This is a genomic window from Neobacillus canaveralius, assembly GCF_047237705.1.
GTDB classification, from domain to species: Bacteria; Bacillota; Bacilli; order Bacillales; family Cytobacillaceae; genus Neobacillus; species Neobacillus niacini_K.
In genome coordinates this window covers 173,015-288,357 of record NZ_JBDFLL010000001.1, presented here as the reverse complement: position 1 = coordinate 288,357, position 115,343 = coordinate 173,015, and the positions used below count along the sequence as shown (strand labels likewise).

The window sequence follows — 115,343 nt, the reverse complement described above, 5'->3', positions numbered from 1 at the left end:
GAATGGATTGCGGTTTTCATTACGCATACTATCGCATCCTCACCTTTAGAGAATACATCAAAAAACGAGGTTTATGTACGTATGAGAATGTGTCGAATTTTCGAGAATTTTGTGAAATTACATGAAAACCCTCTCATTTTACATCCTTTGTTAGCATACCTCAGCCATTTTCCAATGTCAATGGATTTACGTGAATTAATCCACAAACTATTCTGAGTAATTTCTTCCATTTGGAAGTTTTAGTTAACACTATAATTGTAGTGTAATTACGCTTTATTTTAGCAATGTAATTGTGACAATTCTGTGAACAAATTTGACAAGGAGTGGCTTCGTATGTCCACCCCTTTTTTCTTATCGAACCACTTCTCCGATTACGAGCATCGTTTCAATAAAGTCTTCCTTTCCAGCCTTTTTGGCAAATACCTTCGCAAGATAGACTCCATCTGGAGGTAGATTTTCTTCTGTTATTACCTTGCTCACCAATCCCTTCTTAACATTCTGATTCGTGTCTAAGAAGCCAACAAATCTGAAATCATCGGGATTGAAAAGAGCGATACCAAACTCCTCGGCCCCACCTGGCAGGTACACTTCATACCGGTAGGTTCCCTGCTGGTCGCCATCCTTAAAGTCAAACCCCATTACTCTCGGGTAGTTAGGTTCTTCAAGAACATAGATATAAGGAATTTGAATCGGATTTGCCCCGGCATGGATGGTTAGATAACCGTCATGAATTTTCCCCTTCAGCTCGACAGGATTCACTTCTAGTTCTAGTTTTACATCCCGTGTTTCTCCAGGCACTAGTGTGAAGGCCAACGGGAAACGCCATTTCAATCCATCTGCTTGTTTTGGTATGTCGAACGTATAACGCACAGGCTTATCACTTAGGTTCTCAACATGTAAAAAGGTTTTGTGATTGTCTCCTTCACTTTCAAATTTTCCAAATCGGAGTGAACTTGGACTGACAAGGGAAGTGGCTTTCACTGCTTCAATCACCTGAATTCTCCCTGCCCCCTGCTCATAGGTCCGATATAGTTTTCCGTTTTTCTCTAACGGTTTGGCCGTATTCATTAACGCCGCCTTAATTTGGTCCGGCGTCCACTCTGGGTGAGCCTGTTTAATCAGCGCACACGCCCCCGCCACATGCGGTGCAGCCATACTCGTGCCCTGCAGTGAAAGATAGCCGCCAGGAATGGTCGAGTTAATTGCCACACCAGGTGCCACAATATCAGGCTTCACCTCCCAAGTATCAGTTACCGGTCCCCTCGAACTGAAGTCTGCAAGGAGGTCTTTTTCCTCAGAGATATTTATTGTTGCCAAGGTGTTCGTTTTGCTTTTTAAAAGCTCCCCATCCTTCTTCGTGATTGAACCGACAGGTATGTCAATCTTCTCCTCGAGATTGCCCATAAAGCCGCCGCTTAAATTATTGTAAATAATCACTGCCTTAGCTCCAGCGTCACGGGCATTTTTCGCCTTCTCAGAAAACGTTATTTTCCCTCTTTTGATAAGAACAATTTTTCCCATAACATCTTTTAAATCTCCCACTGTACCAATACCGCCATCTACGATTGAATAAGAGCGGTCAAGATCCCAATTAGCCGACCCCTCCAGCGGTTGAATCCGTAATTTATCCCTCATTCCTTCTATTAATAAGTAAGGGACCTCGATCGTCGGGGTGGAAGCTCCAACCGATATCGCCTTTGAGGCTGTTCCAGGTGATCCCACTGTCCAAACATTTGGTCCAGAATTCCCCGAGGCTGCAATCGCAACGATTCCCCTATCAACAGCTCTGTTCAAAGCAAGGCTGATTGGCAGGTCGGGACCGTTGATATCATTTCCTAGCGAGAGGTTCATAATATCGACTTTATCCTTAATCGCCTGCTCGATGGCAGCAAGTACGTTTTCGGTTGTGCCACCGCCGCCAGGTCCAAGTGCACGGTAAGCAAGAATTTTCGCGTCAGGTGCCACTCCTTTTAATTTACCGTTCGCAGCAATAATTCCAGCAACGTGTGTGCCATGAACTGTCGCTCTTCCTAAGGTTTTTGTTTCCATTGGATCCGCATCATTATCGACGAGGTCACGCCCGCCGGCAAAATTTCTTTTGAGGTCAGGATGGGTGTAATCCACACCCGTATCGATCACTCCAACGGTTACACCTTTACCCGTTAAGCGCCGGTTTTGTTTATCAAAGAGACCGCGAATCTCTTCTCCACCGATAATCTTAACGCCTTCTTCGCCCTGTGCCTTATACTGGTTCACTGGAGATACACTAATAATTTGCTTGCTGTTTTGTTGCGCCAGTTTCTCGATTGATTCAGGATTCCCTTCTACGGAAAAACCATAAATTGCTTCTTGAAAAACATGCCTAAGATGAATGTCCTTATACGGTTTGATGAGCAGTTGGATATCCTGAGGGGATTGCGGGTTATCAAGAACCACAATGGCAATCCGTTCCTTTGGAATCGGAGGTGTTTCAAGTGAACGGGCTGAAGTCGTCGTTTGGAGGGAGAAAATAAGTACCAATAAAAGTGTCCATTTTTTCATGTGAAAAATTCCCCTTTTTTCATATCGTTTTCATTTAACGGGGAAAGTATGCAGTTTTTTGGAAGATAGTATTTGGTGCTGCGTTTTGTGCCGGTGGAGGGGAGTTTTAGGGACAGTAGCAAGTTTCTTGCTTTAATTAAATCAATATGAAGGTATTCGGCCAACTGTTTTCTCTTCAACGTCTGACTAATGATAAGGAAATAATCCTTAATAGCTGGTAGATGAGCCGTTTTAGAAGTGAACTTGCACCGGGAACAATACCAATTGGCAGATAGGTACTTCATATAAAAGACATCGCAATTTGGACATTGAACACCAGTCCTTATATCAGATTGGGAAATAGTATATTTTTGGAGAACATCGGGAAGGAAGATTTCATGTTCCTTTAGGAGGGTATCAGATAAATCCGATATAATCTTTTTGGTAATTCGGGGCTTCGTATACTTCATTTCTAATTCTTTAATCTTATCAATCAATGATTCAGCGTAAATCAGCTTTTCAAATATTTGTATGTTATCTGGAGTTGTTTCAATAATCGTTGACGTTTTACTAATTACAACTAGGTGCTCTACTGGTATCCCCTTAAATTGATGAACCTTTAGCCAATTATTGAATTGGAGATGATGGCGTTTAACCTGCTGGATTGGGTTATCCATTCCTTCTTCCACGTTATTTAATTCTCTAGTCATTAGGTCCGAACCTTTTTTAAAGATTAATTTACCCGATATATTCTTCACTTCAATGATTAAAGCAAATTTGGCTGATACCAGCAGTAAATCCATTTGGAATGCCATCTTGTCCTTCAATCTTAATCCATGGAATATGTAATATTCCTCTTCTGGTAAAAATGATAGATGGTAACCCACATTCAGTTCTCCATAATACCCTTTCAGCCAAATCCGTAAATCTTTTTCTACTATTGGTCTTACTGGGTGCCCTTTTGGCATCCTTTTCAACAAAGCTATACATTGTTCCGCCTGAACCGGAACGATTAGTTCTAATTTGATCACTTATTGTCACCTCTTTTTGGAATTTATTGTCTAAATTCTAGAAAGGTTATCAAAATCCTTTAATGATTATTAGAAGAAATGGTGAACATTATTGGAGGCTTTGAGTTTTGCACATTTCTCATGGGGTTTTGTACATATTAGAGAGGGTTTTGTACATTTTTTGGGGGCTTTTGTACACTTTTCAAGCCCTCTTGTACAATTAGACAATATCTGGAAAAAACACACAAAAAAAACTGAGCAGACACCCCGTCTACTCAGCTTCAAAAAACCCTTATTTCGTCCCAAACAACCGATCTCCAGCGTCACCTAATCCAGGTACGATGTAACCATGATCATTCAACTTCTCATCCAACGCAGCAATATAAATATCCACGTCTGGGTGTGCTGCCTTAACAGCATCCACGCCCTCAGGTGCTGCAATCAAACACATAAATTTAATATGTTTAGCGCCGCGCTTTTTCAAGCTATCGATTGCCACAATTGCCGAACCGCCAGTTGCGAGCATTGGGTCCACAACGATGAATTCACGCTCTTCCACGTCACTTGGCAGCTTGATGTAGTATTCCACAGGCATTAATGTTTCTGGATCGCGGTATAACCCGACATGTCCTACTTTCGCAGCCGGAATTAACTTCAGGATTCCATCAACCATACCGATTCCCGCGCGCAGAATCGGAACAACGCCCATTTTCTTTCCAGATAATACCTTAGATTTCGCCGGGCAGACTGGCGTTTCAATCTCGATATCTTCAAGGGACATATCCCTTGTGATTTCAAATGCCATGAGTGTTGCGACTTCGTCGACTAATTCGCGGAATTCCTTTGTTCCTGTATTTTTATCACGGATGTATGTAAGTTTATGCTGAATAAGTGGATGGTCGAAGACGTATACCTTTGCCACACTGATCGCCCCTCTTTATTTAAATTTAACTCCGTCTCATTCTACAGAAAAAAATCACAATGAGCAACTCAAGACAAAAAGAAATCGACCCAATTTGAGTCGATTTCACAGATGTTTAATATTCAGGATAAAGCGTGAATTTACCTGTTAAAGCTTCAACACGAGCTGCAGCCTCTTTAAGCTTCGCTTCGTCTTCATGATTTTTCAAGGTAAACGCAATGATAGACGCAATTTCGTCCATTTCTTCTAAACCGAATCCACGGCTCGTAACAGCAGCTGTACCAATACGGATACCACTCGTTACAAATGGGCTTTGTGGATCAAATGGAATCGTATTTTTGTTAACCGTAATTCCTACTTCATCAAGTACCTTTTCTGCTACTTTACCAGTTAAACCAAGTGTCTGCATGTCTAAAAGAAGCAAGTGGTTATCTGTTCCGCCAGAAACAAGTCTGATGCCCTCGTTTTGCAAACCTTCAGCTAAACGCTTTGCGTTTGCGATAATTTGACCAGCATATTCTTTAAAGCTGTCTTGAAGAACTTCTCCAAATGCTACCGCTTTTGCAGAAATCACGTGCATTAATGGACCACCTTGAATTCCTGGGAAGATTGATTTATCAATCTTTTTACCCCATTCTTCTTTAGTGAGGATCATTCCGCCGCGAGGTCCGCGAAGTGTTTTATGTGTAGTAGTTGTTACAAAATCAGCGTATGGAACCGGATTTTGGTGAAGTCCAGCTGCAACTAAACCGGCAATATGAGCCATATCAACCATTAAGTATGCGCCCACTTCATCAGCGATTTCACGGAACTTCGCAAAATCGATTTCACGTGGATAAGCACTCGCTCCAGCCACAATCATCTTTGGCTTGTGCTCGCGTGCTTTAGCTAATACATCATCATAATTAATGCGGTGAGTCGTTTCATCTACACCATACTCTACAAAGTTATATTGAACGCCACTAAAGTTTACTGGGCTGCCGTGTGTTAAGTGACCGCCATGTGAAAGGTTCATACCAAGCACTGTGTCGCCAGTCTCAAGGACCGTAAAGTAAACAGCCATGTTCGCCTGCGCGCCAGAGTGCGGCTGAACGTTTACATATTCCGCACCAAAAATCTCTTTCGCGCGCTCGCGAGCAAGATCTTCGACAATGTCCACATATTCACATCCGCCATAATAACGGCGGCCTGGATAGCCTTCTGCATATTTGTTGGTTAACACAGATCCCTGTGCTTCCATTACCGCTTCACTTACAAAGTTTTCTGAGGCAATTAATTCGATTTTTCCGCGCTGGCGTCCTAATTCCTGTTGAATCGCTTCAAATACCTGCTTGTCCTGATTAGACAAATGCTTCATGGTAATCCCCCCTGTATGTATGAACCTGAATTAATCTTTTGAAAATTCCCTCTATATAATAGCACGTTTCTCTCTAAAAGAGAAATGGGGATTCGTAAAATCCCCTCTTTTTTTATTTTACCCTATTAAATCAATTAAGAAAACACCCTAAACACGAACATTAAACAAAATATCAAACTAATCGTTCGCACCAATGACTCAACTGCAACTAGAATTGCCCGGTGTCTTTTCATACACCGCTCTAGCTCCGCCGATTAGTTTTGGTCTTGTCTTCGCCAACGTTACATGGGCATGTCCAATCGTTTTCTGCGTTACTCTAATGGGGACAGCAACATGTTTCAAATGCATGCCAATGAAGGTTTGGCCAATATCAATCCCTGCATCCGCCTTTAAAAATTCCACAACAACAGCTTCCGAAAATTTTTCAAACGCAAAGGTTGCCATTGCCCCGCCAGCGGTTCGAACAGGAACAACGGAGACTTCTTCCAATCCGCGTTTGAGCGCCTCCTCACGTTCAATCACAAGCGCACGGTTTAAATGTTCACAGCATTGGAACGCCAACGCAACACCGGTATCCTCAGCGAACACACTTAATTGACGAAAAATCATCTCAGCCACTTCACTTGTACCGGCTGTCCCAATTCTCTCACCAATTACCTCACTTGTGCTGCAACCGACAACAACCAGCTGCCCTGGCTTTAAATTAGCCTGGTTTTGAAAATCAAAAAGAATGGTTTCCAGCTCTTTTTCCCATACTTGAATCATCGTCTCATCCTACTTCTGCTCATATTCGCTGATTTTTCCAATTCGAGTAGCATGACGACCGCCTTCAAATTCTTCTGTCAGCCATATTTTTGCAATATCACGTGCAAGTCCCGGACCAATGACACGCTCACCCATGGTGATGATATTGGTATCATTGTGGGCACGTGTTGCCTTTGCACTAAATGTATCATGCACAAGTGCACAGCGAATTCCCTTTACCTTATTGGCGGCAATGCTCATCCCAATTCCGGTGCCACAAATTAAAATTCCTCTATCAAACTCACCGCTTGCCACTTTTTCAGCCACTGGAAGAGCATAATCCGGATAATCGACAGATCCTTCACAATCACAGCCGAAATCTCGGTACTCAATACCAAGCTCATCCATTAAACTAGCAATTTCTTTGCGGATATTAACCCCGCCATGATCAGACGCTAAAGCTACTCTCATATAAAAAACCTCCCTAATAATCCTTCCTTAATATTGACATACCGATAAAAAAATATAAAGCCCTCAACACCGAGGGCTTTACATTTTTTCGATTGCTTTTGTTATTAATTTTTCGAGCTCTTGATACGTTTCCTGATATATCGCTAAGGGACCGCCAAATGGATCGACCACATCTACATCATATGCCTCACCTGTAAACTCCTTTAATGTGAAAACTTTACCCGTTGATTCAGGATACTGTTGAAGGATCGCATTTTTGTGGGAAAACGTCATCGTTAAGATTAATTCTGCCCAATGAACAGATTCTAAAGTTAGCATATTGGATAAATGATTATGTTCGATATGATGATTTTCCAGGACTTTTTTGGCATGAGCAGATGCCTCACTTCCCGTTGCTGCATAAATCCCCGCAGACTTCACTTCAAGACCGTCAATCTTTTTACTTTTTAAAATTGCCTCTGCCATAGGGCTCCTGCAAGTATTACCTGTACAAACAAATAAAATGCGCTTCATGCGGCTTGCCCTCCTTTTCATTATGTATTTATACTATCATTTCTCCATCACCAATGAAAAAACCTTTCACTGCTATGCGGAAAGGTTTTATAAAAAAGGATAAAGTAATTTGATTCCAAAAGCGAGCAGGATACTTCCTCCAAGCGCTTCGCTATAGGAGCCAATCCAGCCTTGAGCTTTTCTCCCTAACAGCAAGCCAGCCCATGTTAATATCGTTGCAACGACCCCAAAGCAAATAATCACCAAAATCGTTTTTGCTCCATAGATCCCTAACGTAAGTCCAAGGGAAAAACTATCGAGGCTCACACTTGTTGCAAAAATTAATAAGCCAAATCCGACCGGTGTCATCACCGATTCCTCACTTTTCCTGAGGCTTGACCAAATCATTTGCACCCCGAGCACCATCAGCAATAACCCACCGACTATCGACGCAAAAGTCCCAAACTTATCGGATAAAAATTTTCCTGCAAGCATACCCACAAGCGGCATCCACACATGAAATAACCCAATCGTAATCCCAATTTTAAAAATTTGCCGGAGCTTTAACTTGAACATGCCCATTCCTAGACCAACAGAAAAGGCATCCATTCCTAGTGCAAACGCCATTAAAACAAGCGTCACTAACTCTCCAATCATTCCATACACGCTCTTCTACCCCCTCGGACTTGCCCTGATTAAACATATGCACGTCCAAAAGGATTTAGAATCCAAAAAAACAGGCCTCCATCTTAGGAGAACCTGCGCTTACTCATTAATAATTTTATTCCCCGCCGCCTTTTGCAATCGATTCATAATCGCATGCCCTACACCGGTATTCGGAAACATTTCACTATAGATAATATTCACTTTTTCCTGGTTAAACTTCCGTAACGTGTCATAAAGTGCCGTAGCCACACTTTCAAGCTCACTTCTTTTTCCACAAGCGATTGTGACATCACTCGGGTAGGCCTCGACAGTTTCCTCAGTTGCAAGCACACCGACACGCAGCCCTTCCTTCTGCTTTTCTGCTATTAGACGTCGCATAAAAGAGGGACTTCCATGTACTAAATAAAGTGGTGCGTTCGGAGCATAATGCTGATACTTCATTCCAGGAGCTTTCGGCTTAGAAGCTTCATCCACTAGCGCAGCGTCAAGATGCACCTCACCCACAACAGCTTCAAGCTGCTCCTTCGTCACCCCGCCAGGTCTTAAAATCACGGGAATTTCCTCCGTGCAGTCTAAAACCGTGGATTCTACCCCAACACCCGTCGAACCGCCATCAAGCACTCCGGCAATTTTCCCATTCAAATCCTCGATGACATGCTGTGCATTTGTAGGACTTGGTTTCCCAGAGCTATTCGCACTCGGAGCTGCAATTGGCAGCTGGCATTTTTTCAATAGTGCCAATGCTACAGGATGATCCGGCATTCTAACACCGACCGTTTCCAAGCCCGCCGTGGCTTTTTCTGACAAGACTCCATTCTTCTTTTTAAAAATAATCGTCAAGGGTCCCGGCCAAAACGCATCCATCAAAACAGCCGCTTTTTCCGGGATCTCCGTAACAAACGCGTTGAGTTGCTGTTTATCCGCAATGTGGATAATCAGTGGATTATCGCTTGGTCTGCCTTTCGCAGCAAAGATCTTTTCCACAGCCACATCACTTTCAGCATTTCCACCTAAACCATAAACCGTTTCCGTAGGCAGTGCAACCACTTCATTTTCTTGTAAAAATTGAGCGGCATCCACAACCTGTGGATTATTTTCGAGGTTATCCACATGTTTATCCACTTTCCAAACTTTTGTGTCCATAGTTATCCACCTTTATCAAAAGCGCAAATGATATCGAAATTTGCCGAATTTAGGCTCTTTGTCTCATATTCCATTTGAAAGTATAGTAGAAGGTGGGGATAAACACAACCCTTTGTCCACAATTTGTGTATAACTATTCCGAAATAGTGGATAACTTTGTGGATTAATCCACAATTATAGTGAAAATTTCAAAAATAACGAGTTATCCACATTAAATACATGTCGAATATGCTCTAAGCTATACATTTCCTCAGGTAAATGGTCCCGTGCCACCTTCTCAAACCCAAGCAACTCAAAAAATGGCAATGCCACTCCCTTATTAGTCGCCAAAAACAAATTTCTCAAACCTTTTTCCTTCGCTAATTGCATCATCTGCGTGATCAACAAAACAATATCCTTTTCAGCTTGTCCCGGTGAAACGACCAACGAACGCAATAATCCACACTCTGCGATTACTTCCATTCCAAGTGTACCCTTAATCGCCCCATCCTCATCCTCTAGCAATAAAAAGAACTCCACAGTTTCCTCCGTTAAACCTTCAGATCCAAGGTTCGCCCTCGTCAAAAACTCTCTTAACCCGTTCAAATCCTCTTTGTTCGCGCATCGAATAACTGCTTGCATCCCTACCACCTCTTTTAGTTGATACTCTATTACTATGAAAATTTAAGAGAGTTAGAACTAGAATTACTAGAAAAAAAATAGCCAGCCCCGCTTTCGGGCTGGCACTTTACTAGATATTACGTTACCTACGCTTATTTAAAAATACCCTCAAACAATTCTACAACAAAGAATTTTACTTTAACCGGTTCTTCATCTTCTGAAGTATAAACTGGAGCTTCCTTTACTGCTTTCTTCTTAACAGGTGTTTGTTTTTCCTCAACTACTTCTTTCTCAACTGTTTCTTTTACTTCAACTTGCTTTCCTTCAGCAACTTGCTTAACCTCTTTAACTTGCTTCTCTACGACAACTTGTTTTACCTCTTCCACTTCTTCTACTACTTGCTCTTCTACCTTAATCTGTTCTTTCTTAGCATTTACATTCTTAACGGTATTGGTCACTTTCTCTTCTACTTTTTCTAGTTCTTCCGAAGCTTCTACCACTTGTTCTTCCTTCTCAGCTGCATAGGCTTTATCTTCAAAACCATCACTTTGAACCGCTACCCCATTAGAAAAATCTAAGAAACATAATGGCGGGTAAAGCACGCACCACCAATTGGCACCTGTCCCTTCACCCAATGTAATCAGAATCGCTTGGTACTCGCCTGCTGGATATAAAAATTCACCATACAATTTAGTTGGAAACTGAACTTTTCCAAACTCAACATTCACACTTTGAGTCGACCCTTGCTCTGCGACAACCTTTTCTGCAATATCCTGAACTTCTGGGAGCTTTGAATTAATCACTGTTTTTGCTTTTTCTAAAGACGTTAAATCCTGAACCCATAACGTGATTTGTGCATTGACTGCGTCACGGACCTTGCGTTTAATTTCCTGATCCTGCGCACTATCACTATTTGCTAGAATTCGGAGACGAATCGCCTCAGCTGGAATCACTATCGAATCCTTCGCCACCGCTTCCGTTTTCGGCATATATAAGTTTAATATCGTTCCTAACGATAGAATGATTAAATAAGACCACACTAACACTTTACTGTTCATATTCTCGCACCGTCCCTTCACTATCCTCATTGTGGACAAATACCAAGAATCTTAAACTAGTAAATTAAAAAAAACTAGATTTCTTTTTAACAAAAAGTAAAAAAATAAAACCCGCACAAGCGTGCGGGTTCATTATGTGTATTAACGGAAAGATCCGCCTAAGTGTTGCTCAGCCATACTTACTAAACGCTTTGTAATTTCGCCACCAACAGATCCGTTAGCGCGTGAAGATGTATCGGCTCCAAGCTGTACCCCAAATTCTTGTGCAATTTCATACTTCATTTGTTCAAGTGCCTGTTCTACTCCTGGAACTAAAAGCTGATTGCTGTTGTTGCTTCTTGCCATTTTGTATCATCTCCTATAGTGTAATTGTTTTACACTTATAGTTTGGAATGAGATAGCTTAGGTTATTCGTAATACAACGTTGGTAACTTTTGGATTCATAGCCTTCCAAAAAGAACGCAAACTAACAGAGATGTTGGCATTTTTTTTGAGGGTGGTGAAAACATGTCTAAACAGAAGAATAAGAAAGTGCAGCATAATCCCGCAATGCCGAAAACGGATGTAGAATTTGCGCATACTGGACTTGAAAAAGTCGCATTAAAAGCCCAGGAAAAACACAATAAATAATTACATGATTAGGCGATGGTTCGGTCACGAAGCATCGCTTTTATTTCATAAAAAACAGAGCAATTCGGGCTAGAATCACTCTGCAATTTCCGCAAACACCATTCGGTCCTTGCCGTTTATATCATTAAGAACTTCAACCTTCACATTCACAAACGCTTTTTTAAAAAGGTCGGCTACCGCCTCCCCCTGACCGGCCCCAATTTCAAAGCCAACCAGCGCGCGCGAAACTATCACTTCCGGCAGCTCCACCATAAAACGGCGGTAAAAATCAAGTCCGTCCTCGCCCGCAAACAAGGCACGATGCGGTTCATGCTCTGTTACAACTACAGACATGGTTTCGATATCGCTTACAGGAATATACGGCGGATTCGAAATCACCACATCAAACTTTTGTCCGTGAAATGGCTGCAATAAATCCCCTTGAACAAATTCAACGTCAGCGCCAAGCAGTCGGGCATTTTCTCGAGCTACCTTCAATGACTCTTCCGCAATATCAGAGGCATATACACTTAACGACGGCTGTTCAAGCTTTAGGCTAATCGCAATCGCCCCGCTGCCAGTACCGATGTCGACCACCTTTAAGTCACGCTTATTGATACGTTTCAATGTTTCATATACGAGCTCTTCGGTTTCAGGGCGCGGAATCAATACCTCTTCATTAACGATAAACTTCCGGCCATAAAACTCCTCTGAGCCGATTATGTATTGCACCGGCGTTCCCTTTACATGTTCATGAACCGCTTTTTCAAACACTTCCCATTGGTCCTGCGGCAGGTCATCACGGACATTAGCAAACAGCTGTGCCCGCGTCATTCCTGTGAAATGCCGAAGCAGCAGCTCGCCTGCGTTTTCGTCCCGATTTGCTTTTTTTAAAAAAGAAGAAGCCCATTGCAGAGCTTCATAGACTTTTTTACTCATCTTGACCACTTTCAAGCTTGCTTGTTTGATCTTCTAGCGTTAGCGCATCGATGATTTCATCAAGCTTGCCTTCAATAATTTGATCAAGCTTCTGAAGTGTTAAGCCAATACGGTGGTCGGTCACACGGTTTTGTGGGAAGTTATAAGTCCGAATCCGTTCAGATCGGTCACCCGTACCAACCGCAGATTTACGAACCTGATCAAATTCAGCCTGCGCTTCCTGCTGGAACTTATCATAGACACGCGCGCGCAGTACCTTCATCGCTTTATCTTTGTTTTTGTGCTGCGATTTTTCATCCTGGATAGATACCACAATTCCAGTCGGAATATGAGTTAAACGAACCGCTGACATTGTTGTATTAACGGACTGACCGCCGGCGCCGCTTGAAGCAAACGCATCAAAACGGATATCTTTATCATGAATTTCAACCTCAAGTTCTTCCGCTTCTGGTAAGCAAACAACGGTAGCGGTTGAAGTATGAATCCGTCCGCCAGATTCCGTTTCCGGTACACGCTGCACACGGTGAGCACCATTTTCAAATTTTAATTTTGAATAGGCACCCTGTCCATTGATCATAAAACTAATTTCCTTGTAGCCGCCAAGACCTGTTGCGTTGGCATCAAGAAGTTCCGTTTTCCAGCCCTGTGCTTCCGCATAACGGCTGTACATCCGGTAAAGCGTACCTGCAAATAGAGCAGCTTCCTCACCGCCGGCAGCGCCGCGGATTTCAAAGATAACGTTCTTGTCATCATTTGGATCCTTCGGAATCATCAGGAACTTCATTCTTGCTTCTAGTTCCTCGATTTGCTTTTCAAGCTCATTTACTTCTTCTTTGACCATATCACGCATATCGTTGTCGAGCTTTTCCTCAAGCATTGCCTTGGCATCCTTAAGTTGTTCGCGGACGTCTTTATATTCACGATACGCTTGTACAGTCTCTTGTATATCAGATTGTTCTTTTGAATATTCACGAAGTTTCTTTGAATCATTAATAATGGTCGGATCGCTTAAAAGTTCATTTAATCTTTCGTAGCGATCTTCAACGGATTGAAGACGATCAAACACAGTTATTCACCTCTAGTTTTTGTCCATAACATTCTAATTATAGTATAGGTGAAAACCCCCGTCAAAACCAAATTCATCCGGAAAAATTTTTCGGGGGTTATTTGGGGGCGAACGCGCACCTAAAAACGGCACCTAAACGAAAAAAAAACATGCCCTGTAGCCAGAGCATGTTATTGTTCTCTTATTTTAAAGGAATAGCGTGGAAGTGCCTGTTCGAGTTTTGATCGAAGCTTGTCTATGGCGTCATCCCGTTCTTTGCCATTAAGATTGCCTTTTGTATCCACGGTAACGGTCATCCTGTCCCCTGCATTTGTAATCCAAATTGATTCTGATCTAAAATCATCAGTTCCATTCACAATATCTCTAGCGACGTCTATGTCTCTGCCGGTATTGTTTCTATTTGAAGCGTCATTCAAACTTGTCCCTCTCAAATTAAGGAAGTTAGGATTTTGGTCAGACATTTCTCCCATGTCGCTGTCCGGTTTATTATTAGCACGGTTGGACATATAGTTTGGGTTCATCGTGTCCTTTTTTAAATCGTAGGCGGTATTTTCAGTGTCGTTTCCTTTCATACAACCCGATAGCATTAGAACAGCAAAAAAAGTAAAAAACAACCACTTTTTCATCACTTACACCTCCTAGAACTATCTTTCCCAAGCAGTTGAAGGAACGTTCTAGTAAGATTATGCCAAAATAAAAGGCTGTGTTAAATAAGGCTGTTGATTTGCGTTCCAGGCGCTACGCTTTCCGCGGGCTCGCCCGTGAGCCTCCTCGGTCGTTCCGACCTGCGGGGTCTCACTCAGCTCGTGCATCCCGCAGGAGTCGAGCGCCTTACACTCCAATCAACAGGTTCTAAAAACACCAGTTTACATTAACACAGCCAAATAAAAAAGTGCAAGAAGGCGTCGCCTCTTACACTTTATTTCACCGCAGGTTCTTGTATACGGTAGGATGCTGTTTTAGGTACTTCATGATGGTGGCGGCAGCGGGGCTCGTAAGCTTCTGAAGCACCAACTAAGATCACAGGATCATGATAAGATGCTGGTCTTCCGTCGATTAAGCGCTGTGTCCGGCTTGATGGCGAACCACAAACACTGCAGACCGCCTGGAGTTTTGTTACCGTTTCAGCAACCGCCATTAAAGCTGGCATTTGCCCGAAAGGCTCGCCGCGGAAATCCATATCCAGCCCTGCTACAACAACGCGATGACCGCTGTCAGCAAGCTGCTGAACCACTCTTACAATTCCTTCATCGAAAAATTGCACTTCATCAATGGCGATAATGTCGATATCCGCCTCTACATGATGTAAAATTTCGATCGAATGGGAAATTGGCTTCGCATGAAAAGAGTTACCATTATGAGAAACGACAGATTGTTCGCTATAGCGATTGTCAATTTTCGGCTTAAAAACAGCTATTTTTTGTTTAGCAAATTGAGCCCGTCTCACTCGACGAATCAATTCCTCTGATTTTCCTGAAAACATACTGCCGCAGATAACCTCAATCCATCCGAGTTGCTTCATTAAATACATAAATCGGCGTCTCCTTCCTATGTACGAAACCTATTAAGTCTATATTTTTTAAAATTAACATGTTTTATTCAATTAAAAAACAGGCAAGTAAGTTTCTGCTTGCCTGTTTTGTGTAATTATTGTTGTTGCGCGTTTGGATCTTTAAGGCCGTATTTTTTGTTGAAACGGTCTACACGTCCACCAGCTTCAGCGAATTTTTGACGACCAGTATAGAATGGATGACATTCAGAACATGTCTCAACGCGAATTTCTTTTTTCACTGAACCAGTTTCAAAAGTATTTCCGCATGCACAAGTCACCTGTACCATTTTATAATTTGGATGAATTCCTGCTTTCATTCTTTTCATCTCCTTCCGCCCTGAATCATTCGAAACAGAGTTATATAAATGCCTGTCTTAAAGACAAGCACCAAATACTAAAAACACACTGTTCACATTATAACAAGGTGTATCAATTTTGGCAAGTTGGGTTTTTATGGATTTTAAATCGTAGCTGTGTTAATTTAGTCTGTTGATTTCCACTCCAGGCACTTCGCTTTCCGCTGGCGGTCCAGGGAGCCTCCTCGGCGCTAAAGCGCCTGTGGAGTCTCCCCAGACCCGTCCTCCCGCAGGAGTCTTCGTGCCTTCCGTTCCAATCAACGAGTTCTAAAATCAACAGTATCCATTTAACACAGCATAAGAATTAAACTTAAGATCTTCTACCCTTTAGTTCTTCCCCAATTTGGGCGAAGAACTCTTCGTTGGATTTGGTTTGCTTTAATTTTTTCATGAAGCGCTCGGCAAAGTCTGGTGAGTCGGACATTGATTTTCTGATCGCCCATAGTTTGTCCAATTGATCCTTCGGAAGAAGCAATTCTTCTTTTCGTGTGCCAGAGCGGCGAACATCAAGCGCTGGGAAGATACGGCGTTCTGCAAGCGAACGATCGAGATGTAGTTCCATATTACCTGTACCTTTAAATTCTTCATAAATGACATCGTCCATACGTGATCCTGTATCCACCAACGCAGTCGCAAGGATAGTTAAGCTTCCGCCTTCTTCAATGTTTCGGGCTGCCCCGAAGAAACGCTTAGGACGGTGGAACGCTGCTGGGTCAATACCTCCTGAAAGGGTTCTTCCACTTGGAGGAATGACTAAGTTATATGCACGAGCTAAACGTGTGATACTGTCCATCAAAATGACAACATCGCGTTTATGCTCAACAAGACGCATCGCACGGTCTAACACAAGCTCTGCGACTTTAATATGGTTTTCTGGCACCTCATCAAACGTGGAGCTGACAACATCACCAGCAACCGAGCGTTCGATGTCGGTAACCTCTTCAGGACGCTCATCGATTAAGAGCACGATTAATTCCACATCAGGGTGATTGGTCGTAATGCTGTTAGCAATTTCTTTTAACAGCATCGTTTTCCCTGCCTTTGGCGGCGCAACAATCAAGCCCCTTTGTCCAAAACCAACTGGAGCAACTACATCCATAATTCTTGTAGAGATATATTTTGGAGTGGTTTCGAGTTTCATATGTCTGTCTGGATAGAGTGGAGTTAATGCTGGGAAGTGAACGCGTTCTTTTGCTGATTCTGGGTCTTCACCGTTAACTGCTTCTACATGTAAAAGTCCGTAATAACGTTCATTTTCTTTTGGAGGTCGAACCTTACCGGATACTTTATCCCCATTTCTTAAATCGAAACGACGGATTTGCGATGCAGAGATATAAATGTCTTCAGAACTTGGAGAATAATTGATCGGGCGTAAAAATCCAAATCCTTCTGACTGGATAATTTCCAATACGCCTTCCATGAAAAAATAACCTTGTTGCTCCGCTCGTGATTTTAAAATGGCAAAAATAAGTTCCTTTTTCGATAACTTACTGTAATAAGTTACCTTAAATTCGCGCGCAAGCTCATAAAGCTCCTTCAGCTTCATGTTTTCTAAACTAGATATCGTTAATTCCATAGTACACCACACTTTAAAATTTTTACTCTATTCCGTTCCCGGATTTACATTAAGGATAATAGAGGGTTTTCATAACATTAATTAAATTTGAGGAAATAGTAGAAATGAATAGAATAGCAGAATCTCTTTTTAATAAAACACTATCTATTGTACCCTTTGTGTAAAAAAATAATCAACTGGAAAATTTCTATATGCGGGGGATAATAGATTTTCATGGAGATAAGAGACTAGAACTGAATCTAGTCTCTTAAATAAGTATTTGCTATTAAAAATTATCTAATCACTAAATTCGGATTCTTTTTGAAGGCTATGACGGCCTTTAACGAACCATTGAGAATTAGTATATGTTATTTACGTATTCTTTAGCTGTTCTACTTCTTCTTTTGTTAACGCTTCACGCCAAACGGTCGCTCCAAGCCCATTTAATTTTTCGACGAGCTGGCTATAACCACGGTCAATGTGCTCAAGCCCAGTGACTTCCGTGATTCCCTCAGCCATTAGACCGGCAATGAATAACGCAGCTCCTGCACGCAGGTCACTTGCCTTCACTTTAGCGCCTTGAAGCTTCACAGGTCCGCTAATAATCGCAGAGCGGCCTTCCACTTTTATGTTCGCATTCATCCTTCTTAATTCATCAATATGTTTAAAACGTGCTCCATATATTGTATCGGTTACCACGCTCGAGCCTGCTGCTCTCGTTAATAGGGTTGTAAACGGCTGCTGCAAATCAGTTGGGAAACCAGGATAAACGAGTGTTTTAATATCGACAGACTTCAGCTTGTCTGAACTATTGACAAACACCTGGTCACCACTTGTTTCGATTTGCACACCCATTTCTCGAAGCTTTGCAATCAACGATTCTAAATGCTGCGGAATGACATTATCTATTAATACACCTTCACCGACAGCTGCACCTAAAATCATATACGTTCCCGCTTCAATTCGGTCAGGAATAATCGTATGACGGCAACCGTGAAGACTATCAACACCATCAATCCGAATAACATCCGTTCCAGCGCCTTTTATTTTCGCACCCATATTGGTAAGCAGAGTTGCGACATCAATAATTTCAGGTTCTTTTGCAGCGTTTTCAATAATCGTCCGACCTTTTGCTCTAACAGCAGCTAACATGATATTAATAGTCGCCCCAACACTTACAACATCAAGATAAATACGTGCGCCGCGAAGCTCGTCCGCACGCAAATAAATAGCACCCTGCTCATTTGTTATTTGAGCACCAAGGGCTTCAAAACCCTTAATATGCTGATCAATTGGTCGTGGTCCAAGATGACATCCACCTGGTAAACCAATGACGGCCTTTTTAAACCGACCGAGCATTGCCCCCATGAGATAGTAAGATGCGCGAAGCTTCTTTACTTTTCCGTTTGGCAATGGCATTGAAATCATCGTCGATGGGTCAACCGTCATATCAAAATCATCCGAAAGCTCAACTTGCCCGCCAATTTCCTCGAGCAGGTCCTTCAAGATTTCCACATCAGAAATATCCGGCAGCCCTTCTATTGTTACCGGTGATTCTGCTAAAATGGTTGCTGGTATCAACGCAACTGCACTGTTTTTTGCACCACTTATTCTTACGGTTCCTTTAAGCGGATATCCGCCTGCAATTTTAAGTTTTTCCATTTTCGACTCCCTTCTATGCCATTGGGATGGAATGTGACCTTTTATTAAACAACTAAATTGATAATCCACTTGTCTTTAGGTAATTATTTCCAACAGCAAATTACATAATCCGACAGTTTGTCTATCATCTAGTTTACACCAATATTTAATTTTCATGTATCAATATGAAAAAAAGTTTTAAAAAAATGGTAAATTTTGCGTTGTAATAAATTTAGCGAATTTTCAGTTTTATTATTACATTTTGAAACCGCCCATTCATTAAAAGAGGCGGTTTCAGATTCACTACCAATATTTAACACATTAGATAGTTTTTAAAAAGAAATAAAGCTTTTTATTACGCTCTGCCTGATGAACCGAATTCGCGCATTTTGCCGATTACAGTTGCTTTGATCGCATCGCGAGCTGGGCCTAAGTATTTACGTGGATCATACTCTTCTGGCTTAGCTGCTAATGTTTCACGAACTGCTTTTGCAGATGCAATTTGGTTTTCAGTGTTAACGTTAATTTTTGCTGTTCCAAGAGAAACTGACTTTTGGATATCGTGTGTTGGAATACCAGTTCCACCATGAAGTACTAGTGGTAAACCAGTAGCTTTTCCGATTGCTTCCATTTCAGGGTAACCAAGCTTTGGCTCACCTTTGTAAGGTCCGTGTACAGAACCTAATGCAGGAGCAAGGCAGTCAATACCTGTGCGTTTAACAAGCTCTTCACACTCTTTAGGATCTGCGTAAATAACGCCTTCAGCAACAACATCGTCTTCTTGTCCGCCAACAGTACCCAATTCAGCTTCAACAGAAACACCTTTTGAATGAGCATATTCAACCACTTGTGATGTAGTTGCTACGTTTTCTTCAAACGGATGGTGAGAAGCGTCAATCATAACAGAAGTGAAGCCTGCATCGATTGCTTCTTTACACTTTTCAAAGCTTGAACCGTGGTCCAAGTGAATCGCAACAGGAACCGTGATTTTGTAATCTTCTAATAAACCTTCTACCATTTTTACAACTGTTTTAAAGCCGCCCATGTAACGAGCTGCCCCTTCAGAAACACCAAGAATTACAGGTGATTTTTCAGCTTCAGCTGCTTGTAAAATAGCTTGAGTAAACTCTAAGTTATTTAAGTTAAATTGACCAACAGCGTAGCCTTCCGCTTTCGCTTTGATGAGCATTTCTTTCATTGAAACTAAAGGCATTTTATTTCCTCCTTGGTATTGTTTATATCTCCTCGAAATATAGCTTTCCTATTAAGGATTTCCTACCATTTTACTGATTATGTATACTCGAGAAAGATAAAGTGACCAGTAAAAGTTCATAGTTATCATACCAAACAGAATCGTAAAATTCCATTAAAGAAACGCATTTTTATAAACGTTCACAATGAAAGCGGCAACAGTTTTCGACAATTATTCGTTATAAAAAATACCTAATTTGTTTTTTGAGGAATGTGTTTTCTTACCGCTGCACGAATATCATCAATATCAAACGGCTTCGCAAAATGGGTGATGGCACCTAAATTTCTCGCCTCTTGAATCATATCAAGTTCACCGTAAGCGGTCATAATAATAACGCGAATATCCGGGTCTATTACTTTCATTCTTTTTAAAATCTCAATACCATCCATACCTGGTATTTTCATATCCAATAGGACGAGATCTGGGTCATGCTTCGTAACAATATCAAGTGCCTGTATTCCATTTGCTGCCTGGAAGGTTTGATACCCTTCCTTTGAGAACACCTCATTTAATAAAATGCGAATCCCAAATTGGTCGTCAACAATTAAAATTTTCTCCTTCATAACTCCACCTCTTCCACCCTAATTTTTATCTATAATGATTCCTATTTCTTCCACTAGTTAATCTTCGACATTCTTGCTAAAAATCCTCTTTTTTGTTGAAGGTATTTTATGGTAATTGTCTTTTATTTTCAAAAGGCTATAATAACTTTGTGAAGGAGGGGTTTTACTTGTTAAAAATGTTTACAACCCAATTGACCGGATTATTTAAACGAATTGAAGAAAAAGAGGAATTTTCCTTTGAGGACGGCGCACGCCTGCTCGCACAGGGTCAGAAAATATATGTTGTAGGTTTCAAGGAAATGAAAGGTGTTGAATTTGAAGCTATAGAGGGTGCAGAACCATTAAAAGGCGCTTTAACAAATGTTGAGGCTGCGACCAGTGCTGACAGAGTGCTGCTATTCACACGTCATTCAGATGACCGAGAAGCTGTTGAATTGGCTGGATTGCTTCTTGAAAAAGAGATTCCGTTTGTAGCCGTGTCGACATCGGTCTCGGAGGACGGTAAACTTGAAGAGTTAGCAGATGTTTATATTAATTTACAGCTTAAAAAGGGACTATTGCCCGATGATTTCGGAAATCGTTATGGATATCCGTCTTCGATGGCCGCTTTGTATGTTTATTATGGCTTAAAATTTACAATTGATGAGATTTTAGCTGAATATGAGTGATGATGAACGACCTGGATTGGGTCGTTTTTTTGTTTTGTACATTTTCAGGGTGGTTTTGTACACTTTTTTGGGTGTTTTGTACATTTTTGAGAAGGTTTTGTACATTTTTCAATGCCTTTTGTACATTTAGACAATATATGGAAACTAACCCTATTAAAAAGCCAGTCCTCCAACATGGAGAACTGGCCCAATTATTTTATTTTTGCAAAGAAGCTTTAATAAAATCACGGAAAAGCGGCTGTGGACGTGTTGGTCTTGAAACGAATTCCGGATGGAACTGTGACGCAACAAACCATGGGTGATCTTGAAGCTCAATAATCTCCACAAGACGGCCATCTGGGCTTGTACCAGAGAAAATAAAGCCTGCTTCTTCCATTTCTTGACGGTAATGATTGTTAAATTCATAACGGTGGCGGTGACGCTCATACACCACTTCATCTTCATATGCGGCGAAGGCTTTTGTTCCCTCAACCACACGGCAAGGATAAAGACCAAGTCTTAATGTTCCGCCTAGATCCTCAACGTCCTTTTGTTCAGGAAGCAAATCAATAATTGGATGCTTGGTATCAGGTACGAACTCTGCAGAATGCGCATCTGAGTAACCAAGAACGTGGCGTGCATATTCAATCGTCGCCAGCTGCATTCCTAAGCAAATACCAAGGAAAGGCTTTTTCGTTTCACGGGCATAACGTGTTGCTTCGATTTTCCCTTCGATTCCACGGTCACCAAAGCCACCAGGAACAAGGATTCCATCCACGTCAGCCAAAAGTTCTGCAACATTTTCTGCTGTAACATCTTCCGAATTAATCCACTTAATTTCCACGTCGGCATCAAATGCATAGCCTGCATGCTTCATTGCTTCAACAACAGAAATATACGCATCCTGAAGCTCAACGTATTTTCCAACTAAACCAATACGCGTTTTACTTGAAAGATTAAGAACTTTGTCAACTAAAGCTGTCCATTCTGTCATTTCTGGTTCTGGTGTTGTTAGCTTCAAGTGATCACAAACAATCTGATCCATGTGCTGCTCTTGAAGAGCCAATGGAATGGAATAAAGCGTATCCGCGTCACGACATTCGATAACCGCTTTCGCATCAATATCACAGAACAAAGCTATTTTATCCTTCATATCCTGTGAAACCGGCATTTCCGTACGAACGACAATGATATTTGGCTGAATACCTAGACTGCGAAGCTCTTTTACACTATGTTGTGTCGGCTTCGTCTTCATTTCGCCTGCCGCTTTAATATAAGGAATTAATGTACAGTGAATGTACATCACATTAGAGCTGCCAATATCGCTCTTGATCTGACGGATGGCTTCAAGGAATGGAAGAGACTCGATATCCCCAACTGTTCCACCGATTTCTGTGATAACAACGTCTGCATTTGTTTCGTTACCAGCACGGAAAACTCGTTCTTTAATTTCATTCGTAATGTGAGGGATAACCTGTACCGTTCCACCTAAATAATCGCCGCGGCGTTCTTTACGCAAAACAGTAGAATAGATTTTTCCAGTCGTCACGTTGCTGTACTTATTTAAGTTAATATCGATAAAGCGTTCATAGTGACCTAAGTCTAGATCCGTTTCTGCGCCATCACCGGTTACAAATACTTCACCGTGCTGGTACGGACTCATTGTTCCTGGGTCCACGTTAATATAAGGATCAAATTTTTGAATCGTAACATTCAATCCACGATTTTTTAACAACCTTCCTAAAGAAGCTGCGGTAATTCCTTTTCCTAACGATGAAACGACACCGCCAGTTACAAATATATACTTCGTCATAAAATAAATCCTCCTCTAATTCAGTTTGCGCAATCTTCATGTTGTTTAAGGCTTCTTTTATAAAAATTTTTAAAGAAGTCTCGGTCAGTGCCGAAAGAGCTTTGTATCATTGACTGACAAAATAAAAAAGCACTCCGCTTACGCAATGTAAGGGAGCGCTTTATAAGCAAATTATGATCCGTTCCTTGTTAAAGGAGCCCAAAAAAGATTCTACAAGTGCGGAGATAAAAAGTCAAGCCTATAATAGGTCGTCGTCTTCATCCTCTACTTCATCTAAATCTTCTTCCTCTTCATCAAGGACCTCGTCAAGTTCTTCTTCTTCATCAAGATCGAATTCATCGTCATCCTCAATTACATCATCATCATCGTCTATCTCATCGACATCGTCGAGGTCATCAAGTAAATCGTCCTCATCCTCGTCAAGGAGATCATCTTCATCGGCAAAGTCATCGAGTTCATCGTAATCTTCGTCAATTTCATCGAAGTCCTCAAGCTCGTCTTCATCGACAACCTTTTTCGCCTTTTTCTTCTTAGGTTTAATAACGGTAACCACTTCTTCTTCTTGTGTATCGATTGGATACCATACGCGAAGACCCCAGCGATTATCACCTAATGATAGAAAACGACCATCAATATTTATGTCTGTATAGAATTGTGCAATTCTCGATCTAATTTGATCCTCTGTGATTTCTGTAGCTGCAGCAATTTCTTTTATTAAATCGTGGAAGGAAATAGGCTGTTTGCTGCCTTTTAGAAATTCATACGCCATCTCAATGAGGGATAACTCTTTTAATTGCTCTTTTGAGTAACCTTGTAAACTCAATATCGGCACTTCCTTTCTCTATTTAACACTCTATAAAATGAGTGATAACGGGCAAAAATTTTAGCACGAAGGTGCTAGTTTTTTGACATATTCTTCATTATAAACAATATTCTCCCGTTTATGCTAGTTCTATCTACTGTTTTGCTTGATTTTTTCCCGTTTAGGCTGGTTATCATCAGGTTTTTCCTCTTTTTTTATCATTTTCAACTCTTTCATTGCCTTTAAAAAGAAGAAAATAGCCAATACTAGAAAGGAAATTGCCCCTAACTGGTGTTGATAGAGATAGTATAATGGCCAGGCCGAAATTAGTAAAAACAAAAACGTATTGTTTATCTTCATATTCAACACCTGCCTCGGGATCAATGTTTGCTCATCTATTATATAAGAAAAGTAGTCAATATTAGTACTTGTTTAAAAATTAATTTGTTGGCTGTTTCAATCTGGGCTGTTGATTTGCGCTAACACAGTCTTATAAAAAAACAATGGCTTAAATGATTATAAGCCATTGCATTAAAATTACATATTTCTTCTATATTGCCCGCCTACTTCGTATAGTGCTTTTGTGATTTGTCCGAGGCTGGCTGCTTTTACGGTTTCCATTAGTTCGGCAAAAATGTTTTCGTTGTTTACTGCTGCTGCTTTTAACCGGTCTAGCGCTTTACCGGTTTCTGCTGAATGTGCTTGTTGGAAGGCACGTAAATTGTGAATTTGTAATTCCTTTTCTTCATAGGACGCTCGTGCCAGCTCCATGCTGTCGATGTCTTCTTCTGAAGGAGGATTTGGATTTAAATACGTGTTCACACCGATAATTGGCAGTTCACCCGTATGCTTCTTCATTTCATAGTACATCGATTCGTCTTGGATCTTTCCGCGTTGATACTGAGTTTCCATGGAACCAAGAACACCGCCACGATCGTTTAAGCGTTCAAATTCTTGAAGAACCGCTTCCTCGACAAGGTCCGTTAATTCTTCCACAATAAATGAACCCTGAAGTGGATTTTCATTTTTCGTTAAACCATGCTCTTTCGTAATAATCATTTGAATCGCCATCGCGCGGCGAACCGATTCTTCTGTTGGTGTTGTAATTGCTTCGTCATAAGCATTCGTATGCAGCGAATTACAGTTATCTTGCAACGCCATCAATGCCTGCAAAGTCGTGCGGATATCATTAAAGTCAATTTCTTGTGCGTGCAGCGAACGACCGGATGTTTGAACATGGTACTTCAGCTTTTGGCTGCGCTCAGCAGCACCATATTTATCACGCATGACCGTTGCCCAAATACGCCGCGCCACCCGACCAATAACCGTGTATTCCGGATCCAAGCCATTGGAGAAGAAGAACGACAAGTTTGGTGCAAAGTCATCAATTTTCATCCCACGGCTTAAATAATACTCGACATAGGTAAATCCGTTTGATAGTGTAAACGCCAGCTGAGAAATTGGGTTAGCCCCTGCCTCAGCAATATGATAGCCAGAAATCGAAACAGAATAATAGTTACGCACCTGCTGGTCGATGAAATATTGTTGAATATCGCCCATCATACGTAAGGCAAACTCCGTTGAAAAAATACATGTGTTTTGACCTTGATCTTCTTTTAAAATATCGGCTTGCACCGTACCACGGACAGTTTTTAACGTATAAGCCTTCACTTGAGCGAATTCCTCAACTGTCAACACACGGCCAAGCTCAGCCTCTTTCTTCTTCACTTGCTGATCAATCGCTGTATTCATGAACATCGCTAAAATAATCGGCGCCGGACCATTTATCGTCATCGATACCGATGTAGATGGATGACACAGGTCAAAGCCATCATAAAGCTTTTTCATATCATCAAGCGTACAAACATTCACGCCGCTCTCGCCAATTTTACCAAAAATATCCGGACGATAATCCGGGTCCTCACCATACAATGTCACCGAGTCAAATGCGGTACTTAACCGTTTCGCTGTATCATCTTTTGATAAATAGTGGAAGCGGCGATTCGTTCTCTCCGGCGTTCCTTCCCCAGCAAATTGACGTTTCGGATCTTCTCCCTCACGTTTGAACGGAAACACTCCAGCTGTAAACGGATAGGAACCTGGTACATTCTCACGATACACCCAGCGGAGGATTTCGCCGTAATCTTTATACCCCGGTAAAACGACCTTTGGAATGTCAATGCCAGAAAGGCTCTTTGTTTTTAAAACGGTAATGATTTCTTTGTCACGAATTCTTGTTACGAATTTATCCGCTTTATAAGCATCCTTTGTTTTTTCCCAGCCGTCGAGTATTTTTTTCGACTCTGGTGTTAATTTCTCCTCCGTTGCTTGCTTAATAGCTTCTAAAGAGGCAAGAACTTCTGTGTTCGCTTCTGTTTCCTTGACCGCAGCAATGGCGCCTTCAAGCTGAAATATTTTACGGGAAATATTTGCCTGCTCTTCAGCCTTTTGATGATAGCGTCGGACTGTTTCCGATATTTCCCGGAGGTAATAGCGACGGTCAGTAGGAATGATTACATTTTGCTTTTCAACTAACGCAAATTTTGTAAAAGAAGTAACCCAATTCGTACCCATTTTTTCATTTACTTTTTCAATTAGCGCCGCAAAAAGCGCATTAGTGCCTTGATCATTAAACTGGCTCGCAATCGTGCCATACACAGGCATGTCACTTGTATCTTTTTCAAACAACATATGACTGCGCTGGTACTGCTTTTGAACCTGGCGAAGTGCATCAAGAGAGCCCTTGCGCTCAAATTTATTAATGACAATTAAGTCAGCAAAATCAATCATATCAATCTTTTCAAGCTGTGAAGGTGCCCCAAATTCACTGGTCATGACGTAAAGGGAGACATCACAGATTTCCGTAATCTCTGCATCGCCCTGTCCGATACCGCTCGTTTCAACAATCACAAGGTCGAACCCAGCTGCCTTCACAACCGAAACCGCATCTTTAATCGCAAGCGAAAGCTCTGATTTTGAAGATCGGGTAGCCAGGCTTCGCATATAAACATTTGCATTGAAGATAGCATTCATCCGAATCCGGTCGCCTAAAAGGGCACCGCCCGTTTTTTGTTTAGTCGGGTCGACTGATAGAATTGCCACCTTTTTATCAGGCAATTCATTGATAAAACGGCGAATCAATTCATCGGTTAAAGAACTTTTACCAGCACCACCTGTACCGGTGATTCCGACAACAGGAATCTCCTTGGTTAACGATTTTACTTTTTCAAGAAGACTTTCCGCAGCAGCCGCTGCTTCTCGGTTGCTGTCAACATGAAGCTCGGCAAGGGTAATCAATTTTGAAATCGCATTAACATCACCAGTTGGCAGCTTTTCGATATGCTCTGCATGATCCGCCGTAACCGTTGGGAAATCACATTCCTCCAGCATTCGGTTAATCATTCCTTGAAGACCCAACGTCCGTCCGTCCTCAGGCGAGAAAATCCAAGCAATCCCGTAATCATGAAGCTCCTTAATCTCACGCGGAATAATAACACCACCGCCGCCGCCATAAATGCGGATGTTCGGCGCGCCCTTTTCCTTCAACAAATCGTACATATACTTAAAGTATTCCACATGACCGCCCTGATAAGAAGAGATGGCGATCCCCTGTGCATCCTCTTGAATCGCCGCGTTAACAACCTCTTCAACCGAACGGTTATGCCCAAGATGAATGACCTCAGCTCCGCTCGCTTGCAGAATTCTCCTCATAATATTAATTGAAGCGTCGTGACCATCAAACAAACTAGACGCTGTTACAAAACGAATATGATGCTTCGTCTGATAAACCTCCGTCGTACTCATTTGTCTCCCCCTTTGTCCTGAAAAGATTCACTTCGTGATTGTCCCTTTCACCTGTGACTGACTTACCCCGTTAATCCCCGAAAATAAATACTCCGTTTGCATTTCAATGTATTCTTCTAAGGTAAATAATTTTTGCAGTGCCCAGCGGCGGAAGCTCCACATTTGTCCCTCAACAATAATCGTGTGAGAAAGGATTTTGATCTGCTTTTCAGTTAGGCTCAATTCCCCATTTTCCACGCATAACGTGATCAGTTTTTCGAACATATCTGCCATTTCAATTTCCTTTTTCAACACATATGGAAGAGCTTCCTTGTTAAGCGATTTGGTCTCTTGATACATGACCAGGATTTCCTCCTGCATTTCATCGATAACCCGAAAATAATTGGCGATTCCATGCTTGAGGCTTTCTAAAGTGCCCTGTTTATGATCAAGGTCCTCCTGCAGCCGCTCGCTTACGTGGTCATAAATACTATCACAAACCAGATAAAGGACATCTTCCTTCGTCCGAATATACTCATATAAGGTCCCAATGCTAAAACCCGCGGCCTTCGCAATTTCCCTTGTTGTCGTCCGGTGGAACCCTTTTTCTTTAAAAAGTGATACGGCCCCTTTGATCATCTGATTCCGTCTTCTTTGTACAAGGCGTTCATCTTTCACTGAAGCCTGCACTTCCCGCTTTTTCATCCCCAATTCCACCTCTTGCTAGCTCCAGCGCCTAGGGGCTCTCAGGTCTAAGCCAATCCGTCAAGAAGGTTAAAGAACAACCTTCTCGCCGGCTCGTCTAGACTCACGCCCCTGTGCAAGGCGCTTCCGCTTTTATATTTACTTAGTTATCATTCTAGATATAACGAGGCGTTGGATTTCCTGTGTTCCCTCGTAGATTTGCGTGATTTTTGCATCGCGCATGAATCTCTCTACTGGATAATCCTTTGTATAACCGTACCCGCCAAATACCTGTACCGCTTCGGTCGTCACCTTCATCGCTGTGTCACCAGCAAATAATTTCGACATCGCGGATTCTTTACCGTACGGGAGTCCTTTTGACTCCAGCCATGCAGCTTGATAGGTTAATAGTCTTGCTGCCTCAATGTTTGTCGCCATATCCGCAAGCTTGAAGCCGATTCCTTGGTTAGCGGCAATTGGCTTGCCAAACTGCTGGCGCTCTTTTGAATAGTCGACCGCAGCGTCAAGTGCACCCTGCGCAATTCCAACAGCCTGTGCAGCAATCCCATTACGGCCGCCATCAAGTGTCATCATTGCAATTTTGAATCCTTCGCCTTCTTCACCCAATCTGTTGGTGACAGGCACCTTGCAATCTTCGAAAATAATTTCCGTTGTAGGTGAAGAACGAATGCCTAGTTTCTTTTCTTTTTTCCCTACTGAGAATCCTGGTGTGTCACTTTCGACAATGAATGCGGTCGTTCCTTTTTGTTTGCTGGATGGATCAGTTAATGCAAACACGACATAAATATCAGCTACTCCGCCGTTTGTAATGAAAATTTTCGAACCATTGAGCACGTAATGGTCGCCTTCACGTCTTGCTGTAGTTCTCATCCCGCCAGCGTCCGAGCCGCTGCCTGGTTCTGTTAACCCATACGCTCCGATTTTGGAGCCTTCCGCCATCGGGCGAAGGTATTGTTGTTTTTGTTCTTCAGAACCGAATTTGAAAATTGGCCAGCCTGCGAGTGAGGTGTGTGCGGATAATGTTACGCCTGTTGACGCGCAAACTCTTGAGAGCTCTTCAACGGCAATACAATACGCAAGGTAATCGCTGCCGATTCCGCCGTACTCTTCCGGCCACGGAATGCCTGTTAAGCCAAGCTCCGCCATCTTGTCAAAAATATCACGGTCAAAACGCTCATCTTCATCACGCTCAGCCGCTGTTGGCGCCACTTCATTTCTAGCAAAATCGCGAACCATTTTCCGAATCATCTCATGCTCTTCCGATAAGCGAAAATTCATTTTATACGTCCTCCCTTAGGGTAACTTCTCTCTAAACCGTACAGTTTTTACGAAAAAGTGTTCCTACAATTAGCCTGGATATCTACTCATTCCAGTCTGATATCTACACAAATCCGCAACTTATCTACAAACTAAAGATACTTACTAATCACAATCCGCTGTATCTCACTTGTTCCCTCATAAATCTCGGTCACTTTTGCATCCCGGAAGTAGCGCTCGACAGGATAGTCCTCTGTATAGCCATATCCGCCAAAGACTTGAATCGCTTCTATCGCGGTCTCGACAGCTGTTTTTGACGCAAATAACTTTGCAATCGAAGCTTCCATTCCGCACTTCATTCCCTGTCCACGTAAATCCGCAGCACGATAGAGTAATAGCCTAGCAGCTTCAACATTCGTCGCCATGTCGGCCAATTTAAAGCCAATTCCTTGTTGTGACGCAATCGGCTTTCCAAACTGTTGGCGTCCTTTTGCATACTCCACCGCTGCACCAAGTGCCGCTTCTGCAATCCCTAACGCCTGTGCCGCAATCCCGATTCGTCCGACATCCAGGTTAGCCATCGCAATTTTAAAGCCTTCACCTTCCTGACCTAAAAGGTTCGAAGCAGGTACAATCATGTCTTCAAAAGTAAGTTGTACCGTTCTTGAGCCATGAAGTCCCATTTTATGTTCATCCTTGCCAATCACAAAGCCAGGTGAATTTTTTTCTACAATAAACGCCGAAATTCCTTTACTGCCTAATTCAGGATTGGTAGAAGCAAAGACGATGTAAACATCCGCTTCCCCGCCATTGGTGATAAACATCTTCGAGCCGTTGATCACATAATGGTCATCCTTCTTCACTGCGCGGGATTTCATACTTTTAGCATCCGACCCTGAACCAGCTTCCGTCAAACAAAACGCCGCCAAATACTCCCCTGACGCCAATTTCGGCAGAAACCGCTGCTTTTGTTCATCCGAACCAAAATACAAGATTGGATTTGTTCCGACCGATGTATGGACAGAAAGGATGACTCCTACGGTCGCGCTGACCCGGGAAATCTCGTTAATTGCGATGATATAAGAGACAAAATCCATCTCTGCACCGCCGTATTTTTCAGGAACGGGAATCCCCATCAAACCCAGTTCACCCATTTTACGAAGAATTTCACGGGGAAATTCACCCTTTTCCATCCGCTCCACAAACGGGGCAATTTCCTTTTCTGCAAAATCACGAACCATTTTCCGCATCATTTCTTGCTCTTCTGAGAATCTTAGATTCATAGTAACACTCCCAACTATTCGTATGTGTAGAAGCCTCGACCTGATTTCTTGCCAAGCCAGCCAGCTTTCACATACTTACGCAGCAGCGGGCATGGACGGTATTTTGTATCTCCAAAGCCTTCATGCAGGGTTTCCATAATATAAAGGCATGTATCAAGTCCGATAAAATCAGCTAACGTCAACGGTCCCATTGGGTGATTCATGCCAAGCTTCATTACTTCATCGATCGCTTCCTTTGTTGCCACACCTTCATACAGCGTATAAATTGCTTCATTGATCATTGGCATGAGAATTCGGTTTGAAACAAATCCGGGGAAGTCATTTACCTCAACTGGAACCTTGCCGAGCGTCTTGGTCATATCCTCAATCACTTGGTAAACTTCATCTGCAGTAGCTAAGCCGCGAATGATTTCCACTAACTTCATAACCGGTACCGGATTCATAAAGTGCATTCCGATTACCTGTTCCGGACGTTTCGTCGCCGCCGCAATTTCGGTGATTGGCAGGGATGAAGTATTGCTCGCCAAAATTGCATGTGCTGGTGCAATTACATCTAGCTGCGCAAAGAGTTTGGTTTTGATTTCCATATTTTCAACCGCTGCTTCAATCACGAGGTCGACCGCACGTGCATCATTCAAATCAGTTGAAGCCGTAATAGATTTAAGGACCTCTTGTTTTTGCTCCTCTGTCATTCGTCCTTTATCCACATTGCGAGATAAATTTTTGTTGATGACCCCTAACCCTCGCTCCACGAATTCATGTCTTAAATCATTCAGATACACCGTGTAGCCAGCCTGAGCACAAACCTGAGCAATCCCAGACCCCATTTGACCCGCTCCGATTACCATTACCTTATCAACCTTCATTACTTCCCCTCCAATTGCCCTTTTTTAAAAAATAATCCCTAATGGGTTTTTATATATTTAAGTTTTGTACATTACTTTTTGTTTTTTGTACAAATTCTCTAGGGTTTTGTACATTTTTCTTGGAGTTTTGTACATTTTTCCTACCATTTTGTACATTTAGACAATTTCAGGAAACCCACTAACCTCTTGGAACCTCTATCATCACCGCATCACCCTGACCGCCGCCGCTGCAAATAGCTGCGATACCGATTCCGCCGCCACGGCGTTTCAATTCATGCATTAACGTGATAATAATCCGGGCACCACTAGCACCTATTGGATGACCCAATGCGACCGCACCGCCATTGACATTGACCTTTTCTGGATCAAGGCCGGCAATTTTTTCACTTGCTAAGACAACAGCCGCAAAGGCTTCATTAATTTCAAATAAGTCGATTTCTTCAACAGTTTTTCCGGTCTTTTTCAATAAACTGTTGATGACAAGTCCTGGAGTTTGTGGGAAATCCTTTGCGGGAGCGGCTACTGCTGCATGCCCTAAGATAACCGCTTCAGGCTTCCGTCCTTCGCGTAACGCTCTTTCTTCACTCATTAAAATAAGGGCTGCTGCACCGTCATTGATTCCTGGGGCATTTCCTGCTGTGATGGTACCGTCAGAGTTAAAGACGGGTGCTAATTTTGCAAGTCTTTCGATGGAGGTGTCTTTTCGTGGTGATTCGTCATGCTCTACAACAACCGGAGCTCCTTTACGCTGCGGGACGATGACAGGCACAATTTCCTCTGCAAAAATTCCGCCTTCAATTGCGGCAATCGCCCGCTCATGACTTCTTAAAGCCCACTCATCCTGCGCTTCGCGGCTGATTTCCAATTCTTTTGCAGTAGAATTTCCGTATGTCCCCATATGAACCCCTGTAAAGCTGCAGCTTAAGCCATCATGAATCATTAAATCCTTCACAGAGGAATCGCCCATTTTTAAGCCCCAGCGTGCTTTTGGTAAAATATATGGGGCGTTACTCATCGATTCCATACCACCCGCCACAATTAACTCTTCATCGCCTGCACGGATAATTTGATCTGCTAACGTGACACTGCGCATTCCAGAAGCGCAGACTTTATTGATTGTTTCTGTTTTGACTTCCCAAGAAAGTCCAGCCTCTCTTGCTGCTTGGCGTGAAGGAATTTGTCCTTGACCTCCTTGTAAAACTGTACCTAAAATAACCTCCTGCACATCCTCAGGATTCACTCCAGCGCGTGCGATTGCTTCTTTCACGGCAATACCGCCCAACTGTGAAGCAGTCAAACTGCTTAGTGCTCCGCCAAATTTCCCAAAAGGTGTTCTAACCCCACTCAAAATAACTGTTTTTCCCATTCAAAGCACTCTCCCTATTCTTTAATCCTTTAATTGACTGAACGCTCGCTCGATTCCAAATTAAAAAAATCCATAAATGTAAGCGTTTTAATACCCGCTATCTATTTTACATAAAAAAGAGCAGAAGTTGAAATATTTTACACAAAATTCCTAAGATTTTATGAATTCAAATAACAAATCAACTTCTGCTTTAAACTTTATTCTGTCTAGCTCCGGCACCTAGCCCATCGAGGTCACTTCGGTCCAACTGGTGAAGTCAAAGTGCACGACTTCACCCGCTGGCCCTCCAGTGCTTGTCGGGGCTGAACACTAAGGAAAGCTCCTAGGATAATCCTCGCAGGAACAAGCTGTGCTTGTTCCGAAGGCGCCTCCGCTTTTCTACGCTGCTTCCCCACAAACTGCTTTTTCAAGAAGCTCTGCCACATCATAGGTTGAAATCTTTTCTTCTACCTCTTTCGCCTTCGTACCGTCTGATAACATCGTTAAGCAGTACGGACATCCTGAACTAATCACAGAAGGATTAACGGCAAGTGCTTGCTCGGTTCTTGCTACGTTTATGCGGTGACCGGTTTCTTCCTCCATCCACATCAAGCCGCCTCCTGCACCACAGCACATTCCGGTTTCTTTGTTTCTTTCCATTTCCACAAGCTGCACACCTGGGATTGATCTTAAAATCTCACGCGGTGGGTCGTACACATCGTTGTAACGACCTAAGTAACAGGAATCATGGAAGGTAATTTTTTCGTTGACGGCATGCTTTGGAACAAGCTTTCCATCACGGACGAGTTGATATAGTACCTCTGTATGATGGTAAACCTCTGCCTCTAAACCGAAGTCAGGGTATTCATTTTTGAAAATATTATAGGCATGCGGGTCAATCGTCACAATCTTCTTAACCTCTGCCTTTTCGAATTCTTCTATATTTTTCGTCGCAAGCTCCTGGAACAAGAACTCATTGCCGAGGCGGCGCGGTGTATCACCTGAGTTTTTCTCTTTATTACCAAGAATTGCAAACTTCACCCCTGCTTCATTTAAAAGCTTTGCAAAGGAAAGAGCGATTTTCTGACTGCGGTTATCGTAAGATCCCATTGAACCCACCCAGAATAAGTATTCGAACTCTTCGCCTTTTTTGTTCATTTCTTTTACTGTAGGAATCTCCACATCCTCGCGAACTTCACGCCAGCTTTCACGCTCTTTTCGGTTTAAGCCCCATGGATTACCTTGACGCTCGATGTTTGTCATCGCGCGTTGAGCGTCTGCGTCTAACTTTCCTTCTGTTAAAACAAGATAACGGCGAAGGTCAATAATTTTATCAACGTGTTCGTTCATAACTGGACATTGGTCCTCACAGTTTCGGCAAGTCGTACAAGCCCAGATCTCCTCTTCGGTGATTACATCGCCAATCAAGCTTGGATTATAAGCAAGTGTGGCTGCTGACTCTTGTGCACCTTGACCACTTGCTGCAAGTGCGATTTGGTTACCCCGTGTGTTGCCAAACGCAAAGGTCGGCACCCACGGCTGTTTCGAGGTAACTGCTGCACCATGATTCGTTAAATGATCACGCATTTTCACAATTAAATCCATTGGCGACAGCATTTTTCCTGTTCCTGTTGCCGGACACATATTGGTACAGCGTCCACATTCTACACAAGCGTAAAAATCGATCATTTGGTGTTGTGTAAAATCCTCAATTTTTCCAACCCCGAAAGATTCTTGTGACTCGTCCTCAAAATCGACCTTCTTCAACTTCCCTGGTTTTTCTAAAGTGTTAAAATATACATTTGCCGGTCCGGCAATTAGGTGTGCATGTTTGGATTGCGGCACATACACTAAGAAGGTTAGTAGGAATAATAAATGAACCCACCAAGCAACATAAAAAATGGAAATTGAAGCGGTTTCACTAATTCCTGAAAAAATAAGCGCAATTAACGATGCAATTGGCTCTGTCCAAGTGGCTTCGTGACCGTGCCAGATGATGCCCATTCCGTTACCGACTAGAACAGACAGCATCAATCCTCCGATGAAAATCAACACAAGTCCTGATTTAAAATTGCGCTTCAAGCGGACAAGCTTTTCAACATAACGGCGGTAAAAAGCCCAAATAACGGCAACAAGAATCATCAGTGTGACGATTTCCTGGAAAAAGGTAAACCCTGCATATAGCGGTCCCAGAGGTAAATGAGAGCCAGGTGCTAATCCCTTCCAAATAAAATCAATTGCCCCAAATTGGACGAGAATAAAGCCATAAAAGAACATGACGTGCATGATTCCACTTTTTTTGTCCTTTAATAGCTTCTTTTGTCCAAAAACATTGACCCAAATCTTTTGCATTCGTTCTTTAACTTTGTTATCAAACTCGACTTTCTTTCCCAGCTTAATGAATTCGATCCTCGTTTTAACCACGTAAACGAATAGACTGATTGCGTAAGCGGTTACAACAAGGAAAGCAATGAGGTTCACCAATAAAAGCCCATTCATTCAATACGCCCCCTTTGTTTTTCTAATCACCAATTGTTTGTTTTCAGCAGAAAATTTCAAAACAATGAAATTTTCTGACTACTATTACAACCATTATATAATGAATGAGCATTCAGTCAAATGTTTTTAGCAAAAAATGATTCGACATTATTGAAATTCATACTATAGACTCTGTTTGGCAAACATAAAAGAAATGATTGGAGGAACGATACGAAAATGTTTTTACCATCCATAGTCATCGCTCTTATACTTCTTATCATTGTATGGTTCTATTTCGATTTTACTTTAGGAAGAAAAAAGCATCGTACATCTTTTAGTAAACGGGAAACACCTATCCTTTTCGGAAACTTTGATATTTTTCCACATGGAGAAGAATTGTTTGCTGATTACTTTCATGAACTAAAGATGGCAGTCAGCCATATTCATATCCTGTTTTATATCGTGAGGGATGATGAATTTAGCCAACAGTTTTTCGATATTTTAAAAGCAAAAGCAAAGCAAGGGGTGGAAGTCAGGCTGCTGGTTGACCGGATTGGCAGTCATAAGATGAAAAATCCTGTCATCAATGGGTTGCGTAATGCAGGTGTTCAATTTGCTTTTAGCAATCGAATACGGCTTCCATTCCTTTTCTATTCCTCCCAGGTGCGCAACCACCGTAAAATCTCCATTATTGATGGCAAAATTGGCTATCTTGGCGGCTTTAATATTGGTAAAGAGTATATTGGTCACGATCCAAAGCTAAGCCCCTGGCGAGATTACCATTTAAAAATCACCGGTGAAAGTGTGCCGTATCTGCAGCGTGAGTTTTTGATTGATTGGAATGAATACGCTACTGACCATGTGATTGTAAATTCTCGTTATGCTCCTGAGCAGCCCAAAGGGACGGTGCCACATCAATTTGTTCCGACGGAGGCAGGCTTCCTTGAAGAAAAGTATTACAATTTAATCCTAAACGCAAAAAAGTCTGTTATTATTGGTACTCCCTATTTTATTCCAACCAAAAAACTCCTCCATGAACTGATTCGTGCGGCAAAGCGAGGCATTAAAATTACCATCGTTGTTCCTTTTATAACTGATCATATGCTTGTACAAGAGGCATCGTACCGATATTTACGTAAAATGTTAGTTGAAGGAGCACAGGTTTTTCAATTTAAGAATGGTTTTTACCATGCAAAATCAATCATCATCGACGATGAGTTATGTGATATTGGTACGGCTAACTTTGATAAACGGAGTGTGTTTTTAAACAAAGAAATTAATTGTTATTTTTATGACCCAGCCTTTGTTAATCGTTTTATGGATATCGTTCATAAAGATATTCTTGATTCAAAACCATTGGAGTTGGATGACCTCAATAAGCCAAACTTACTCAGGTCCATAAAGGAAGGCATTGCCGGGGCTATATCATACTTTTTATAAGGCTTTCTTTTTAAAAATTGTTGTTAAAATCTTAAAGCCGATTTTAACGTGCTAATAATTATTTTGAGCTTTTGAATTTAGGTTGCAGGCTCTTTTCTTACTTCATTTATTCTATTGCCTGCGGTAACTTAGTACACTCATTAAACTTTATTCCAAAAATTAACAAAGGTTAAGAAAAGAGCCTTTTATAGTAAGGAGTTAGTGCGATGAAGATTCGTTTCGGCTATGTTTCAACAGCGATTACCTTGTGGGATGCTTCTCCATCGAAGACACTTACGTTCACTCGTTACCAGCAATTATCTGAAAAAGAGCGTAAAGATAAATTACTTGAGCTCACAAGGCTTAATTTAGCCCACACACTCCGAATGTTCTATTTCAATCTCGCCCATGAAATTGAATTGTACCGGCTTTCGAGTTCGATTGTTCCGTTAGCTACCCATCCAGATGTGTTATGGGATTTTGTTACACCCTTTAAGAAGCAGTGGAAGGAAATTGGACAGCTGATCAAAAAGAATCATCTGCGCGTTAGCTTTCATCCTAATCAATACACCTTATTTACCTCTCCACAGCAAAAAATTACCGATAATGCTATTATCGATCTGGAATATCATTATCGAATGTTTGAAGCCATGGGTGTAGAGGATAGAGGCATGATGAATATCCATATCGGCGGGGCCTATGGGGATAAGGTGGAAACAATTGTCCGTTTTCATGAGAATTTAAAAAGGCTTCCGGCGCATATTAAACGTGCGATGACCCTGGAGAATGATGACAAAACTTACAATACAGAGGAGACCTTGATTGCCTGCGAAAAAGAGACCATCCCCTTTGTGTTTGACTATCATCATCACATGGCCAACCTTTGCGAAACACCGCTATTGGATTTGCTGCCGCGTATTTTTAAAACATGGGATCAAGTAGATCTTTTACCCAAAATCCATATTTCTTCCCCAAAGGGTGAAAAAGAATTCCGGTCACATGCTGATTTTGTTGATCTCGAATTTATTATGCCGTTTTTAAAAATGCTAAAAGAAATCGGACAAGATGTCGACTTCATGATTGAGGCGAAAGCAAAGGATCAGGCCACATTGAAATTGGTCGAGGATATTAGTAAGGTTCGCGGCTTTAAGCGAATCAGTGGTGCCACCATTGAGGTGAAATAACTCCCAGCATTTTTACATGAGGAAATGGTTAAAGTAACAACAGATTCACACAAGGAGGGATTGTCGATGGAAAGCACCAGTCAATTCGTACAAAAATTAGCAGAGAATGAAAAGAAGCAGAAAAAAAATCAGAAGCATGGCAACAACGACCCAGAAAGCAAATTACCAAACCACAAGCACTCACAAGGTGTCTAAAAAAAAGAGTCTCCCTTCGCAGGAGACTCTTTTACTCTTCAATTAGATTCAAGACAGGAACTTCCAGTTCATTTTCAGGATCAGACTTCGAATAAACACGCGCCATCTTCGTATTGTCATCCACATGCTGAATAATCACAGGCGTTCCCTCATACGTAACATTAATCATATCCATCGAATCAGCAATTTCCTTCGCTCTTCCCACATTCATCAGGGCCACTCCTCATCATAAAATTACCTTCATAATATTTACCAAAAAACGGATAAATATTCAGTGATGAATAATTGGTGCCTGTCACCGCCCGTGGACACTTTCCACCCCAGATGGACACTCTTTACACGGGCTAGATACTAAAAATGGCCCCCTAAAAGGGAGCCAAACTATCTTTACATTTTTTCAGGTGCTGATACACCGATCAATGCGAGGGCATTGCGCAGTGTGATTTGAACGGTTTTGATTAACGCGAGGCGCGCCTTAGTCCGCTCCGGCTGCTCGCTGTCGAGCACTTTTTCCGCATTGTAAAAGCTGTGGAAGGTTGATGCTAATTCCATGATATAGTTTGTGACGCGGTGCGGTACGCGCTTCAATGCCGCCTCGCCTACAGCCTGCGGGAACTCTCCAAGCTTTTTCAATAACTCGATTTCCTTTTCTGCACCGATTAAGGAGAAATCAGCATTTTTATCGGCTTTAATCCCCTGCTCTTCTCCTGAGCGCAGGATGCTGCAAATCCTTGCGTGCGCATATTGCGCATAATACACAGGATTTTCATTTGATTCTGATACCGCTAAGTCCAGATCAAAGTCCATATGTGTATCAGAACTTCTCATCGCAAAGAAGTAACGAGTCGCATCGAGGCCTACCTCATCGACCAAATCACGCATCGTCACGGCCTTACCGGTACGCTTGCTCATCTTCATCTTCTCACCGTTTTTATAAAGGTGTACAAGCTGAATGATTTCCACCTCGAGGGCATCTGCAGCATAGCCAAGTGACTGAATCGCCGCCTTCATCCGTGGAATATAACCGTGGTGGTCCGCACCCCAAATATTAATCAGCTTTTCAAAGCCGCGGTCAAGCTTGTCCTTATGATAAGCGATATCCGGCGTCAAATACGTATACGAACCATCCTGTTTGATCAACACGCGGTTCTTATCATCACCGAAATCCATTGAACGCAGCCATGTCGCACCCTCTTCATCATAAATATAGCCGGTTTCACGAAGCACTTTTAATGCCTCATCGATTTTTCCATTTTTATAAAGAGACGTTTCTGAGTACCAAACATCAAACTTAACCCGGAAATCTTCAAGGTCCTTTTGCAATTTCGCCATTTCATATTTCAAGCCGTATTCACGGAAAAAGTCAAAACGCTCCTGCTCATCCACCTTCACAAACTTATCGCCAAACTCTTCGGCAAGCGTCTTCCCAATCCCAATGATATCTGCACCATGGTAGCCATCCTCAGGCATTGGCTTGTCTTGACCAAGGGCCTGGAAATAACGTGCCTCTACAGACAACGCAAGATTATTAATCTGATTACCGGCGTCATTAATATAATACTCACGAGAAACATCATAGCCTGCTTTTGCTAAAATATTGCAAAGCGAGTCACCGACAGCAGCACCACGAGCATGACCAAGGTGCAAATCGCCCGTTGGGTTCGCTGAAACAAACTCGACTTGAACCTTCTGTTTACCGCCAACTGTTGTTTCTCCGTACTTTTCCCCTGCATCCAGAACCGTCGGAATCAAATCTGTTAAGTAGGCATTATTCATATAAAAATTAATGAACCCTGGACCCGCTAATTCAATTTTTTCAATTGAAGCCTTTGAGCGGTCGAAATTTTCGATAAGTGCTTCTGCAATCATCCGTGGTGCCTTCTTGGCAACACGTGCAAGCTGCATCGCCATGTTGGTTGAATAATCACCGTGGCTCTTCTCCTTTGGAATCTCGAGAATTACATCAGGAATCTGCTCTTCCGTAGCAAGACTCGCCTTCACAACCGCAGCTCGGATTTCCTCTTTTAATCGACTTTGAACCTGTTCAACTATGTTCATTTTTTCTCCTCCTGAAACGCTATTTCTAACTCATATGTACTTGCCTGCGCACCCTCCATCGAAAAATCATAAACAACACCGAAGTGGCCTTTACCATTTTCATAGGAGTAATCTATTCTTTTTGCTTTTGTCACGGTAGCAAACTGTCCAAACGGCATTTCATAACTGCCATTTAACTTACGATTCAATTCAAACGGCAGGCGCATTTTAATGGCACCGCCACGTAAAATAAGGGCATTATTCTGTGCCATCTTCACAATTGTCCGGACACTTCCCTCTTCCACCGCTTCCTCATAACGAAGATAGGCAGAATTTCCTTTTTCAAAGTATGTACCAAATACCATCAATTCAAAAGTCTCATCGTGATCAATTGTGGTTTTCACGTTAATTTTTACAGGTACCTCAGGGATTGACAATGAAACGCACACCCTTTTTTAAAAATGAACCTTATCTAGATTCATGGAATTTTCCTAGTTAGCCGACATATGGCACTTTTTCTATTATAACCATATAAAAGCCACAATTCAAAACATGCCTGCCCCTCGATTGGGACAGGCACGAAGAAAATTTTTATTTCACCCAGCCAAGAAGCATTTCACGAATCAATTTGCTTGCTGTGTTTGCAGTTTGCTCAGATGGGTCGTAAATTGGAGCAACCTCAACAAGGTCACAGCCGACTACGTTCACACCAGAGCTGGCAATTTCATGAATAGATGCAAGCAGCTCACGAGAAGTAATTCCGCCGGCGTCAACCGTACCAGTACCTGGTGCATGTGCTGGGTCCAAAACATCGATATCAATTGTTACATAAACAGGACGACCGGCAAGATCCGGAAGGACCTCTTTTAACGGCTGATGAACTTCAAATTTTGAAATATGCATTCCGTTTTCTTTCGCCCATTGGAATTCTTCCTTCATCCCTGAGCGGATTCCAAAGGAATAAACGTTTTTCGGTCCGATATGTTCCGCAATTTTTCGGATCGGAGTAGAGTGGGATAATGGTTCGCCTTCATAGTCTTCCCTTAGGTCTGTATGAGCGTCCATATGAATAATAGCTAAATCAGGGTACTTCTTATAAACCGCCTTCATGACCGGCCAAGACACCAAGTGCTCGCCACCCATACCAAATGGAAACTTTCCAGCAGCTAGAACTTGATCCACGAAATCCTCAATTAAATCCAAGCTCTTTTGCGCATTTCCAAAAGGAAGCGGAATATCGCCAGCGTCAAAATATTTCACATCTTCTAGTTCACGATCAAGGTACGCGCTGTACTCTTCCAGACCAATCGATACCTCACGAATACGGGCCGGGCCAAAGCGCGATCCCGGACGATAGCTGACAGTCCAGTCCATCGGCATCCCATAAAGTACAACCCGACTCTCTTCAAAACTCGGATGACTCTTAATAAACACATTACCAGAATAACTCTCATCAAAACGCATGTTACTTCCCTCACTTCTATGTATTAAACAATCTAGATTTAGACTGGATTGGATCACTCTGAAGCCTTGCTAAGTGACCATGAATCCTTTTTTGCATGGATTTCGGTCACTATAGGGTCCCTATAGTGACCGTAAGTCCACTTTCAATTCCTTTTCGGTAACTATAAACCTTCTATAGTTACCGTAAACCCTCTTTTATTTCCTTTTCGGTCACTATAAACCATTTATAACGACCGTAATCAAGATTTCAACATCTCCTCGGTCACTAACTGTCCACCTGAGGTGGAAAGTGTCCACGGGCGGTGACAGGCACCGAAAAAGGCACCAAAATTACTTCAATAAATCCCCAACAAACTTAGGTAACACAAATGCTGCTTTGTGCAGTTCTTTGGTGTAGTATTTGGTTTCGATTTCATGGAAGCGGTCTTCGCTTACCTCCAGTGGATCATGCTTTTTAGATCCGATGGTGAATGCCCATAGTCCGCTTGGATATGTTGGGATGTTCGCTACGTACAAACGGGTAATCGAGAAGATTTCCCTAACGTCGCGTTGTACGCTTCGAATAAGATCTGCCTTAAACCAAGGGTTATCGGACTGTGCTACAAAAATACCATCTTCTTTTAACGCCTTAGAAATCCCAGCATAGAATCCTTTTGTAAATAGATTTACCGCAGGTCCTACTGGCTCAGTTGAGTCAACCATAATCACGTCATACTCATTTTCACTTTTTGCAATATGCATGAAGCCGTCATCGACCCGGACATCGACGCGAGGGTCATCCAGCATACCAGCGATTTCTGGTAAAAACTTTTTAGAATACTCGATTACCTTTCCATCAATGTCAACAAGCGTAGCTTTCTTCACACTTGGGTGCTTTAAAACTTCGCGAATAACGCCGCCATCGCCGCCGCCGACAACTAATACGTTCTCTGGGTTTGGATGTGTGAACAAAGGTACATGTGCCACCATTTCATGATAAACGAACTCATCTTTAACAGAAGTCATAACCATGTCATCTAATAGAAGCATATTGCCCCATTCTTCTGTTTCCACCATATCAAGCTTTTGAAATTCAGTTTGTTCGGTATGTAAAGTTTTATTTATTTTCATGGTGATGCCAAAGTTTTCAGTTTGCTTTTCTGTAAACCAAATTGCCATGTTCAACATCCTTCCAGGTTTTTAAGAATAGATAACTGTCTAGCTACAGGCGCCATCGGCTCGGGGGAAAAAGAAAACCCACTTTTTCCTCGGTCATAAGCCAATCCATCAGAAAGGTTAAAGAGCAATCTTCCCGCCGGCTCGTCTTATGCCTGTCGCCGATAAGCAGGCGCCTTCCGCTTTTCTTTTTATAGTACCCAAACTATTGAATTACAATCACAAAGAAAAGTCTAGCATATTCTATCAAATTTTCTAGAAATATTTTCTTTTTGCTAGTTTAAAAACAGTCTCTTCTTTCAATACTGTAACTATGGGTATTTTTACAAATTGGTGAAGGAGGGTATTGCTGTGGAAGTTATGACGAATCATGGATTTCGAAAAACAATAAAGTACTTGCGTGCGTTTATTATCATTAGTTTGATAGGCTTTGGCTGTATGATGATTGTTTTTCTTGGGATTCTTGGTTATGCCAAAATTCTTGGCGCACCGCCGTTAGCTGTCCCGCAATCTACTCTGTTCTTTGCCAGTGATGGGACGTTAATTGGTGAGAGCAATAGCGGTCAAAAGCGATACTGGGTTCCCCTAGAGGAAATCTCACCTGATTTAATCAATGCGACTGTCTCCATTGAAGATAAAAACTTTTATGAACATAGTGGCTTCGACTATAAACGAATTGTTGGCGCCATCCTTGCCGATGTAAAAGCAGGGGCGAAGGTTCAAGGCGCAAGTACGATCACCCAGCAATACGCACGAAATCTCTTCCTTGAGCACGACAAAACATGGTCACGGAAATTACATGAAGCTTTTTATGCGATCCGGATTGAAATGAATTATTCGAAAGAAGAAATCCTCGAAGGCTATTTAAACACCATTTATTATGGTAATGGTGCCTATGGCGTACAAGCGGCCAGCAAATATTATTATGGAAAAAATGCTTCTGAGCTATCCCTGGCTGAAAGCGCGATGTTAGCCGGTGTTCCTAAAGGTCCAAGTTACTATTCACCACTGGAATCATTAGAAAATGCTACAAAGCGCCAAGCGATTATTTTAAACGCAATGGCAGAAAACGGCTATATAAAAAAAGAAACAGCCCAAAAGGCTAAGGGAGCTCCACTTACATTTGTGGGTGAACATCCCCATAAGCGGGTGGAGGCAGCACCTTATTTTCAAGATGCTGTAAAAAATGCCTTAAAAAATCAACTCAAACTAGACGACCGCACAATTGCTCTTGGCGGTTTAAAAGTCTATACAACACTCGATCTAAAACAGCAGCAAGAGGCTGAAAAACAAATTCAAGAAACCATTGCAAGTGAATCTGAAATCCAAGTTGGTTTCATCGCTATGGACCCGAAAAACGGTTATGTAAAAGCGATGGTCGGCGGCCGCAATTATGAACAAAGTCCGTTTAATCGAGCCGTTCAAGCAGTTAGACAACCAGGCTCAACGATAAAGCCAATTTTGTATTATGGTGCGCTTAGTCAAGGCTTTACGCCATCGTCTACGATGCGAAGCGAACTAACCACCTTTAAATTGGATGATGGCCAAACAGAATACTCGCCGCATAACTTTAATAACAAGTATGCCGATGGAGAGATAACACTTGCTCAGGCCCTTGCCGTGTCTGATAACATTTATGCTGTCAAAACTCACCTTTTTATGGGCGCTGAAACACTTATTAATAATGTTAAAAAGTTTGGTATCTCAACAAAAATGGATAAAGTTCCTTCGCTAGCTCTTGGTACCTCAGGCGTTCGGGTCATTGACATGGCAAATGCCTACAGTCTATTTGCCAACGGCGGTAAAAAAGTAACACCTACACTGATTACAAGAGTTGAAGATTATAATGGGGATGTTATTTTTGAAAGTAACTATGAACCCGAAAAGGTACTGGATCCTGCTAAAGCCTTCGTCATGACACATATGATGACAGGAATGTTCGATAAAAAGCTAAACGGATATGCGAAAGTAACGGGTAACTCCCTGATTGATGAGATCACACGGCCATACGCTGGTAAATCTGGCTCTACCGAAACAGACAGCTGGATGATTGGTTATACACCGCAGTTGGTTACTGCTGTTTGGGCTGGTCATGATGTGGGGAAGCCGATAACCCTTACCGCTGAAAAAAGCTATGCCAAAAAGATCTGGGTAAACTTTATGGAGGAATCGTTAGAAGGTAAGCCAGTCAAGGCATTTACCCCGCCGAAAGAAGGAGTCGTAGGAGTTTACGTTAATCCTGAAAACGGCAAGCTCGCTTCAAAAGATTGCCCAGTCCGCCGGTTTACCTATTTTGTCGCTGGGACTGAACCGACAGAATACTGTACTGATCATTTAGATCATAAAGAAAATAAATCGAAAGAAAAGAAAGAGGAAATAAAGGATCCTTGGTATAAGAGGATTTTTAATTGGGGTGCTTAATTTAAAAAGCGGAAGCGCCTTGCACAGGGGCGACAGGCATAAGACAAGCTGGCGAGAAGGTTGTTCTTTAACCTTCTTGACAGATTGGCTTATGACCCCGAGCCCCTAGGCGCTGCAGCTGGATTAAATCGGAAAAGCTCCGGAGAATGGTCTCCGGAGCTTTTCTGCGTCCTAGTCTTACAGTGTTTACACACTGCATATATTTTACAACTTTTCGTCAAAAATTGCTATTGTAAAAAATTATTATTCGACAGCTAAGCCTTTTTTCAGCTCTTCTTCTGAATTATTCCACATATCTTGATTGTGATTTTGGAGAAAATCAGACAAGATTTTTTTCGATTTATCATCCATATGGTCGACGATAATATAACGTTTCAATGACTTATCCATTCTGTTTACGTGCTCAGGAAGTGATTTATAGCCTCGGCGAATTTCACGGTCTACCGTCATTTCACATGCCGTAACTCCAGCATAATAGGGACCCTCTTGCTTCCTGTCCACTGTCACCCATACCAGCCAGTATGGTTTCGCGTTGGGAACCTCTTCCTTGGTCTTAAGGAATTTAATTCCCTTTTCAACCACGCTGCGCGCGTGCATCGCTCCAACATCAATGACCGCGTCACCGGCTTCGACATCAATAATGACTGGAGAAACATTATCCAGGCTTAACGCTCCCTTGCCAAAGCCCTTATGTCCATCAGTCGGATCAGGTTTAATAATATTAAAGCCAATTGGTTTTTTCTTATTTTCTTCCATTAAGACTCGAAACCTCCTAGATTAAAAAAACAAATTATAAAAGAAATTATTTAAGCCTTCCCAAATTCCAGGGATAATGAATTGGAAAATCGGCTGTATGGTATAACGGTCAAGAGGAGTAATGACCAAAATCAGAAAGATCAATACGCCGTACTGTTCAAATTGAGTCATTTTCGCTCTAATATGGTTTGGAGCTAAATCCTCCACAATCCGATAGCCATCCAAAGGCGGGAACGGCAATAAATTAAACACAAACAGCACGAGATTGAGCCAGTTAAAGATCTCAAAAAATTCGAAAATACCTGGAAGATTTACAGCTAATTGTGTCCGGGCTAATCCGAATGCGAGAAAAAAACCAAGTGCAGCTAGAACAAGATTACTAAGAGGACCGGCTACAGAAACTAATATACCTGCAAGGCGCGGCTTTTTAAAGAAAAAACGATTAACTGGCACCGGACGAGCCCAGCCGAATCCAGCAATAAAAATTAGGATCGTACCAAATGGATCGAGGTGCTTCAGTGGATTTAACGTCAATCGTCCCTGTTTTTGAGCCGTATGGTCTCCAAATTTATAGGCCACATACGCGTGTGCAAATTCATGAAACGTGAACGCAATCATGAGCGTAATCGCGACATAGGGAATTTCCCTTAATGAATAAGCAAGAAATCCTTCCAAATTAGTTTCCCCATTTCTCCTCTTTTTTCCTATAAGTATACCTTAAACTGGATATAAAATGAAAATGTTTGCTAAACTATCCTTGTAGTTAGGAATAGGCTGTGCTAACTAGTCTGTTGATTTGCACTCCAGGCGCGAGCGGTTCGCGGGCGGTTCGGGGAGCCTCCTCGGCGCTGAAGCGCCTGTGGGGTCTCCCCTGTTCCGTACTCCCGCAGGAGTCTCGCGCCTTCCGCACAAATCAACAGTGTTCACAAACAACATTTTCCCTTGCACAGCCATAAAGGAGGAATACATCATGCCATATGTTACTGTAAAAATGCTTCCAGGACGTACAGATGATCAAAAAAGAGCGCTTGTTGAAAAAGTGACTTCTGCTGTTACTGAAACAACTGGAGCTCCAAAAGAAGCCGTTGTTGTTTTTATTGAAGAAATGCAGAAAGAACATTACGGCGTTGCCGGCGTTAGAGCTAGCGACAAGTAATCAAAAAGCGTCCCTGTCTTTGAAGGCAACTTCAAAAACACGGACGCTTTTTCTATTCGAGCTTAGCTTTTCCTTTTAATGCCTCAATATAGGCATAGGCTTGGTCAATTTCTTCTTCTGTATAGCGCTGGCTGCTTTTTAACGTAAATACTTTGTCAGTTACTTCTTCTTTCGATAGATTATCAAAATATAAAACCGTCGAAACTAGCTCGAGGAATCTAGCATTCTGATCGTTCATATCTTCAAGGCAATCTTGTAAAAAAGGCATCTCGACTTCATTTAAGCTCAAAAACTCTTTTCCTGTGTCTGTCAGGGTATAGCGATATTGAAAATAACCGCCTTTTTTCTCCTTGATTTCATTGAGAAATCCCATATTACAAAGCTCTTCGACTCTTAGTGTTAGCTCCTCAGAATATGGACCGTAAAAATGAAACTGAAACCGCTCATGGAACGGAAAGCTCACTTTTTTTGCAATATATATCATCTTCTGCAGCTTTTTTCTCCCGATGATTTCTCCGGATACTAAAACAGCCTGCATCAGCTTGGCATGATCTTTTAACAACGTTCGTCATCTCCTACTCCAGGGTTATATCTCTAATAGGGTACGTATTTGTTTTTTTATTTCTTTTTCCGAAGACTCGTCCTCTAAGAAATCACCAGGGTAATAAAGTTTATGGTCCGTTCTCCTCTTACCAGAGATTGCGTCCACAATCTCAGACTCCCGGGAAAGTTCCTTTAATTCCCCATTTTTCATTAACAGATGAATCGGCAGACGTTCCTCTTCTTCACCTGGGCGATAAAAATCGTATGGTAAGTCAGATGAAGAATCGACAACTAAATAATATTCCGGGTCAATTCCTGCTTTTTCAAATAGACGGGTCAGTTCAGCGAGCTTCTTATACTCCTTTGCAGGATCAAACTCGGCATATTTAAATAAGTTTCGATTCACAAATCGCCGGCAAAGATCGCTTATAATACCGTCGTCTTCTTCCTGCCAGATTTGAAAATAAAACATAATAATTGATTCATCTAACTTTAGATAGTCTTCTAACGTAACACTATCGGTAAAAAAAGAATAAAAGTGAATCGGATCATTTTTAAAAGAATAATTGTTTTCATAAAGCTGTTTGGCACGATGAAGGATTTTGGTCAAAATAACCTCTGCACTGCGGGATACAGGATGGAAATAGACCTGCCAATACATCTGATAGCGGCTCATAATATAATCTTCAACTGCATGCATACCGCTCTTTTTGATCACCACTTGGTCTTCCTTCGGTCTCATCACACGAAGAATTCGCTCCATATCAAATTGACCATAGCTCACTCCGGTAAAATAAGCATCCCGCTGCAAATAATCCATCCGATCAGCGTCTATTTGGCTGGAAATCAAGCTGACCACTAGTTTTTTCGCAGATGTTTTCGCAACCACTTCAGCAACTTGCTGGGGAAAATCAGGACTAACCTTTTTTAAAACGGCGTTAACCTCTGTATTTCCTAATACGATCTTCTGGGTAAAATCTTCATGGTCAAAATCGAACACTTTTTCAAACGAGTGGGAAAATGGGCCATGCCCCAAATCGTGGAGAAGTGCAGCACAAAGGGTTAGGAGACGATCGTCATCATTCCATTCGGGTCTGCCGTGAAACACATCATCGATGATGCGCCGGACAATTTCATATACTCCGAGAGAATGGTTAAAGCGGCTGTGCTCAGCACCATGAAAGGTTAAAAAGGTGGTTCCGAGCTGTTTGATACGGCGCAGGCGCTGAAACTCTTTTGTTCCGACTAAATCCCAGATGACACGGTCACGTACATGAACGTAGCGGTGAACAGGATCTTTAAACACTTTTTCTTCACTCAGTTTTTCCGCCGAATATACCATCGCTTTCCCTCTTCCTCTAAACTTTCTTCTATTATATCCCAAATTCCAGCAATTTCCCGCAGGATTTTTCGACAAAGGGATGAAAAGAAAAATCACCTAGGCTCGTGAAGATCATAGGTGATTATTTTAGCTTTTTATTAACCTTTTCCATTAATTCCTCTTCCGTTAGTGCCGCAACCGGACGGTTATTGACAAAGGCGAATGTTTTCTTCCGGCCGGGTCCACAATAAGATTGGCAGCCAATTGTAACGATGGCCTCGGGATCCAATTCTTTCAAACGAGGGATTAATGTCTTTAGATTCACGGCCTGACAATCATCACACACGCGGAATTCATTTGACATTACTTCCACCCTTTCTTATCTATTATTACACTATTTTAGCCAATTTAATTACGGTTTAACTCCTTAGATATATTACAATTTCTTTCAATTCATTGCAAGTTACTTTTCTTTAGCAAAGGCTCTTTTCTCATATGTGTTCCTATTGGAAGTAAGTAAGATTGATGGAGCATATTTTTATTGGAAAAAGCCTTAATTCTTTGAGAAAAGAGCCTGCAAACTAAGTTCGAATGCTCAAAATAGCTTATTTCGCGTTAAAATCGGCTTTAAGATTTTAACAGCTATGTTTAAGATACAGCCCTACCAATCGTTCTAACTCTTTCAGTTAAAAAAACTATTATCCTTGCAGACATTTTGGTATAAAGCTTGAAAAACTTGTCCAAGATAAGACTAGAACTTTTAAAAACTCATCTTGGGTTTATCGTAATTATTATTTAGGGAGTTGAAAAGATATGAAAGTACGGCAAGATGCATGGACAGATGAAAATGATCTTTTGTTAGCTGAAACCGTCCTTCGCCATGTACGTGAAGGCAGTACCCAGCTGAACGCTTTTGAAGAGGTAGGCGACAAGTTAAATCGGACTTCTGCAGCCTGTGGCTTCAGATGGAATGCGGTTGTACGCCATCGCTATGAAAAAGCATTGCAATTAGCAAAGAAACAGCGTAAACAAAGACAAAGAGTGTTAGGGAAAGACCAGGGAGGAAAGAAAAAGTTACTCTACAATCCTCCAGTACCGGCTGCTGATAACTATGAAACACTATCAACACCAGTGGAAGTGCCTATGGAAACTTCCTATGAAATGCCAGATTTAACAGCGGAAGTTGCAGCTGAAACGTTTGTTATGCCTGAAACCTATGTAAAGCCAACTGTTCAAACTTTTAGACCATCAGCACCTGCAACAGGATTATCACTTGATAGCGTAATTGATTACTTACAAAACTTTAATCATGCGAATCTGCAAAATGAAGCATTAAAAAGTGAGAATGAAAGATTGAAGCGCGAAATCGCAGAATTACGCAAGCAAAATGAAGAAATGACTGCAAAAATTGAAGGTCTCGAGCAAAATACCGAAACCATCCAAGAAGATTACGAGACACTCATGAAAATTATGAACCGCGCTCGTAAGCTTGTATTATTCGAAGAAGAAGAAAGACCAGCGACAAAATTCAAAATGGACCGTAACGGGAATTTAGAGAAGGTCGCTGAGTAAAAGAATTTTGGGAGACGACAATATCCTCTTAAAAGAGGCCGTAAATCCAGTTTGGGTTTACGGCTTTTTATATTTTTTCATTACGATCAATAATTCTTTGATAGTAGCCCGGAAGGAGTTCTAGTTCCAGCCCAGTTAATGACCCTGCGTACAGATTATCGCTATTCTTTTTTAACTGGTTTAACAGGCGCAGCATGACGTCAGAAATTGTTAACGGAGTTTCCAATAATTCAGAAAGAGAAGCCATCACTTTCGGTACAATCTCCGGATACGTGAATTTTGTGTGCTGTTCGTTTTTCGCAATCTCATAAAATTTCTTAATTAACTGTGCACGCTCACTGCCGCTGCCATTGACACATAAATAGATTTGAACAGCTACCCCTTTTTTGAGGCGGCGCTGCGAAATGCCGGCAAACTTTTTCCCATCAATACTTAGGTCATAGCTTCCCGGGCAATAGGAGCCGACGATTTCTCTCGCTTCAATATTCTTATTGTAATCAGCAAACATGTTTTGAATGAGCTGCCACATCGTATCGTACCCGCGGTTAATGTCGATCCCTTTTTCCTTTTCAGGTAAAATCAATGAGATATTTAAAACCCCTTCATCGAGCACCACCGCTAAACCGCCGGAGTTCCGGACAATAGTCTGATAGCCCTGCTCCTCGAGAAATTGCCTTCCTTCTTTTAAGAATGGCAGTTTGGTATCTTGTATCCCGAGAACGATGGTATTGTGATGGACCCAGGTTCTAGCTGTTGCTGGAGCCTGCCCAGAACCGACTGTGGCGCAAAGGGTATCGTCTGTGCCGAATGACTGTAATGCTTGAAAATGTCTGCCAGCCGTGGACTGATCGATGATTCTCCATTCTGGCTGATGTAATAAACCTTCCATATTGGTTTTCTCCTCAAAATGAATAATAAGCTTATTTTAGCAAAAAGAATTCTACTAAAACAGTTCAGTTTTTTCCAATTAATGTCTAATTGTACAAAACCTCTATAAAAATGTACAAAAGTCTCTCAAAAGTGTACAAAACAACAAAAAAAGTGTTCAAAACCCAAGAAACCCACCAACAATTTAAAAAGCCAGCCCCCAACCCAGGACTGGCATTAAAAACTATTTTATTCCTTGTGCTGCCGTAATTAACGCTAGCTTATAAACATCTTCTTCATTACAGCCGCGAGATAGGTCGTTTACTGGTTTATTTAATCCTTGAAGGATTGGTCCAACCGCTTCAAATCCACCTAGACGCTGAGCAATTTTATAGCCGATATTTCCTGCTTCAAGACTTGGGAAGATAAACACATTTGCATCCCCTTGAAGTGGTGAATCTGGTGCCTTACTTTTTGCCACAGACGGTACAAATGCAGCATCAAACTGGAATTCTCCATCAATGACTAAAGAAGGTTCACGGCGTTTTGCTTCTTCAACAGCCCCAGAGACTCTTGCTGTTTCAGGCGACTTCGCTGAACCCTTTGTTGAAAAGCTAAGCATTGCAATTCTTGGTTCAATATCAAACATATCAGCAGTCTTTGCACTTTCTACGGCAATTTCCGCTAAATCATTGCTGTCAGGCGCAATATTGATCGCACAATCAGCAAATACGTATTTTTCATCCTCACGAACCATGATGAAAACGCCAGACGTTTTCTTCACGCCTGCTTTTGTTTTAATAATTTGCAATGCAGGGCGAACCGTATCAGCTGTAGAATGTGCCGCACCGCTCACTAAACCGTCTGCTTTATTTAAATATACAAGCATCGTACCGAAATAATTTTCATCTAATAAAATTTTACGTGCATCCTCTTCGGTTGCTTTTCCTTTACGACGTTCAACAAACGCTGCCACTAGCTCGTCCATTGCCGCATAGCTTGCCGGGTCATAAATTTCTGCCGCATCTAATGAAACGCCAAGCTCCTGGGCCTTAGCCTGAACCTGTTCGATATTACCAATCAAAATAGGTGTTAATCGCTTTTCCTCTGCCAGCCTGCTTGCTGCCCTGACAATCCGCTCGTCCAAGCCTTCTGGAAAAACGATTCGCATATCACGACCGGATAATTTTTGTTTTAAACCTTCAAATAAATCAGCCACAATTAAATCCTCCTTAATTAAATCTACCTATTCTAGCATACTTTACCAGTTGAAAAATTCAACTTAGGTGGCGTTTTCATGACAAATGTTTTTTTATTCAAAAAACTTCACACTAATTTACTATTACCCTCTTTTTAAAAAAATATCCAAGGTGGTTTATTCAAGCGTGACTTGGTCAAACTATGTTATAGTAAAGATTGTAAATAAGAAGAATGATTATTTAGGAGTGATTTTAATGAGTGAAGCAGCTCAAACGCTTGATGGCTGGTATTGTTTGCATGATTTCCGTACGGTTGATTGGACGACTTGGAAAATGCTCACCAGTGATGAACGCCAGTCCGCGATTCACGAGTTTTTAAGTCTAGTTGAAAAATGGAATCACACACAAGAACGTAACGAAGGCAGCCATGCTTTATATACAATTGTTGGTCAAAAAGCAGATTTCATGATGATGATCTTACGCCCAACAATGGCAGATCTAAATGAAATTGAAACAGAATTTAATAAAACAAAATTAGCAGAATTCACCATTCCAGCTCATTCCTATGTGTCTGTAGTTGAATTAAGTAACTACTTGCCTGCTGGCGAGGATCCATACCAAAACCCACAAATTCTTGCTCGTCTATACCCTAAGCTTCCTAAAACATCTCATGTTTGTTTCTATCCAATGGATAAGCGCCGTCAGGGCAGTGACAACTGGTATATGCTTCCGATGGAAGATCGCCGCAATATGATGCGCAGCCACGGAATGATTGGTCGTACATATGCAGGAAAAGTGAAGCAAATCATTACCGGTTCTGTTGGCTTTGATGACTATGAATGGGGCGTAACGCTTTTTGCTGAAGATGTTCTTCAATTTAAAAAGCTTATCTATGAAATGCGTTTTGATGAAGTAAGTGCACGCTACGGTGAGTTTGGTGCCTTCTTTGTTGGCAACCTATTAGAGGAAGAAAGAGTTTCTCGTTTCTTACATGTTTAAGACTTAAGTCCTCAGCTCATGCTGAGGACTTTTTTTGTCATTTTCATAAGTCATATTTCCCTTTCCCTCCTCATACTAATAAAACAGCGAGTCTTAAGTTACAGCTGGCGAATCAGCTCAAATCGGGATCATCCCGATTGTCACCATTTAAGTGTTTATGGAGTATGAATAGACTGTTGGGCATTCGTTTAGTCATTTTTAGGAGGGAAAAAGATGAATCAATATTATAACCAACAAGGGTATCAGCCTTATCCCGTTAGACAGCAAGGCGGAAATCAGTATCAAGGCCAAGGAGGATTTTTTCCTGGTCAACAACAGCAAGGGTTTCCACAGTTTCCACAACAAGGAGCTCCTGCAGGCACGCCTGCAGCTTCACAGCAGCCGCAGGGAATGCTGCCAATTGAACAATCGTACATCGAAAATATTTTACGCTTAAACAAAGGGAAGTTAGCAACTGTTTATGCAACCTTTGAAGGCAACAACCAATGGAATGCCAAAAAATTTGTTGGAATTATTGAAGCAGCGGGACGCGATCATCTTATTTTAAGTGATCCACAAACAGGTCAGCGTACGCTCATCCCAATGGTAGCTTTCGATTATGCTACATTTGATGAAGAACTTGAATACGAATACCCTTTTGGGGCTTCACCTGGTTTAAGTACTTTCCCGCCAAGATAATAGAAAAAGGCATTGGAACTCAAGTCCAATGCCTTTTTCTATTTTATAAATCTTTTACAGTCCCAATAATCATTAGAATCCATCCTGCTAAGAAGCAAACTCCTCCAAGCGGTGTGATCGCGCCCAGCACTCCTACCTTCGTTAAGCTTAAGACATATAGACTTCCACTGAAAAGAATAATTCCTACTAGGAATAGCCAACCTGACCAAGTGAAGAATGTACTCGCCGCCACTTTACCTAACAGAATTCCAATCACCAATAGTGCAGTTGCATGAAACATTTGATAGGTAACACCTGTTTTCCATATATCTAGATAATAGGGGTCTAGTCTATCCTTAAGTCCATGGGCACCAAAGGCCCCAAGCGCCACCGCTAAAAAAGCGTTAATAGCTCCGATAATAATAAAAGTCTTCATGTTTTCCCCTTTCTTCTACTCATAGTTTAGCTGTGTTAAAGGGGTCTGTTGATTTCCGCTCCAGGCACTTCGCTTTCCGCGGGCGGTCCGGGGAGCCTCCTCGGCGCTTAAGCGCCTGCGGGGTCTCCCCTGCCCCGTCCTCCCGCAGGAGTCTACGTGCCTTCCGCTCCAATCAACATAGTGTACTAATCATCATTTAGCTTTAACACAGCGATCTATTAAAAATCAAATAGCGAGTCACCGTTTGCTTCGTCTTCCATTTCTATTTTTTTTGGTTGGTTTAATGTTACTGGCTGCACAAAGGATGGCTGTACGGTTACAGGCTGAAATGCCGGGACAGGATTTTGTGGTGCTTCCTTGGATCTTTGTTTTTCATCTAGGATCAGCTCGCATAATATTTTAATAGAGTACACTTTTTCCCGCAAGTTTTCGGGGCGAGGGCTGTTTTTCGCCAGCGTTAATTCCTCTTCGATTTTCCTTAATAATTTTTCTACCGATATATTCACGATTATAAACTCCTCTATTCCGTTCTCACTATCATCATACCAAATTCATCCGGCAAATAAAAATTCGACATGTTTCACGTGAAACATGTAGGTTTATGTCACAAAAAAACCCGTACCAATAAGGTACGAGTTCTATCCTAAAATTCTTTGATATATAGATTTGGCATGGGTTAAATCTTTTGTGCCATGGATAAGAGCACGTCCGTCGTTGAAGATAACCATGCGTTCTGAACCCATTTCTACTGACAAAAGATAGGGATTGCCCTTCACGGAATAACCCAGTGTGCTCAGCTGTCCTGCCAGCTTCTCAAGCGATATTTCACCTTGTGTCGATGGACGAATTTGTACCGTATCCCGGCCGCATAAAACAGTAGTTTTTGTCATGTTTTCCGAGTCTAGGTAAGGATACGTCCTTTCCTCGCCGCACGATAAACAGCCAGCGAATTTCGCCTTCCCCATTTTCAAACTAGTATATTGGTTTCGCCACAAGTCAAAGCTTACAAATGAAGTTCGAACGGCATCCCAATCCTCGACAAGCATTTTGAGCGCTTCAGCACTTTGATGAGAAATCACCATCTGGACTGCAGGCGAGATAATTCCGCCGGTATCACAGGTTAATCCCTGCATTGGAATCGTCCGTAACAAACAATTTAAACATGGCGTTTTCCCTGGAATAATCGAAAAACTCATCCCATAACTGCCAACACATGCCCCGTATATCCAAGGAATCCCATACTTTTGTGAAACATCATTAATCGCCATCCGCGTTTCAAAATTATCGGTCGCATCCATAATAATATCCACATCTTTTACCAAATCCTCGAGCATTGCTGGAGTGGCATCGCCAATAATAGCTTTAAGTTCAACGTCCGAGTTGATCGCCTTTAGCCGTTTTTCAGCTGCAGCCGCCTTCGGAAGCTTTGCCGCCACATCTTCCTCTGTATAAAGCTGCTGGCGCTGAAGGTTGCTGGCTTCTACATAATCTCTATCAACGATCGTGAGCTTTCCAATCCCAGCACGGGTAAGCACTTCAGCATTTCCAGACCCCAGTGCGCCCGCTCCAATCATTAACACATGCTTCGAGCGGATTTTATCTTGTCCTTCTTTTCCGATCCCTGGAAAGAGGACCTGTCGTGAATATCGTTCATCCATTCTGTTTTCCCCTTTTCCAAACAACCGTATCAACCACCGCTTACTGGCGGAATAAAGGCAATTTCATCACCATCTTGAATGACTTCATCATCTTGGGCAAATTCTTCATTTACAGCCGTCATAACACTATCTAATTTTGAAAGATTGTAATTGCGGACTAATTCTGCTTTTAATTCAGCAACTGTTTTGCCGCTTGCATCTATCTTAAGAAACTCTTCTCCGACTGCGTCGCGTAAATGAGCAAAAAATAATACTTTATTCATTTAAGTCACTCTCCTCAGGCTTGCCACTAGGATAAGCGACGGTTTCGAGCTGATTGCCCATCCACTCTTCACCATCTTCCCAATGTTCTTTCTTCCAAATCGGGACGATCTCTTTAATCCGCTCAATGGCATATCGATTCGCATCATAGGCATCGGCACGGTGGGGAGTAGAAACGGCAATAACCACGGCGATATCCGTGATATCCAGCCTGCCCACTCTATGGGTAATCGCGACCTGAGCACCTTCCCAGCGCTCTTCAATCTCCCTGCCGATTTGCTCCAATTTTTTCACAGCCATCGCTTCGTACGCATCGTATATTAAAAATAATGTCTTTTTTCCTTTGGTTAATTCACGAACGGTTCCAATAAAAGTAGTGATCGCTCCCGCATTACGCTGAACAACCTTATCTATGACAGATTGAATATCAATCGGTTCTTTTGATATTTGAAAATTCATCTTATGCACCTCTTTTAGACCAATTTCTTTAGCTCTGCATTTTCGACCACTTCATATCCGCCGATTTTTTCGACCTGCTGTTTAAAGTTTGGTGATTGGATAATATCGATTAACAGTTTGCCACTTTCACTTTCGTAAAAGCTCCTCGTCATCACTAAATCGTATTCTTCATCTGCTACTGGAACAAAATCCAGGTTCATAGCTTTTGCCGCTGGATAGATTCCTAGTCCTGCTCCATGATTGTCTCCATTTACCTCGGCTGCTACAGCTAAGTGTGAAAACATTTCCCGTTCGTAACCGGTAATCTCTTCTGATGAAATACTGTTCTCCTCTAGCAGCATATCTAAAAGGATCCTCGTTCCTGCACCCTTTTGACGGTTGACGAAGTTCGCTTTTTTCTCAAATATATCTGCCACCGTTTCAATACTAAGCGGATTTCCCTTTGGTAAAATCCATCCTTGCTTTCTTTTTAAAAATGGATAGAGGACAACATCCAATCCAGCTAATATTTTCTTAACATATGAGATATTATATTGCTTTGTACTAGGGTCAAGCAAATGAATGCCCGCTACGTGGGCCTCTCCTTTTCGAATCGCCATGATACCAGCCATACTGCCAACATGGGAGGAAACTATTTTCATATCAGCACGTACTCTTTTTAGCTGAGATGATAAAAGGTCGATGGTTAAATCATGGCTTCCGGAAAACATAATGGCGTTTTTAATTTCCTCAAGCGGTCTCAAAAGCTCCACCTCAGCAAATTCACCCTGTTCATAGCCACTTACGTTGGCTGGTACGACAAGAAGGCCATCTGCCCGAACATAGGACATCGTTACACCGGCTGCTCTTGTCAACGGGTTAGCAACAAACTGTCCATTCACATAGCCGATATTCATTCGTACAAAATCTTCTGCACCCATACCTGATACAATCCGGCGGCCAAGCTTGACACTTACAGTCTGTCTTTTTGGCTCAGGTATCTGTAAATATTTGCAAATTAGCGGGCGTACAAACCACTCTAGTGCTAAATAGGCTGAAACAGGGTACCCTGGAACACCTACGACAATCTTTTCATTTATTTTTCCTAAAATAACCGGTTTACCAGGTCTTGCGGCCACACCGTGGGTAAAGACCGTGCCAATTTCACCAATGATATGAACGGTATAATCCTTTGAACCTGCTGATGATCCAGCATTAATAACGATAATATCAGAGTCTTTCGCAGCTTGGAGCAATACAGACTTAATCTTTTCAGGGTCATCCTTCACAATTCGGTTAAGTCTTGGCTCGCCGCCCCAGTCTTTTATAAAATTCGCAAATACCGTTCCGTTAAATTCAATAATTTTTCCAGAAGAAAGTTCGCTGTCTGCTTCAACCAGCTCATTACCTGTTGGTATAATGGTAACCACCGGCTTCTTTACAACTGGAAGTTGAAGCTGCTGTCCGGCTAACAGCACTCCTAAATCAGCTGGTCTTAGAATATGTCCTTGTGGAAAAAGCATTTCCTCCTGTACGATATCTTCACCGATTGGACGGATATGCTGCCAAGGTGTTGCTGGTTCGATAATTTCAATCGTTTCCTCATCAATCATATCGACATGTTCGATCATTATTACCGCATTAAATGGAGCTGGAATCGCGTTTCCTGTATCTACAATCGTAAAATCGGCCCCTAACTTTAGCTGTAGGGGATTTTGCTCGTGAGCGGTGTACGTTTTTTCAGCGATTACGGCAATTCCATCCATTGCCGATGCATGGTAATGAGGCATGGAAACATTGGCAAAAATCGGCTCAGCGGTTACACGGCCAAGGGCATCACTGGTTGGTAACATTTCTATTTCAAGGGGCAGAGAAAAGGCCTCGAGAATTTCTCGCTTTGCTAAAGGTCGGGGTTTGTCCTCCAAATATATTTTCCGTTTATACGTTTTGCGGTCCATCTATTTTATCCCCCTCATCGTGTTGCAATCACAGGAACATAGTCTCCCTGTGAAATACCCTCTTTTTCTGAACTAATCTCAACAATTCCATCGCTTTTTACTAATGTTGTAATTAGACCTGATTTCCCTATGATAGGCTCTGCCCACCATTTTCCTTCTTTTTCGAACAAACGCACACGAATATAATCAGAGCGGCCAGGTGCCGAAGGAATATTTTTGGTAATCCGTGCAAAAATTCGATCAGGTTTTTTATCGATTTTTTCGCCTTTTAACTTTTGAAGTATTTTTTCGCCAAAAAGCATGAAAATAATCATTGCAGAGGCTGGGTGGCCTGGTAAGCCAATGATAGGTTTTCCATTTGCCATCGCAAAGATTGTAGGCTTTCCAGGTTTAATAGAAATACCATGGACAAATACACCTGGTGAACCTAAGGACCCGATCACATCTGTGGTATAATCCTTTGCCCCGACTGAGCTTCCTCCAGAAAGAATTAAGCAATCAACCTGTTGATAAAGGTTTTGTGCTTTTTGTTGAAACTCTTGAAAGTCATCCTTCCCTATTCCACCATAAACAACCTCAACATTCCACTGTTTTGCGAGGCTGGCAATCGTCAAATAGTTAATATCACGGATTTGACCTTCTAAGAGTTTTTCTGTTTGATAGGGAACAATTTCATCACCAGATGATAGATAACCCACCTTGAGCCTGCGATAGACCGTAACATGACTAATGCCAAGCGAAGCGATTGCGCCTAACTCCTGAGGTCTAAGCATCGTCCCTTCTGGAAGAACAACTTCCCCTTCGCGGATGTCTTCACCTGCGCGAATGATATTCTCACCAGGAGCCACTGACTTGTAGGTGTTTAACAAACCATCGTGGTCTTCACAATGCTCAATCATGATAACGCTGTCACTGCCCGGAGGAATCATCCCGCCGGTTGGCACATAGACTGCCTCCCCCTGTCCTACAGGAATGGAAGCACTCTGACCCATTTTCACCTCGCCAACTACTGTTAAAAACCCTGGCATGGAATCGGATGAACCATAAGTGTCCTTTGCTTTAACGGCATATCCATCAACGGTAGAACGGTCAAAGCCTGGGACATTTTCCTTCGCGGTGACGCACGCCGCGGTTATATAATGGAGAGCCTCTTCAAGGGAACGCTCCTCCGTATCTTTAATAGCTGGAATTTTTTCTTCGATCATCGCGAAGGTTTCTTCGACTGTTTTCACCTTGAAAAATTGCACTATGCCTTACACCCTTCCTGTTTCATCAGCTATTGAGCCACTTTTTTGCATCCTCATAATCATGCGGGTGATTCATATTGAAAAAGACACGTTCCATATCAATGCTGCTATAGATCTCTAGATCTTTTTCCGTAACATAAAGGACGTTCAAATGCGCAAGCAGATGTTTTATTGGAAGACGTCCATTTTCAATACATTCTTCAATTTTATTTACCGTCTTCTTTTGAAAAACTGCACAAAGGGTTTGCATTTTTCCATTAATCACTGGTACTAAGGAATCATAATGGTTAATCTGATTCACAAGCGTTGAAGCAAGTTCTCCAGAAATAAACGGCATATCACACGCTACAATGAAGTTCACATCATAGTCTGAGGCCATTAGGCCGGCGTGAAAGCCTGCCAGCGGTCCCTTTCCAGGATAGTGATCGGACACCATTTTCACCCCTAAGAATTGATAGGAATCCAGATCATTGGTAACAAGAATGATGTCATCAAAATAAACTTTAAGGCTATCAACCATTCTTTCTATTGTGGTTTTCTCATTTAATTTTAGGAGAGCCTTGTTCGTGCCCATTCTGCTAGATTTTCCACCTGATAAAATAATAGCCGCAGCTTTCATGAATAACGCACCTTCTTAATTTGTTAATTTTTCCTGACCGATCGCATGGTAACCTTGATCTTGCGCTACGAAGTCAAGGTGAATTGTATTTAAGTCCAGCATGGCAGCTGACGGCTTGCTGAGATATTGTCTTGTATCTATCACTTTAATATATCCTGTACACTTTTCGCAAACCTGAATTTGTGAGGAAGCGTCACCTTCAATGGTCAAGAACAGAATAGTTTCGTGATCATCATTACCGCAATGTACACATTCAATTCGTTTTGCATTCCAATGTGCCAGACAGCGAGGACACGTCATTACTTTTTTCCCTTCAGCTTCAAGAACAGCAAGTCTAGCAGGTTCACCACAAACAGGACAGCCTGCTCCAGGAACAGCATGAGTGATTTCGTGTTGAATTTTATCTGCTGTAAGCTGCAGGTAAGGTCTTAGTGCTGTTTCGGCAAGAAATTGCGGAATCCATTCCTCAAGTTCATTTTCCTCAGCGAAACCTATAAAATAAACACTGTTAAAAGAGAAGGCTTCGTCAATCCAGCGAATCGCTGTTTCTTCGTTTAATAACGTTAAGACATCAGCAAGCTTTGATTCCAGCTCAGAGTTGTTTTTAGTTAAAAGTGCATTTATCTCCTCTATCCACTGTACGAATAGTGAAATTTCGAAATTAATAGACGCTAATGCCGCCGCTGGCACTCCTGCTGACATTGCCGCTTTATCTAGGTTTGGAATAATGGATTCTGGATTTATACTCTTTTTCCAATTCTCTTGAAGGGTCAAAATATCCTTCTGTAAATTCTGATATTCTTTCGAAACAACAGATTTTTTCATTGAATTGCACCTCTTTTGTTTTTATAAACCAATGGCTGTCCTGTTACAGACAGCCATTTTGAGTATTTACGTTCATACAGGCTGATGATTTAACTTAAGCGCCTTTTTTCTTTTTCTTATTCGGTGTACCTGGTGTTCCAGGTGTGGTTGGTTTATGCGGATCATCAAGTTTAGGGAAGTTGCCTTTTGCGACTTCTTCCTCATACCATTCTGTATAGTGTTCATGAGCCCACCATGCAGGTACTTCACCTGTGATAACACCTGTATATCCTGGTTTAGAGTTTTTGTGTATAACAGATAGATAGATGTGTCCGACTACTACTGCGATCGCTAGACCAAAACCGACGTTGTGTAATAAATATCCCCATTGAACAACTGCTCTTGGGAAGAATTCAGGAAACCACATTGGAATACCTGAACCAATAATCAAGAATGCTGTCAAAATTTGAATGATTGAGTTAATCTTTTCACCAGCGTTAAAGAATGTTTGTTTAACATGCTTGAAATTGAAACCGAATAACTCTTTTACAAACTCTGAAAAGAACTCTAAATCGCGCTTCTTCCACGTAACAAGTTCCTTCATCCAAAGCTTAAAGCCTTTGAAGTCAAAAATAACCCAGATGAACGTTGGTGTAATAAATGCTACTGCAAATATTCTATGGAGCAGACGTGCACCTTCTGGTCCGCCAAGCACCGGATATAACCAGTCAAAAAACTCTGTGTACATTGGTAAAGCTGTAATATATAGGGCGATAAATGAAATCGCGTTAATTGCGTGCGCCCAGACAAATGCCTTCGAAAAACGTTTTACCTTTACTGTCGAATTTTGAGGTTTACTCATGGTGCTCACCTCCGGCTTCGTTTTTACCATTCTTTTTCTTACTAATAATTGTATTGGTTATAAAAGCTCCGACAACTGCCATTGTTGTTGCACCAATCATCATTTTACCGATTGGCTGTGCATAGTCTTTCCAAACCACAGCGGATGTTGGAACTTTAGGGTTTTCAGGTAAGCCATATACAGATGGCTTTTCGGCAAGTACATAAACGGTGTGAGTTCCGCCAACACCTTGCGGATTATAGACCATTGCGTTAGGATAGCGGTCTTTAATTTGTTTCACACGTTCTTCTGCTTTTTGAATCATTGCCGCCTTGTCGCCAAACTGCATTGCTCCTGTATGACAAGTTGTTACACATGCAGGCTGTAAGCCTTCTTCAAGACGATCTGTACACATTGTGCATTTATTAGCTTTTCTGTACTTATCACCATTTTTATCAACATATTCCTTAAGGGAAATGACTTCAAATGGACAGTTATTTACACAATACCCACAGCCTACACATTTTTCATGATCGATTACAACTGTACCAAAGTCAGTGTAGCTAATTGCGTCTTCAGGGCAGACCTTTTCACATGCCGCGTCCGTACAATGGAAGCATGCAGAGTGACGGAAAAGATAGTCAAGACCGCCCTTAGAGTTTTCATGTTCGATATATTGCAATACATTCCAAGTATCAGCAGTTGTTTTTGTATGTGACTGAGCACTTCCGAGAAAATCCTGCGGTTCTGCTGGAAGGTCATTCCAGTTCTTACAAGCAACCATACAAGCACGACAGCCATCACATTTGGTTACGTCGACAAATTTCACATATTCAGTCGCCATTGTTAAGCCCTCCTTACGTCACAGAGGAATGCCTTATATTCAGGAATTGTCGTATTTGCATCCCCGATATGAGGTGTCAGGCGATTAGCTGTTTCCCCAGTTGCGATTCCTTTATAACCAAAATGCCAAGGCATTCCGATTTGATGAACGTTTTTGCCATTAATCTTATGAGGTTTAAAGCGCTTCGTTACCATCGCATATGCCTTTACCTCACCACGTGCAGAGCTGACAATGACCTCGTCTTTATTTTTAATGCCTTTTTCTCTTGCTAGCTCTTCGCTTATTTCAATATACATATGAGGTACAAGTTCCGATAACCATGCTTGGTTACGAGTCATCGTTCCAGACTGCCAATGCTCACTTACCCGGTAGGTAGTTGCAACAATTGGGAAGTCTGCCTTGAAGCCGCGTTCATTGAATTTACCATCAAATAGTTGAATGGCTGGGTTAATTTCTTGGCTAGAGAATTGATTTTGTACTGGGCTTTCAAATGGCTCATAGTGTTCTGGTAATGGACCATCATTTAATGTTGGAGCAAATACTCCGCCCACACCATCATTCATCATAATGAATGGATCTTCGAAGCCAGCATCACCAGGCTTTCTCGTTGCCACAAAGTCAGGTACGTCCACTCCTGTCCATTTGCCTTGTACCGCGTCATACCATACTACAGCTTTTTCTTTGTTATATGGCACACCACTTGGATCACAAGAAGCGCGATTGTAAAGGATACGGCGGTTCATCGGCCAAGCATATGACCAGTTTAGATACAAACTCATTCCTGTATCTTTTTTGTCACGGTTTTTCGCACGGTTCTTTCCTTCTTCAGGGTAGAATCCGCAATAAATCCAGTTACCTGAACATGTTGATCCATCGTCCTTTAGATTTCCAAACCCAGCAATTAGTTTTCCTGTATTGACATCGTATCCGTTAATTTCTTTACATACTAAGTCGATATCAGGATGATGTCCCTCACCATAATTCCAGTAAAGAGCATTGATTGGTTCAGCCACTGGACCTGCTTCATTTTTATATAAACCTTTAATTCTAGTTGCAAGCTCATGGATAATTTCCAGGTCTGCCTTTGATTCACCAAGCGGCTTAATTGCCTGCCAACGATACTGCATCCAGCGAGCACTGTTTGATATGCTTCCTTCTTTTTCATAAGAAGAACATGCTGGCAGTAAGAAGACTTCGGTATTAATCTTAGCAGGATTGCTTCCTGCTTCTGTTTGCCAGAAAGCAGATGTTTCTGTTTCCCAAAGGTCAACGGCTACTAACCATTTTAAATTAGAAAGAGCTTCTTTTTCTTTACCTGCATTTGGACCGCCGACAACCGGATTCGTTCCAAATAGGAAGGCGCCCTCTAACTTGCCGTCATACATAGCTTTAAATAGGTTAATATGTGAATAGTTTTTATTACCCTTTGGCAGGTACTGGTAAGCGAATTCATTTGCTGCCGTTGCATTTGGTCCATACCAAGCTTTTAATAAGCTGACAATGAACTTAGGTTTATTGCTCCAATAGCCTGTTTTTGGCGTTTCTTTTTCTAAGTGTCCTGTTAGAGTGGCATTCAATGGGTCTGAAGAAGTCGGTGCATTCAAGTAACCTGTCAAGTTACCATATAACAATCCAAAATCTGTGGATCCTTGTACGTTAGACTCACCGCGCATTGCGTTAACTCCACCGCCTGGCAAACCAATGTTACCAAGAAGCAACTGAATGATTGCAAACGCACGAACGTTTTGAGTACCAACTGTATGCTGGGTTGTTCCCATTGCGTACATGATCGTTCCTGCTTTACCCACTTGACCCGTAGCACAGAACGCTTTATATACTTTTAATAAGTCCTCTTTTGGTGTCCCAGTAACTTTTACAACTGTGTCAACATCATAGCGTGAATAATGCTGTTTCATTAATTGGAAAACAGACCTAGGATGCTCTAAGCTGAAATCTTTTACTAGCTTTCCTTCAGCGTCTTTTTCAAAAGCCCACTGTGTTTTATCATAGGAGCGCTTGTCTGCGTTATATCCTGAGAATAAACCATCTTCAAATTTAAAGCTTTCTTTTACAATAAAGCTAGCGTTTGTATATTTAGCAACATACTCTTTGTGATAAAGATTATTATCAAGCGCATATTTAATCATCCCGCCAATAAAAGGAATATCTGTTCCAGAGCGTAATGGTGCATAAATATCTGACATTGACGATGTTCTTGTGTAACGAGGGTCAACGCTTACTATTTTTCCGCCATTCTCCTTCGCTTTTGTTAACCATCTAAAGCTGATTGGATGGTTTTCAGCAGGGTTTGCGCCCATAATCAACGCACAATCAGTATATTGCACATCATTCCAACTGTTAGTCATTGCTCCACGACCAAATGAAGGTGCCAGACCGGCAACCGTAGAACTATGTCATATTCGTGCCTGGTGCTCTAAATAGGTAACACCAAGCCCTCTCATCATTTTTGCAAGCAGGTAAGTCTCTTCATTATCAAGAGCTGCTCCGCCAAGGCTCGCAATGGCCTCGGTCTTGTTCACTGTCATGCCGTCTTCACTAACTACAAAAGATTTGTCACGTGTTTCTTTTGTACGCTTGGCAATGGTTTCATACATCCATTCCCAGTCTTTTTCTACCCATTTATCACTGCCTGGTGCACGATAAAGCGGTTTTTTAATTCGCTTTTCAGAGGTGTATAATTGTCTGATGGTGGTACCCTTGCTGCATAGCTTTCCTTCGTTAATTGGGTTATCCGGATCCCCTTCCGTATAAACCACTGTATTGTCCTTTGTATGAACTAAAATTCCACAGCCAACGCCGCAAAAGCAGCAAATGGTTGGTGTAACAGTTGATTTGGCAATTTTGAATTCTTTTGTGCTGGCATGAGCCTTTTTCTCATTGAATCCGAGCTCAACTACCGCAAGAGTAACCGCAGTAGCACCAGACAACTTCAAAAATTGCCGGCGGTTTAAGTTGATTTCAACCATTTTTCTATCTCCTTCCCAGTATTGAATAGAACATCCCTTTTTTCTCTAGTCTTAACCTTGGCCTGTTTATTCCCCCTTTCAATGCATCTCTACAGCGGGTATTTCCACTAAATCATTTTCAACTCGGCCTGTTGAGGTATAGATATTAGCCATTTTCCCTCGTAAATAACCAATTACCTCTATATTTAAGTATTTTGCCAGTTGAACAGCCTGCTTGGTGGCTGCCGTTCTTGACCCAATAACAGGAAAGCCAAATTTCGCTGCCTTGGAGAGCATTTCATATGAAACCCTTCCGGTTGTTAGTAAAACTAACCGTTCAGGCTGCAAACCCATTCGTATGGTGTGGCCAATGATCTTATCGACTGCATTGTGCCGCCCAATGTCTTCACGGACGGTGATATTGCCTGCCTCATCAACGATACAGGCTCCATGCATTCCGCCAGTTTCCAAATAAAACGGTGAATTTTGAGCAAATTCACTTCGCTTTTTTAATAAATAACTCAATTTATAGCTGTGTTCAGAAGACACTTTTTGAAAATTTTTCACATCGGTCATCGAGAAAAATGTAACTCCGCGGCCACAGCCTGCTGTATAGTGCTTCTTCTTCGTAAACAACTCTTCTTCATTAAAGCCATTTAGAAGTGAGACATTAATGGTGCCCATTTCCTCATTTATGCTAATCGATCCAACATCACTTGATCCGTGAATAAATCCTTCAGAAAACAAATAACCATAAGCCCAATCCTCTAAATCATGTTTTGTTAGCTGAAATACGGCAATCTCATACCCATTTAACACTAAGGAAATGGGGTATTCATCAGGACATCCTTTGCGGTACATTGATTTCCCTCCTCTGTAGGAAATACCTTCATGGCGTTTCAATTGTAATGATGTTGCCGAGCCTTCTCAGCGACATTTATCACAACACATGCAGTTCAAAATAAATTAGCTATGCAATTTGAATTTATAATAAATATCGTTGCCTCAATCTCAGGGCTTTGACAGATCTCGGTAGAATTTGTGTCAGTTTATCGAACTTTCGCCTAACTCAATTGCTTTAGCGCTATATACGGATAGTTAAACCAAATTTTGTAAGCGATGCCATTTTAAAAAGTGTATCTTTAGTACTATCGTACGATGAGTCCTTTTTCTCTGAAGTAAGATTTATCACATAAAACGATTTAATTAGGGTATAAACGGTCAATTGTCATTTTTCTGACAAAATCAGAGCATTTGCAAAAATTCTGCTATATTTTCTAGTTTGTTTTATAATAGGAATAGTGAAAAAATCACCAATGTGTTTTAAGGAGGAGTACATATGACAATCAAAAAGGTTATGACAATTGCTGGTTCAGATACGAGCGGGGGTGCTGGAATTCAAGCCGATATTAAAACATTCCAAGAGCTAGGTGTTTATGGGATGACGGCACTGACAACCATCGTTACGATGGATCCAAAGGATTGGCACCACAGTGTGTTTCCTATTTCAGTAGAAACTCTAAAACCACAAATTGATACTGTCCTATCTGTAGGAATCAACGCAATGAAAACAGGTATGCTCGGCACAGTTGAGATTATTGAGTTAGTAGCAAAGGTTATCGATGAACATAAATTGGAAACTGTTGTGATTGATCCTGTTATGGTTTGTAAGGGCGAGGATGAAGTATTAAATCCAGAAACAACTGACGCTATGCGCGAACTGTTATTGCCACGTGCCTTAGTTGTGACACCGAACCTGTTCGAAGCAGGTCAATTAGCTCAAACCGGACCGGTTAAAACGTTAGAGCAGATGAAAGAAGCTGCTATAAAAATACACGATTTAGGTGCAAAGTATGTTGTCATTAAAGGCGGAAGCAAGCTTTTAACAGAGGAAAAGTCAATTGACCTTTTATATGATGGCAAAGACTTTACAGTGTTTGAATCTGAGAAAGTGGAAACAAACTTTACACATGGAGCAGGCTGTACCTTCTCTTCAGCGATTACGGCAGAACTTGCAAAAGGAAGTTCTGTTGTTGAAGCGGTTGAGGTTGCAAAAGACTTCATTTCAGCGGCTATCAGCCAAGGCTTCCGCTTAAACGAATTTGTCGGACCTACATGGCACGGTGCCTACCGCGGTGCAAAAACTGAATACTGCACAGATTGTTAATCATTAAGCCGTTCACTTTGAACGGCTTTTTTACGTGATGGTTGTGTTAAAGCCAAACTTTATATTAGCACTCTGTTGATTTGCGCGGAAGGCACGAAGACTCCTGCAGGAGGACGGGACAGGGGAGACCCCGCAGACGCTTTAGCGTCGAGGAGGCTTCCCGGGCCGCCTGCGGAAAGCGAAGTGCCTCGGGACAGGCAAAGAACGCCTGTCCCTGCGATGATTATTCAAAGAAGCCTTCCTTAGTGGAGCGCAAATCAACAGACAAATTTAACACAGCCTTTTTTAAAGCAAGGATTTCGCTTTTTCATTGTGATTTTAGTATGATAGTAACATTATTAATTTACATACCTTGCACAGGGAAAGGAGAAAGAATTATGGAACCGATTAAGGATTATCGCCAGGTTCAAGAAGCGATTAACGCATACACGAACCAGGATGTATATATTCATCTAGAAACTACAAATGGTGCCTATGCATCTCATCATGATCAGACTTTCTTTTCAGCAGGTGCCTATATCCGCAACGCATTAGTACGATACGAAATTGGGAAAATCACTGGAAATGATCCCTATCGTGTTGGCTTAAAAATAAACCTTGGCTGGATTTACGCAGAAGGTCTTACTCATTTTGAAGTGGATGAGCAAAACCGTTTGCTGCTAGCCGGTCATGATAACAATGGAAAACTCGCGGTCGCTCTTGAAATTAGCGCTACACCGTTTGAGTAAAGGAAGGAGGAGCCTATTATGGAAAAAGAACGTCATGTATTAGTCGTCTTTCCACATCCGGATGACGAAGCTTTTGGAGTGTCAGGAACCATTGCTACTCATGTACAGAATGGTACTCCTGTCACTTATGCTTGTTTAACCTTGGGCGAAATGGGACGCAACATGGGGAATCCCCCTTTTACGAATAGAGAAAATCTCCCAAAAATTAGAAAAGAAGAACTTAAGGCTGCTGCTGCGGCATTAGGAATTCAGGATTTAAGAATGCTTGGGTACCGTGATAAAACGGTTGAATTTGAAGACGACGAAAAGCTTGCGAATGCTTTTGTTTCGTTAATAAATGAGGTAAATCCATCATTAATCATTACTTTTTATCCAGGGTACTCCGTTCACCCTGACCATGACGCCACCGGTGCGGCGGTCGTCAGGGCCGTAGAAAAGCTGCCTGCTGCCGAACGGCCAAAACTGCACTGCGTTGCTTTTTCAAACAATTGTGTTGAAGAGCTCGGTGAGGCAGACATCGTCCTTAATATTAGCGCCGTTGCCGATAAAAAGCTCGCTGCGATTCAGGCACATCGTTCCCAGACAGAGCAAATGTTTGGCGACGTGACTGAGAAGCTAAAGAACCAAGACCCGCAAATGATGGTCTGGATCAACAACGAACGTTTCTGGACGTATAAATTCAAAAACTAACCCTTCGTCAATGACGAAGGTTTTTTTTATACGTTTTTAATACGTTTGATTCATAAGTGCACAAAGCCTGCACATATCAAGAATAATGATTTTCCGTGATTTCATATCGATGATTCCCACTTTTTTCAATTTCGAAAAAACCCGGCTTACACTTTCCCTCGTTGTCCCTACCACAGTTGCAAATTCTTGAATCGTCAAGGGAATTTCAATGTTCCATCTCGAAGTGGAGGTATTAAATTTATTCCCTAATCGCTCCAACGTTTTAACCGTCTTTGCATAAACATCTAACAACGCCACGTCCCGTAAGGTTGAAGTCATCTCACGCAACGAATCACTCATGTATTGGATCATTTGAACAGCTAGCTCTGGATATTCATGAAGCCCCTTCTCTAATTCCATTTTATCTAAAAAGAAAAGCTGTCCGTCTTGGAGCATAGTAGCTGTCGCTGGATACATCAAAGAGGTTTTAGAAAATAAACAAGCCTCTGCAAACACATCACCCTTTTGCTTCATACAAACAATGATCTCATTTCCGCTTTCATCCTGTTTCGTTAGCTTTACCGCGCCCGTATGAATAAAAAATACCCCTTTGGCCGTTTCATCCTCACAAATTACTTGTGATCCTTTTTTAACGGTTAACGTCTGAATACGATTTGCGATAAGACGCAAGGATTTTTCAGATAAATCCTTGAAAATGACAATTCTTCGCAGAAAGTCCTCGATTTTCAACGCTCTTACTCTACCTAATGGCTGTTCCTCTAAAGCATGTACGGGATTCATTCTCCCCCTCCTCTCTGTAAACCTCAAATACTTGTACCCATTGTAGTAAAAAAAATCACAGCTCGTAGTGATTATCTTCACAAAACGTTCAATTTTTAAAACACTTACATTTCAACACCCTTCACAAAACGTTCAATATTACACAAAAAACAGTGAAGTTTATCACAAATTTACGCCTGAAATCCAATTAGGATGAAGTTGTTGATAGACAGAAGGAGGGGGAAGTATGAATAAGGCAATTATTAGCTTTGCGATTAGTTTAATAGTTGGTTTTGGTCTTGGATACTTGGTGTTTGGTGTCGTTATGGGGGATTCAGATAAACAACCTCAGGTCGCTCAAACAGAACCAGCAGAAGGAACAAGTAAAACAGAAGATCAAAACACCGGGACAGTAAAGGAAACGGCTTCTGTAGATGAAGAAAATATTCTCAACAGTAAAGGATGTCTGGGCTGTCACGCAGTTGATGCTCTTGGTTTAGAAGGTGGAGCAACCGGACCGGATCTATCAAAGGCCTTTACAGACGTTGAAGGAAAGCATGGCAAGCCGATTGAAGAATTCTTAAAAGAGCCAACATCAGCGGTTATGTCCGGCGTTATCGGCGGCAACCCATTAACAGATGAAGAACGCACGCAAGTATTAGATATGTTGAAACAGGCTTCTGAAAAATAAAAAAGGTGGTGTTATAGATGAAGAAATGGGTTCCAATCGCCTCTGGTTTACTCGCCGGTTTTGTTGCAGCAACAATTTCCTTTGCTGATTTTTCAAAAAGTACAAACAATGAAGTCGCTTCTAGTAGTAACAAAAGCAATGCAGAAAAAGTTTATGTACCATTCGGTGAAAAAGATGATTACTACTTATTCGCATCAGGTGGACACTCCGGTCAAATGTTTATCTATGGTGTTCCATCCATGCGTCATATCCGTACAGTACCGGTATTCTCTCAAGACTCTGCAACAGGATATGGATTTGACGAACATTCTAAAGAAATGATGGGCGGCTATACGTGGGGAGACCTGCACCACCCGGCATTCTCTGAAACAAAGGGTGACTACGACGGTAAATACATGTTTGCAACGGATGTCGGAAATAGCCGTGCAGCCGCAATGGATTTAGAAACGTTTACCGTAAAAGACATTATCAATGTCCCAAACACAAGCGGTCCGCACTGTGCGGCGTTCGTTACGGAAAATACTGAGTACATGTTCTTGCCAACACGTTTCGCGGTTCCAATCGGTTCTGAATACAAGTCTTTAGATGAATACAGCACCGATTACCGCGGAGTAATGTCAGCGGTAACGTTTGATCAAAACCAAGAAAAACTAAACATTGCCTACCAGGTTGCGCTTCCGCCATGGTCTTATGATTTATCAGACGCTGGAAAGAAAAGCTCTGCAGATTGGGCAGTTATGACAACTTATAACACAGAAGAAGCGACTACGAATCTAGAAATTAACGCCTCACAGGCTGACCGTGATTACATTATTCTTTTTAACTGGAAAGAGCTTGAGAAAATGGTTGCAGACGGGCAGTATGATGAAGTTACTGGTCAAAAAATGATATTCCCTGAAAAGCATAAAGGCGGAATTTACCTAGTACCTGTTGCGAAATCCCCACACGGTGTGGACGTAACGCCAGATGGAAAACACTTTATTGCTTCTGGTAAACTAGCACCATCGATGACAGTATTCTCTTTTGAGAAAGCATTTGAAGCGATTGAAAAACAAGATTTCGCTGGCGAGAGAAACGGTATTCCGATTATCAACTACGATTCTATTATGGAAAGAGAAGTTAACCCTGAAAATGCACTTGGACCGCTTCACACTCAATTTGATGACAAAGGAATGGCTTATACAACGATGTTCATTTCTTCTGAAATTGTGAAATGGGATCCAAAAACAGGTGAAACGTTAGACCGTGTTCCTGTTCAATACTCTCCAGGACACTCTGTAGCAGCTGAAGGTGACACTGTTTCACCTGACGGAAAATGGCTGATTGCCTTGAACAAAATTGCAAAAGACAGCTATTTATCTGTTGGACCATCACATCCTGAGTCCATGCAGCTTATTGATATTAGCGGTAAAATGAAAGTGATTCAATCTTCACCTGTAAATCCTGAGCCACACTACGCTCAAATCATTAAGGCAGATAAGATTAAAACGATTGAAGTTTATCCAAAGGACGAAAACAATAAGCTTGCGACCTACAAGCAAGAGGACGCAAAAATTGTCCGCAATGGAAATGAAGTACATGTCTACGGTATCGCCATGCGCTCGAAGTTTATCTTTGACGCCAAAGCTAAACGTCCTGATGTGATTGAAGTCAATCAAGGAGATAAGGTGTTTATCCACTTAACGAATACAGATTTTGATGAGGATATTACCCACGGATTTGCCATCAACAGCTATAACTTAAACATGGAAGTACAGCCTGGCCAAACGAATACGCTAGAATTTACTGCAGACAAAGCAGGTACGTTCCCGCTTTACTGTACTAACTTCTGTTCAGCACTGCACCAAGAAATGACCGGCTACTTCCTTGTAAAACCAAAGCAATAATATGTTGGCGATGGGTATCAATTGAATCAATTGGTACCCTTCTCCGTTTTAGAAAGGACTTGTTTTACATGAAGGCAAAAAAATTATCCATGGTTTCATCAATACTAATTGCCCTTGCTGCCGTCCTTGTCGGACTTTCATTATTCTTTCCTTGGTGGCAGATGATTTTCTTTGCTCCTCAGTATCCAGAAGGGTTAAATATCATTGTTTATCCTAACAAACTCGAAGGCGAAATTGATATTGTTAATGGTTTAAACCACTATATTGGAATGGAAAACTTCAGTGAAGAGAATTTCCCTGAATTAGCGTATCTATCATACTTAGTGATTGGTTTAGCCGCGGTTACTCTCTTGACAGCCATCCTGCGAAAAAAATCGGTACTATACGGATTAATTGGTTTGTTTATCATTGGCGGCAGTCTAGGTGTTTGGGACCTTACACATGCCCTTCGTAAATTTGGTACCAACTTAAGCCCAACCGCACCGATAAAAATCGACCCCTTTGTGCCGCCGCTTTTAGGGCATAATACAGTTGCAAACTTTGTCACAGAAAGTGTACTTGGCTACGGCTCGTATTTCCTAATTACAGCCTTTATTTTATTATTGATTCCGTTATGGAAGGATCGAAAAAGATGAAAAACTTACTGCTCTTTCTTTTCGTTTTCTCTATCATTATTCTAGTATTTCCTGAGAAAAATAGTGCTGCCGAAAACTTGCAAGCCATGATCGACAGTTTGGAAGAAGGAGCAGTATTACAACTCGAAAATAAAACGTATGAGGGCAATATTGTCATCAATAAATCAATCACCTTAGCTGGCACTGTTAACACCGTGATAAAAGGAGATGGAACTGGAAACGTCATCTCTATTAAAGCTCCTAACGTGACTATTAAAAAACTTAGTGTCACAAATAGCGGCATGGACCGTAACTCTGCTGAGGAGTATGCCGGGATTAAGATTTATACCAACGGGAATGTCATTGATAACATTAAGATTACCGAATCCTTTCATGGAATCTATTTAAGCCAGGCACACCACAATAAAATCTCTCATGTTGAAATCAAAGGCATGGGTAAAGGGGAAATTGCCGCGCAGGGTAATGGAATTCATATCTATTACTCAAATAATAACCTCTTAACCCATAACAAGATCGAAGGTACGCGCGATGGCATGTTTTTCGACTATGGTAACAAAAATGAAAGCTATCAAAATAATATTAGTAACACACGGTACGGTCTGCATTACATGTATTCCGATGAGAATATTTTTAAGAAAAATACATTTACGATGAATACGGGCGGCGCTGCGGTCATGAATTCTAATCATCTCGTATTGGAAGATAATCATTTTATCGTAAACTATGGAAACCAATCCTTTGGATTACTGCTGCTGCAAGCCAATGATAATCTTATAAAAAACAATACGTTTTACATGAACCAAAGAGGAATTTACATTGACCAGGCTACAAGAAACAGTTTTGAAGGCAATAAAATTTCTCAAAATCAAATTGGGATTGAGCTTTGGTCCAGTTCCAATGAACAAATTTTTTCCAGAAATCTGATCACAGAAAATACTATTCCCGCTGTTACCATAGGTGGAAGTGGTGAAAACAATTTCTGGAGTCATAATGGCACAGGAAATGACTGGGGAAGCTCCTTCCCGCTCACCGATTTAAACCAGGATGGTATAGGGGACTTTCCTATAACCTATCGATCTTCATTGTATCAACTGCTAGAAGATCAAGAATTATCTTATTTATTTTTAAAAAGTCCAGCACTGCCTATCTATGAAAAAATGAATGCAGTGTTGATGGACGAAAAGGTTATGTTTAATGACCCGCACCCGCTAGCCGCTGCCAAAGGCAATAACCATATCATCCTAATAGCTGGGGTATTGCTGGCCGCAGTGCTGATTTTACTAAAAGGGAGACATTTACTATGCATTACATTTGGAAGGAATGGAAGGAAAACATAAGGGGAAAAGGATTATGGCTCGCTTTAAGTATCATTGTTCTGATTTCAGTCAGTATCTTGTTTCGTTCCACCGCCCTTTCATTTGATAAAGGCTTTTATGTCCTCTTAATTAATTTGTTTGATACGATTATTTATTTCATCCCGATTCTTTGCCTGTTTATCGGCGCATTCTCAATCTTTCAGGAAAAGGAACAAAAGACTTTAATCATGCTGCTAACCAAGAAAGATAATTATACGAGCTTTTTACTGCGAAAAAGCTTAGGTCTCTACACGGTTGTCCTTGTTCCAATCTTAGTATGGTTCTTTCTCTATTTACTATTACTAAAGTTTAATTTCCAACTAGATATGAAGGCTTATTTCATCTTTATTTTGGCGATTGTGGCTATGTCACTTATATTCCTGCAAATGGGCGCCGCAATTGGTAGCTTTAGCACTTCCAGAATGCAGATCATCGGATATACGATTTTTGTCTGGTTTTACTTTTTCTTCTTACACGATTTTCTCTTACTATCACTACTGCCTGACATTACCTATGAAAATGTAAAAGTATTTTCTGCAGGCTATTTTTTAAATCCCTTGCAGTCTGTAAGAATGTTCCTTGAAACAGGCATGGGTGTTTATTCATTTGGTCACATGTCAAGGCTTCTCCAGGCTTTCATGTGGACAAAGCCAGTTTTCTTTTTACTCGGAAATCTGATATTTTGGTTCATCACATCTATCGCAGCAGCGATTATTTTTCACCGTAAGGAGGGCTTTGAATGATTACGGTATCGGGTCTAAATCAATCCTTCGGGAAAAAATTAATCCTGGAGTCGATCAATATTGAGATTCATAAACATGAAATTTGCGCACTTGTTGGCCGTAATGGTGCCGGGAAGTCGACTTTTATTAATAGTCTTCTTGGTCTTCTTCCTGTGAAACAAGGGTCGATTACCATAAATGGAGTTCAAGTCACGAAGAAGAATCATGATTGGAAAAAGGCCATTGCCTACTTGCCAGAAAAATTTCAGCTCTATCCAATGTTGACTGGGCTTGAGAATATTACCTTTTTTGCAGAAGCTGTTTCTAAGACAGTTAACCAGGAACGCATTGAAAATGTCCTTAAATCAGTAAGTTTATGGGATGACCGCGATATGCAGGTAAAAAAATATTCTAAAGGCATGCTGCAGCGCCTTGGATTAGCCATCACCCTTTATCAGGATTCCAGTATTCTGATTCTCGATGAGCCAACAAGCGGGATTGACCCCATGGGACGAAGGGAAATTTTAGAAGTATTAAAATCACTTCATGATAAAACCATCCTGCTCTCCTCCCATCATCTCGATGAGATCAAACAGGTTTGTACACATGTCGCTTATTTAAATAAAGGAAAAATGGAAAAATACACCGTGGAGGAATTCTTACAAACACATAATCTTGGAGGGATAGAATCATGAAAAAAGCGATGAGGTTGACCGCACTGCTGTTATTGGCGTTGCTTGCAGGCTGTAGTGCCGACCCTGAGTATAGTATTGATATCACAAAGCCACTCTACCAACAGCCAGATAAAGAAATGCCTTTTGAAATTCAAGTAAATGCAAAGGATGAGGGCGTAACTGGGCTGGACGTTTCAGCAGAATTCTCCATGACCAATATGGACCACGGGATGACGAAAGTGAAATTAACGGAAGGGGAAGATGGCACCTATTCTGGTAAGGTTGAACTTCCGATGCCCGGTAAATATGAAATACTCTTTATCTTAGAAAAAGATAAGGAAAAGACTGAAAAGGTAATCAGTTATGAGGTGGAAAAAACTGAGGGTGTTGCTTCGATTAACGGAGAATGGATTACCGATGAAGATGTAGACTTCTACAAGTTTATTAATAATCTCCAGCTTGCGATCAATCGCGAAACAGACCAGAAGCGCTATACCGGTAATCAATTGAAGGAAGCATTAGCTTACTGGGATTCACAAGAAAAGCTGGTTGAAGACCAAAATCAATTACTAACACAAATCATCCGCCTTCGCTCAATGGCGATGCTTGCAGAAGAAAAAGGCCACACGGCAACTGACGCAGAAATCGAAACAGAAATCAACAAGGTCCGCGCTCAATACGATCAGTTCGAATCAGCAAAAGCCATGATTAACGAATACGGAGAAGAAAAATTTTGGGAAACTGAAAAACAACAATACCAACTCATCGTCCTCTCCCAAAAAGTACAAAAAGACATGATAGAAAAAGTAAAAAAAGAAAACCCAGAAATGAGCCAGCAAGAAATCAACTTCCAAGCCCAAAAACAATACGAAGAACTCCTAGTATCACAGGTTAACTTATTGAAAATAGAGATTCTTTAAACGGTGACCATTTAACGGTGACAGGCACCATTTATTCAAAATCCATCATTTATGCATTGGATTTTGAATAAATGGTGCCGTTGTTTTAGTCTTCGGGTGTGTTAATAATCTTTATGGTTTTGAAGCCGAGGTTGATTTTGTAGTTTAGGTTCCAGTTTGCGCCTTGGATTTCGATTTCGTTTTCTTGGAGGGTAAATCTGAGCATGACGTCATTGTCTTCATCGATAATGACGTAGGAGTTTTTGTTCGTAAAGATTTGATACGTTGGATGGGCAATCAGTGTCCATCCATATTGTAATTTATTGCTTTTTGTCGTCATAATCACACCAGCCTTTACCCGTTCAGATTCGTCAGCAACACTCGGTACAATTTGTCATCTTTTTCATCAGGATTCCCTCTGCCGTCTGTATTGTTACTGATAAAATAGAGGTATTCATCATCGACATAAACATCACGTAATCTTCCTAATCCAGTAATAACCGGACTTGTCGTATTTCTTTTAATGTCAAACTCCCGAATTGCATTTCCTCGTAATGTAGCTACATACAACCTACCGTCATGTGCCGCCATTCCTGATGGAGCCCAGGTTTCATTGCCAGACTGGAACAACGGTGTCTCCATTCCGGTTTTCTCTTCATTTCCTTGGATTACCGGCCAGCCATAATTTGCTCCTGGCTTTATTAAATTGACTTCATCGTGTGCAGATTGACCATGCTCACTCGCATACAACGTATCACCCATCCACACCAGCCCCTGAGGATTCCGATGTCCATAGCTGTAAACATAGGAATTTCCAAAGGGATTATCACCTGGAATACTGCCATCTAAATTCATTCTTAGAATCTTCCCATTTAGGGACGTTTTATCCTGAGAGAGCTCCGGAGTAGTGGCATCACCAGTGGTAATGTAAAGCTTGCCATCACGACCAATCTTCATACGACCTCCGTGATGGTATGCTGCACTCGGAATCTTATCAAGAAGAATCCTTTCTTCTTTCCATTGATTCCCTTCAAACTGCAATACAACCACTCTGTTAAACTGTCCCTGCCCATTCTCATACGTATAATAAGCAAATGCCTGATGATTGCCAGGAAACCCCGGATCTAGCACAAAGCCAAGCAGTCCAGCTTCTGCCGCTTTCGCGAGCGGTTTTTCTAACTCTACTTGCTGCCGTTCCATTTTTCCATTATCAATTTTCACGATACTTCCTGTTCGTTCACTCACATAAAAAGTCTCATTGACCGCACTTATCGACCATGGCACGCTTAGTGTATCAGCAACTACTTCAATCTCTGGCTGCAGGACGATTGCTTCATCCTCTTCATGGTTCTTCGGCTGCAGATTTTCTTTTTCAAAAAGAGAACAACCTGATATCAATAGAATCATCGATAATAAAATGGAACACACTTTGAACATCCATCTCTTCCTTTCCTATAAAACTTCCAGTATTGCCTGGGCAACTCCATGCTCATCATTTGTTGCGGTAATCACATCACACAGAGTTTTTATTTCATAATCGGCATTCCCCATCGCAACCGCTCTGCCTACTCTTTCCAGCATGGAGATGTCATTAAAACTATCACCCATTGCCATTGTTTCTGAGATTTCGATTCCATTTGATTTCACAAACGTTTCTAAAGCAATTCCTTTTTGAGCATTTCGATGAGTGATTTCCAGATTGTTATGGCCTGAACTGGACACCGCCAACTCTGTTAATTCTTCCAGTGCGTTTTCTGCAGCTTCACGTCTGTCTGAATCCAGTGCAAACCCAAAAAGCTTGTATATTTTTTGTGTTTCATCATTAAATAAAACATCATAGCTTTCAACCTGATGGACTAAACCATGACGAGTGCGTTCTTCTGCTCGTTTAATCACATCTTCTGGTTTCACATCAGGATTAGCACTGACTACAATGTCAACTATAATGGCCACGGCTTTATTAGGATCTAGAGAGTATGTACCTTGGTTTGTATAGATTTCGAAATAGACATCCTTTTCCATTAGCTTTTCCGCAGCCTTTTTGGCTACGTGCTTTTCAATTGGTGTAGCAGATAAAATTTCTCCTTCTTTTGAGCGAACTTCTGCACCGTTTACACAAATTGCAGGGCACTGTAAATCTGCTTCATCAAGGACAAACCGTACCTCTTGATATGACCTCCCAGTTGCTATAACTACCTCAATTCCCTGTGACTGGGCTTTTAAAATCGCGTCTTTATTTTCCTGACTAACTTGTTGGTACGAATTTAATAAGGTACCATCCATATCTGATGCAATACACTTGATCATCTGTTCACCTATTTCTAATTTTTGTTACTGCCATCTTATCAGATATCCACATGCATTTTCACCATTTTGCTCATAAAAGATACTTACTTCCTTCTCTTACACTTAATGGAGCAAGCTCGTTTCCTTGAATAAACGCCTTAACAGATACAGGATTGGTTTTAGAGTATTCCCTTAATGCCCAGCCGATGGATTTTTGAATGAAGAATTCTTTGCTATCGGCATTCTTAACAATGTAATCATAAAGAAGTGATTCATTGGTTTGCTGTTTATATTTTAATTGAAAAAGAATTGCAGTTCTCCGCAGCCAAAAGTTATCATCGACTGACCAACCATCAATAGTCTCTTCGATTATTTCAGGATACTTCCTAGCGAGCTCTCCAACTAGAGGAGCAATGGAATCAACACTATCCCACCAGGATTTGGTCGTAATTAGCACTTCAAGAAATGGAATCACATCTTTTGGCAGTTTCTTAATAAATTTCCCTGTATACGTAATAGCTGTATAGTGGTATTCTCTTTCTTCCTTTTCCCAAAGACCTGACACGAAATCTTTGTCAAATGGCTTTTTCAAAATCTCTGTCTCTTTGAAAAATTGCTTCTCAAGCTCTTTACGGAGCGGCGACTTAATTCCTAAAAAAGGGAAGTGACCCTTCATATATTTTTTCATTGGCCCGGCATTTTCATCGTTCCGATTCTCTTCAAACAAGGTGGTTAGTTTTTCTATTGCTTTGGTCAAAATCCTTCACCCCTAAAAAAGTTCCTATATTTCTATTTTAGCTCTCCTAGTAATTCTATAAACACTCTAGAACCCCTCTATGAGAATGCATAAAGTATGCCCTTAATGCCAAACTAAATGGAACCGATAGAATAAAGGAGGAGACTACTATGACCAAAAAAGTTAATAAGGGCAGTAAAAATCAAAATTCACCTCAAGCAGGACATGCTGAGGCTGAATTCGCGAGTGAGTTTGTCAGCGGAGATAACAGCAAGGGTAATAAACGAAATAAAGGGCAGCAAAGTAAAACAAATCCTCAATAGAATAAATAAAGTCGGCCTACCACTTAGGGAAGCCGACTCTCTTTGGTCTATTGAGGGGTAGAAATGACCGCAGGAGAAATGGGCTCTTGGATTTTTGAAATAAAACCTTTTAAATAAGAGGCTTGTCCTTAATCGAATAATCAGCATAAGTAAATTAAGCGGAATTTTTCCGCTTAAATGCAGAATAGAGCTCGTTTCGGGGTATATAAGCGGAGTTTTTCCGCTTAATCAAAGAAATATCTCCCATTTTCCAATTTTTCAAGCTAATAGACGGAATCCCTCCGCCTATTTAAGCCCTTTTTATTGTAATTACTAAATTAAGCGGAATTTTTCCGTTTATTTATTAGCTCGTTACTATCCCTCAACTGATAAGTGCGGGTCCTCTAGAATCAATATGCTGAAAAGATCAATTCAGCCATGTAACAGGTTATGAAATTTCGTAAAAGCCTTGATAAATTAGGAAAAAGACGTATGCCAATTCATACGTCAATTCTGGTGTCTTTTAATTAGGAAAGCACCGAAAACAGAAGCCTTTACTTTGCGGGAAATGTTCTTTTTACAACTGAGTACTTACATTTGTCTCGTGTTCTAATTGTCTAATTTCCTCTGCGATCCTTGCCTGTATATGGTCGACAACAGCAAAATCCATCGCTGGAACGTAGATCGCTTCGAGCTGATCGTGAAGTTCTTTCGCTCTTGCTAAATAAGAGATGGCTTCCTGCATTTTATTCTTATAGCTTTCTGCGATTGGTTTAATTTTATCTTCATAAATTTCATCCGTCCCAGGAGTAATCAAAAGCTCATACATGTCAATGATTTCATCGCCGGCACGGCTCGGGAAATACTCGTGTGGAGCTGTACTGTCAAAAATAGCTATACCAAGCTCTCTATAGATCACCATATCCAAACTGTTAGGGTCAAATCCACAGTGATAAACCTCTGTATCAATGCCTCTTGCTTCTGCCGCTGCCGCGAGCTTTTTCAACATCGTTGATTTCCCAGAACCAGGACGCCCTTTAATAAAATAGCGTTTTTCTATATCCTCTGTTAAATTCGGAACAAAATCAACCGCTCCATTTGGTGTTGCAGCCCCTAAGAACCGATGGCGGATATCTGCCTGTTTATTTATTTTCAGCTTTCCAAAAAAGGACTGAATTAACTTGTTTGTCAACTGATCTGCTTTTTCAAAATCCATGTTTTCAATATAAATTTTCTCCCAGTCATCATGGATATCTAAAGCCTGTTTAAAGGTTGAATAAGCTAAATTAAAGGATGCACTGATTTGTTTAGTTAAACGTTGAATGTTTGTTTTCTCACCAGCAAGCGCCTTCGCGTCCCATGCTTCCCCTAGATTAATATACTGTTCCACAGCACCTGGAGCTTTGGGTTCAATTACATGCGGAGCGGTTCCGTCCACGATCCCCACCTTTAAGGCACGTATAATCACTCCATCAATAGAACCATTATCTGATGAGCAATGCAAGAACTCAATGTCATACCCTTTTTCGAGCCATTCATTACCGATGTTCTTCATTAAAGAGGATTTTCCTGTTCCAGGTCCTCCTTTAAGAATGTAGAGCCGTTCTAGCCCTTGGAGGTTTGAATCATAAAGGTTATGAAATCCCCTAGCTGTATTGCCGCCTGCATAATAATTTTTTATCTTTCCTGCCACTTCTGAACACTCCCTTTTACGTGACATAGCAAAGTTTCATATGTCTAGCTGCAGCACCCCTAGGAAAAATTGAACTACATTTTTCACTAGGAAAAAAGCAGTTTATTTTTTCCCTAATCAAGGCGCTTCCGCTTTTCATTTCAACATATCTTATGCAATATCAGTTTATAGGTGAATGCCTATTAATTATTTTCTGACATCAACTGTTTCAGCCTTTGTCAGATTTATTAACAATTTTGGATCGATTACGATTTGGACGCCTATTTTCCCCGCACTGACCACCATATTTTCAAGCTCTAAACAGCTTTCATCGATAAATGTCTTATAATCCTTTTTCATCCCAATGGGCGAGCAGCCACCGCGAATATATCCGGTCCATTTCAAAATATCCTTAACAGGGATCATCTCCACATTCTTTTCCCCTGCTGCCTTTGCTGCTTTTTTCAAATCTAATTCTGCTTCCACTGGTATCACATATACATAAATACTTTTACTTGCACCTTGAGCGACTAGTGTTTTATATACTTCACTCGGGTCCCTGCCTATCTTTGCTGCAACAGAAACACCATCTATTTTTCCATCTTGATTATCGTATGTAAGCACTTCATAGTAGATCTTTTTGCTATCGAGTATTCGAATTGCATTCGTTTTAACCTTTGCCAATTTCCTCATCCTTCATCCTTTTTTCATTATTATAACAATTTTCTCCATCAAAGATAAAAAAGGTAAGGAATCGTAGTCTTCCTTACCTCCCGTTTGCTTTTATGAGCATCTAAATGATCGAATTCTTCTTAAGTCTGTTCCATAATATACCCAGCGGAATCCTCTCCAGCGATATCCGGCAATTGAATCTCTTCCAACATATGTTGGATAAAACCAGAAACTGCTGCCATTGTTGAGCCAAATATAGGTATAGCGATAAAGGCAGCCTCTAATTGCCCCGGGGTCTACAGCGTATAAAGAGGGTGATTCTTGTGGCGTGTAAGATGGTGGTGGTGAAGATGGTGCCCCACCTTGTTGTCCTCCTCCTCCTCCTCCAAATGGCGGGAAGCCTTGCTGTCCGCCACCAAATGGAGGGGGTGGGAATCCAGGCTGCTGCCCGCCGCCAAAACGATTTAGCTGTTGGTTTGGTTCTATTCCAGGATACATTCCGTACTGATTGGGATAACCATAATAATTCAAGACATTTTCCTCCTTTATATGTGTTCCCATTAAAATATGCTCAAACGTTTATTTGGGTTTAATTTATTTCCACGGAATCTCCACATTGTTGTCACCCGTTTGTCACTCTATTAATCCATCATTATAGTAAAATAAAGGTAGCTAGAAAATAATTACAAAAGTGGATATTAACAAGAACTTATCTGGTTTATCACTTTGCCACAGTTAAATCAAAAACTATATGTGAAATTATTCACAATAAATAATATAAACCTAATTAATTCGAAAAGGGTGGCTTATATGAAGTATGATTTAGTCCTTTTGCACGCACCAAGTGTTTATGACTTTCGAAAAAATTCCCTGCTTGCAGGTCCTATTAGCGATGTAGTGCCGTCATCACCAGTGTTTGAAATGTATCCAATTGGTTTAACAAGTATTGCTGACTATTTAGAACGTTTTGGTCTTCGCGTAAAAATTATCAATATCGCCAACCGAATGCTGATGAGTGAAAAATTCGATGTTGAAAAGAAGCTAAAAAAGATTAAAACACGTGCTTTCGGGATAGACCTTCATTGGCTGCCACATGCACATGGCAGTATTGAACTAGCTAAAATTGTTAATAAGCTTCATCCTGATACACCGATGATTTTTGGGGGCTTATCTGCTACCTATTATCATAAAGAGCTAATTAAATATCCTTTTATTGACTTCGTCATGCGCGGTGACTCAACAGAAAAGCTGATGCTTCTGCTGATGAATAAATTGGAGCTTGGAAATATGCACTATGCTGACATTCCAAATCTAACCTGGAAAAAAGGCAGTGAGATTGGTTATAACCCAATCACTTATGTACCAACGGATTTGGACGATATTGATGTCCCTGGCTATCGTTACACCGTCCGGTCTGTCTTTAAATATCGTAACTTTCTAGATCCACTTCCATACAACGGCTGGCTGCAATATCCTAATACTGCATTACTGACAGCTAGAGGCTGTTCGCAAAACTGTCTCATCTGCGGCGGTTCAAAAGACGCCTATGATCAAAACTGCGGTAGAAGTTCTCTAGCCTTACGTTCACCAGAAAAGTTGGTTGAGGATATTCAGTTTATTTCACGCTTCAGCCGCGCACCAATCTTTATCCTGCATGACCTGCGTCAAGGCGGACGTAAATATGTAAAAGAATTCTTCAGCCGTCTCAAAGAGCTTAACCTCAAAAATGAAATCGTGTTTGAATTATTCCAATACGCGGGTGAAGAGTTCTTCAAAATGATGAATGAAAGCTGTCCAAAATACAGCATTGAAATTACCCTCGAAACTCATGATGAAAAAATTAGACGCTATAATGGTAAGTTTAATTGTACCAATCCTAAAGTAATTGAAACGCTTAATTTCGCCTTAAAACATGGTGCCAAGAAAATCGATTTATTTTTTATGACAGGTATTCCAAGTCAAACCTATCAAAGTGCGATTGAAAACATTGATTTCTGTGAAGAAATCCATCTGGCATGCAATCAAGATCCAAGACTTTTCTACTTTGTCGCACCGCTTGCACCGTTCCTTGACCCTGCAAGCCCAGCTTTTGAAAATCCAGAGCTTCACGGCTTTAAAAAATTCTGTCATACCCTTGAGGACCACCGAAAGGCGATTACCCAGCCATCTTGGAAGCATATGCTAAGCTATGAAACCACACAAATGACACGTGATGATATCGTAAACTCAACCTATGATTCTGCTCAAAAATTAAATGATTTTAAATTAAAGTATGGTCTGATTGATAAAGCAGGCTATGAAGAAATTAAAAGCAAGATTGAAAAATCTCAAAACTATATTGAAAAGATTGATTATGTCCTATCTTTACCTGAGGCAGAACAGAAAATGGAATTAGCAAAAATTCAAAAAGAAATTGAAGAATTAAATAAATATAGTATTTGTGGTAAGAACGAGTTAAAGTGGGAGGTTCAAAAAAATTACGCAAACTTTTTCTCTCTTGCTTTAGTTGGTTTAGAGCAGCTATATGAAGAGTATGCGATAAAAATTAAACATGCCCTCCAGCCAAAGCTCCGCCATCAATTTAAGCTAGAAACACAACAACAAAAGGCAAAAATGTAATATTCCAAGAATAAAGACATGTGAATTCACATGTCTTTTTAATGTCCACCAAGGTAGGCCATTCTAATTTGATCGCTCTGATTTAATTCATCGGAAGAACCTGATAGGACGATTTTTCCAGTCTCAATAACATAGGCGCGGTCCGCAATTGATAATGCCATGTTCGCATTCTGCTCCACCAACAGGATGGTAGTACCAGACTTGTTAATCTCTTCAATGATTCTAAAGATCGTTTTAACTAAAAGGGGAGCAAGTCCCATTGAAGGCTCGTCTAATAGTAAAAGCTTCGGGCGTGCCATCAACGCTCTGCCCATGGCAAGCATTTGCTGCTCCCCGCCTGATAACGTACCAGACATTTGCTTCCTCCGCTCGAGAAGACGTGGGAACAGGTTAAAGACCTTTTCAAAGTCATCCTTAATCCCTTGTTTATCCTTCCGTAAATAAGCTCCTAATTCAAGGTTCTCTTCTACGGACATATTAGCAAAAACACGACGACCTTCAGGAACGTGTGAAAGTCCCTGTTTCACAATTGTCTGTGCTACCTTACCTGAAATCGATTGACCCTCAAACAAGATGCTTCCGTTCTTTGGCTTTAGTAATCCGGAAATTGTTTTTAACAGCGTACTTTTTCCTGCTCCATTTGCTCCAATTAAGGTCACGATTTCCCCTTCATTAATATCGAGAGAAACGCCCTTTAAGGCATGGATATTGCCATAGTATACATTGATATCCTCAATTTTCAGCATTACGAAACCTCCTCGCCAAGATATGCTTCGATGACTTTTGGATTATTTCTGATTTGCTCAGGAGTTCCTTCTGCAATAAGCTGGCCATGGTCAAGTACATAGATTCGCTCACATACACCCATAACAAGGAGCATGTCATGCTCAATCAAAAGAATTGTTAAATCAAACTTTTTACGAATTAAAGCAATTAAATTCATTAATTCTTCTGTTTCCTGTGGGTTCATACCCGCTGCAGGTTCATCAAGCAGCAACAATTTCGGATTAGCGGCAAGTGCTCTGGCAATCTCTAGGCGGCGCTGTTGACCGTACGGCAGGTTTTTCGCCGTTTCATGCATAACATTATCTAGATTAAAGATTTTCAAAAATTCTACCGCTTTTTGCTCCATATACTTTTCCTCTGAAAAGTGCTTAGGGAGGCGGAAGATTGAGCTCATAATCGAATGCTTTGCAAGGGAGTGATAAGCAACCTTTACATTATCAAGCACTGACAATTCATTAAACAAACGAATATTTTGAAAGGTTCTGCTGATTCCTTTTTTAGTAATCTTATAGGGTGCTAATCCATTTAATTTATCTCCATCTAGCTCAATACTGCCTTCAGTTGGTACATATACGCCTGTTAACAAGTTGAAGAATGTGGTTTTACCGGCACCGTTTGGCCCAATCAACCCTACTAATTCACCTTGCTTCAACTCGAGGTTCACGTCTGAAACAGCCTTTAATCCGCCAAAACGGATGCCTGCATTATTTACTTTAAGCAACGGGTTGTTTGCTGTCATCATTGACTCCTCCTTTTCCAGACTTACCAAACTTAAAGAATGAAGTTAATTCTCTTGTTCCCATAATTCCTTGTGGACGGTAAAGCATCATAATAATTAATACTAAGCTATAAATAATCATCCGTAATTCAGGGTAACTTTGCAGGTAGGTAGAAACAATTGTTAAAAGGATTGCAGCCAATACTGCACCAGACATGCTTCCCAGCCCGCCAAGAACAACAAAGATTAAGATATCAAAAGATTTTAAGAAACCGAAGTTTGTCGGCTGGATAATGAAGAAGTTGTGTGCATATAATGCCCCCGCGACACCAGCAAAAAAGGCTCCGATGGCAAATGCAATAACCTTATAATAAGTCGTGTTAATCCCCATGGCGTCAGCCGCAATTTCATTTTCTCTAACAGAAATACAAGCACGCCCATGTGTCGAATTGGTAAAGTTTCTAATCACGATAAGTGTTAACAGAATACTTCCAAATAACCATGGCCAAGTAGTAAGCTGCGTAACGGTCATCCCGCTTGCTCCGCCGACATATTCAATATTTAAAAAGACAATCCGGACAATTTCACCAAACCCAAGCGTGGCAATTGCTAGATAATCTCCTTTTAGCCGAAGTGTAGGAATTCCAATAATTAAGCCTGCAATCGCAGCTGCTACTCCTCCCGCCAATAATCCAAGCGCGAAGGGAAGCTCTAATTTCATCGTAATAATCGCTGAGGCATAAGCGCCTACAGCAAGAAAGCCTGCATGTCCAATTGAAAACTGTCCGGTAATTCCAATAATCAGATGTAAGCTTGCAGCAAGAATAATGTTGATACCGATAAAATAAAGTGTATTTACATAAAAGAAATTAATTATTTCTCCGGTAATTAAAAATTGCATGACAATACCAAGAACAACGGCTAATACGATTGATGACCAAAAACCTTTCGCACCTTTAAGAATATTCATGCGCTTGCCCCCTTACACTTTTTCCCGTACATTTTTACCGAATAAACCGGCTGGACGGAAAATCAAAATTAAGATTAGTACGACAAACGCTACGCCATCTCTCCATAAGGAGAAGCCAGCAGCACTTACAAGTGACTCAATGACACCCAACAACAAGCCGCCAACCATTGCACCTGGAATAATTCCAATTCCTCCGAGTACCGCCGCAACGAAGGCTTTAAGGCCTGGAATAATCCCCATTAATGGTTCAATTTTTGTATAGTACATACCAAAAGCAACACCCGCCGCTCCTGCTAACGCTGATCCTATCGCAAAAGTTGCGGAAATAGTATTGTTAACATTGATACCCATTAATCTTGCAGCATCCATATCATAAGAAACTGCACGCATAGCTTTACCAATTTTGGTTTTATGAACGATAAATTGCAAAAGAATCATTAATACTACAGAAGTACCTAAAATCATCAATGACTGACTGCTAACCTTCACACCCAGGAAATCAATACTTGTTGCCGGGATAAGGTCACCAGGGTATGCTTCTGGCTGTGCGCCTCGTACATAAATAACTCCATATTCAATTAACAGTGATACTCCAATTGCTGTAATAAGAGCCGCAATCCTTGTGGCATTACGCAATGGCTTGTACGCGATTCTCTCAATTAGAACCCCTAAGATGGCACAAATAGCCATGGAAATGAGAAGGGAAGGGAAAAATCCTAAATCTAATATAGTAATAGAATAAAAACCGATAAATGCACCGACCATGAAGACATCTCCATGGGCAAAGTTAATTAATTTTACAATTCCGTAAACCATTGTATAACCAAGGGCTATCAACGCATAAATACTGCCTAATGATACCCCGTTAACCAGCTGTTGTAAAAATTCCATGTCTAGTTTCCTCCTAAAAATAGGAAAATATTATCTAAATAGGAATAGGGAGACAAAATGACTCCCTATTCTTTTTGTACTCTATAAAATTTATTCAGGGTCAACCTTAGTATTAAATTCTTGCTTTCCGCCTTTGTATTCAAGGATTACTGCAGATTTAATTGGATCGTGGTTTTTATCAAGCTTCATGGTTCCAGATACTAATTGAAGACCATCTGTTTCTTCAAGTGCTTTTTGGATCTTTTCAGGGTCACTGCTTCCTGCACGCTTAATCGCATCTGCAAGGAAGTATAGTGAGTCATACCCTAATGCATTAAATGCGTCAGGAGATTTACCATCATATTTTGCTTCAAATGCTTTTACGAAATCTTGTACCTTTGGATCAGAGTCACCAGATGAATAGTGGTTCGTGATAAACGTATTGTTTAATGGATCGTTACCCGCGATTTCTACTAGTTTCGGAGAATCCCAGCCATCGCCACCCATAAACGGCGCCTCAATACCAAGGGCACGAGCTTGTTTAATAATTAGGCCTACTTCCTCGTAATATCCAGGTAGGAAGATAAAATCAGGATTTGCAGATTTAATGTTAGTCAAAATTGCATTAAAGTCTGTATCCTTTGCAACATAAGCCTCTTCCTTGACAATTTTCCCGCCATTTTTCTCGAATGCCTCTGTAAATGCAGCAGCAAGTCCTTTTGCATAGTCACTTGAGCTATCAATAATGATTGCTGCATTTTTCACCTTAAGGTCCTTAGAAGCAAAGTTAGCTGCTACAGTTCCTTGGAAAGGATCGATGAAGCAAGTACGGAATACGAAGTCACTTAGCACGCCGTCTTTATTTGTAATCGTTGGGTTTGTTCCAGTTGGTGTCAACAATGGAATTTTGTTCTTTTGAGCAATTTGTACTTGTGCCAATGTGTTTGTACTTGTAGCTGCACCAATAATGGCTGATACCTTATCTTGGCTGATCAGCTTCGTTGTACCGCTTGTTGCCTCTGCCGCATCTGATTTATTATCGAAGGTAACAAGCTCTAGTTGCTTCCCATCAATACCATCTTTATTGATTTCTTCTAATGCCAATTTGATTCCTTCTTCAATGGACTGACCATAAGATGCTACCCCGCCTGAAAGCTCAAGGTTGGCACCAATTTTAATGGTATCGCCGTCTTTTTCACCACTTGTGCTGGATGAACCACCACAGCCTGCCAACATACCTGCCGCCATCATGAACGACATAAAAATTCCTGCTAACTTTTTCTTTCTCACTGTCTATACCCCCTATTTTTGAATAGTCCCCTTTTAAGCGTTGTTTTTATCTCTAAGATGTTTAAAAAAAGATAATATTCTGAAAACATTGTACAAAATAATTTCCTGTACGTCTAGTAGGAACTGCATTATTTTAATATAATTCTGAAAAATTAGTATAATGTTGAATTCCTACTATAATCATAAGGTTAAACTATTGTGTTCAAAGGCTTTTCTGCATTAAAGGGCTAAAATCATGCTGTGTTAAAAAATAAAAGAGAGATTCTTTAATAGAAATCTCTCTCATCAAAACATTATACTAATACTTTATTTTTTGTTTCTTTTCCTAAAAAGATCACAGCAAATGCAGCGATGAAAACAGATATACAAAAGATAGTAAAGATGGTGGAGATGGATGTATTTTGCGCCACTAAATAACCAACTAATAACGGTCCAAGCACTCCTCCTAATCGACCAAAGGCCGCCGCCGATCCTGAGCCCGTCCCACGAATAAGGGTAGGATATTGTTCAGGTGTATAGGCATATAATCCGCCCCATGCCCCTAGATTAAAGAAGGATAAAAGAATTCCTGATGTGATTAACAGGACCGTCGACTCTGCATTTCCAAAAAGAAAAGCACTGATTGCCGTTCCAATTAAATAGACAGCTAAAACAAATTTCCGTCCGAACCTTTCAATTGCCCATGCTGCTGTAAAATAGCCCGGTAATTGGGCAAGAGTCATAATCAAAACGTAGCCAAAACTCTTAATGAGACTAAAACCTTTTAATACCATCACACTGGGTAGCCATAAAAACATCCCATAGTAGGAAAAAACGACACAGAACCAAACAATCCATAGCATTGTGGTTCTACGGCGATACTCATTCGTCCATAGATTCGTAATACTTTGAAAGGCGGAGATCTTCTCTTTATCCTTAATGGCCTCAAATCTCGGAGAGTCCGGTAAACCAATTCGCAAATATAACGCATACAACGCTGGCGTCGCGCTTATTAGCAATGCCGTTGACCAGCCAAATTTAGGAATAACAAAATAAGAAATGATGGCTGCAATCAGCCAGCCGGCAGCCCAAAAACTTTCTAATAAAACGACAATTCGCCCTCGTTTTTCTGCAGGTACGCTTTCAGAAACAAGTGTCGAAGCAACAGGAAGCTCGCCACCAAGTCCCATCCCAATAAAGAATCTTAGTATAAGAAAAACTGTAATCGATGTGGCAAATGCAGAAATTCCGCTTGCAATCGAGAATAATAATAAGGTAATGATAAAAACATTTTTACGTCCAATTCGGTCTGCCATTAAGCCAAAAAGTAATGCCCCAACCGCCATTCCGATCGATTGAACGCTGCCGATCCAGCCCATTTGTTTTGCCGTTAAATTCCATTCCACACTTAATGCTGCAATAATGAAAGAAAGCATCCCAACATCCATTGCGTCAAACATCCAGCCCGTACCAGAAACCCAGAGCAATCTCCGGTTAGAAATCTCCTTTTTCATAACTAACCCCCCTTAAGAGTACCATTAGTGACATTATTCCCTAATGAATTGTCTTTATTTAATCAACTGCTATTTCTACATTTTTAAATTGATTGAAGAACATATTATAGTATCTACCTTGTTCATCCATGAGTTCGCCATGATTTCCCTGTTCTACAATTTTCCCATTTTCAATAACCATAATTCTATCCGCGTCACGAATGGTGTTTAATCGATGGGCGATAATAAAGCTTGTTCTGCCCTCCATTAGAGATAGCAGTGCCTCTTGAATATGGAGCTCGGTACGGGTATCAATACTGCTTGTGGCCTCATCTAATATCAACACTGCAGGCTTTGCGAGAATTACCCTGGCAATCGCAATCAGTTGGCGCTGCCCCTGACTTAAGTTTCCGCCGTTTTCTGAGAGGATGGTCTCATATTGATTTGGCAGACGTTTAATAAAGGCATCCGCATTCGCCATCTTCGCTGCATTGATGACTTCCTCATCACTTGCACCAGGCTTTCCATACTTAATATTTTCCTTAATGGTTCCTGAAAAGAGGTATGTATCCTGCAAAACAAAGCCGAAGCAGCTTCTTAAGCTATCACGGGTATATTCTCGAATATCACGGCCGTCTAACAAAATCCTGCCCTCCGTGACATCATAAAACCTTGTTAGCAAGTTAACAATCGTTGTTTTTCCCGCTCCAGTTGGACCAACTAGCGCCGTACTGCTGCCAATATCACTTTCAAAACTAACATTTTTTAAAATCGGCACATCACCGCGGTAGCCGAAGCTGACATTTTCAAACACCACATGTCCCTTATTGTTTAACACAACCGCATCCGGCAGGTCATCTGGTTCCTCTTGCTCATCAAGAATTTCAAAAACGCGCTCCGCACCGGCTACACCTGACTGCAGCATATTAAAAATTTGCGCAAGGTCATTAAGTGGTCGGACGAACTGACGAGAGTAGGTGATAAAGCTTGCAATCGCACCTACGGTAATCATATTTTCGACAGCCAGAAATCCCCCTGTTACCGCTACAATGGCAAAGCCTAAATTGTTAATGACGTTCATGATTGGCATAAGAAAGCCAGACCAAATTTGCGCCTTAAGGCCAACCTCACGCAGTTTCTGATTAACCTCTTCAAACTCTGAAATCACTTTTTCTTCATGATTAAAGGCCTTCACAACCTCAATACCTGAAATCGTTTCTTCAATTTGTCCATTTAGTTTTCCAAGCTGGATTTGCTGATCTTTAAAAAGTACACTGGTTCTTTTGGCAATCGTCTTAGTTAACAAGAAAACAAGCGGAACCGTTACTAAGCTTGCCACCGTCAAAATCGGACTCAGAATCAACATCATAATAAATGAACCACTAATCACAATGACACCTGACATCAGCTGTGTCGTCGATTGTGAGATGGTACTACTGACATTATCAATATCGTTTGAAAGCCGGCTCATTAATTCTCCATGTGTCCGCTTGTCAAAAAAAGCGACTGGCAGATTTTGCAGCTTTTTAAAAAGTGCGTCTCGCAATCTTTTGACAATTCGTTGCGACACACCAGCCATCAGCCAGCCCTGCAGAAACGTTAATACCGCGTCTAAAATAAATGCAGATATTAGAATAACTACCATCACTTCAAGGAAATTAAAATCCACTTGTGTTTTCAAGCTTATAGCATCGACAGCTTTTCCGATTAAAAATGGAGAAAGCAAGGATAGTGCTGCACTAAAAAAGATGAACAAAAAAACAATACTGAGCATTCTTCTTTCATTGCCGAAATAATACCATAACCTCTTTATTGTTTCCTTAAAGTTCTTTGGTTTTACAATCGGTGCACCCCGGCGATGGCCACCAAAGCCGCCAGGTCTACCCAGCATGGATAGGGGAGGCGGCGTGTTACTTGATTGATCTGCTGTTTTCGACATTTAGAGTGCCACCTCCTTACCGACTTGTGATTGATAGATTTCCTGGTAAACTCTGCAGTCTCTTAATAATTCTTCGTGCTTTCCAATTCCAACGATTTCTCCGTGGTCCATGACAACAATTTTATCTGCATCGATAATCGAGGTTATCCGCTGTGCAATGAGGAGGCATGTAAGACCTTTTGCATATTTTTTTAAACCCTCTTTGATTCTTGCCTCCGTGGTGACGTCAACCGCACTGGTGCTATCATCCAATATTAAAATTTCAGGATTCTTTATTAAAGCCCTCGCAATCGAAAGCCGCTGCTTTTGACCTCCTGAAAAGTTTACTCCCCCTTGTCCTATTCTAGTTTGATATCCTTCAGGAGAAGCACTAATAAAGTCATGTGCGCCGGCAATCTCTGCCGCTTTTAAAATTTCTTCAGTAGGGGCGTCTTCTTTTCCCCATTTAATGTTTTCCTCAACACTTCCGGTAAAAAGAATCGTCTTTTGCGGGACAAATGCTATTTTTTCTCGCAGTTTTTTCGGGTCAACAAGGTGTATGTCTTCACCATCCACCTTGATACTTCCAGCACTCACATCATAAAACCGGGGTATCAAGCCAACAAGGGTACTTTTTCCAGAACCTGTCGAGCCAATAATTCCGACGGTCTCACCTGGGGAGATTGATAGGTTAATATTTTTCAAAACAGGGTCCCCGCTTGTTCCTTCATAAGAAAAGGAGACATTGCTAAAATCTATTCTTCCTTTTTCAACGGGAGCAGGGTTCTGTCCCTCTTTCCAGGTCAGGTCATCCTCCTGAGAAAAAACTTCACCTATTCTGACTGCCGAAGTTTTTGCGCGGACAAACATATTAAATACCATCGAGATCATCATTAATGAAAAAAGAATTTGCGTCATGTAGTTAATAAAAGCAATAATATGACCTACCTGAACATTGCCATTCGTCACCCCATAACCGCCAATCCAGAGGACAGCGACAATGCCAAGGTTAACAGTCAGCATAATCGCTGGGCTGAATACAGCCATTAACCTTGTTGCAGAAATCGATTGTATTTTAAACTCTTCATTTGTCTTCTCAAACTTGTTGACTTCAACATCAAAGCGATTGAATGCTTTCACTACGCGGACACCCGATAAGTACTCACGCATGACTCCGTTTACACGGTCCAGCGCTTTTTGTACCTTTGAGAACATGGGGAACCCAAGTCTTAAATTTAGAATGATAAATATGGCCACAATTGGGACCACTACAATCAATACAACAGATAAATGGAGGTTTAATCGTGTCGCCATGATTAGGCCCCCGATGGCTAATAGCGGGGATTTCACAAAAATTCGCATTAAACCATTCGCAAAAACCTGTACCTGTGTCACATCATTGGTCAGCCTCGTGATTAGCGACGCGCGTTCAAAACGATCAATATTTTTGAATGATAGCGTTTGGATTTTTTTATATAAGTCCGACCGTAACTCCGATCCAAAGTTTTGCGAGACAATACTGGCCAGTATACTTCTTGTTGAAGCGGCAACTGCGCCAAGTAAGGTAATCAGAAGCATGAAACCACCCATTTTAAGCACATAACCTATATCCCTGCCCGCAACGCCGACATCAATGATTTTCGCCATGATTGTTGGCATTAACAAATCACTTATCGCCTCAAAGGTTAAAAATAAAACTGCTAAGCTAAAAGACTTCCAATATTTCTGTATGTATTTCGCTAAAAACCCCATGAACTTTCACCTCGGGAAATCTTTTCAAATTTATGGATAAAGCTATTATAGCAAAAAAAAGTATGAGTTCTATGATAAGAACTCATACTTTTAATTAATCTTCCAGCGGGCGAAATTCATGAACCCAAACGCGCATTTGCGGCAGCCATGGCATCCCAGGGTGGTAAGCAAGAATGGATTGCTTATACTCTTCAACAGTAGGGAAGCCCTCGCGGCGAGCGTCATCATCCGTCAACTCACCTAAACTTTGTGAATACACTCGTTCAACGACGAATTGGCGTCCTTCAAGTGTCATGATTTCTCCTGGATCGGCATATCTTCCATTTCTGCGGGTTGCAGTCTTTTCTCCTGCAAGCACCTTTTTAACATCGCTCTCCATTGTTACTAAACGTTCGATGGAGCATGTTTTTGGCGGTAGTGTAGTGTTTTCATTCTGGCTCATAATGTAATCCTCCTTTTTCCAATTGCACTTTCCCTATTTTAACACTATCACCATGTTATTAAAAACGTTTACACATTCAAATCTCTTTTTTTATAAAAAACAAATGTCACAACTGTAAGTGCCATAATCATGACGCCTGATAATAAAACAAAGATGAACTCAAAGCCGCCGCCGAACATTACATTTTTCGCCTCGAAATATTTAAACGGGGTAAGGTATTTTAAGCCTTCTATATTCTCATTTAAATCAATCGCAACCGAGATGACATACGTAACCAATAGTACTCCGGTTGCTAGGGAAACTGCAGTTTTAGACTTCCTTTTAACCGCTGCAAGGGAGCTGCCAATTACCATAAATAACAGCTGCAAAATAAACATCCCCGCCATTGTGATTGTAATATCGCCAGTAACCTCTTCACCATTGCTGTATTTACCGACTAAAACAAGTGATGAAACGAAGGTTACAATATTCAGGATTAAGATATTTACAAACGCAGCAATTAATTTTGCTGTAATAACCGCATTCCTTGATACAGGTTTCGCAAATAAAAACTCAGTCGTTTTATCCCGCTCCTCTTTTGCAATAATCGTTGCGCCGAGCATCGCCGCATGAATGGTCCCCATCAATAACAAATAAATATACAATAATCCGTAATAACCACTTGCTGTAGAGATATCAAATTCACCTATCCCTAATACAGCTAGCAATGATTTAGGCATTCCAGCCAGCATTTCATTCATCTGCTGTCCAGAAGAAGATAGACTCTCATATTTAAACATCCCTGATGCTACCATTAGGAATATCCCGATACTCCAAAATAGAAGCGATTTTCTATGTGACTTCATTTCTTTTAAAAAAATATTCATCTTATCATCACTTCTCCTTGTTAGACCGAGTGAATATCCTTTTTGGCATAGATAAAGAAACTAGTGCCTATCGCAATAACAATAATAACTGCTCCGGTTATTAAAAAAGAAGCCTCATAACCAGATTTCTCTATGATATAAGCAGTATCAAAATATTTAAATGGAGAAAGATATCGTTTCACTTCATCACCGGAAGTGCTACTAAACATTCCTAAAAAGTAAAAGGCAAAAACAGTTGCAAGCGACACCGTCAACACTGATTTTATCCTTTGAACGATGACTGAAATAATGATTCCTAATGCGAGAAAAGTCAGTTGTACAAAAAATACAGTCAATGAAAGCTGGATGAAAATGCTAACCTCAAAGTCTACTGTAGCTACTTGGTAGGCTAGGAGGGTTGCTGCTGCTAAATAAACGATATTCGTTATGATAATTGAAATCAGTGCCGCCAATAATTTGTTCGTTAACACAACGGTACGTGTAACTGGTTTTGTTAATAGAAAGTCAGCCGTTTTTTCCCTAACCTCTTTGCTGACAATACTTGTACCAAGATTCATTGCCTGAATTGCACCGCAAAGCGTAACAAACGACAGCCCATAGCAATAGAATCCAAGGATTGAAAAGAAATTATCGAGATTTATCCCAAAAGCCTCTCTGAGCGCCACAGGATACCCTTCCAGCAGCTTTCTAAATTCCTCTGTATCTTTTGTAAAGGAAGGAAATAGTGACATAAATAGCGCTACAACTGCAATTAATGATATCGTCCAGATGATTGTAGACTTCCGATAAGCCCTCAATTCATGAAGTAGGATATTCATGGTTTTAGTCCTCCTTTTCGTAGTAATGGATAAAAATCTCCTCAAGATCAGGCTCTTCAATCCATAAATTTGTAATTTCAATGTCTGCAATTTTCTTCATTACATCGTTTATATTTCCTTTAAATAAAAAGCTCGTATGGTTATCCTTGACCTCTAATTTATTCACCCCTGTGAGGTTAAAGTAATTGGGGTCTGGGGTTGCTCTTGTTTCTACTTTGAACTTTTTATACGTGTTTTCTTTCAAGGTACTTATCTTTTCAACGGTAACAATCTTGCCCTCTTTTATAATTGCCACCCGATTACACAAACGCTGAACCTCGGATAGGATATGAGAGGAAAATAGAATGGTCGCCCCTTTTCGATTCTCTTCCTCTAGCAATTCAAAGAATTTTTGCTGCATTAATGGGTCCAGCCCGCTAGTAGGTTCATCAAGAATAATTAGTTTGGGCTCATGAAGGAGACCTTGAACAATCCCGACCTTCTTTTTATTTCCCAGTGAAAGGTCATCAATTTTTTTGTTGAGGTCTAAATCCATAATCTCCGCCAATTCTTTGATTCTCTTACGGCAATCCTTTTTATAAAAACTAGCCGAATAATTTAATAGGTCCTTCACTTTCATGTTGTCATAGTAAAATACCTCAGATGGTAAATAGCCAATTTCCTTCTTAATTTCTGGTGCAAATTGAACAGTGTCCTTCCCAAAGATAGTTGCACTGCCGCTAGTAGGATAAATAAGTGAGAGCAGTGTCCGAATGGTGGTCGATTTCCCCGCACCATTCGGTCCGATAAATCCAAAAATCTCACCTTCCTGTACAGAAAAGCTTATGTCGCTAATTCCTCTTGCTTTGCCGTAAGTCTTTGTTAGATTTTTAATCTCAATCACATTCATCGTCACTTCCCCCTTATTTGTAAAAGCATTTAATGAATAGCTCAAAATACTCTTCTGCTTCCAAAAAGACTTTTTCATAATCAATCTTGTGACCAGGGACCATCTTCGCTTTGAGGAGCTCCTCATCACTCATTTTTTCGAACGTCCATGAAATGACCTTTAATATTTTTTGAACATCGACATCATCCCTAAATTTCGAGAGATCAATTCCATCATAGATTATCCCTATATTTATAGCGTTAAGTTCCAATTTCTTTTTATCAAATTCGTCCTTTATTTCCGGTGAGTCTTGCATAAAGGCTTCCTGGATAAACGTTAAGATATCTGGGTATTGTTGCTGTAAGTCCATTTTGATCAGCACTGACTGGCGAATTCTTTTAAAAAAGTCTCTTTCAGTTAAATCAACCTTTTTAAAAAATTCATCCGCAACCAAGTTGTAGCAATAATCAAATAAAAAGAAGAACAGTAGCTTTTTATTTTTAAAATAATGAAATAGCAGACCCTTAGAAATGCCAGCCTCTTTCACAATTTCATTTGTTGATGCGTTATCATACCCCTTTTGGGCAAATTCCTTAATTGCTGCGTTGATTATTCGATCCTGTTTTTCCGTATCCAGGCTTAAAAATTTCGAAAACATGCTGTTTGGCCCCTTTCTATTTACCGTTGACCACATCAGTCAATTACAGTTTACTCTCGTTGACTCATGTGGTCAATATTAGACGAGTTTAAAATTTTTACAAAATTATGAAGGTTATATATTTAAACTAGGGGATATGCTAGGATACTTGTGGAGGTGAAAAATGAAAGAGCGTTCTGACTCATTAACGTTACAGGGCTTGATTGCTGCACAAAGCAGGTTAAAAAATCCAATTGTTTCAACACTTGCTTCAAAACAATCTATTATAGAGGCAGGTATTGGAGGCGAACAACGTGTAGCCGAAGTCTTACAAAGGTACACTTTTTCTTTTAAAAATAACATTTTCCACGATTTATCACTCTCTTCAGACAGTTACTTTCAAATCGATCACCTATTGAAGACACCCTATTACGGAGTTATTTTGGAAACAAAAAATCTAGCTGGCAGTCTAGAATTCAGGGATAATCCACCACAGCTTGTTCAAAAGCGGGAGGACGGGAAAATTAAGTATTATGAGAGTCCAGTTGAACAATTAGAAAGAAATATTGAGCTTATGTCAGCCTGGTTATTACAGCGAAATATTGATTTTCCGCTTTATGGTGCCATTGTGTTAGCCTATCCTAAGCAACATGTGGAAATCCCCCCTGCTTCTACCAAGATATTATTCCCAAACATGATCCCACCGTTTATCAAAAGTCTTCCACAGGAAGGGAAGAGGCTCGAAATGTCAAAATTCAACTGGCTATCTTCTGAAATACTGAGGTGTCATCAAACCTACATACCAAAACCTATTTGTGAATCTTATCAAGTTCCAATATCTGATGTTCTACCGGGTGTGCGGTGTGTCGCCTGTGGGAACATAGGAATGCTTAAAGTACCTAGGACGTGGCATTGTCCGATTTGTAAGGTGAACAATCATCTGGCACATGTTCAGACTCTGGGCGAGTGGTTTTTGGTGGTGAAGAGGAGTATTACCAATCGGGAGTGTCGGGAGTTTTTGGGCATTAAGGATAAATTCACTGCAAATCGAATATTACAAAGTATGAATTTTAAAAGTCAGGGAACTTATCGAGATCGGACCTATTTTATGGACTTAAGGACCGTTATACACAACTAAGCTCGGCTATCCGAAACTAAGCTCGGCCATCCGCAACTAAGCTCGGCTATCCGAAACTAAGCTCAGTTATCCGCAACTAAGCTCGGCTATCCGCAACTATTCTGCGGCTATCCACAACTAAGCTCAGTTATCCGCAACTAAGCTGCGGCCATCCACAACTAAGCTCGGCTATCCGCAACTAAGCTCGGCTATCCGAAACTAAGCTCAGTTATCCGCAACTAAGCTCGGCTATCCGCAACTAAGCTCGGCCATCCACAACTAAGCTCAGTTATCCGCAACTAAGCTGCGGCCATCCGCAACTAAGCTCGGCTATCCGCAACTAAGCTCGGCTATCCGCAACTAATTTCTGCTATCCGCAACTAATTTCTGCTATCCGCAACTATTCTGCGGATATCCGCAACTAAGCTCGGCCATCCACCACTATTCCCATCCAAGATACCTATTACCATCACCCTTAACATCCCATTTCCTCCCAACCCCATCAACGTGCTATTATTAGGTTGTAAAATTGATAAAGGGAGTGCTGCAAAAGTGAAAAACGAAATCATTGAAAGATTTACTTCCTATGTGAGGGTGGATACGCAGTCGAATGAGGGAAATGAAAGCTGTCCTTCTACACCTGGTCAGCTCACATTAGCAAACATGCTGGTTGAGGAGTTAGAGTCAATTGGAATGCAAGAGGTGACAATCGATGAAAATGGGTATGTGATGGCAACCCTTCCTTCCAATACCGACAAGGATGTACCAACAATCGGTTTCTTGGCTCACGTCGATACTGCAACCGATTTCACAGGCAAGAATGTGAATCCAAAAATCATTGAAAACTACGACGGGAATGATATCCCTCTTAACCCAAACGTCACCATGACAACGAAGGATTTCCCAAGCCTGCCAAGCTACAAAGGCCACACGCTGATCACCACGGACGGTACTACACTGCTTGGTGCTGATAACAAGGCAGGCATCGCTGAAATCATGACCGCAATGAGCTACCTGATTCAACACCCAGAAATTAAGCACGGTAAGGTTCGCGTTGCGTTCACGCCGGATGAAGAGATTGGCAGAGGTCCGCATAAGTTTGACGTTGCAGCATTCAATGCCAAGTATGCTTACACTGTGGATGGTGGTCCGCTAGGGGAGTTAGAATACGAAAGTTTTAATGCTGCGGCTGCTAAAATCACGATTAAAGGCACTAATATCCATCCAGGCTCCGCAAAAGATAAAATGGTGAATTCAATGAAAATTGCCATGGAATTACATAGCCAGCTGCCAGCATTGGAGGCACCTGAACATACAGAAGGTTATGAAGGTTTCTACCACCTGATTTCCTTCAACGGCGATGTCGAGCAAACGAAAATGTACTATATCATCCGTGATCACGACAAAGAAATCTTCGCAGCGAGAAAAAATAGAATCGAAAGCATTGTCAACTTGCTCAACGAAAGATATGGCAAAGATACCATCCTTCTAGATTTAAAAGACCAATATTACAATATGGGTGAAAAAATCAAACCAGTTATGGAAATCGTTGATATTGCCCAACAAGCCATGGAGAGCCTAGATATTAAACCGCTCATTAAACCGATTCGCGGCGGTACAGATGGCTCACAGCTTTCTTATATGGGTCTGCCGACTCCGAATATTTTTACAGGCGGAGAGAACTTCCACGGAAAGTTTGAATTTATTTCAGTTGATAATATGATTAAAGCAACCAACACTGTCATTGAAATAGCAAAGCTTTTCGAACAAAAAGCATAAAATTAAGCCCAACTGTTGAGTTGGGCTTTTACATTTGATAGCGATCCAATATGGAAAAGAAATCTTTTAAAAAGTCATAAAAAAGTTTGACCGTAGGAAGCATTTTGCGTTCTCTCGGAATAATGACCCCGACCGTACGGCTCACTTCAGGCTCAATAATTGGTACCTTTACTGTTGAACGAGGGAACCCATCCACCAGCGTGATTTCCGGAATTAGTGTGATTCCAAGACCTGCTGAAACCAAACCTTTTATTGAATCAATATCTACTCCCTCAAAGGACACCTTCGGCTTGAAACCAAGCTGTTCACATGCTTGTACGATAATTTCCCTTAATATATATTCCTTTGGAAACAAGACAAAGGATTCTTCACGCAGTTGGCTTAATTTTATCGCTGACTGTTTGGCCAAAGGATGACTAGTTGGTAATAGTGCGACAATATTATCTGTAAATAATGTTGTCCCCAATATTTTCTTTTCGTGTTTTGGAACAGGTCCAATCAATGCCATATCGAACTCACCATTCATAACCCCCTCAATCAACTCTTTATATGTACCCTGTTTTAGTTGAAATTTCACTTGAGGGTAATTTTCACGAAAGGCAGATATGGAGGTTGGAAGTGTATACGCGGCTAAACTGCTCGGAAATCCTATACGAATCGTCCCTTTCATTGGGTCTAAGTATTCCTCAATTTCTCGCTCGGCCTCATCAATTACCTTCATCGCTTGTTCCATATGCTCTAGAAACATCTGCCCTATCATCGTCAGTTTGACGTTTCGTCCCTCGCGGATGAATAAATTAACGCCGAGCTCTTTTTCGAGGTTAAAGATTTGCCGGCTGACAGCAGATTGTGCTACGTGCAGCGCGGTTGCTGCCTCGGTAACATGTTCACGCTTAGCCACTTCCATAAAGTATTGAATTTGTCGTAATTCCAAAAGGCTCACCTCTATTCATCTCATTATGAGATGAATGTTATCTATTATTAATATTGTTAAGATTATTATTTAATTATAGAATATTGGTTATTAATAATCTAATTATTTAAAAAAATAACTTCCCGTTAAGAGGTGGATAGCTTGAAAACAATCGAACAGTTAAAACATGATGCGCAAGGCACAGCACTTCAATATGTGGATGAAGTGTTTAATAAAGTTGTATGCAGAAATGCTTACGAATCTGAATTTCACCAAGCAGTCAAGGAAATCTTTGACTCCCTAATTCCTGTTTTTGCAAAACATCCAAAATACATGGAGAACAATATTCTTGAAAGAATCGTAGAGCCTGAAAGAGTCATTTACTTCCGTGTTCCATGGGTTGATGATAAAGGGAAAGTCCAAGTAAACCGCGGCTTCCGCGTTCAATTTAGCAGTGCAATCGGTCCTTATAAAGGTGGATTACGTTTCCATCCATCCGTAAATGCCAGTATTATTAAATTCTTAGGTTTTGAGCAAATCTTTAAGAATTCATTAACTGGTCAGCCTATTGGCGGAGGAAAAGGCGGATCCGATTTTGACCCGAAAGGTAAATCAGATAACGAAATCATGCGCTTTACACAAAGCTTTATGTCAGAGCTTTACAGACATATTGGACCTGATGTCGATGTACCAGCAGGTGATATTGGCGTAGGGGCACGTGAAATCGGTTATATGTTCGGACAATATAAGAAAATCCGCGGTGCTTATGAAGCAGGCGTGTTAACTGGTAAAGGTCTCGGATATGGCGGTAGTTTAGGACGTACCGAAGCTACTGGATACGGTACTGTTTACTTTGTAAACGAAATGCTTGCAGACAAAGGTTATGGCTTCGAAGGAAGCACGGTTGTAGTTTCTGGTTCAGGAAATGTTTCGATTTATGCGATTGAAAAAGCTACACAGTTAGGCGCAAAGGTTGTAGCCTGCAGTGATTCCAATGGATATATTTATGATCCATCCGGCATTAAACTTGAGACTGTAAAGCGAATTAAAGAAGTGGAACGTAAGAGAATTAGTGAATATGTCCATGAGCACCCTGAAGCTCAGTACTACGAAGGCTGCTCTGGCATTTGGTCGATTCCTTGTGATATTGCTTTACCATGTGCAACTCAAAATGAAATTGATGAGGAATCTGCAAAAATCCTCGTTTCTAATGGTGTTAAAGCTGTTGGAGAGGGTGCTAATATGCCTTCTACTCTTGAAGCAGTTGAGGTATTTTTAGAAAACGATATTTTATTTGCTCCTGGTAAAGCAGCTAATGCTGGTGGTGTAGCGGTATCAGCGCTTGAGATGGCTCAAAATAGCCAAAGACTTTCTTGGACATTTGAAGAAGTGGATGCAAAATTACACCAAATTATGATTAACATCTATCGAAACAGCATGAATGCAGCCGATGAATACGGCTATCCAGGCAACCTTGTTGTCGGTGCGAATATTGCTGGCTTCTTAAAAGTAGCAGACGCAATGATTGCACAAGGTGTAATCTAATATAAAAGGGGTGCTCTGGTTTTTAGAGCATCCCTTTTATTTATGCACCTTTACTAAGCCAATTCCTGCCTTCAACCATCCTTGAAACCATCATTCCCGCAACATTATCTCCACTTGCGTTTAGCATGGTTGCTGGCGGGTCGATTAACGTAGAGATCGCAGCAATGATTGGCAGCGCCTCAGGCGGGAATCCAAATAAACTTAGAATTAACAATTCCCCAATCATTCCACCGCTTGGAATAGCTCCCATTACAGCTCCAACTAAAAGAGAAACACTGATAATCATGAAAAAGGTGCCAATCCCTGTGTTATTCATATCAAAGATTCCAAACAGGAATACAATTTTCAGTACTCCGCCAATAACCGATCCATCTTTGTGTAAGGCAGCACCTAATGGAATCGTTGTATCACGAATATCTTCTTTGATTCCCATTCTTTTCGAAGCTTCTAGATTAACTGGGATGGAGGCTGCACTCGAACAGGTAGCAAGCGCTGTAATTGAAGGAGCCAGCATATTGCTCCAAAACACTCTAATTCCCTTCCCCTTGCCTGCTATAAACGCATACACTGTAAAGGCCACAAAGAAGTAGACAATTGAAGCCAAATAATACGTGATACCGGCTTTAATATAGGAGCCTAATAAAATCGGACCGTACTGACCTACTAAGGTTGCAAAATAGGCTCCCAGACCGATTGGTGCTAAATACATGATTAAGGAGACAACCTTCATCATTACTTCAGAACCTGAGCTTAAAAAGCTCGTAAAAGGCTTTCCGCGCTCTCCAACTGATTGCGCGGCAAATCCAACCAGAATGGAAATCACGATAAGCGCTAACATATTGCTTCTAGAGAATAATTCAACAAAGTCTGGTACAGTAAAGGTTTTAACAATTTGTGCAATAGGATTTAATTCTTCTGCAGCTTCTGGTTTTACCAATTTTAAGTTAACCCCTTCCCCAGGGTTCACGAACTTAACTACAAAGTACATATAAATGGCTGAAACAAGACCTGTAAAGAGGAAGGTTCCAAACATCCAGCCAAGAATTTTTCCTAATCTTTTTGCTCCATTCATAGTTGCAATAGAAGAAGAAATCGTAAAGAAAATAAGTGGAACGATAATCGTAAATAATAGATTTAAAAAGACATCACCAATCGGCTGAAGGATTACGGCGTCTGCCTTCATAACTAATCCAATAATGGCGCCAATCAAAATCGATAGCAATAAAATGACAGGAAAACGATAATTTTTCATTTTTTCCATAGGTTTTTCTCCTTTTCCAAACAAATAAATAGAAAATATTTGTTCACTATATCACTTTCTATTATATGACTATAACTTTATAGCAAGTAGAGAAATTTATATATATTACTTTAAATTTCAAATAGTTTTAAAAAAAGATAATTCCTTTTCTATGTTATAATTAGCTTTACTTCAATTTTACAAAAATAAAGGGGGAAAATGGATGGAAGTTGGTTTACTTTCTTTACTTGGTTTGGGATTTGTTCTTGGTATCAAACACGCTATTGAACCTGATCATGTAATCGCTGTATCCACCATTGCCAGTCAAAGTAAAAAATTATTGCGTTCGTCTTTAGCTGGTGTGTTTTGGGGAATCGGTCACACTGCAACATTATTTATTATCGGAATTGTCCTTATTCTTATGAAGGGTGAGATTCCGGAAAAATGGGCAATGTCATTAGAATTTTTAGTAGGAATTATGCTCGTTTACCTTGGTATTACTACGATTCTTTCCTTTAAAAATATTCATCTACATAAGCATGGACATAATGGCGAGTTACATAAACATGTCCATTCTCATGAACATATCAGCACACATGAACATTCCCCTCAGCATAAAAAAGTTTCCTACCTAAAATCTATGTTAATTGGTTTAGTTCATGGTCTTGCAGGAAGTGGCGCAATGATCGTTTTAACAATGAGTACAGTAAATAGTGCATGGGAAGCAGCTGTTTATATCCTGATTTTTGGAACTGGAACTGTATTTGGGATGCTTTTCTTTACTACCTTAATTGGAATTCCATTTGTGTTCAGTGCGAAAAAGTTTAGTTTAAATAGGGCCCTTACTCAGGTTACAGGTGTGATTAGTACTGTGTTTGGTATCTATTACATGTACAACTTAGGGGTAACTGAAGGTTTATTTAAACTTTGGATTCAATAAAAATATGGACCCCTATGAATGGGGTCCATATTTTTCACTTATTCATACTGGCTAAAAATCCACCCAGCAGGTCATCTAAATCAGGCTCTTCCTCAACCTTTTCTTCCTGTATCAAAGGTTTCACAGTTTCCCAATCAAACTCATCTAAGTCGTCATCCATATCTGATAGATCAATAGAAGCAGCAATTTCCTCAACCACACTATCGTTATCCGGATAGGAGCTGATTTCCGGTTCCTCTGGAAATACCTCTTCTTGCAGATATAACGCTTCATCAATATCGACTGATTTGCTATTTAAACTAGCAAGCAGAGACGTAGAACGAACAGGATCAGATATTAATTGATAGATAATACTCCCTAATAACGCCTCTGAATGTTCATGCTTCAACCAGTCGCGTTGTGCCTTCGTCAGTTTTTTCGGCAGAGGAACAGTGATCATCTCGCGTTCTCTTGCATTTACGTTACCGACACCTTCCATTACAAACTCAGCGATTTTGCTTGAAAAATTTCTTCTTTCGGTTTCCTTTAACTTTTGAAGCTGCTTAATTAAATGGTCAGGTGTGTCAGAAGGGACACGGAAGGAAATTGCCTGTCCCCGCTGAATTTCATTCGATCCAGCTTTTTTCATTTTATCACCCTATTAATTCGTAACAGGTTTTTTAGGTTGTTCGGGCTTTTGTTTCTCTGATTTTCTAACAAAATCTTGGATCAGCTTATAATAAGCATTTGCCATCATCCAAATACTCTCTTTTTCATCTTCAAAGAAATCAATATTAAAACCATCTAAATTGTTATTTAGTGTTTTTAGATAATCCTTTAAAACGTTTGCTCCGCCCCCCACAAAGTAGCAGATTTCTGTTTGTGAGTTCTTTGACCAAACATTTCGTAATAAACGATATTGTTTCTTCGCTAAATCAAGTAGAATGCGGTCAGTTATATCATGAACACTCGTTCTGCTCCCTCTAACCATGATATGATTACGGTCGTTTTTCTTGGTAATGATTTCAACAACATCGCGACGGCTGTCTAATTCTACACCGTGCTTTGTTCTAATTTCTTCACGGATTGCTTCTAATGATTCTGAAACCCCAAGATTAAAACCTTGTGCCTTATCATCATCTACATTGCGGTTCTTAATAACAGCAATATCCGTTGATAATCCGCCGATATCTTGAATCAGAATCCGCTTATCGATTAAGTCTCTATTAATAATTTTCGAGTTATTATCCATTACTAGGTTTATATAAGCAGCAAATCCTTCAGGATATACCTTGATTTCATCAAATTTGATATTCACTTTTAATCCTTGATATTTTGGTGTAACAAGAAATTCAACTTGATGAACGGAACCTATTAACCTTGAGCGATAGCCAGCATCCTTACCTTCTTTAACCTCACGAAGGGGGAGACCTGTACCGAGTGTATAGTTTGCATCAATGACATTTTTCGTTTGACGGAAATTATTCTTATTTCCTTCCCTCACAGCATCCAAAGCCAATGTAGTAAATAGCAGAATTAACGTTTGATCTTCTTCAGACTTACTGCTGCCAGGATCTAATTCAGTGCCATTGTTGCTTTTAGTTGCTAGATTTCCGACACGATAAATCGCGTTATTCTCTTTTAATGCAGGAGAATGTACTTTCACATGGATACCATCAAGTGGATTTTTATCATCTAATTCCTCAATCCCAATAACAGGGCGGTCTTCCGTATCCCTCGCAATTATATTTGGGATATTAATCTCATATTCTAATTCTCCAAAGATCGCCTTTATGGAATCATTTCCGACATCGATCGCTGCAATTCTAGTATTATTCAAAATTGTCATCCTTTCACTCTATTAATTTAGGTGTTAATGAAGATATGTATCTAACTTCTCTAGTATAAGAGTATAGGAGATTGATAGATTCTTCAATCAGGAAATTCAAAAGAAATGAAAGTGTAAAATTGTAAACAATACGTAATCGTTGTATACACGTTTCGTATACAACGATTACAAACCTGTAAACACCGCTTAATACCGGCATGTGTACGAGTTTGTACACATGTAAACATTTTTGTAAACACAGTGTAAACAGATTCGTAAACATGCACACGAAACACGTAAACACGTAAACGGAATTTGTAAACAAAAAAAAAGACCCTCAGTTACGAGAGTCTATTCCTGTTCCGTACGTTTTTTCCCTACCTCAGTTACAGCAAAGGATCGTACCATTTTTTTTATTTTGTCAGGCTCTCGAAATCTTAATGCAGACCAGTCTTCATCAATAGCAATTTGCCGGACAGGTTCAAAACCTTCTTCAGAGAGCATACCCGTTACAGTATCACGGCTGCAATCTGATCCTTTATATGATTTTGAGGATTTCTTTGGGTAACAGAGCCAGAGTAAACCATCAGCCTTTACATAGCCTGCAGCTCGCTTTGCGAGCGTTTTAAGCTCTTCGTTACTACTTCCAAATACCTGTACAAAATCATAGGTCATCTGTTCTATTACATCCTGATGTACTTCACCTTCAAATATCGCTTTAATTTCATCGTAAGCTTTTGGTGCGTTCATGATTAATACTGGTTGCCCTTGATCTTTAAAATTCAACTTTTTTAGCAATGGAGACACTTCAGACACCATATAATACCCACCCTCTCTATTGAATAACTATTCATCCTATCATATTACTCTATTATATCCCATACACGTAAAAACAACGCTATCAATCCAATAATTGTGTTTATAATAGAGAGATGGAAACTGGAAGTTCCTCGCTCTCTTGGTTTTACTATCGTAATAATTCATTACCAGTCGAGACATTCCTGTAAATAAATACAAAAAAAACGCCTGTAGAATGGCGTTTATGTCAGACTACAGGCGTTTAAATAAAGTTATTTGATGTTAAAGTGATTCCTTATTTATGTATCATAAAATTTTGTGGGGAGGGATAAGATTAATAACCTCTCTATATTTAGAGCCCAGAAATCCTCCCCCATCCATAGGTAATGCATATTAACGAGGAGAAACTGAGTTAACTCCTACAGAATAGTTAATTGATGTACGTTGAATTTGTTGGAATTGGAGTGTTGGTCCGCCTTTAAAGGACTTTTCATATTGAATTCCAGAAGTACGATCAACTTGGTTCTGAACAACATGTGTAGGCTCGGTTGTTGCTGTCTGTTGAGCTGTTTCGCCAGTTACTGCAGTGGAGGAACCTGGGCTTGTAAGAGTTAGATTTGAATTGATTTTTTGTTTAAATACTACAGGACCATTTGTTTTTCCAGCTTGGAATTGAAAGCCTGTAGTTGAAGCACCTTGTTCATTAACTACAATGTTAGCACTTACACCATCAGCAGCGGTTGCTGGACCTGATTGTTCTACATTTGACGCAGCAGAAGCCCCACCCGCAAATACACTTAAACCAATTGCTGAAACTACTATTAAAGAACCAATTTTCTTTTTCAACATCGTCTTGTCCTCCCGAGATTACTAGTTTATTTAAGCTTGTATTTTGCATATTATAAAACAGAAAGCTCCATCCAGCAGAACACCAGATGGAGCTGAATTCACTATCACTTATACTATTAGTTAGCAGATTGTGCTTGAACTACAGTAGAGCTAGAAGATTGGCCTTGGCTGATGCCTGCACCAAAAGCTGCAGCCAATTGATTTGAAACGCTGCTAGAATTTTGAGTTTGTGTTACATTTCCTGAACCAGCTTGAACCTGTTGAGTTTCAGTCGCAGCGGCTTGAGCTTGCTCGTTATTAGCACCAACTGCAGTAGCGCCTTGTGCACTATCAGTTGTTGCTGTTTGAGACTGATCAGCACCCTCTGCTCCACCTTGTGTTTGCTCAGTCGCATTTGTAGCTACCTGTGCTTGTTCGTTGTTTTTACCATCAGCATCAGCGCCTTGAGCTGTTGTGTTAGTAGAAGATTGGTCTTGATCTACATCACATTCACCTGTTTGTGATTGATCAGTACCGTTAGCAGCCACTTGTACCTGGTCATTACCTTTACCTTCAGAAGCAGCACCTTGATCAGTTGTATTTGTTGAAGATTGTTCTTGATCAGCATTTTCACCTACTTGACCTTGAGTTGTTCCATTAGCTGCTACTTGCACTTGGTCATTATACTTACCTTCAGTAGCTGCACCTTGAGTAGTAGTATTAGATGAATCTTGAGCTTGTTCTGCACCAGATCCGCCTAGCTGACCTTGAGCAGTGCCATTGACACCCACTTGAACAACATCATTTTTATATCCATCAACATCTGATACTTGAGTTGTATCATTTGAAGAAGCTTGCTCTTGACCTACACCTACTCCAGCAGCAGCTTGGCCTTGAAGTGTACCAGAAGCAGATACTTGAGTTTGGTCATTTTTTGCACCTTCAGAAGTAGCACCTTGAACAGTACCATTACCAGAAGATTGTGATTGACCAATTAATCCACCTACAGCTAATTGGCCTTGTGCTGTACCGCCAACTACAGCTTGATTTTGGTCATTTTTATAACCATCAGTTGTAGCAAGCTGTTGTGAGCTATTACCAGCTTCTTGTGATTGACCAATTAATACTCCAGCAGCTAATTGGCCTTGTGCTGTAATTGTGCCAGCACCTTGATTTTGGTCGTTATAAGCACCAGTTGCAACTTGGCCTTGTTCGGCTTCGTTATAAGCACCTTGTGACTGGCCAATTAGTGCGCCTACAGCTGCTTGGCCTTGAAGATTAATATTTCCATTGCCTTGAGTTTGATCATTACCCTTTCCGGCAGTTTGTTGATCTTGAATAGATCCATTAAATGCATCTTGATTTTGACCTATTAGAGCACCACCAGCTAATTGACCTTGAAGGTTTCCATTGACACTTGTTTGAGATTGGTCATTATGTTTACCTGCGGCTTGTTGAGCTTGAAGACCTAAATTTTGTGATGCTTGATTTTGACCAATTAATAATCCTAGAGCACCTTGTAATTGACCAGCAAGGTTTACAGATGTTTGTGTTTGGTCTGATCCTTTATCCCAGTAAACATTTTGTTGTTGGCTTGTTCCATTTGCTGAACTTTGATTTTGACCTAATAATTTGCCCGCAGCTCCCTGAAGCTGTATGGTACCTTTAAAAGCGTTTTGGGTTTGGTCTGACCATTTAGAGCCTACAGCCCCTTGACCTACGAATGAAATATCATGTGCAGCTTGATTTTGACCAATTAATGCTCCAAATGCAACATGGTTTGCATATTTATAGTCATTCACATTTTGATCTTGTGAAACTCCCTTTGCTGCAAAAGCAGAGGTTGATCCAAAAATCATTCCTGCTACCGCTCCTACGCTTAAAATCTTTTTCCAGTTAAGCACATTTTTTACTTCTTTGTAATTCTTCATAATGACTACCTACCTCCACATAATTAACTAATTTTGGAAAAACTTCCACCGTTAGTATACGAAATATTCATAAGGTTTAAAAACCTGAAAAACAGCCATTTTTTCTATATAGCAGTAAATTTACGTTCGTTATTGAGGTCATCCTCTGTTTTTCTTACAATTTCGTTTTATTATAAGAACATAATAGTTCTCAATCGAGAATAAAACAAACCCAAAAAAAGTGTTAATGAAGACCATGCCCTCATTAACACTTTTTAGGAATATGACGTGATTAAGATCTTCTTCTTTGGAACAAGAAAACGATACCGCCTACAGTTAAAAGCATTCCTAATACTAAATAATTATAGGTGCCAGTAGCCGTATCAGGAAGTTCATTTCCTTTTTTGGCAACTACAACAGTTTCTACTTTAATTGGTTCTGCTGGTTTTTGTACTGTTTCGACCACTGGTGCTGTTGTTACAGGGTTTTCAGCTGTTACTGGTGGTGTATTTTCACTTGTAGCTGGAACCACTGGATCAGGAGTTACAGGATCAGGGTTTTCCAGACCTGGATCTACTGGATCTGGGGTAATCGGGTCTGGGTCTACTGGATCTGGGTTCACTGGATCTGGGTTCACTGGATCTGGGTCTATTGGATCTGGGTTCACTGGATCTGGATTTTCTGAACCACCATTACCAGAATGACCGAGGCCAAACACAAGAGTTAAGAAACTATTCATAGTAGATGTATATTTTTCTAATGACTCACTAAAGAAAATAGATGCAGAATTCCCTACAACGAGGCTTCCCCAGTCATATTGTTTCTCATAATTTGTCATCTTTACATGTGTGTCAGTTCCTACTAATGCATAGGAATCATCGATCACGTCCACTAACTCATCGTTGACAAAGATTTCCTGGATAAATTTCACCATATGTGAGGTGGTGTCTTTAATTACTTCTAAGTAATTTTTTGTTGTTACTTTTACTCCTACTTCAACAGCTTGCTTTAAAGCATCAACGATATAGCCGCTGACTTCCGCTGATTGGGTTTGTTCCATTTTAGAAGAACCGGAAGTACTCAATACTTGTGCTTGGTCTGCATCTATTGTCGTTTCTTGCCTTTGCTTATCCTCTTTTGAAGCAAGCTCTTGTTTTTGGGAAACCACGATATCAGTGCCTTGTCCCTGAGAAATATCAGCTTGATTCTCTGCAATAGCCGTTTGGTTTTGGTCCGTTACAGCATTTGTGCCCTGACTCTGTGAAACACTTTGTCCTTCAGGTAAAGACATTTCTTGGCTTTGCTTCGAATCAATATTTGTACCCTGTTTTTGTTCAGCTTTAACGGAGCCAATTGAATCGACATTCTGTACTTGACCTGTTTCTACGCTGGTTGTTTGTTCCTGCTCTCCTTGTGCTTCAGAACCAGTTTCAATTTTGTCTTCGCAGGAAATAGATGCACTGACACTTTGTTCTTGGCAAACATTGATATCGGCTGTTTGATCTTGTTCTGGATCTCCATTATCGCCTTTAATATCCTGACCTTGTGTTACTTTTTGGTCTGTTGACTGATCTTGATTTACATTTTCAGGGGTCGTTACCTCCTGACTATCTTCAAATACTACAGCCGGTTCCTCCGCGGATGTTTCTACTAATGGTGATGTCAAATTTTCTGACGTTTGACCAGCCAATTCTTCGTTATGTACAATAGGTTCCTCTGCGTATGCAGTATTTAATCCCACTGTAGCTGAATGAATCAATAAGAAAGTAAGTAAAACCTTTTTTAGCATCTTTATTCCCTCCTTCCAATTTATCTTTATTTCATTCGATGTGTTCATTATATCGAACGTGTCAAAATAAATAAAAGACTGAATTCCATCATATTTCTTAATAAAGCACAATTTTTGTTCATTATATTGAAAATATCTTCTGTTTTCTCAATTTTTCATTATTTGTATTTTTTAAAGAACAAACAGATATCAAAACAAAAACCCCTAAAAAAAGGGGCTATTATTTCTTAATCGTATAAAAAGGATATAAGGAAACAACCGCATACCCTTCGATATGTTCTACAGAAATGGTCCCCATTTTAGGATCCCTGCTATCTAAACTCTCTCCCGGTGCTCGATTATCACCCATTATGAAAACTTCTCCCTTTTCCACAGTAACAGGACTCATATCATTCGACGTCCCTAGAACATAATTTTCAGGGACAGGTTCATTATTAATATAAAGAACACCTCCTTGAATAGAAACAGTATCTCCAGGGATACCTATTACCCGCTTAACAATACGAAGGTCTTCTTCTTTAATAATTACAACATCTCCATGAGAAGGTTTGGAGAAAAAAGTGGATAGTTTATTAATAAACAAAAAACTTCCATCCTTTAGTGTACGATCCATTGAATGACCAATAACCTTTGTAGTACCAATTGTATTAGAGACGATAATATAAACAACGAACAAACCCGCTATAAATTTTATCATTTCCTTTATGCCGTTCTTCTTCCCAGCAGTGACCGTATTATTTTCTACTTTTTCACTTTCTGTTGATCTCATATTATCTTTCACCAACTTTCATAAATATCTAGTAAGCACAGATTCTCTAAAAAATTAATAATACCTTTTTATTTTTTCTAAATAAATCCCAACAAAATTCAACAGACATAATTAAACAAATTACCCTAGCAGTAATCAAAAAAATGTAAGTTATTGGATAATAAATAAGGACTACTCCAAATGTTCATACTGGTTCCTACTACTTCTAGAATGGCTACAGCGCTCCTCCAGCTGACTCTGGAATAGGAAAAACCTGAGTCCCCTTTGGGCTCAGGTTTTTTGTCAAATTCCCACTAAAACTTTGATGTTTTTTGTAAAATCACCCCATTTATCTACGAAGACTGTTGTCATATTTTTAGATATTTCTTCTATTTTTGTAGTAAATAAATTAAATATTTACAATATTCAAACTAGAGTATATCATCATAATACACTGCTATTTTCTTAGGGACTCGAATCTTTTTAAGAATAGTAGATTCTAAAATAAGTAAGGGGG

General features: G+C 40.9%; 113 protein-coding genes and 1 pseudogene (1 of these 114 cut by a window edge). 26 read left to right on the top strand and 88 right to left on the bottom strand.

Annotation, left to right across the window (positions count from 1 at the left end; translation table 11 throughout):
* The 13 genes from ABC255_RS01405 to ABC255_RS01345 form a co-directional block, all read right to left on the bottom strand.
* Positions 1-27 carry the beginning of an AtpZ/AtpI family protein gene (locus tag ABC255_RS01405; RefSeq protein WP_412991013.1) on the bottom strand. The gene continues 195 nt to the left of window position 1, outside the view, so only the first 27 of its 222 coding nucleotides appear in the window; the start codon lies at positions 25-27; the stop codon falls past the left edge of the window.
* A gap of 324 nt (positions 28-351) precedes the next feature.
* A complete protein-coding gene (locus ABC255_RS01400) occupies positions 352-2,541 on the bottom strand; it encodes a S8 family serine peptidase (RefSeq protein WP_412991012.1) in 2,190 nt (729 codons plus the stop codon).
* Positions 2,538-3,551 carry a nuclease-related domain-containing protein gene (locus ABC255_RS01395; protein WP_412991011.1) on the bottom strand — a complete coding sequence of 338 codons (1,014 nt, stop codon included), beginning with the start codon at positions 3,549-3,551 and terminating at the stop codon, positions 2,538-2,540. Before ABC255_RS01395 ends, ABC255_RS01400 begins: the two co-directional genes overlap by 4 nt.
* Before the next feature lie 271 nt (positions 3,552-3,822).
* Complete coding sequence (gene upp, locus ABC255_RS01390) at positions 3,823-4,452, bottom strand: uracil phosphoribosyltransferase (RefSeq protein WP_412991010.1); 630 nt, start codon at positions 4,450-4,452, stop codon at positions 3,823-3,825.
* Between the two features lie 115 nt (positions 4,453-4,567).
* Positions 4,568-5,809, bottom strand: coding sequence for a serine hydroxymethyltransferase (gene glyA / locus ABC255_RS01385; RefSeq protein ID WP_412991009.1), 1,242 nt, complete (start codon positions 5,807-5,809; stop codon positions 4,568-4,570).
* A gap of 198 nt (positions 5,810-6,007) precedes the next feature.
* Positions 6,008-6,574 carry a TIGR01440 family protein gene (locus tag ABC255_RS01380; protein ID WP_412991008.1) on the bottom strand — a complete coding sequence of 189 codons (567 nt, stop codon included), beginning with the start codon at positions 6,572-6,574 and terminating at the stop codon, positions 6,008-6,010.
* 9 nt (positions 6,575-6,583) lie between these two features.
* The gene (gene rpiB, locus ABC255_RS01375; protein ID WP_412991007.1) at positions 6,584-7,024 is read right to left on the bottom strand and encodes a ribose 5-phosphate isomerase B; all 441 of its coding nucleotides are present in this window, start codon (positions 7,022-7,024) and stop codon (positions 6,584-6,586) included.
* Between the two features lie 78 nt (positions 7,025-7,102).
* Positions 7,103-7,537 carry a low molecular weight protein arginine phosphatase gene (locus tag ABC255_RS01370; RefSeq protein WP_412991006.1) on the bottom strand — a complete coding sequence of 145 codons (435 nt, stop codon included), beginning with the start codon at positions 7,535-7,537 and terminating at the stop codon, positions 7,103-7,105.
* Positions 7,538-7,624: 87 nt separating this feature from the next.
* The gene (locus tag ABC255_RS01365; protein WP_412998444.1) at positions 7,625-8,173 is read right to left on the bottom strand and encodes a manganese efflux pump MntP; all 549 of its coding nucleotides are present in this window, start codon (positions 8,171-8,173) and stop codon (positions 7,625-7,627) included.
* Between the two features lie 108 nt (positions 8,174-8,281).
* Positions 8,282-9,325, bottom strand: a complete 1,044-nt coding sequence (locus tag ABC255_RS01360) for an L-threonylcarbamoyladenylate synthase (RefSeq protein WP_412991005.1) — start codon at positions 9,323-9,325, stop codon at positions 8,282-8,284.
* A gap of 174 nt (positions 9,326-9,499) precedes the next feature.
* On the bottom strand, positions 9,500-9,946 hold the full coding sequence (locus ABC255_RS01355) for a GNAT family N-acetyltransferase (RefSeq protein WP_412991004.1): 447 nt from the start codon (positions 9,944-9,946) through the stop codon (positions 9,500-9,502).
* A gap of 131 nt (positions 9,947-10,077) precedes the next feature.
* The gene (gene spoIIR / locus ABC255_RS01350; protein ID WP_412991003.1) at positions 10,078-10,983 is read right to left on the bottom strand and encodes a stage II sporulation protein R; all 906 of its coding nucleotides are present in this window, start codon (positions 10,981-10,983) and stop codon (positions 10,078-10,080) included.
* Between the two features lie 141 nt (positions 10,984-11,124).
* Complete coding sequence (locus ABC255_RS01345) at positions 11,125-11,328, bottom strand: alpha/beta-type small acid-soluble spore protein (protein ID WP_335530263.1); 204 nt, start codon at positions 11,326-11,328, stop codon at positions 11,125-11,127.
* 162 nt (positions 11,329-11,490) lie between these two features.
* Between ABC255_RS01345 and ABC255_RS01340 the strand changes: the two genes are divergently transcribed.
* Positions 11,491-11,613, top strand: a complete 123-nt coding sequence (locus tag ABC255_RS01340) for a hypothetical protein (RefSeq protein WP_335530265.1) — start codon at positions 11,491-11,493, stop codon at positions 11,611-11,613.
* A gap of 75 nt (positions 11,614-11,688) precedes the next feature.
* On the opposite strand, the gene prmC is transcribed toward ABC255_RS01340, so the two are convergent.
* The 9 genes from prmC to ABC255_RS01295 all read right to left on the bottom strand — a co-directional run bounded on the left by prmC (position 11,689) and on the right by ABC255_RS01295 (position 20,516).
* Positions 11,689-12,531 (bottom strand): peptide chain release factor N(5)-glutamine methyltransferase, encoded by an 843-nt coding sequence (prmC, locus tag ABC255_RS01335; protein ID WP_412991002.1) that lies wholly within the window; start codon positions 12,529-12,531, stop codon positions 11,689-11,691.
* Positions 12,524-13,597, bottom strand: a complete 1,074-nt coding sequence (prfA, locus tag ABC255_RS01330) for a peptide chain release factor 1 (RefSeq protein ID WP_335530269.1) — start codon at positions 13,595-13,597, stop codon at positions 12,524-12,526. The genes prmC and prfA overlap by 8 nt, the downstream gene beginning before the upstream one ends.
* Before the next feature lie 170 nt (positions 13,598-13,767).
* Entirely contained in the window at positions 13,768-14,223 is a 456-nt protein-coding gene (locus ABC255_RS01325; protein ID WP_412991001.1) for a hypothetical protein, read from the bottom strand.
* A 293-nt stretch (positions 14,224-14,516) separates the two neighbouring features.
* Entirely contained in the window at positions 14,517-15,128 is a 612-nt protein-coding gene (locus ABC255_RS01320; RefSeq protein WP_335530273.1) for a thymidine kinase, read from the bottom strand.
* Positions 15,129-15,244: 116 nt separating this feature from the next.
* The gene (rpmE, locus tag ABC255_RS01315; RefSeq protein WP_045515911.1) at positions 15,245-15,466 is read right to left on the bottom strand and encodes a 50S ribosomal protein L31; all 222 of its coding nucleotides are present in this window, start codon (positions 15,464-15,466) and stop codon (positions 15,245-15,247) included.
* A gap of 349 nt (positions 15,467-15,815) precedes the next feature.
* A complete protein-coding gene (gene rho / locus ABC255_RS01310; protein WP_335534333.1) occupies positions 15,816-17,081 on the bottom strand; it encodes a transcription termination factor Rho in 1,266 nt (421 codons plus the stop codon).
* A 351-nt stretch (positions 17,082-17,432) separates the two neighbouring features.
* Positions 17,433-18,722 carry a UDP-N-acetylglucosamine 1-carboxyvinyltransferase gene (gene murA, locus ABC255_RS01305; protein WP_335534331.1) on the bottom strand — a complete coding sequence of 430 codons (1,290 nt, stop codon included), beginning with the start codon at positions 18,720-18,722 and terminating at the stop codon, positions 17,433-17,435.
* A 334-nt stretch (positions 18,723-19,056) separates the two neighbouring features.
* Positions 19,057-19,914 (bottom strand): class II fructose-bisphosphate aldolase, encoded by an 858-nt coding sequence (locus ABC255_RS01300; RefSeq protein ID WP_412991000.1) that lies wholly within the window; start codon positions 19,912-19,914, stop codon positions 19,057-19,059.
* Between the two features lie 230 nt (positions 19,915-20,144).
* Positions 20,145-20,516, bottom strand: coding sequence for a response regulator (locus ABC255_RS01295; protein WP_179598722.1), 372 nt, complete (start codon positions 20,514-20,516; stop codon positions 20,145-20,147).
* 167 nt (positions 20,517-20,683) lie between these two features.
* On the opposite strand from ABC255_RS01295, the gene ABC255_RS01290 reads away from it, so the two are divergent.
* A complete protein-coding gene (locus tag ABC255_RS01290; protein ID WP_412990999.1) occupies positions 20,684-21,184 on the top strand; it encodes a DUF2529 domain-containing protein in 501 nt (166 codons plus the stop codon).
* A gap of 196 nt (positions 21,185-21,380) precedes the next feature.
* Here ABC255_RS01290 and pyrG read toward each other — a convergent pair whose 3' ends face one another.
* The 10 genes from pyrG to ABC255_RS01240 form a co-directional block, all read right to left on the bottom strand.
* A complete protein-coding gene (pyrG, locus tag ABC255_RS01285; RefSeq protein WP_412990998.1) occupies positions 21,381-22,976 on the bottom strand; it encodes a CTP synthase in 1,596 nt (531 codons plus the stop codon).
* Between the two features lie 238 nt (positions 22,977-23,214).
* Entirely contained in the window at positions 23,215-23,799 is a 585-nt protein-coding gene (gene rpoE, locus ABC255_RS01280; RefSeq protein WP_412990997.1) for a DNA-directed RNA polymerase subunit delta, read from the bottom strand.
* 129 nt (positions 23,800-23,928) lie between these two features.
* Complete coding sequence (locus tag ABC255_RS01275) at positions 23,929-24,138, bottom strand: hypothetical protein (protein ID WP_335534319.1); 210 nt, start codon at positions 24,136-24,138, stop codon at positions 23,929-23,931.
* Positions 24,139-24,315: 177 nt separating this feature from the next.
* The gene (gene icmF / locus ABC255_RS01270; RefSeq protein WP_412990996.1) at positions 24,316-27,582 is read right to left on the bottom strand and encodes a fused isobutyryl-CoA mutase/GTPase IcmF; all 3,267 of its coding nucleotides are present in this window, start codon (positions 27,580-27,582) and stop codon (positions 24,316-24,318) included.
* A 27-nt stretch (positions 27,583-27,609) separates the two neighbouring features.
* Positions 27,610-28,266, bottom strand: coding sequence for a TetR/AcrR family transcriptional regulator (locus ABC255_RS01265; protein WP_412990995.1), 657 nt, complete (start codon positions 28,264-28,266; stop codon positions 27,610-27,612).
* A gap of 138 nt (positions 28,267-28,404) precedes the next feature.
* Entirely contained in the window at positions 28,405-29,544 is a 1,140-nt protein-coding gene (locus ABC255_RS01260) for an acyl-CoA dehydrogenase (RefSeq protein WP_412990994.1), read from the bottom strand.
* 131 nt (positions 29,545-29,675) lie between these two features.
* Positions 29,676-30,806 (bottom strand): acyl-CoA dehydrogenase, encoded by a 1,131-nt coding sequence (locus ABC255_RS01255; RefSeq protein WP_412990993.1) that lies wholly within the window; start codon positions 30,804-30,806, stop codon positions 29,676-29,678.
* A 14-nt stretch (positions 30,807-30,820) separates the two neighbouring features.
* The gene (locus ABC255_RS01250; protein WP_412990992.1) at positions 30,821-31,672 is read right to left on the bottom strand and encodes a 3-hydroxybutyryl-CoA dehydrogenase; all 852 of its coding nucleotides are present in this window, start codon (positions 31,670-31,672) and stop codon (positions 30,821-30,823) included.
* 178 nt (positions 31,673-31,850) lie between these two features.
* On the bottom strand, positions 31,851-33,038 hold the full coding sequence (locus ABC255_RS01245) for an acetyl-CoA C-acetyltransferase (RefSeq protein WP_412990991.1): 1,188 nt from the start codon (positions 33,036-33,038) through the stop codon (positions 31,851-31,853).
* A gap of 378 nt (positions 33,039-33,416) precedes the next feature.
* Positions 33,417-35,516, bottom strand: a complete 2,100-nt coding sequence (locus ABC255_RS01240) for a heterodisulfide reductase-related iron-sulfur binding cluster (RefSeq protein WP_412990990.1) — start codon at positions 35,514-35,516, stop codon at positions 33,417-33,419.
* Positions 35,517-35,732: 216 nt separating this feature from the next.
* Between ABC255_RS01240 and cls the strand changes: the two genes are divergently transcribed.
* From cls to ABC255_RS01225, 3 genes are all read left to right on the top strand, one after another.
* Positions 35,733-36,935, top strand: a complete 1,203-nt coding sequence (gene cls, locus ABC255_RS01235; protein WP_412990989.1) for a cardiolipin synthase — start codon at positions 35,733-35,735, stop codon at positions 36,933-36,935.
* 206 nt (positions 36,936-37,141) lie between these two features.
* Positions 37,142-38,098 carry a UV DNA damage repair endonuclease UvsE gene (gene uvsE, locus ABC255_RS01230; RefSeq protein WP_412990988.1) on the top strand — a complete coding sequence of 319 codons (957 nt, stop codon included), beginning with the start codon at positions 37,142-37,144 and terminating at the stop codon, positions 38,096-38,098.
* Between the two features lie 66 nt (positions 38,099-38,164).
* Positions 38,165-38,293, top strand: a complete 129-nt coding sequence (locus ABC255_RS01225) for a DUF4023 family protein (RefSeq protein ID WP_082799618.1) — start codon at positions 38,165-38,167, stop codon at positions 38,291-38,293.
* A gap of 31 nt (positions 38,294-38,324) precedes the next feature.
* On the opposite strand, the gene ABC255_RS01220 is transcribed toward ABC255_RS01225, so the two are convergent.
* The 5 genes from ABC255_RS01220 to speE form a co-directional block, all read right to left on the bottom strand.
* Positions 38,325-38,504: an H-type small acid-soluble spore protein gene (locus ABC255_RS01220; protein WP_335531825.1), complete on the bottom strand. Its 180-nt coding sequence runs from the start codon at positions 38,502-38,504 to the stop codon at positions 38,325-38,327.
* 176 nt (positions 38,505-38,680) lie between these two features.
* Positions 38,681-40,351, bottom strand: coding sequence for an arginine--tRNA ligase (argS, locus tag ABC255_RS01215; RefSeq protein WP_412990987.1), 1,671 nt, complete (start codon positions 40,349-40,351; stop codon positions 38,681-38,683).
* Complete coding sequence (locus ABC255_RS01210) at positions 40,348-40,767, bottom strand: YwiB family protein (RefSeq protein WP_412990986.1); 420 nt, start codon at positions 40,765-40,767, stop codon at positions 40,348-40,350. Before ABC255_RS01210 ends, argS begins: the two co-directional genes overlap by 4 nt.
* Before the next feature lie 154 nt (positions 40,768-40,921).
* Complete coding sequence (gene speB, locus ABC255_RS01205) at positions 40,922-41,794, bottom strand: agmatinase (protein WP_412990985.1); 873 nt, start codon at positions 41,792-41,794, stop codon at positions 40,922-40,924.
* Between the two features lie 330 nt (positions 41,795-42,124).
* Positions 42,125-42,952, bottom strand: a complete 828-nt coding sequence (gene speE, locus ABC255_RS01200) for a spermidine synthase (RefSeq protein WP_412990984.1) — start codon at positions 42,950-42,952, stop codon at positions 42,125-42,127.
* Positions 42,953-43,300: 348 nt separating this feature from the next.
* Between speE and ABC255_RS01195 the strand changes: the two genes are divergently transcribed.
* Positions 43,301-45,370: a transglycosylase domain-containing protein gene (locus ABC255_RS01195; RefSeq protein ID WP_412990983.1), complete on the top strand. Its 2,070-nt coding sequence runs from the start codon at positions 43,301-43,303 to the stop codon at positions 45,368-45,370.
* A 243-nt stretch (positions 45,371-45,613) separates the two neighbouring features.
* Here the strand turns inward: ABC255_RS01195 and ABC255_RS01190 are convergent, their stop codons facing one another.
* Positions 45,614-46,126, bottom strand: a complete 513-nt coding sequence (locus tag ABC255_RS01190; RefSeq protein ID WP_412990982.1) for a YwhD family protein — start codon at positions 46,124-46,126, stop codon at positions 45,614-45,616.
* Positions 46,127-46,147: 21 nt separating this feature from the next.
* On the bottom strand, positions 46,148-46,801 hold the full coding sequence (locus ABC255_RS01185; RefSeq protein WP_335528481.1) for a site-2 protease family protein: 654 nt from the start codon (positions 46,799-46,801) through the stop codon (positions 46,148-46,150).
* Positions 46,802-47,096: 295 nt separating this feature from the next.
* On the opposite strand from ABC255_RS01185, the gene ABC255_RS01180 reads away from it, so the two are divergent.
* A complete protein-coding gene (locus ABC255_RS01180) occupies positions 47,097-47,282 on the top strand; it encodes a 2-hydroxymuconate tautomerase (RefSeq protein ID WP_412990981.1) in 186 nt (61 codons plus the stop codon).
* Between the two features lie 52 nt (positions 47,283-47,334).
* Here ABC255_RS01180 and ABC255_RS01175 read toward each other — a convergent pair whose 3' ends face one another.
* The 3 genes from ABC255_RS01175 to ABC255_RS01165 form a co-directional block, all read right to left on the bottom strand.
* On the bottom strand, positions 47,335-47,844 hold the full coding sequence (locus ABC255_RS01175) for a YwgA family protein (RefSeq protein WP_412990980.1): 510 nt from the start codon (positions 47,842-47,844) through the stop codon (positions 47,335-47,337).
* A 24-nt stretch (positions 47,845-47,868) separates the two neighbouring features.
* Positions 47,869-49,167, bottom strand: a complete 1,299-nt coding sequence (locus tag ABC255_RS01170) for an HD domain-containing protein (protein WP_412990979.1) — start codon at positions 49,165-49,167, stop codon at positions 47,869-47,871.
* Positions 49,168-49,288: 121 nt separating this feature from the next.
* A complete protein-coding gene (locus tag ABC255_RS01165) occupies positions 49,289-49,510 on the bottom strand; it encodes a YuzB family protein (RefSeq protein WP_335528476.1) in 222 nt (73 codons plus the stop codon).
* Positions 49,511-49,959: 449 nt separating this feature from the next.
* Here ABC255_RS01165 and ABC255_RS01160 point away from each other — a divergent pair, with 449 nt between their 5' ends.
* Positions 49,960-50,718, top strand: coding sequence for an RsfA family transcriptional regulator (locus ABC255_RS01160; RefSeq protein WP_412990978.1), 759 nt, complete (start codon positions 49,960-49,962; stop codon positions 50,716-50,718).
* 67 nt (positions 50,719-50,785) lie between these two features.
* On the opposite strand, the gene lipL is transcribed toward ABC255_RS01160, so the two are convergent.
* Positions 50,786-51,607, bottom strand: a complete 822-nt coding sequence (gene lipL, locus ABC255_RS01155) for an octanoyl-[GcvH]:protein N-octanoyltransferase (protein ID WP_412990977.1) — start codon at positions 51,605-51,607, stop codon at positions 50,786-50,788.
* 222 nt (positions 51,608-51,829) lie between these two features.
* The gene (gene pta / locus ABC255_RS01150) at positions 51,830-52,804 is read right to left on the bottom strand and encodes a phosphate acetyltransferase (protein ID WP_412990976.1); all 975 of its coding nucleotides are present in this window, start codon (positions 52,802-52,804) and stop codon (positions 51,830-51,832) included.
* Between the two features lie 235 nt (positions 52,805-53,039).
* Between pta and hemQ the strand changes: the two genes are divergently transcribed.
* Positions 53,040-53,783: a hydrogen peroxide-dependent heme synthase gene (gene hemQ / locus ABC255_RS01145; RefSeq protein WP_412990975.1), complete on the top strand. Its 744-nt coding sequence runs from the start codon at positions 53,040-53,042 to the stop codon at positions 53,781-53,783.
* A 213-nt stretch (positions 53,784-53,996) separates the two neighbouring features.
* Positions 53,997-54,461, top strand: coding sequence for a spore coat protein GerQ (gene gerQ / locus ABC255_RS01140; protein ID WP_412990974.1), 465 nt, complete (start codon positions 53,997-53,999; stop codon positions 54,459-54,461).
* A 43-nt stretch (positions 54,462-54,504) separates the two neighbouring features.
* Here gerQ and ABC255_RS01135 read toward each other — a convergent pair whose 3' ends face one another.
* The 14 genes and pseudogenes from ABC255_RS01135 to fdhD all read right to left on the bottom strand — a co-directional run bounded on the left by ABC255_RS01135 (position 54,505) and on the right by fdhD (position 67,373).
* On the bottom strand, positions 54,505-54,876 hold the full coding sequence (locus ABC255_RS01135; RefSeq protein ID WP_307306651.1) for a DUF423 domain-containing protein: 372 nt from the start codon (positions 54,874-54,876) through the stop codon (positions 54,505-54,507).
* Positions 54,877-55,094: 218 nt separating this feature from the next.
* Complete coding sequence (locus ABC255_RS01130) at positions 55,095-55,382, bottom strand: YwdI family protein (RefSeq protein WP_412990973.1); 288 nt, start codon at positions 55,380-55,382, stop codon at positions 55,095-55,097.
* A 132-nt stretch (positions 55,383-55,514) separates the two neighbouring features.
* Positions 55,515-56,534, bottom strand: coding sequence for a MoeB/ThiF family adenylyltransferase (locus ABC255_RS01125; RefSeq protein WP_412990972.1), 1,020 nt, complete (start codon positions 56,532-56,534; stop codon positions 55,515-55,517).
* 29 nt (positions 56,535-56,563) lie between these two features.
* Positions 56,564-56,797 (bottom strand): molybdopterin converting factor subunit 1, encoded by a 234-nt coding sequence (gene moaD, locus ABC255_RS01120; RefSeq protein WP_412990971.1) that lies wholly within the window; start codon positions 56,795-56,797, stop codon positions 56,564-56,566.
* Positions 56,790-57,254 carry a molybdenum cofactor biosynthesis protein MoaE gene (locus tag ABC255_RS01115; protein WP_306074443.1) on the bottom strand — a complete coding sequence of 155 codons (465 nt, stop codon included), beginning with the start codon at positions 57,252-57,254 and terminating at the stop codon, positions 56,790-56,792. Before ABC255_RS01115 ends, moaD begins: the two co-directional genes overlap by 8 nt.
* A gap of 14 nt (positions 57,255-57,268) precedes the next feature.
* Positions 57,269-59,191, bottom strand: coding sequence for a molybdopterin biosynthesis protein (locus tag ABC255_RS01110; RefSeq protein WP_412990970.1), 1,923 nt, complete (start codon positions 59,189-59,191; stop codon positions 57,269-57,271).
* A gap of 14 nt (positions 59,192-59,205) precedes the next feature.
* The gene (locus ABC255_RS01105; protein WP_412990969.1) at positions 59,206-60,438 is read right to left on the bottom strand and encodes a molybdopterin molybdotransferase MoeA; all 1,233 of its coding nucleotides are present in this window, start codon (positions 60,436-60,438) and stop codon (positions 59,206-59,208) included.
* Between the two features lie 25 nt (positions 60,439-60,463).
* Entirely contained in the window at positions 60,464-61,057 is a 594-nt protein-coding gene (gene mobA / locus ABC255_RS01100; RefSeq protein WP_412990968.1) for a molybdenum cofactor guanylyltransferase, read from the bottom strand.
* A 15-nt stretch (positions 61,058-61,072) separates the two neighbouring features.
* The gene (locus tag ABC255_RS01095; RefSeq protein ID WP_459564441.1) at positions 61,073-61,882 is read right to left on the bottom strand and encodes a formate dehydrogenase accessory protein FdhE; all 810 of its coding nucleotides are present in this window, start codon (positions 61,880-61,882) and stop codon (positions 61,073-61,075) included.
* A gap of 94 nt (positions 61,883-61,976) precedes the next feature.
* Positions 61,977-62,723, bottom strand: a complete 747-nt coding sequence (locus tag ABC255_RS01090; protein WP_412990967.1) for a formate dehydrogenase subunit gamma — start codon at positions 62,721-62,723, stop codon at positions 61,977-61,979.
* Positions 62,716-63,546 (bottom strand): 4Fe-4S dicluster domain-containing protein, encoded by an 831-nt coding sequence (locus tag ABC255_RS01085; RefSeq protein ID WP_412990966.1) that lies wholly within the window; start codon positions 63,544-63,546, stop codon positions 62,716-62,718. The genes ABC255_RS01090 and ABC255_RS01085 overlap by 8 nt, the downstream gene beginning before the upstream one ends.
* Positions 63,547-63,548: 2 nt before the next feature.
* A pseudogene (fdnG, locus tag ABC255_RS01080) lies at positions 63,549-65,948 on the bottom strand (formate dehydrogenase-N subunit alpha); the annotation flags it as partial.
* Positions 65,949-65,960: 12 nt separating this feature from the next.
* Positions 65,961-66,533: a twin-arginine translocation signal domain-containing protein gene (locus tag ABC255_RS29690; protein WP_487247421.1), complete on the bottom strand. Its 573-nt coding sequence runs from the start codon at positions 66,531-66,533 to the stop codon at positions 65,961-65,963.
* Between the two features lie 78 nt (positions 66,534-66,611).
* Positions 66,612-67,373 (bottom strand): formate dehydrogenase accessory sulfurtransferase FdhD, encoded by a 762-nt coding sequence (gene fdhD / locus ABC255_RS01075; protein ID WP_412990965.1) that lies wholly within the window; start codon positions 67,371-67,373, stop codon positions 66,612-66,614.
* A 478-nt stretch (positions 67,374-67,851) separates the two neighbouring features.
* On the opposite strand from fdhD, the gene pdxK reads away from it, so the two are divergent.
* The 3 genes from pdxK to bshB2 all read left to right on the top strand — a co-directional run bounded on the left by pdxK (position 67,852) and on the right by bshB2 (position 70,097).
* Positions 67,852-68,679 carry a pyridoxine/pyridoxal/pyridoxamine kinase gene (pdxK, locus tag ABC255_RS01070; protein WP_412990964.1) on the top strand — a complete coding sequence of 276 codons (828 nt, stop codon included), beginning with the start codon at positions 67,852-67,854 and terminating at the stop codon, positions 68,677-68,679.
* A gap of 377 nt (positions 68,680-69,056) precedes the next feature.
* Positions 69,057-69,407, top strand: a complete 351-nt coding sequence (locus ABC255_RS01065; protein ID WP_412990963.1) for a YojF family protein — start codon at positions 69,057-69,059, stop codon at positions 69,405-69,407.
* Between the two features lie 18 nt (positions 69,408-69,425).
* Positions 69,426-70,097, top strand: a complete 672-nt coding sequence (gene bshB2, locus ABC255_RS01060) for a bacillithiol biosynthesis deacetylase BshB2 (protein WP_412990962.1) — start codon at positions 69,426-69,428, stop codon at positions 70,095-70,097.
* A gap of 36 nt (positions 70,098-70,133) precedes the next feature.
* On the opposite strand, the gene ABC255_RS01055 is transcribed toward bshB2, so the two are convergent.
* A complete protein-coding gene (locus ABC255_RS01055; RefSeq protein ID WP_412990961.1) occupies positions 70,134-70,877 on the bottom strand; it encodes a Crp/Fnr family transcriptional regulator in 744 nt (247 codons plus the stop codon).
* Positions 70,878-71,103: 226 nt separating this feature from the next.
* Here ABC255_RS01055 and ABC255_RS01050 point away from each other — a divergent pair, with 226 nt between their 5' ends.
* The 7 genes from ABC255_RS01050 to ABC255_RS01020 all read left to right on the top strand — a co-directional run bounded on the left by ABC255_RS01050 (position 71,104) and on the right by ABC255_RS01020 (position 77,739).
* On the top strand, positions 71,104-71,547 hold the full coding sequence (locus ABC255_RS01050) for a cytochrome C (protein WP_412990960.1): 444 nt from the start codon (positions 71,104-71,106) through the stop codon (positions 71,545-71,547).
* Positions 71,548-71,564: 17 nt separating this feature from the next.
* Positions 71,565-73,433, top strand: coding sequence for a Sec-dependent nitrous-oxide reductase (nosZ, locus tag ABC255_RS01045; RefSeq protein ID WP_412990959.1), 1,869 nt, complete (start codon positions 71,565-71,567; stop codon positions 73,431-73,433).
* A gap of 68 nt (positions 73,434-73,501) precedes the next feature.
* Positions 73,502-74,068: a hypothetical protein gene (locus ABC255_RS01040; RefSeq protein WP_412990958.1), complete on the top strand. Its 567-nt coding sequence runs from the start codon at positions 73,502-73,504 to the stop codon at positions 74,066-74,068.
* The gene (gene nosD, locus ABC255_RS01035; RefSeq protein WP_412990957.1) at positions 74,065-75,405 is read left to right on the top strand and encodes a nitrous oxide reductase family maturation protein NosD; all 1,341 of its coding nucleotides are present in this window, start codon (positions 74,065-74,067) and stop codon (positions 75,403-75,405) included. The genes ABC255_RS01040 and nosD overlap by 4 nt, the downstream gene beginning before the upstream one ends.
* Positions 75,369-76,166, top strand: a complete 798-nt coding sequence (locus ABC255_RS01030; RefSeq protein ID WP_412990956.1) for an ABC transporter permease — start codon at positions 75,369-75,371, stop codon at positions 76,164-76,166. Before nosD ends, ABC255_RS01030 begins: the two co-directional genes overlap by 37 nt.
* Positions 76,163-76,840 carry an ABC transporter ATP-binding protein gene (locus ABC255_RS01025; protein WP_412990955.1) on the top strand — a complete coding sequence of 226 codons (678 nt, stop codon included), beginning with the start codon at positions 76,163-76,165 and terminating at the stop codon, positions 76,838-76,840. The genes ABC255_RS01030 and ABC255_RS01025 overlap by 4 nt, the downstream gene beginning before the upstream one ends.
* Positions 76,837-77,739 (top strand): FixH family protein, encoded by a 903-nt coding sequence (locus tag ABC255_RS01020; RefSeq protein ID WP_412990954.1) that lies wholly within the window; start codon positions 76,837-76,839, stop codon positions 77,737-77,739. Before ABC255_RS01025 ends, ABC255_RS01020 begins: the two co-directional genes overlap by 4 nt.
* Positions 77,740-77,824: 85 nt before the next feature.
* On the opposite strand, the gene ABC255_RS01015 is transcribed toward ABC255_RS01020, so the two are convergent.
* The 4 genes from ABC255_RS01015 to ABC255_RS01000 form a co-directional block, all read right to left on the bottom strand.
* The gene (locus tag ABC255_RS01015) at positions 77,825-78,058 is read right to left on the bottom strand and encodes a hypothetical protein (RefSeq protein WP_335528399.1); all 234 of its coding nucleotides are present in this window, start codon (positions 78,056-78,058) and stop codon (positions 77,825-77,827) included.
* Positions 78,059-78,072: 14 nt separating this feature from the next.
* Positions 78,073-79,155, bottom strand: a complete 1,083-nt coding sequence (locus ABC255_RS01010; protein ID WP_412990953.1) for a PQQ-dependent sugar dehydrogenase — start codon at positions 79,153-79,155, stop codon at positions 78,073-78,075.
* A gap of 15 nt (positions 79,156-79,170) precedes the next feature.
* Positions 79,171-80,025 carry an HAD family hydrolase gene (locus tag ABC255_RS01005; RefSeq protein ID WP_412990952.1) on the bottom strand — a complete coding sequence of 285 codons (855 nt, stop codon included), beginning with the start codon at positions 80,023-80,025 and terminating at the stop codon, positions 79,171-79,173.
* Positions 80,026-80,095: 70 nt separating this feature from the next.
* Positions 80,096-80,764 carry a DNA alkylation repair protein gene (locus tag ABC255_RS01000; protein ID WP_412998442.1) on the bottom strand — a complete coding sequence of 223 codons (669 nt, stop codon included), beginning with the start codon at positions 80,762-80,764 and terminating at the stop codon, positions 80,096-80,098.
* 146 nt (positions 80,765-80,910) lie between these two features.
* Here ABC255_RS01000 and ABC255_RS00995 point away from each other — a divergent pair, with 146 nt between their 5' ends.
* On the top strand, positions 80,911-81,063 hold the full coding sequence (locus ABC255_RS00995; protein WP_412990951.1) for a hypothetical protein: 153 nt from the start codon (positions 80,911-80,913) through the stop codon (positions 81,061-81,063).
* A 556-nt stretch (positions 81,064-81,619) separates the two neighbouring features.
* Here ABC255_RS00995 and ABC255_RS00990 read toward each other — a convergent pair.
* From ABC255_RS00990 to ABC255_RS00980, 3 genes are all read right to left on the bottom strand, one after another.
* The gene (locus ABC255_RS00990) at positions 81,620-82,735 is read right to left on the bottom strand and encodes a PRK06851 family protein (protein WP_412998441.1); all 1,116 of its coding nucleotides are present in this window, start codon (positions 82,733-82,735) and stop codon (positions 81,620-81,622) included.
* A gap of 186 nt (positions 82,736-82,921) precedes the next feature.
* A complete protein-coding gene (gene ybaK / locus ABC255_RS00985) occupies positions 82,922-83,398 on the bottom strand; it encodes a Cys-tRNA(Pro) deacylase (RefSeq protein ID WP_412998440.1) in 477 nt (158 codons plus the stop codon).
* Positions 83,399-83,497: 99 nt separating this feature from the next.
* The gene (locus ABC255_RS00980; RefSeq protein ID WP_412998439.1) at positions 83,498-83,884 is read right to left on the bottom strand and encodes a hypothetical protein; all 387 of its coding nucleotides are present in this window, start codon (positions 83,882-83,884) and stop codon (positions 83,498-83,500) included.
* Between the two features lie 312 nt (positions 83,885-84,196).
* Between ABC255_RS00980 and ABC255_RS00975 the strand changes: the two genes are divergently transcribed.
* Positions 84,197-86,005 carry a TIGR04190 family B12-binding domain/radical SAM domain protein gene (locus ABC255_RS00975; protein WP_412990950.1) on the top strand — a complete coding sequence of 603 codons (1,809 nt, stop codon included), beginning with the start codon at positions 84,197-84,199 and terminating at the stop codon, positions 86,003-86,005.
* A gap of 38 nt (positions 86,006-86,043) precedes the next feature.
* Here the strand turns inward: ABC255_RS00975 and ABC255_RS00970 are convergent, their stop codons facing one another.
* The 13 genes from ABC255_RS00970 to ABC255_RS00910 form a co-directional block, all read right to left on the bottom strand.
* Positions 86,044-86,751, bottom strand: a complete 708-nt coding sequence (locus ABC255_RS00970; RefSeq protein ID WP_412990949.1) for an ABC transporter ATP-binding protein — start codon at positions 86,749-86,751, stop codon at positions 86,044-86,046.
* The gene (locus ABC255_RS00965) at positions 86,751-87,530 is read right to left on the bottom strand and encodes an ABC transporter ATP-binding protein (RefSeq protein WP_412990948.1); all 780 of its coding nucleotides are present in this window, start codon (positions 87,528-87,530) and stop codon (positions 86,751-86,753) included. The genes ABC255_RS00970 and ABC255_RS00965 overlap by 1 nt, the downstream gene beginning before the upstream one ends.
* Complete coding sequence (locus tag ABC255_RS00960; RefSeq protein WP_412990947.1) at positions 87,505-88,479, bottom strand: branched-chain amino acid ABC transporter permease; 975 nt, start codon at positions 88,477-88,479, stop codon at positions 87,505-87,507. The genes ABC255_RS00965 and ABC255_RS00960 overlap by 26 nt, the downstream gene beginning before the upstream one ends.
* Positions 88,480-88,491: 12 nt before the next feature.
* Entirely contained in the window at positions 88,492-89,370 is an 879-nt protein-coding gene (locus tag ABC255_RS00955; RefSeq protein WP_335528370.1) for a branched-chain amino acid ABC transporter permease, read from the bottom strand.
* A 90-nt stretch (positions 89,371-89,460) separates the two neighbouring features.
* Complete coding sequence (locus ABC255_RS00950; RefSeq protein WP_412990946.1) at positions 89,461-90,639, bottom strand: ABC transporter substrate-binding protein; 1,179 nt, start codon at positions 90,637-90,639, stop codon at positions 89,461-89,463.
* Positions 90,640-90,932: 293 nt separating this feature from the next.
* Positions 90,933-92,132 (bottom strand): MFS transporter, encoded by a 1,200-nt coding sequence (locus ABC255_RS00945; RefSeq protein ID WP_412990945.1) that lies wholly within the window; start codon positions 92,130-92,132, stop codon positions 90,933-90,935.
* Positions 92,133-92,190: 58 nt separating this feature from the next.
* Positions 92,191-94,050, bottom strand: a complete 1,860-nt coding sequence (locus ABC255_RS00940) for an ABC transporter ATP-binding protein (RefSeq protein WP_412990944.1) — start codon at positions 94,048-94,050, stop codon at positions 92,191-92,193.
* The gene (locus ABC255_RS00935) at positions 94,051-95,781 is read right to left on the bottom strand and encodes an ABC transporter ATP-binding protein (protein ID WP_412990943.1); all 1,731 of its coding nucleotides are present in this window, start codon (positions 95,779-95,781) and stop codon (positions 94,051-94,053) included.
* Positions 95,782-95,875: 94 nt separating this feature from the next.
* Positions 95,876-96,226 carry an ASCH domain-containing protein gene (locus tag ABC255_RS00930; RefSeq protein ID WP_412998438.1) on the bottom strand — a complete coding sequence of 117 codons (351 nt, stop codon included), beginning with the start codon at positions 96,224-96,226 and terminating at the stop codon, positions 95,876-95,878.
* 65 nt (positions 96,227-96,291) lie between these two features.
* Positions 96,292-97,089 (bottom strand): ABC transporter permease subunit, encoded by a 798-nt coding sequence (locus tag ABC255_RS00925; protein ID WP_412990942.1) that lies wholly within the window; start codon positions 97,087-97,089, stop codon positions 96,292-96,294.
* Between the two features lie 20 nt (positions 97,090-97,109).
* Entirely contained in the window at positions 97,110-97,907 is a 798-nt protein-coding gene (locus ABC255_RS00920) for an ABC transporter permease subunit (RefSeq protein ID WP_412990941.1), read from the bottom strand.
* 4 nt (positions 97,908-97,911) lie between these two features.
* Positions 97,912-98,796, bottom strand: a complete 885-nt coding sequence (locus ABC255_RS00915; protein WP_412990940.1) for an ABC transporter ATP-binding protein — start codon at positions 98,794-98,796, stop codon at positions 97,912-97,914.
* Between the two features lie 13 nt (positions 98,797-98,809).
* Entirely contained in the window at positions 98,810-99,433 is a 624-nt protein-coding gene (locus ABC255_RS00910) for a TetR/AcrR family transcriptional regulator (RefSeq protein WP_412990939.1), read from the bottom strand.
* Between the two features lie 163 nt (positions 99,434-99,596).
* Here ABC255_RS00910 and ABC255_RS00905 point away from each other — a divergent pair, with 163 nt between their 5' ends.
* Both ABC255_RS00905 and pepT read left to right on the top strand, forming a co-directional pair.
* Positions 99,597-100,550 (top strand): nuclease-related domain-containing protein, encoded by a 954-nt coding sequence (locus ABC255_RS00905; protein WP_412990938.1) that lies wholly within the window; start codon positions 99,597-99,599, stop codon positions 100,548-100,550.
* Between the two features lie 531 nt (positions 100,551-101,081).
* Complete coding sequence (gene pepT, locus ABC255_RS00900; protein WP_412990937.1) at positions 101,082-102,308, top strand: peptidase T; 1,227 nt, start codon at positions 101,082-101,084, stop codon at positions 102,306-102,308.
* Between the two features lie 28 nt (positions 102,309-102,336).
* On the opposite strand, the gene gltC is transcribed toward pepT, so the two are convergent.
* Positions 102,337-103,242: a glutamate biosynthesis transcriptional regulator GltC gene (gene gltC / locus ABC255_RS00895; protein ID WP_412990936.1), complete on the bottom strand. Its 906-nt coding sequence runs from the start codon at positions 103,240-103,242 to the stop codon at positions 102,337-102,339.
* Between the two features lie 141 nt (positions 103,243-103,383).
* On the opposite strand from gltC, the gene gdhA reads away from it, so the two are divergent.
* Positions 103,384-104,766 carry an NADP-specific glutamate dehydrogenase gene (gene gdhA, locus ABC255_RS00890; protein ID WP_412990935.1) on the top strand — a complete coding sequence of 461 codons (1,383 nt, stop codon included), beginning with the start codon at positions 103,384-103,386 and terminating at the stop codon, positions 104,764-104,766.
* A gap of 40 nt (positions 104,767-104,806) precedes the next feature.
* On the opposite strand, the gene ABC255_RS00885 is transcribed toward gdhA, so the two are convergent.
* Positions 104,807-106,018 (bottom strand): dicarboxylate/amino acid:cation symporter, encoded by a 1,212-nt coding sequence (locus ABC255_RS00885; protein WP_412998437.1) that lies wholly within the window; start codon positions 106,016-106,018, stop codon positions 104,807-104,809.
* 211 nt (positions 106,019-106,229) lie between these two features.
* Here ABC255_RS00885 and ABC255_RS00880 point away from each other — a divergent pair, with 211 nt between their 5' ends.
* Positions 106,230-106,946 (top strand): urease accessory protein UreH domain-containing protein, encoded by a 717-nt coding sequence (locus ABC255_RS00880; RefSeq protein WP_412990934.1) that lies wholly within the window; start codon positions 106,230-106,232, stop codon positions 106,944-106,946.
* A 34-nt stretch (positions 106,947-106,980) separates the two neighbouring features.
* Here the strand turns inward: ABC255_RS00880 and ABC255_RS00875 are convergent, their stop codons facing one another.
* The 7 genes from ABC255_RS00875 to lepB form a co-directional block, all read right to left on the bottom strand.
* Complete coding sequence (locus tag ABC255_RS00875) at positions 106,981-107,574, bottom strand: hypothetical protein (RefSeq protein WP_412990933.1); 594 nt, start codon at positions 107,572-107,574, stop codon at positions 106,981-106,983.
* Positions 107,575-107,586: 12 nt separating this feature from the next.
* Positions 107,587-108,765: an Alp7A family actin-like protein gene (locus tag ABC255_RS00870; protein ID WP_412990932.1), complete on the bottom strand. Its 1,179-nt coding sequence runs from the start codon at positions 108,763-108,765 to the stop codon at positions 107,587-107,589.
* A 339-nt stretch (positions 108,766-109,104) separates the two neighbouring features.
* Complete coding sequence (locus tag ABC255_RS00865; protein ID WP_412998436.1) at positions 109,105-109,569, bottom strand: DUF3052 domain-containing protein; 465 nt, start codon at positions 109,567-109,569, stop codon at positions 109,105-109,107.
* A gap of 375 nt (positions 109,570-109,944) precedes the next feature.
* The gene (locus ABC255_RS00860) at positions 109,945-110,400 is read right to left on the bottom strand and encodes a hypothetical protein (RefSeq protein WP_412990931.1); all 456 of its coding nucleotides are present in this window, start codon (positions 110,398-110,400) and stop codon (positions 109,945-109,947) included.
* 116 nt (positions 110,401-110,516) lie between these two features.
* Positions 110,517-112,310: a hypothetical protein gene (locus ABC255_RS00855; protein WP_412990930.1), complete on the bottom strand. Its 1,794-nt coding sequence runs from the start codon at positions 112,308-112,310 to the stop codon at positions 110,517-110,519.
* A 271-nt stretch (positions 112,311-112,581) separates the two neighbouring features.
* Positions 112,582-114,078: an LPXTG cell wall anchor domain-containing protein gene (locus ABC255_RS00850; protein WP_412990929.1), complete on the bottom strand. Its 1,497-nt coding sequence runs from the start codon at positions 114,076-114,078 to the stop codon at positions 112,582-112,584.
* A gap of 220 nt (positions 114,079-114,298) precedes the next feature.
* Positions 114,299-114,847, bottom strand: coding sequence for a signal peptidase I (lepB, locus tag ABC255_RS00845; RefSeq protein WP_412990928.1), 549 nt, complete (start codon positions 114,845-114,847; stop codon positions 114,299-114,301).
* Between the last annotated feature and the right edge of the window lie 496 nt (positions 114,848-115,343).

Coding starts and splice junctions, on each gene's coding strand:
- ABC255_RS01400 (WP_412991012.1), bottom strand. CDS start 2,541: ATGAAAAAATGGACACTTTTATTGGTACTTATTTTCTCCCTCCAAACG.
- glyA (WP_412991009.1), bottom strand. CDS start 5,809: ATGAAGCATTTGTCTAATCAGGACAAGCAGGTATTTGAAGCGATTCAA.
- ABC255_RS01380 (WP_412991008.1), bottom strand. CDS start 6,574: ATGATTCAAGTATGGGAAAAAGAGCTGGAAACCATTCTTTTTGATTTT.
- rpiB (WP_412991007.1), bottom strand. CDS start 7,024: ATGAGAGTAGCTTTAGCGTCTGATCATGGCGGGGTTAATATCCGCAAA.
- ABC255_RS01370 (WP_412991006.1), bottom strand. CDS start 7,537: ATGAAGCGCATTTTATTTGTTTGTACAGGTAATACTTGCAGGAGCCCT.
- ABC255_RS01365 (WP_412998444.1), bottom strand. CDS start 8,173: ATGATTGGAGAGTTAGTGACGCTTGTTTTAATGGCGTTTGCACTAGGA.
- ABC255_RS01360 (WP_412991005.1), bottom strand. CDS start 9,325: ATGGACACAAAAGTTTGGAAAGTGGATAAACATGTGGATAACCTCGAA.
- ABC255_RS01355 (WP_412991004.1), bottom strand. CDS start 9,946: ATGCAAGCAGTTATTCGATGCGCGAACAAAGAGGATTTGAACGGGTTA.
- spoIIR (WP_412991003.1), bottom strand. CDS start 10,983: ATGAACAGTAAAGTGTTAGTGTGGTCTTATTTAATCATTCTATCGTTA.
- ABC255_RS01345 (WP_335530263.1), bottom strand. CDS start 11,328: ATGGCAAGAAGCAACAACAGCAATCAGCTTTTAGTTCCAGGAGTAGAA.
- ABC255_RS01340 (WP_335530265.1), top strand. CDS start 11,491: ATGTCTAAACAGAAGAATAAGAAAGTGCAGCATAATCCCGCAATGCCG.
- prmC (WP_412991002.1), bottom strand. CDS start 12,531: ATGAGTAAAAAAGTCTATGAAGCTCTGCAATGGGCTTCTTCTTTTTTA.
- ABC255_RS01325 (WP_412991001.1), bottom strand. CDS start 14,223: ATGAAAAAGTGGTTGTTTTTTACTTTTTTTGCTGTTCTAATGCTATCG.
- ABC255_RS01320 (WP_335530273.1), bottom strand. CDS start 15,128: ATGTATTTAATGAAGCAACTCGGATGGATTGAGGTTATCTGCGGCAGT.
- rpmE (WP_045515911.1), bottom strand. CDS start 15,466: ATGAAAGCAGGAATTCATCCAAATTATAAAATGGTACAGGTGACTTGT.
- rho (WP_335534333.1), bottom strand. CDS start 17,081: ATGGAATTAACGATATCTAGTTTAGAAAACATGAAGCTGAAGGAGCTT.
- murA (WP_335534331.1), bottom strand. CDS start 18,722: ATGGAAAAACTTAAAATTGCAGGCGGATATCCGCTTAAAGGAACCGTA.
- ABC255_RS01300 (WP_412991000.1), bottom strand. CDS start 19,914: ATGCCTTTAGTTTCAATGAAAGAAATGCTCATCAAAGCGAAAGCGGAA.
- ABC255_RS01295 (WP_179598722.1), bottom strand. CDS start 20,516: ATGAAGGAGAAAATTTTAATTGTTGACGACCAATTTGGGATTCGCATT.
- pyrG (WP_412990998.1), bottom strand. CDS start 22,976: ATGACGAAGTATATATTTGTAACTGGCGGTGTCGTTTCATCGTTAGGA.
- ABC255_RS01275 (WP_335534319.1), bottom strand. CDS start 24,138: ATGAAGATAAACAATACGTTTTTGTTTTTACTAATTTCGGCCTGGCCA.
- icmF (WP_412990996.1), bottom strand. CDS start 27,582: ATGAGTACGACGGAGGTTTATCAGACGAAGCATCATATTCGTTTTGTA.
- ABC255_RS01265 (WP_412990995.1), bottom strand. CDS start 28,266: ATGAAAAAGCGGGAAGTGCAGGCTTCAGTGAAAGATGAACGCCTTGTA.
- ABC255_RS01260 (WP_412990994.1), bottom strand. CDS start 29,544: ATGAATTTTCGCTTATCGGAAGAGCATGAGATGATTCGGAAAATGGTT.
- ABC255_RS01255 (WP_412990993.1), bottom strand. CDS start 30,806: ATGAATCTAAGATTCTCAGAAGAGCAAGAAATGATGCGGAAAATGGTT.
- ABC255_RS01250 (WP_412990992.1), bottom strand. CDS start 31,672: ATGAAGGTTGATAAGGTAATGGTAATCGGAGCGGGTCAAATGGGGTCT.
- ABC255_RS01245 (WP_412990991.1), bottom strand. CDS start 33,038: ATGGGAAAAACAGTTATTTTGAGTGGGGTTAGAACACCTTTTGGGAAA.
- ABC255_RS01240 (WP_412990990.1), bottom strand. CDS start 35,516: ATGAATGGGCTTTTATTGGTGAACCTCATTGCTTTCCTTGTTGTAACC.
- cls (WP_412990989.1), top strand. CDS start 35,733: ATGTTTTTACCATCCATAGTCATCGCTCTTATACTTCTTATCATTGTA.
- uvsE (WP_412990988.1), top strand. CDS start 37,142: ATGAAGATTCGTTTCGGCTATGTTTCAACAGCGATTACCTTGTGGGAT.
- ABC255_RS01225 (WP_082799618.1), top strand. CDS start 38,165: ATGGAAAGCACCAGTCAATTCGTACAAAAATTAGCAGAGAATGAAAAG.
- ABC255_RS01220 (WP_335531825.1), bottom strand. CDS start 38,504: ATGAATGTGGGAAGAGCGAAGGAAATTGCTGATTCGATGGATATGATT.
- argS (WP_412990987.1), bottom strand. CDS start 40,351: ATGAACATAGTTGAACAGGTTCAAAGTCGATTAAAAGAGGAAATCCGA.
- speB (WP_412990985.1), bottom strand. CDS start 41,794: ATGCGTTTTGATGAGAGTTATTCTGGTAATGTGTTTATTAAGAGTCAT.
- speE (WP_412990984.1), bottom strand. CDS start 42,952: ATGGCAATTTGGTTTACAGAAAAGCAAACTGAAAACTTTGGCATCACC.
- ABC255_RS01190 (WP_412990982.1), bottom strand. CDS start 46,126: ATGGAAGAAAATAAGAAAAAACCAATTGGCTTTAATATTATTAAACCT.
- ABC255_RS01180 (WP_412990981.1), top strand. CDS start 47,097: ATGCCATATGTTACTGTAAAAATGCTTCCAGGACGTACAGATGATCAA.
- ABC255_RS01170 (WP_412990979.1), bottom strand. CDS start 49,167: ATGGTATATTCGGCGGAAAAACTGAGTGAAGAAAAAGTGTTTAAAGAT.
- ABC255_RS01165 (WP_335528476.1), bottom strand. CDS start 49,510: ATGTCAAATGAATTCCGCGTGTGTGATGATTGTCAGGCCGTGAATCTA.
- ABC255_RS01160 (WP_412990978.1), top strand. CDS start 49,960: ATGAAAGTACGGCAAGATGCATGGACAGATGAAAATGATCTTTTGTTA.
- lipL (WP_412990977.1), bottom strand. CDS start 51,607: ATGGAAGGTTTATTACATCAGCCAGAATGGAGAATCATCGATCAGTCC.
- hemQ (WP_412990975.1), top strand. CDS start 53,040: ATGAGTGAAGCAGCTCAAACGCTTGATGGCTGGTATTGTTTGCATGAT.
- gerQ (WP_412990974.1), top strand. CDS start 53,997: ATGAATCAATATTATAACCAACAAGGGTATCAGCCTTATCCCGTTAGA.
- ABC255_RS01135 (WP_307306651.1), bottom strand. CDS start 54,876: ATGAAGACTTTTATTATTATCGGAGCTATTAACGCTTTTTTAGCGGTG.
- ABC255_RS01125 (WP_412990972.1), bottom strand. CDS start 56,534: ATGGATGAACGATATTCACGACAGGTCCTCTTTCCAGGGATCGGAAAA.
- moaD (WP_412990971.1), bottom strand. CDS start 56,797: ATGAATAAAGTATTATTTTTTGCTCATTTACGCGACGCAGTCGGAGAA.
- ABC255_RS01115 (WP_306074443.1), bottom strand. CDS start 57,254: ATGAATTTTCAAATATCAAAAGAACCGATTGATATTCAATCTGTCATA.
- ABC255_RS01110 (WP_412990970.1), bottom strand. CDS start 59,191: ATGGACCGCAAAACGTATAAACGGAAAATATATTTGGAGGACAAACCC.
- mobA (WP_412990968.1), bottom strand. CDS start 61,057: ATGAAAGCTGCGGCTATTATTTTATCAGGTGGAAAATCTAGCAGAATG.
- ABC255_RS01095 (WP_459564441.1), bottom strand. CDS start 61,882: ATGAAAAAATCTGTTGTTTCGAAAGAATATCAGAATTTACAGAAGGAT.
- ABC255_RS01090 (WP_412990967.1), bottom strand. CDS start 62,723: ATGAGTAAACCTCAAAATTCGACAGTAAAGGTAAAACGTTTTTCGAAG.
- ABC255_RS01085 (WP_412990966.1), bottom strand. CDS start 63,546: ATGGCGACTGAATATGTGAAATTTGTCGACGTAACCAAATGTGATGGC.
- ABC255_RS29690 (WP_487247421.1), bottom strand. CDS start 66,533: ATGGTTGAAATCAACTTAAACCGCCGGCAATTTTTGAAGTTGTCTGGT.
- fdhD (WP_412990965.1), bottom strand. CDS start 67,373: ATGTACCGCAAAGGATGTCCTGATGAATACCCCATTTCCTTAGTGTTA.
- pdxK (WP_412990964.1), top strand. CDS start 67,852: ATGACAATCAAAAAGGTTATGACAATTGCTGGTTCAGATACGAGCGGG.
- ABC255_RS01065 (WP_412990963.1), top strand. CDS start 69,057: ATGGAACCGATTAAGGATTATCGCCAGGTTCAAGAAGCGATTAACGCA.
- bshB2 (WP_412990962.1), top strand. CDS start 69,426: ATGGAAAAAGAACGTCATGTATTAGTCGTCTTTCCACATCCGGATGAC.
- ABC255_RS01055 (WP_412990961.1), bottom strand. CDS start 70,877: ATGAATCCCGTACATGCTTTAGAGGAACAGCCATTAGGTAGAGTAAGA.
- ABC255_RS01050 (WP_412990960.1), top strand. CDS start 71,104: ATGAATAAGGCAATTATTAGCTTTGCGATTAGTTTAATAGTTGGTTTT.
- nosZ (WP_412990959.1), top strand. CDS start 71,565: ATGAAGAAATGGGTTCCAATCGCCTCTGGTTTACTCGCCGGTTTTGTT.
- ABC255_RS01040 (WP_412990958.1), top strand. CDS start 73,502: ATGAAGGCAAAAAAATTATCCATGGTTTCATCAATACTAATTGCCCTT.
- nosD (WP_412990957.1), top strand. CDS start 74,065: ATGAAAAACTTACTGCTCTTTCTTTTCGTTTTCTCTATCATTATTCTA.
- ABC255_RS01030 (WP_412990956.1), top strand. CDS start 75,369: ATGCATTACATTTGGAAGGAATGGAAGGAAAACATAAGGGGAAAAGGA.
- ABC255_RS01025 (WP_412990955.1), top strand. CDS start 76,163: ATGATTACGGTATCGGGTCTAAATCAATCCTTCGGGAAAAAATTAATC.
- ABC255_RS01020 (WP_412990954.1), top strand. CDS start 76,837: ATGAAAAAAGCGATGAGGTTGACCGCACTGCTGTTATTGGCGTTGCTT.
- ABC255_RS01015 (WP_335528399.1), bottom strand. CDS start 78,058: ATGACGACAAAAAGCAATAAATTACAATATGGATGGACACTGATTGCC.
- ABC255_RS01010 (WP_412990953.1), bottom strand. CDS start 79,155: ATGTTCAAAGTGTGTTCCATTTTATTATCGATGATTCTATTGATATCA.
- ABC255_RS01005 (WP_412990952.1), bottom strand. CDS start 80,025: ATGATCAAGTGTATTGCATCAGATATGGATGGTACCTTATTAAATTCG.
- ABC255_RS00995 (WP_412990951.1), top strand. CDS start 80,911: ATGACCAAAAAAGTTAATAAGGGCAGTAAAAATCAAAATTCACCTCAA.
- ABC255_RS00980 (WP_412998439.1), bottom strand. CDS start 83,884: ATGTATCCTGGAATAGAACCAAACCAACAGCTAAATCGTTTTGGCGGC.
- ABC255_RS00975 (WP_412990950.1), top strand. CDS start 84,197: ATGAAGTATGATTTAGTCCTTTTGCACGCACCAAGTGTTTATGACTTT.
- ABC255_RS00970 (WP_412990949.1), bottom strand. CDS start 86,751: ATGCTGAAAATTGAGGATATCAATGTATACTATGGCAATATCCATGCC.
- ABC255_RS00965 (WP_412990948.1), bottom strand. CDS start 87,530: ATGACAGCAAACAACCCGTTGCTTAAAGTAAATAATGCAGGCATCCGT.
- ABC255_RS00960 (WP_412990947.1), bottom strand. CDS start 88,479: ATGAATATTCTTAAAGGTGCGAAAGGTTTTTGGTCATCAATCGTATTA.
- ABC255_RS00955 (WP_335528370.1), bottom strand. CDS start 89,370: ATGGAATTTTTACAACAGCTGGTTAACGGGGTATCATTAGGCAGTATT.
- ABC255_RS00945 (WP_412990945.1), bottom strand. CDS start 92,132: ATGAAAAAGGAGATTTCTAACCGGAGATTGCTCTGGGTTTCTGGTACG.
- ABC255_RS00940 (WP_412990944.1), bottom strand. CDS start 94,050: ATGTCGAAAACAGCAGATCAATCAAGTAACACGCCGCCTCCCCTATCC.
- ABC255_RS00935 (WP_412990943.1), bottom strand. CDS start 95,781: ATGGGGTTTTTAGCGAAATACATACAGAAATATTGGAAGTCTTTTAGC.
- ABC255_RS00925 (WP_412990942.1), bottom strand. CDS start 97,089: ATGAATATTTTTTTAAAAGAAATGAAGTCACATAGAAAATCGCTTCTA.
- ABC255_RS00920 (WP_412990941.1), bottom strand. CDS start 97,907: ATGAATATCCTACTTCATGAATTGAGGGCTTATCGGAAGTCTACAATC.
- ABC255_RS00915 (WP_412990940.1), bottom strand. CDS start 98,796: ATGAATGTGATTGAGATTAAAAATCTAACAAAGACTTACGGCAAAGCA.
- ABC255_RS00910 (WP_412990939.1), bottom strand. CDS start 99,433: ATGTTTTCGAAATTTTTAAGCCTGGATACGGAAAAACAGGATCGAATA.
- ABC255_RS00905 (WP_412990938.1), top strand. CDS start 99,597: ATGAAAGAGCGTTCTGACTCATTAACGTTACAGGGCTTGATTGCTGCA.
- ABC255_RS00885 (WP_412998437.1), bottom strand. CDS start 106,018: ATGAAAAATTATCGTTTTCCTGTCATTTTATTGCTATCGATTTTGATT.
- ABC255_RS00880 (WP_412990934.1), top strand. CDS start 106,230: ATGGAAGTTGGTTTACTTTCTTTACTTGGTTTGGGATTTGTTCTTGGT.
- ABC255_RS00875 (WP_412990933.1), bottom strand. CDS start 107,574: ATGAAAAAAGCTGGATCGAATGAAATTCAGCGGGGACAGGCAATTTCC.
- ABC255_RS00860 (WP_412990931.1), bottom strand. CDS start 110,400: ATGTTGAAAAAGAAAATTGGTTCTTTAATAGTAGTTTCAGCAATTGGT.
- ABC255_RS00855 (WP_412990930.1), bottom strand. CDS start 112,310: ATGAAGAATTACAAAGAAGTAAAAAATGTGCTTAACTGGAAAAAGATT.
- ABC255_RS00850 (WP_412990929.1), bottom strand. CDS start 114,078: ATGCTAAAAAAGGTTTTACTTACTTTCTTATTGATTCATTCAGCTACA.
- lepB (WP_412990928.1), bottom strand. CDS start 114,847: ATGAGATCAACAGAAAGTGAAAAAGTAGAAAATAATACGGTCACTGCT.